At 65.3% G+C, this 114574-nt stretch carries 109 protein-coding genes (2 of these 109 only partly in view); 44 read left to right on the plus strand and 65 right to left on the minus strand.

Features of this window, described 5'->3' with window-relative positions; translation table 11 throughout:
- Positions 1–42: the 5' portion of a polyhydroxyalkanoate synthesis repressor PhaR gene (gene phaR / locus GGR90_RS09325; protein WP_167921157.1), read on the minus strand. 498 nt of this gene lie to the left of the window's left edge; only the first 42 of its 540 coding nucleotides appear in the window; the start codon lies at positions 40–42; its stop codon lies off the left edge, out of view.
- 229 nt (positions 43–271) lie between these two features.
- On the minus strand, positions 272–502 hold the full coding sequence (locus GGR90_RS09330; protein WP_167921158.1) for a hypothetical protein: 231 nt from the start codon (positions 500–502) through the stop codon (positions 272–274).
- 88 nt (positions 503–590) lie between these two features.
- On the opposite strand from GGR90_RS09330, the gene GGR90_RS09335 reads away from it, so the two are divergent.
- Complete coding sequence (locus GGR90_RS09335) at positions 591–3692, plus strand: TonB-dependent receptor domain-containing protein (RefSeq protein ID WP_167921159.1); 3102 nt, start codon at positions 591–593, stop codon at positions 3690–3692.
- 92 nt (positions 3693–3784) lie between these two features.
- Here GGR90_RS09335 and alr read toward each other — a convergent pair whose 3' ends face one another.
- A complete protein-coding gene (alr, locus tag GGR90_RS09340) occupies positions 3785–4840 on the minus strand; it encodes an alanine racemase (RefSeq protein WP_167921160.1) in 1056 nt (351 codons plus the stop codon).
- A gap of 44 nt (positions 4841–4884) precedes the next feature.
- Positions 4885–6510: an MFS transporter gene (locus tag GGR90_RS09345; RefSeq protein ID WP_167921161.1), complete on the minus strand. Its 1626-nt coding sequence runs from the start codon at positions 6508–6510 to the stop codon at positions 4885–4887.
- A gap of 103 nt (positions 6511–6613) precedes the next feature.
- On the opposite strand from GGR90_RS09345, the gene GGR90_RS09350 reads away from it, so the two are divergent.
- A complete protein-coding gene (locus tag GGR90_RS09350; RefSeq protein WP_167921162.1) occupies positions 6614–7381 on the plus strand; it encodes a cyclase family protein in 768 nt (255 codons plus the stop codon).
- A 185-nt stretch (positions 7382–7566) separates the two neighbouring features.
- Here GGR90_RS09350 and GGR90_RS09355 read toward each other — a convergent pair whose 3' ends face one another.
- From GGR90_RS09355 to GGR90_RS09390, 8 genes are all read right to left on the minus strand, one after another.
- Positions 7567–7938 carry a tRNA-binding protein gene (locus GGR90_RS09355; RefSeq protein WP_167921163.1) on the minus strand — a complete coding sequence of 124 codons (372 nt, stop codon included), beginning with the start codon at positions 7936–7938 and terminating at the stop codon, positions 7567–7569.
- 107 nt (positions 7939–8045) lie between these two features.
- Positions 8046–10052 (minus strand): acetyl-CoA carboxylase biotin carboxylase subunit, encoded by a 2007-nt coding sequence (locus GGR90_RS09360; protein ID WP_167921164.1) that lies wholly within the window; start codon positions 10050–10052, stop codon positions 8046–8048.
- Entirely contained in the window at positions 10052–10261 is a 210-nt protein-coding gene (locus tag GGR90_RS09365) for a hypothetical protein (RefSeq protein WP_167921165.1), read from the minus strand. Before GGR90_RS09365 ends, GGR90_RS09360 begins: the two co-directional genes overlap by 1 nt.
- The gene (gene bioB / locus GGR90_RS09370) at positions 10258–11259 is read right to left on the minus strand and encodes a biotin synthase BioB (protein WP_167921166.1); all 1002 of its coding nucleotides are present in this window, start codon (positions 11257–11259) and stop codon (positions 10258–10260) included. The genes GGR90_RS09365 and bioB overlap by 4 nt, the downstream gene beginning before the upstream one ends.
- Positions 11256–13403, minus strand: a complete 2148-nt coding sequence (gene scpA, locus GGR90_RS09375) for a methylmalonyl-CoA mutase (RefSeq protein WP_167921167.1) — start codon at positions 13401–13403, stop codon at positions 11256–11258. Before scpA ends, bioB begins: the two co-directional genes overlap by 4 nt.
- A gap of 143 nt (positions 13404–13546) precedes the next feature.
- Positions 13547–13987: a methylmalonyl-CoA epimerase gene (gene mce, locus GGR90_RS09380; protein ID WP_167921168.1), complete on the minus strand. Its 441-nt coding sequence runs from the start codon at positions 13985–13987 to the stop codon at positions 13547–13549.
- Position 13988: 1 nt separating this feature from the next.
- On the minus strand, positions 13989–14291 hold the full coding sequence (locus GGR90_RS09385; protein WP_167921169.1) for a hypothetical protein: 303 nt from the start codon (positions 14289–14291) through the stop codon (positions 13989–13991).
- A complete protein-coding gene (locus GGR90_RS09390; protein WP_167921170.1) occupies positions 14272–15804 on the minus strand; it encodes an acyl-CoA carboxylase subunit beta in 1533 nt (510 codons plus the stop codon). Before GGR90_RS09390 ends, GGR90_RS09385 begins: the two co-directional genes overlap by 20 nt.
- Positions 15805–15914: 110 nt before the next feature.
- Between GGR90_RS09390 and GGR90_RS09395 the strand changes: the two genes are divergently transcribed.
- Positions 15915–17324, plus strand: a complete 1410-nt coding sequence (locus tag GGR90_RS09395; protein ID WP_167921171.1) for a helix-turn-helix domain-containing protein — start codon at positions 15915–15917, stop codon at positions 17322–17324.
- A gap of 115 nt (positions 17325–17439) precedes the next feature.
- Here GGR90_RS09395 and gor read toward each other — a convergent pair whose 3' ends face one another.
- Both gor and pgi read right to left on the minus strand, forming a co-directional pair.
- The gene (gor, locus tag GGR90_RS09400) at positions 17440–18786 is read right to left on the minus strand and encodes a glutathione-disulfide reductase (RefSeq protein WP_167921172.1); all 1347 of its coding nucleotides are present in this window, start codon (positions 18784–18786) and stop codon (positions 17440–17442) included.
- Positions 18787–18907: 121 nt separating this feature from the next.
- Positions 18908–20413, minus strand: a complete 1506-nt coding sequence (gene pgi / locus GGR90_RS09405; protein WP_167921173.1) for a glucose-6-phosphate isomerase — start codon at positions 20411–20413, stop codon at positions 18908–18910.
- Positions 20414–20616: 203 nt separating this feature from the next.
- Between pgi and lepB the strand changes: the two genes are divergently transcribed.
- From lepB to GGR90_RS09425, 4 genes are read left to right on the plus strand one after another with little or no spacing between them, the layout of a single operon-like run.
- Positions 20617–21522 carry a signal peptidase I gene (gene lepB / locus GGR90_RS09410; RefSeq protein WP_167921174.1) on the plus strand — a complete coding sequence of 302 codons (906 nt, stop codon included), beginning with the start codon at positions 20617–20619 and terminating at the stop codon, positions 21520–21522.
- A complete protein-coding gene (gene rnc, locus GGR90_RS09415; RefSeq protein ID WP_167921175.1) occupies positions 21519–22199 on the plus strand; it encodes a ribonuclease III in 681 nt (226 codons plus the stop codon). The genes lepB and rnc overlap by 4 nt, the downstream gene beginning before the upstream one ends.
- Positions 22196–23089, plus strand: coding sequence for a GTPase Era (gene era, locus GGR90_RS09420; protein ID WP_167921176.1), 894 nt, complete (start codon positions 22196–22198; stop codon positions 23087–23089). Before rnc ends, era begins: the two co-directional genes overlap by 4 nt.
- A 22-nt stretch (positions 23090–23111) precedes the next feature.
- Positions 23112–23552 (plus strand): hypothetical protein, encoded by a 441-nt coding sequence (locus GGR90_RS09425; RefSeq protein ID WP_167921177.1) that lies wholly within the window; start codon positions 23112–23114, stop codon positions 23550–23552.
- A gap of 4 nt (positions 23553–23556) precedes the next feature.
- Here the strand turns inward: GGR90_RS09425 and GGR90_RS09430 are convergent, their stop codons facing one another.
- From GGR90_RS09430 to plsY, 4 genes are all read right to left on the minus strand, one after another.
- The gene (locus GGR90_RS09430; RefSeq protein WP_167921178.1) at positions 23557–24678 is read right to left on the minus strand and encodes an alpha/beta fold hydrolase; all 1122 of its coding nucleotides are present in this window, start codon (positions 24676–24678) and stop codon (positions 23557–23559) included.
- Positions 24679–24751: 73 nt separating this feature from the next.
- On the minus strand, positions 24752–27304 hold the full coding sequence (gene topA, locus GGR90_RS09435; RefSeq protein ID WP_167921179.1) for a type I DNA topoisomerase: 2553 nt from the start codon (positions 27302–27304) through the stop codon (positions 24752–24754).
- Between the two features lie 91 nt (positions 27305–27395).
- Positions 27396–28481, minus strand: coding sequence for a DNA-processing protein DprA (dprA, locus tag GGR90_RS09440; RefSeq protein WP_342449923.1), 1086 nt, complete (start codon positions 28479–28481; stop codon positions 27396–27398).
- Positions 28478–29098, minus strand: coding sequence for a glycerol-3-phosphate 1-O-acyltransferase PlsY (gene plsY, locus GGR90_RS09445; protein ID WP_167921181.1), 621 nt, complete (start codon positions 29096–29098; stop codon positions 28478–28480). The genes dprA and plsY overlap by 4 nt, the downstream gene beginning before the upstream one ends.
- 214 nt (positions 29099–29312) lie before the next feature.
- Between plsY and murI the strand changes: the two genes are divergently transcribed.
- From murI to GGR90_RS09465, 4 genes are all read left to right on the plus strand, one after another.
- Positions 29313–30119, plus strand: coding sequence for a glutamate racemase (gene murI / locus GGR90_RS09450; RefSeq protein WP_167921182.1), 807 nt, complete (start codon positions 29313–29315; stop codon positions 30117–30119).
- Between the two features lie 135 nt (positions 30120–30254).
- Positions 30255–31475, plus strand: a complete 1221-nt coding sequence (gene hemA, locus GGR90_RS09455) for a 5-aminolevulinate synthase (protein ID WP_167921183.1) — start codon at positions 30255–30257, stop codon at positions 31473–31475.
- Positions 31476–31482: 7 nt separating this feature from the next.
- Complete coding sequence (locus tag GGR90_RS09460; protein ID WP_167921184.1) at positions 31483–32172, plus strand: nitroreductase family protein; 690 nt, start codon at positions 31483–31485, stop codon at positions 32170–32172.
- A 222-nt stretch (positions 32173–32394) separates the two neighbouring features.
- The gene (locus GGR90_RS09465; protein ID WP_167921185.1) at positions 32395–33654 is read left to right on the plus strand and encodes a YceI family protein; all 1260 of its coding nucleotides are present in this window, start codon (positions 32395–32397) and stop codon (positions 33652–33654) included.
- On the opposite strand, the gene GGR90_RS09470 is transcribed toward GGR90_RS09465, so the two are convergent.
- The 3 genes from GGR90_RS09470 to GGR90_RS09480 all read right to left on the minus strand — a co-directional run bounded on the left by GGR90_RS09470 (position 33655) and on the right by GGR90_RS09480 (position 35829).
- The gene (locus GGR90_RS09470) at positions 33655–34245 is read right to left on the minus strand and encodes a GNAT family N-acetyltransferase (protein WP_167921186.1); all 591 of its coding nucleotides are present in this window, start codon (positions 34243–34245) and stop codon (positions 33655–33657) included.
- 98 nt (positions 34246–34343) lie between these two features.
- Positions 34344–34793, minus strand: a complete 450-nt coding sequence (locus GGR90_RS09475) for a hypothetical protein (protein WP_167921187.1) — start codon at positions 34791–34793, stop codon at positions 34344–34346.
- A 46-nt stretch (positions 34794–34839) separates the two neighbouring features.
- Complete coding sequence (locus GGR90_RS09480; protein WP_167921188.1) at positions 34840–35829, minus strand: threonine ammonia-lyase; 990 nt, start codon at positions 35827–35829, stop codon at positions 34840–34842.
- A 63-nt stretch (positions 35830–35892) separates the two neighbouring features.
- Between GGR90_RS09480 and GGR90_RS09485 the strand changes: the two genes are divergently transcribed.
- The 4 genes from GGR90_RS09485 (at position 35893) to GGR90_RS09500 (ending at position 39836) form a co-directional block, all read left to right on the plus strand.
- Positions 35893–37101 carry a saccharopine dehydrogenase family protein gene (locus tag GGR90_RS09485; RefSeq protein WP_167921189.1) on the plus strand — a complete coding sequence of 403 codons (1209 nt, stop codon included), beginning with the start codon at positions 35893–35895 and terminating at the stop codon, positions 37099–37101.
- A 103-nt stretch (positions 37102–37204) separates the two neighbouring features.
- On the plus strand, positions 37205–38299 hold the full coding sequence (locus tag GGR90_RS09490; protein ID WP_209023664.1) for an alpha/beta fold hydrolase: 1095 nt from the start codon (positions 37205–37207) through the stop codon (positions 38297–38299).
- Complete coding sequence (locus GGR90_RS09495) at positions 38296–38649, plus strand: DMT family protein (protein WP_167921190.1); 354 nt, start codon at positions 38296–38298, stop codon at positions 38647–38649. The genes GGR90_RS09490 and GGR90_RS09495 overlap by 4 nt, the downstream gene beginning before the upstream one ends.
- 14 nt (positions 38650–38663) lie before the next feature.
- On the plus strand, positions 38664–39836 hold the full coding sequence (locus tag GGR90_RS09500; RefSeq protein WP_167921191.1) for a carboxynorspermidine decarboxylase: 1173 nt from the start codon (positions 38664–38666) through the stop codon (positions 39834–39836).
- Here the strand turns inward: GGR90_RS09500 and GGR90_RS09505 are convergent.
- A complete protein-coding gene (locus tag GGR90_RS09505) occupies positions 39817–41475 on the minus strand; it encodes an FAD-dependent oxidoreductase (RefSeq protein ID WP_167921192.1) in 1659 nt (552 codons plus the stop codon). The two genes, GGR90_RS09500 and GGR90_RS09505, sit on opposite strands and share 20 nt — an antisense overlap.
- Positions 41476–41732: 257 nt before the next feature.
- On the opposite strand from GGR90_RS09505, the gene GGR90_RS09510 reads away from it, so the two are divergent.
- The 5 genes from GGR90_RS09510 to GGR90_RS09530 all read left to right on the plus strand — a co-directional run bounded on the left by GGR90_RS09510 (position 41733) and on the right by GGR90_RS09530 (position 46570).
- The gene (locus GGR90_RS09510; RefSeq protein WP_167921193.1) at positions 41733–42926 is read left to right on the plus strand and encodes a type III PLP-dependent enzyme; all 1194 of its coding nucleotides are present in this window, start codon (positions 41733–41735) and stop codon (positions 42924–42926) included.
- 90 nt (positions 42927–43016) lie between these two features.
- Positions 43017–44339, plus strand: coding sequence for an MFS transporter (locus GGR90_RS09515; RefSeq protein WP_167921194.1), 1323 nt, complete (start codon positions 43017–43019; stop codon positions 44337–44339).
- A gap of 122 nt (positions 44340–44461) precedes the next feature.
- The gene (locus GGR90_RS09520) at positions 44462–45622 is read left to right on the plus strand and encodes a CaiB/BaiF CoA transferase family protein (RefSeq protein ID WP_167921195.1); all 1161 of its coding nucleotides are present in this window, start codon (positions 44462–44464) and stop codon (positions 45620–45622) included.
- A 68-nt stretch (positions 45623–45690) separates the two neighbouring features.
- On the plus strand, positions 45691–46122 hold the full coding sequence (locus GGR90_RS09525; RefSeq protein WP_167921196.1) for an MAPEG family protein: 432 nt from the start codon (positions 45691–45693) through the stop codon (positions 46120–46122).
- 13 nt (positions 46123–46135) lie between these two features.
- Positions 46136–46570 carry an MAPEG family protein gene (locus GGR90_RS09530; RefSeq protein WP_167921197.1) on the plus strand — a complete coding sequence of 145 codons (435 nt, stop codon included), beginning with the start codon at positions 46136–46138 and terminating at the stop codon, positions 46568–46570.
- A gap of 3 nt (positions 46571–46573) precedes the next feature.
- Here the strand turns inward: GGR90_RS09530 and GGR90_RS09535 are convergent, their stop codons facing one another.
- The 8 genes from GGR90_RS09535 to GGR90_RS09570 form a co-directional block, all read right to left on the minus strand.
- Complete coding sequence (locus GGR90_RS09535; RefSeq protein WP_167921198.1) at positions 46574–47773, minus strand: class I SAM-dependent RNA methyltransferase; 1200 nt, start codon at positions 47771–47773, stop codon at positions 46574–46576.
- A gap of 1 nt (position 47774) precedes the next feature.
- The gene (locus tag GGR90_RS09540) at positions 47775–49127 is read right to left on the minus strand and encodes an NAD(P)H-hydrate dehydratase (protein WP_167921199.1); all 1353 of its coding nucleotides are present in this window, start codon (positions 49125–49127) and stop codon (positions 47775–47777) included.
- 31 nt (positions 49128–49158) lie between these two features.
- Entirely contained in the window at positions 49159–49548 is a 390-nt protein-coding gene (locus tag GGR90_RS09545) for a hypothetical protein (protein WP_167921200.1), read from the minus strand.
- Between the two features lie 2 nt (positions 49549–49550).
- On the minus strand, positions 49551–51395 hold the full coding sequence (ilvD, locus tag GGR90_RS09550; RefSeq protein WP_167921201.1) for a dihydroxy-acid dehydratase: 1845 nt from the start codon (positions 51393–51395) through the stop codon (positions 49551–49553).
- A gap of 62 nt (positions 51396–51457) precedes the next feature.
- Complete coding sequence (locus GGR90_RS09555) at positions 51458–52186, minus strand: N-formylglutamate amidohydrolase (RefSeq protein WP_167921202.1); 729 nt, start codon at positions 52184–52186, stop codon at positions 51458–51460.
- Positions 52183–53031, minus strand: coding sequence for a 4-(cytidine 5'-diphospho)-2-C-methyl-D-erythritol kinase (locus tag GGR90_RS09560; RefSeq protein WP_167921203.1), 849 nt, complete (start codon positions 53029–53031; stop codon positions 52183–52185). The genes GGR90_RS09555 and GGR90_RS09560 overlap by 4 nt, the downstream gene beginning before the upstream one ends.
- Entirely contained in the window at positions 53028–54638 is a 1611-nt protein-coding gene (locus GGR90_RS09565) for a tetratricopeptide repeat protein (protein WP_342449924.1), read from the minus strand. Before GGR90_RS09565 ends, GGR90_RS09560 begins: the two co-directional genes overlap by 4 nt.
- Before the next feature lie 43 nt (positions 54639–54681).
- Entirely contained in the window at positions 54682–56337 is a 1656-nt protein-coding gene (locus GGR90_RS09570; RefSeq protein ID WP_167921204.1) for a 4Fe-4S dicluster domain-containing protein, read from the minus strand.
- Between the two features lie 119 nt (positions 56338–56456).
- On the opposite strand from GGR90_RS09570, the gene GGR90_RS09575 reads away from it, so the two are divergent.
- The 4 genes from GGR90_RS09575 (at position 56457) to GGR90_RS09590 (ending at position 60775) form a co-directional block, all read left to right on the plus strand.
- Positions 56457–57245, plus strand: a complete 789-nt coding sequence (locus tag GGR90_RS09575) for a uracil-DNA glycosylase family protein (RefSeq protein WP_167921205.1) — start codon at positions 56457–56459, stop codon at positions 57243–57245.
- Positions 57246–57257: 12 nt separating this feature from the next.
- Positions 57258–59027: a lytic transglycosylase domain-containing protein gene (locus GGR90_RS09580; protein WP_245198560.1), complete on the plus strand. Its 1770-nt coding sequence runs from the start codon at positions 57258–57260 to the stop codon at positions 59025–59027.
- Positions 59017–59541 carry a molybdenum cofactor biosynthesis protein B gene (moaB, locus tag GGR90_RS09585; RefSeq protein WP_167921207.1) on the plus strand — a complete coding sequence of 175 codons (525 nt, stop codon included), beginning with the start codon at positions 59017–59019 and terminating at the stop codon, positions 59539–59541. Before GGR90_RS09580 ends, moaB begins: the two co-directional genes overlap by 11 nt.
- 151 nt (positions 59542–59692) lie before the next feature.
- Entirely contained in the window at positions 59693–60775 is a 1083-nt protein-coding gene (locus tag GGR90_RS09590; RefSeq protein WP_381448943.1) for a PA0069 family radical SAM protein, read from the plus strand.
- Positions 60776–60887: 112 nt separating this feature from the next.
- On the opposite strand, the gene GGR90_RS09595 is transcribed toward GGR90_RS09590, so the two are convergent.
- The 10 genes from GGR90_RS09595 to tpiA form a co-directional block, all read right to left on the minus strand.
- On the minus strand, positions 60888–62492 hold the full coding sequence (locus GGR90_RS09595) for a long-chain fatty acid--CoA ligase (RefSeq protein WP_167921208.1): 1605 nt from the start codon (positions 62490–62492) through the stop codon (positions 60888–60890).
- Positions 62493–62571: 79 nt separating this feature from the next.
- Positions 62572–66057, minus strand: coding sequence for a DNA polymerase III subunit alpha (gene dnaE / locus GGR90_RS09600; RefSeq protein WP_167921209.1), 3486 nt, complete (start codon positions 66055–66057; stop codon positions 62572–62574).
- Positions 66058–66188: 131 nt separating this feature from the next.
- Positions 66189–66665, minus strand: a complete 477-nt coding sequence (locus GGR90_RS09605) for a glutathione peroxidase (protein WP_167921210.1) — start codon at positions 66663–66665, stop codon at positions 66189–66191.
- A gap of 115 nt (positions 66666–66780) precedes the next feature.
- The gene (locus tag GGR90_RS09610; RefSeq protein ID WP_167921211.1) at positions 66781–67458 is read right to left on the minus strand and encodes an ABC transporter ATP-binding protein; all 678 of its coding nucleotides are present in this window, start codon (positions 67456–67458) and stop codon (positions 66781–66783) included.
- Entirely contained in the window at positions 67451–68701 is a 1251-nt protein-coding gene (locus tag GGR90_RS09615; RefSeq protein WP_167921212.1) for a lipoprotein-releasing ABC transporter permease subunit, read from the minus strand. Before GGR90_RS09615 ends, GGR90_RS09610 begins: the two co-directional genes overlap by 8 nt.
- Before the next feature lie 412 nt (positions 68702–69113).
- Positions 69114–69626, minus strand: a complete 513-nt coding sequence (locus GGR90_RS09620) for a hypothetical protein (protein ID WP_167921213.1) — start codon at positions 69624–69626, stop codon at positions 69114–69116.
- Positions 69627–69669: 43 nt separating this feature from the next.
- Positions 69670–70353: a Crp/Fnr family transcriptional regulator gene (locus GGR90_RS09625; RefSeq protein ID WP_167921214.1), complete on the minus strand. Its 684-nt coding sequence runs from the start codon at positions 70351–70353 to the stop codon at positions 69670–69672.
- A 24-nt stretch (positions 70354–70377) separates the two neighbouring features.
- Complete coding sequence (locus tag GGR90_RS09630; protein WP_167921215.1) at positions 70378–72009, minus strand: CTP synthase; 1632 nt, start codon at positions 72007–72009, stop codon at positions 70378–70380.
- A gap of 107 nt (positions 72010–72116) precedes the next feature.
- Positions 72117–72563: a preprotein translocase subunit SecG gene (gene secG, locus GGR90_RS09635; RefSeq protein WP_167921216.1), complete on the minus strand. Its 447-nt coding sequence runs from the start codon at positions 72561–72563 to the stop codon at positions 72117–72119.
- Between the two features lie 191 nt (positions 72564–72754).
- A complete protein-coding gene (gene tpiA / locus GGR90_RS09640) occupies positions 72755–73501 on the minus strand; it encodes a triose-phosphate isomerase (protein ID WP_167921217.1) in 747 nt (248 codons plus the stop codon).
- 179 nt (positions 73502–73680) lie between these two features.
- Here tpiA and GGR90_RS09645 point away from each other — a divergent pair, with 179 nt between their 5' ends.
- Positions 73681–75627: a peptidylprolyl isomerase gene (locus GGR90_RS09645; RefSeq protein ID WP_167921218.1), complete on the plus strand. Its 1947-nt coding sequence runs from the start codon at positions 73681–73683 to the stop codon at positions 75625–75627.
- Between the two features lie 2 nt (positions 75628–75629).
- Positions 75630–77147 (plus strand): anthranilate synthase component I, encoded by a 1518-nt coding sequence (gene trpE, locus GGR90_RS09650; protein WP_167921219.1) that lies wholly within the window; start codon positions 75630–75632, stop codon positions 77145–77147.
- 211 nt (positions 77148–77358) lie between these two features.
- On the opposite strand, the gene GGR90_RS09655 is transcribed toward trpE, so the two are convergent.
- The 3 genes from GGR90_RS09655 to GGR90_RS09665 are packed head-to-tail and all read right to left on the minus strand — an operon-like array spanning position 77359 to position 80922.
- Entirely contained in the window at positions 77359–78729 is a 1371-nt protein-coding gene (locus GGR90_RS09655) for an ATP-binding protein (protein WP_167921220.1), read from the minus strand.
- The gene (locus tag GGR90_RS09660; RefSeq protein ID WP_167921221.1) at positions 78726–79649 is read right to left on the minus strand and encodes a hypothetical protein; all 924 of its coding nucleotides are present in this window, start codon (positions 79647–79649) and stop codon (positions 78726–78728) included. The genes GGR90_RS09655 and GGR90_RS09660 overlap by 4 nt, the downstream gene beginning before the upstream one ends.
- A gap of 58 nt (positions 79650–79707) precedes the next feature.
- Complete coding sequence (locus GGR90_RS09665) at positions 79708–80922, minus strand: hypothetical protein (protein WP_167921222.1); 1215 nt, start codon at positions 80920–80922, stop codon at positions 79708–79710.
- A 256-nt stretch (positions 80923–81178) separates the two neighbouring features.
- On the opposite strand from GGR90_RS09665, the gene gyrA reads away from it, so the two are divergent.
- Positions 81179–83896 carry a DNA gyrase subunit A gene (gyrA, locus tag GGR90_RS09670; protein ID WP_167921223.1) on the plus strand — a complete coding sequence of 906 codons (2718 nt, stop codon included), beginning with the start codon at positions 81179–81181 and terminating at the stop codon, positions 83894–83896.
- Positions 83893–84201, plus strand: coding sequence for a DUF952 domain-containing protein (locus tag GGR90_RS09675; protein WP_167921224.1), 309 nt, complete (start codon positions 83893–83895; stop codon positions 84199–84201). The genes gyrA and GGR90_RS09675 overlap by 4 nt, the downstream gene beginning before the upstream one ends.
- A gap of 240 nt (positions 84202–84441) precedes the next feature.
- Here GGR90_RS09675 and GGR90_RS09680 read toward each other — a convergent pair whose 3' ends face one another.
- Together GGR90_RS09680 and GGR90_RS09685 are read right to left on the minus strand one after the other, a co-directional pair.
- Positions 84442–85002 (minus strand): peroxiredoxin, encoded by a 561-nt coding sequence (locus tag GGR90_RS09680; protein ID WP_167921225.1) that lies wholly within the window; start codon positions 85000–85002, stop codon positions 84442–84444.
- 149 nt (positions 85003–85151) lie between these two features.
- Positions 85152–85547 (minus strand): glycine zipper 2TM domain-containing protein, encoded by a 396-nt coding sequence (locus tag GGR90_RS09685; RefSeq protein ID WP_167921226.1) that lies wholly within the window; start codon positions 85545–85547, stop codon positions 85152–85154.
- Positions 85548–85712: 165 nt separating this feature from the next.
- Between GGR90_RS09685 and GGR90_RS09690 the strand changes: the two genes are divergently transcribed.
- Complete coding sequence (locus tag GGR90_RS09690; protein ID WP_167921227.1) at positions 85713–86555, plus strand: TauD/TfdA dioxygenase family protein; 843 nt, start codon at positions 85713–85715, stop codon at positions 86553–86555.
- Positions 86556–86608: 53 nt separating this feature from the next.
- Positions 86609–87070 carry a host attachment family protein gene (locus GGR90_RS09695; protein WP_167921228.1) on the plus strand — a complete coding sequence of 154 codons (462 nt, stop codon included), beginning with the start codon at positions 86609–86611 and terminating at the stop codon, positions 87068–87070.
- On the opposite strand, the gene GGR90_RS09700 is transcribed toward GGR90_RS09695, so the two are convergent.
- The gene (locus GGR90_RS09700) at positions 87071–87736 is read right to left on the minus strand and encodes a lysoplasmalogenase (protein WP_167921229.1); all 666 of its coding nucleotides are present in this window, start codon (positions 87734–87736) and stop codon (positions 87071–87073) included.
- 79 nt (positions 87737–87815) lie between these two features.
- On the opposite strand from GGR90_RS09700, the gene trmFO reads away from it, so the two are divergent.
- On the plus strand, positions 87816–89162 hold the full coding sequence (gene trmFO, locus GGR90_RS09705) for a methylenetetrahydrofolate--tRNA-(uracil(54)-C(5))-methyltransferase (FADH(2)-oxidizing) TrmFO (RefSeq protein ID WP_167921230.1): 1347 nt from the start codon (positions 87816–87818) through the stop codon (positions 89160–89162).
- 117 nt (positions 89163–89279) lie between these two features.
- On the opposite strand, the gene GGR90_RS09710 is transcribed toward trmFO, so the two are convergent.
- Entirely contained in the window at positions 89280–89747 is a 468-nt protein-coding gene (locus GGR90_RS09710; RefSeq protein ID WP_209023667.1) for an EF-hand domain-containing protein, read from the minus strand.
- A gap of 113 nt (positions 89748–89860) precedes the next feature.
- Here GGR90_RS09710 and GGR90_RS09715 point away from each other — a divergent pair, with 113 nt between their 5' ends.
- Positions 89861–90766, plus strand: coding sequence for a hydrogen peroxide-inducible genes activator (locus tag GGR90_RS09715; RefSeq protein WP_167921231.1), 906 nt, complete (start codon positions 89861–89863; stop codon positions 90764–90766).
- A 153-nt stretch (positions 90767–90919) separates the two neighbouring features.
- Here the strand turns inward: GGR90_RS09715 and GGR90_RS09720 are convergent, their stop codons facing one another.
- The 3 genes from GGR90_RS09720 to pgsA are packed head-to-tail and all read right to left on the minus strand — an operon-like array spanning position 90920 to position 92189.
- The gene (locus GGR90_RS09720) at positions 90920–91363 is read right to left on the minus strand and encodes a molybdenum cofactor biosynthesis protein MoaE (RefSeq protein ID WP_167921232.1); all 444 of its coding nucleotides are present in this window, start codon (positions 91361–91363) and stop codon (positions 90920–90922) included.
- On the minus strand, positions 91360–91617 hold the full coding sequence (locus tag GGR90_RS09725; RefSeq protein WP_167921233.1) for a MoaD/ThiS family protein: 258 nt from the start codon (positions 91615–91617) through the stop codon (positions 91360–91362). Before GGR90_RS09725 ends, GGR90_RS09720 begins: the two co-directional genes overlap by 4 nt.
- Positions 91617–92189 (minus strand): CDP-diacylglycerol--glycerol-3-phosphate 3-phosphatidyltransferase, encoded by a 573-nt coding sequence (gene pgsA / locus GGR90_RS09730; protein ID WP_167921234.1) that lies wholly within the window; start codon positions 92187–92189, stop codon positions 91617–91619. The genes GGR90_RS09725 and pgsA overlap by 1 nt, the downstream gene beginning before the upstream one ends.
- Before the next feature lie 107 nt (positions 92190–92296).
- Here pgsA and GGR90_RS09735 point away from each other — a divergent pair, with 107 nt between their 5' ends.
- The gene (locus GGR90_RS09735; protein ID WP_167921235.1) at positions 92297–93592 is read left to right on the plus strand and encodes an MFS transporter; all 1296 of its coding nucleotides are present in this window, start codon (positions 92297–92299) and stop codon (positions 93590–93592) included.
- A gap of 24 nt (positions 93593–93616) precedes the next feature.
- On the opposite strand, the gene GGR90_RS09740 is transcribed toward GGR90_RS09735, so the two are convergent.
- From GGR90_RS09740 to nadC, 3 genes are all read right to left on the minus strand, one after another.
- The gene (locus GGR90_RS09740) at positions 93617–93841 is read right to left on the minus strand and encodes a hypothetical protein (protein WP_167921236.1); all 225 of its coding nucleotides are present in this window, start codon (positions 93839–93841) and stop codon (positions 93617–93619) included.
- Between the two features lie 94 nt (positions 93842–93935).
- Positions 93936–94652, minus strand: a complete 717-nt coding sequence (locus GGR90_RS09745) for a ribonuclease T2 family protein (RefSeq protein ID WP_167921237.1) — start codon at positions 94650–94652, stop codon at positions 93936–93938.
- Complete coding sequence (nadC, locus tag GGR90_RS09750; protein ID WP_167921238.1) at positions 94639–95487, minus strand: carboxylating nicotinate-nucleotide diphosphorylase; 849 nt, start codon at positions 95485–95487, stop codon at positions 94639–94641. The genes GGR90_RS09745 and nadC overlap by 14 nt, the downstream gene beginning before the upstream one ends.
- Positions 95488–95709: 222 nt before the next feature.
- Between nadC and GGR90_RS09755 the strand changes: the two genes are divergently transcribed.
- A complete protein-coding gene (locus GGR90_RS09755; protein WP_167921239.1) occupies positions 95710–96846 on the plus strand; it encodes an NAD(P)H-dependent flavin oxidoreductase in 1137 nt (378 codons plus the stop codon).
- A gap of 35 nt (positions 96847–96881) precedes the next feature.
- On the opposite strand, the gene GGR90_RS09760 is transcribed toward GGR90_RS09755, so the two are convergent.
- Complete coding sequence (locus GGR90_RS09760) at positions 96882–97328, minus strand: peptidylprolyl isomerase (RefSeq protein WP_167921240.1); 447 nt, start codon at positions 97326–97328, stop codon at positions 96882–96884.
- 159 nt (positions 97329–97487) lie between these two features.
- Between GGR90_RS09760 and mgtE the strand changes: the two genes are divergently transcribed.
- Together mgtE and GGR90_RS09770 are read left to right on the plus strand one after the other, a co-directional pair.
- Positions 97488–98933 carry a magnesium transporter gene (gene mgtE, locus GGR90_RS09765; RefSeq protein ID WP_167921241.1) on the plus strand — a complete coding sequence of 482 codons (1446 nt, stop codon included), beginning with the start codon at positions 97488–97490 and terminating at the stop codon, positions 98931–98933.
- A gap of 220 nt (positions 98934–99153) precedes the next feature.
- Positions 99154–99282, plus strand: a complete 129-nt coding sequence (locus GGR90_RS09770) for an entericidin A/B family lipoprotein (RefSeq protein WP_167921242.1) — start codon at positions 99154–99156, stop codon at positions 99280–99282.
- Positions 99283–99298: 16 nt separating this feature from the next.
- Here GGR90_RS09770 and tatC read toward each other — a convergent pair whose 3' ends face one another.
- The 9 genes from tatC to GGR90_RS09815 all read right to left on the minus strand — a co-directional run bounded on the left by tatC (position 99299) and on the right by GGR90_RS09815 (position 106610).
- Positions 99299–100108 (minus strand): twin-arginine translocase subunit TatC, encoded by an 810-nt coding sequence (tatC, locus tag GGR90_RS09775; protein WP_167921243.1) that lies wholly within the window; start codon positions 100106–100108, stop codon positions 99299–99301.
- On the minus strand, positions 100105–100494 hold the full coding sequence (gene tatB, locus GGR90_RS09780; RefSeq protein WP_167921244.1) for a Sec-independent protein translocase protein TatB: 390 nt from the start codon (positions 100492–100494) through the stop codon (positions 100105–100107). The genes tatC and tatB overlap by 4 nt, the downstream gene beginning before the upstream one ends.
- A 28-nt stretch (positions 100495–100522) precedes the next feature.
- Entirely contained in the window at positions 100523–100759 is a 237-nt protein-coding gene (locus tag GGR90_RS09785) for a twin-arginine translocase TatA/TatE family subunit (RefSeq protein ID WP_167921245.1), read from the minus strand.
- A gap of 73 nt (positions 100760–100832) precedes the next feature.
- On the minus strand, positions 100833–101426 hold the full coding sequence (scpB, locus tag GGR90_RS09790; protein WP_167921246.1) for an SMC-Scp complex subunit ScpB: 594 nt from the start codon (positions 101424–101426) through the stop codon (positions 100833–100835).
- A complete protein-coding gene (locus GGR90_RS09795; RefSeq protein WP_167921247.1) occupies positions 101423–102208 on the minus strand; it encodes a segregation and condensation protein A in 786 nt (261 codons plus the stop codon). Before GGR90_RS09795 ends, scpB begins: the two co-directional genes overlap by 4 nt.
- Positions 102209–102215: 7 nt before the next feature.
- Positions 102216–103223 carry a beta-N-acetylhexosaminidase gene (gene nagZ / locus GGR90_RS09800; RefSeq protein WP_167921248.1) on the minus strand — a complete coding sequence of 336 codons (1008 nt, stop codon included), beginning with the start codon at positions 103221–103223 and terminating at the stop codon, positions 102216–102218.
- Between the two features lie 107 nt (positions 103224–103330).
- Positions 103331–104077: an SPOR domain-containing protein gene (locus GGR90_RS09805; protein ID WP_167921249.1), complete on the minus strand. Its 747-nt coding sequence runs from the start codon at positions 104075–104077 to the stop codon at positions 103331–103333.
- Positions 104077–105804, minus strand: a complete 1728-nt coding sequence (gene argS / locus GGR90_RS09810; protein WP_167921250.1) for an arginine--tRNA ligase — start codon at positions 105802–105804, stop codon at positions 104077–104079. The genes GGR90_RS09805 and argS overlap by 1 nt, the downstream gene beginning before the upstream one ends.
- A gap of 134 nt (positions 105805–105938) precedes the next feature.
- On the minus strand, positions 105939–106610 hold the full coding sequence (locus GGR90_RS09815; RefSeq protein WP_167921251.1) for a hypothetical protein: 672 nt from the start codon (positions 106608–106610) through the stop codon (positions 105939–105941).
- A gap of 187 nt (positions 106611–106797) precedes the next feature.
- On the opposite strand from GGR90_RS09815, the gene ispH reads away from it, so the two are divergent.
- From ispH to rnhA, 3 genes are read left to right on the plus strand one after another with little or no spacing between them, the layout of a single operon-like run.
- The gene (gene ispH, locus GGR90_RS09820; protein ID WP_167921252.1) at positions 106798–107778 is read left to right on the plus strand and encodes a 4-hydroxy-3-methylbut-2-enyl diphosphate reductase; all 981 of its coding nucleotides are present in this window, start codon (positions 106798–106800) and stop codon (positions 107776–107778) included.
- Complete coding sequence (gene thrB / locus GGR90_RS09825) at positions 107778–108740, plus strand: homoserine kinase (protein ID WP_167921253.1); 963 nt, start codon at positions 107778–107780, stop codon at positions 108738–108740. The genes ispH and thrB overlap by 1 nt, the downstream gene beginning before the upstream one ends.
- Positions 108737–109210, plus strand: a complete 474-nt coding sequence (gene rnhA / locus GGR90_RS09830; RefSeq protein ID WP_167921254.1) for a ribonuclease HI — start codon at positions 108737–108739, stop codon at positions 109208–109210. Before thrB ends, rnhA begins: the two co-directional genes overlap by 4 nt.
- A gap of 3 nt (positions 109211–109213) precedes the next feature.
- Here rnhA and GGR90_RS09835 read toward each other — a convergent pair whose 3' ends face one another.
- Positions 109214–109390, minus strand: a complete 177-nt coding sequence (locus GGR90_RS09835; RefSeq protein WP_167921255.1) for a YegP family protein — start codon at positions 109388–109390, stop codon at positions 109214–109216.
- Positions 109391–109476: 86 nt separating this feature from the next.
- On the minus strand, positions 109477–110607 hold the full coding sequence (locus GGR90_RS09840; RefSeq protein WP_167921256.1) for an NAD(P)/FAD-dependent oxidoreductase: 1131 nt from the start codon (positions 110605–110607) through the stop codon (positions 109477–109479).
- Between the two features lie 98 nt (positions 110608–110705).
- Between GGR90_RS09840 and GGR90_RS09845 the strand changes: the two genes are divergently transcribed.
- The 5 genes in view from GGR90_RS09845 to GGR90_RS09865 are tightly spaced (at most 54 nt apart) and all read left to right on the plus strand, a layout consistent with a single transcriptional unit that may run on beyond the window.
- Complete coding sequence (locus GGR90_RS09845) at positions 110706–111188, plus strand: A24 family peptidase (RefSeq protein ID WP_167921541.1); 483 nt, start codon at positions 110706–110708, stop codon at positions 111186–111188.
- Positions 111189–111242: 54 nt separating this feature from the next.
- Entirely contained in the window at positions 111243–112274 is a 1032-nt protein-coding gene (gene cpaB / locus GGR90_RS09850) for a Flp pilus assembly protein CpaB (protein ID WP_167921257.1), read from the plus strand.
- Between the two features lies 1 nt (position 112275).
- Positions 112276–113757, plus strand: a complete 1482-nt coding sequence (locus tag GGR90_RS09855; RefSeq protein ID WP_167921258.1) for a type II and III secretion system protein family protein — start codon at positions 112276–112278, stop codon at positions 113755–113757.
- Between the two features lie 25 nt (positions 113758–113782).
- Positions 113783–114421 (plus strand): CpaD family pilus assembly protein, encoded by a 639-nt coding sequence (locus tag GGR90_RS09860; protein ID WP_167921259.1) that lies wholly within the window; start codon positions 113783–113785, stop codon positions 114419–114421.
- Positions 114418–114574, plus strand: partial view of a pilus assembly protein CpaE gene (locus GGR90_RS09865; RefSeq protein WP_167921260.1) — the beginning only. Its footprint extends 1115 nt past the window's final position; the window shows 157 of its 1272 coding nt (coding positions 1–157); the start codon lies at positions 114418–114420; the stop codon falls past the right edge of the window. The genes GGR90_RS09860 and GGR90_RS09865 overlap by 4 nt, the downstream gene beginning before the upstream one ends.

The following is a 114574-nucleotide window of genomic DNA, read 5'->3' on the forward strand; positions in this document are numbered from 1 at the left end:
CGTGACGACGTCATCTTCCGCCGCCCCCTTGGATTTCGCCATTTTTACCCGCGCTCCCTGCATCCCGGAACCATTGGCGACCGCGCCGCACCGGACAAGCCGCAGCATTAGCATCAAATTATGATGCGTCGCAACATGCGGCGCGAGGCGGCCAAGCGAGTCGGCAAGGATCAAAAGGCGCATCTTTCGGTTCGGCCAAGCGATGCCGACGGTGCCAGCCGCACCTCGTCCTGTACTGACAGGAGCAGCGTCCAAAACACGGGAAGGAAACTTAGTTTCGATTGTAGCGATAGATCTGCAATATTTCGCCGCACCAACCGCTTCCGGCGTTTTTTCCTGTCGCGCCAAGAAAATTTATTAACGTCGGTTTGTCTCCATCCGAAGAAGCGAGTGTTGCGCAAATATCACAGAAAACATGCCATAAATGGCGGGTGACATCAAATTGCCACGGAAGGCTTGTGCTCTGATTCTTTTTGCGTCTTCCTAGCGGCAATTCGTTCATCTTGTTTTTTGAACGGACAACCGGGGAGTTATCAATGACAAAGTCGCACCTGTTTCTGGGTGCTGCTGCCTTTGCAGTAGCCATATCCGTGAGCCAGCCCGTGCTGGCGCAGGACACGCCGCCATGCGCCGATACCGACAATAATGGGGTCTGTGACACCGATGAGGCATCGACACCCGCCAACGACGGCGATGCCATCATCGTGACGGGATCGCGAATTGCCCGCGCCAATTTCGACACCGTCGAGCCTTCGGTCGTCGTGTCGTCGGAGGATATCGAAGCCCGCGGGTTCGAAACGCTTGGTCAGGCGCTTAACGAGCAGCCATCCTTCGGTGTCCCGGGCTCGTCGCCCGTCGGCGGTCAGTCGGGCTTTGGCCAAGGGCAGAGCTTCGTCAACTTCCTGGGTCTCGGATCGCAGCGCACGCTCACGCTCGTCAACGGCCGCCGCTTCGTCGGTTCGAATACGGCCTCGATCTTCGGCCCGACCGGTGCGGGCAGTCAGGTCGATCTCAACGTCATCCCGACAAAGCTGGTCGAACGGGTCGAGACGATCGTCGTCGGCGGCGCCCCGATCTATGGTTCGGACGCGATTTCCGGTACGATCAACGTCGTCCTCAAGCAGGATTATGAAGGTTTCGAGCTTGACGGCCAATACGGCCTGACCACGCGTGGCGACGCCGCCAACTATCGCTTCCGCGCGCTCGCGGGTTATAATTTCGGCGACGGTCGCGGCAACGTGACCGTCTCGGCCGAATATAACAAGGGCGAGGGACTGACGGGCGTTGATCGTCCGGCGTTCGCCAGCGGCCTTTTCTTCCGCGACGCAAGCGATCCGACGAGCGGCTTCACGCAGGAACTTTATGCCGATCGCCGCCTGCCCGCGATCTCGGAAACCGGCTCGCCGATCGTCGGCCTCGCCGACTTTGGCCTCGACTTCAACTTTCCGGACTCTCAGGGGCCACTGTTCGGCCTGCCTGCGGGATTCAATGGCGCGGTGACGAACGGAGCCGGCGACCAATTGAAATTCGACGAAAACGGAAACTTGATCCCTATTGATTTCGGCACCTACGCCGGTCGCCCGGGTTCATTTGGCATCGATTTTGCCGGTGGCAATGGTTTCAGCCTCGTCCCGACGTCGAATCTGCTTTCGGAAACGCGCCGTTACAGCGGGATCATCACGACAAAGTATGAACTGTCGGATTCGATCCGCTTTTTCGGCGAGGCTTGGTATTCGAACAGCAAGGGCCGCAACCTGCGCGACCAGCCCGTGTATAATTCGGCCCTGTTCGACGCCGCGGGAACCCCCGATGGCAATATCATCGTCAGCGTCGATAACCCGTTTTTGTCGACGGCAGCGCGCGCCGCTATCATCGATTCGATCAACAATAACCCGTTTTCGGACCAGAATTTCCTGGGCGTGACCCAGGATTATTTCTATCTCGGCCGGGCCAACACCGACCTCGCGACCGGCAATTCGACCGGTGAGGTCGAAGTCATGCGCTTTGTCGCCGGTCTCGACGGATCGTTCGACGCACTCGCCGGCACCTGGAACTGGGAAGTCGTCGGCAATTACGGCCGGTCGAAAACTTCGGGCACGTCGCGCGAACTGGTGCAGCAGAATTTCGAGAATGCGGTCGATGCCGTCCTTGACGGCAATGGCAACATCGTGTGCCGTCCGGGCCATACGAATGCCTCGATCCAGACCGTCAACAGCACTTGCGCGCCGCTGAACCTGTTCGGCACGGGGCGCGTATCGCAGGAAGCACTGGACTATATCTCCGCAATCGCGCGTCCGGTATCGCTGAACAAGCAAAAGGTGTTCAGCGCATTGCTTTCGGGGCCGTTGTTCGCATTGCCTGGCGGCGATCTTTCGATCGCGGTTGGCTATGAACATCGCGAAGAAACGCAAGATTTCGACCCCGGCGCCTTTTTCCGCGGCGAACTTCAGGACGACGGCACCTATGCGTCCTATGGCCGCTCGGTCCCGATTCAGCCGGTGATTGGCAAGTTCAACACCGACGAACTCTCGGGCGAACTCCGTGCCGAACTGATCAGCCCGTCGACGGGCGCGTTCATCAATCTGCTCGAGCTCCAGGCGGCTGGCCGCTGGGTCGATCATTCGATCGCGGGCGGCGACTTCACCTGGACCGTAGGCGGCCGTGTGAAGCCGATCTCGGACATCACGATCCGCGGCAACTTCACGCGCTCGATCCGTGCGCCCGCCATTACCGAGGCGTTCAACCCGTCGAGCGACTTCTTCGGCTTCGCCACCGATCCGTGCGACCAATCGAACCTCGACAACGGACCTGATCCGGCAACGCGCGCGGCCAACTGCGCCGCGATCGGCCTGCCCGCGAATTTCAGCTCATTGTCGGACAGTCGTTCGTTCACCCAAGCCATCGCGGGCAATCCGTCGCTGAATAATGAAAAGGCGGACAGTTGGACCGTCGGCGTCGTTCTCGAACCCTCATTCATCCCGCGTTTCCGCGCGAGCGTCGACTATGTCGACATCAAGCTGAAGGATGTGATCAGCGAATTGTCGGGCAGTCAGGTTGTAGCAAACTGCTATGATTCGGCGGATTTCCCGGCCAATGAGTTCTGCGATCGTATCACGCGCGATGCGTTCGACGGCGACGGTTCTGCAGACGACGGTCAGATCAGCTTCATCGAAACGGGCTACTTCAACTCGGCCCAGCTTCGCTACAAGGGTTATCTGGCGTCGATCGACTATCGCGTACCGACCGACTTCATCTCGACCGACTCCCAGATCGGGGTCAATCTTTCGTATCAGTATCTGGATGAACTCAGCACCCGCGCCGACGCCAACTCGGCGAAATCGCAAACCGATGGCAGCATCGGCTATTCGAAGCATAAGGGTGTGCTGACGCTCAATTACTCTGAACCGACCTTCAATTTGTTCACGCAATTGTCGTACATCGGCAAGGCACAGATCGATCCGCAGGCCGCGGAAGATTTCTATCCCGATGGTCTTAACGACATCCCCAGCGTGATCTTCGTCAATATGGGCGTCCGCTTCGACGTCGATGAACGGTTCGAGCTCCAGCTGAACGTCGACAACGTCTTCGACAAACAGCCCCCCTACCCCTATCCGGCGTCGGGCGGCACGATCACCTATTTCCGTGGTCTTCTCGGGCGCTACGTGCGTGCGGGAGCGACCGTGAAATTCTGATAATGATATGAATCTGCGAAGAAGGCCTCCCCGATCATATCGGGGGGGCCTTTTTCTGTCGGGCGATCGCTCTTGCGAACCGGCGGCTTGATCTAATCGGGGCGAGCCCAACGGCGCTCAAACCGCGCACCCAGCCCCGTCAGCAGTTCATATTGCGACAAGCCGCTGCGCGCCGAAGTCGAGGGCAGGTCATAGCCGAGCGCGAGCCAGTCGCCTTCCTCAAGTCCGCCGACATCGCTGGCGTCGAAAGCGGTCAGGTCCATCGACACGCGGCCGATCAGCGGTAGCGAGCCTGCTTCCCAAGTGGCGCGACCCGATCCGGAATGGCAGCGCAGATAGCCGTCGGCATAGCCCAGGTTCGCGATCGCGATCCGGCTGTCGCGCGGCGCGGTCCAGGTCGCGCCGTAACCGACCGTTTCGCCATGCCGCACCTCCCGCACCTGCAACACGCGCGCCTCTGGAAAGGCGACCTGCCGGATATGTCCCTCGGCTTCGCTCCGCGGCGTCCCGCCATAGAGCGCGATGCCCGGGCGGGTCAGATCGAACGCATAATCGGCGCCGAGGCAGATGCCTGCGCTGTTCGCCAGACTGTAACGCCGGGCGGGGATCGCCCGCCGGATGTCGCGGAACGCCGCCAGTTGGCGCGCATTTTGTTCGCTGTCCTCGTCGGCCGAGGCGAGATGACTGAGCAGGGTTTCGACGGTCAGGCCATCGAGAGCGCCGCCGGTCGCTTCCTCGACATGAAGCCCGAGGCGGTTCATCCCGGTATCGATCATCACATCGCACGGGCGCCCCTCGCCCGCATCGCGCCAGCGCGCGATCTGCACGAGGCTGCTGAGCACGGGCCGCGCGGCAAGCGTGCGCGCGGCGACCATGTCGCTCGCGCCGACGCCGTGGAGGACCGAGAGTGATACCCCCCGCGGCAAGGGCATCAGCGCGGCGGCTTCGGCCCAGGTCGCGACGAAAAAGTCGCGGCACCCCGCAGCGGCCAGGTGCCGCATCACCTCGCGCGCGCCGAGACCATAGGCGTCGGCCTTGATCGCCGCGCCGCACGCCGCCGAGCCGCTCTGCTTGGCCAGCCAGCGCCAGTTGGCGACGAGGGCCTCGGAAGACAGGCGAAGACGGAGCGGCGACGGAATGGCGATCATTCCCCTGCCCCTATACGGCTTGGCTGGCCCCGCCAATGGGGTGATCAGACGGCGGGCTTGTCCCATTGCCCTTCGACCGGATCCTTCAGCATGAACGCGGTAACGAGGAAAGCGACGAGGACGACGCCCCAGGTATACCAGAGCCCGGCATAGGCGTTGCCGGTCTTTGCGATGATGAAGCTTGCGATCAGCGGCAGGAATCCCCCGAAATAGCCGGTGCCGAGGTGATAGGGGATCGACAGCGAAGAATAGCGGACGTGCGGCGGGAACATTTCGGACAGCAGCGCGGCGACCGGGCCATAGGTGAAACCCGATAGCGCGCTGAGGCCGAGCAGCGCGAGGAAGATCACGGCGATGCTTCCCATGCTCGGTATTTGCTTTTCGAAGCTGTAGCCCATTGCTTCGAGCGCGGGTTTGAGAACCGCCGGATCTTCACCAGCGACTTCGCGGCCGCCGACCGTTACAATGACGCTGTCAAAACCTGCGGGGACGTTGAAGACCTGATAGGGCACCCCAAGCTTGGTGAGCTCGCCAAGCGTCTTGCCGCACGCGGTCTCCTGCTTCTGCGCGAAAGGATCGAAGCTGCATTTCGATCCTTGGACGACGATCGGCGCCCGTTCGGCCGCAGCGGTCAACGCGGGATTGCCGACGCTGCCCATCCACCAGAAGAACGGGAAGAGCAGCACCAATGTCACGCCATAGCCCCAGACGATCGGTTTCTTGCGGCCGATCCGGTCGGACAGGCGCCCCGCCCAGATAAAGAAGACCATGCCGACCGCCGCGGCCAGGCCGACGATGATCTCGGCGGCGGTGTCCTCGACCTTCATCGGTCCTTTGAGGAACGACAGGCCCGAGAACATCGCGGTGTACCAGATCACCGTCAGGCCCGCCGCGATGCCGAACAGCGCGATGAAGATGCGGCGCCGATTGCCGGGATAAGTAAAGCTTTCCTTGAGCGGGTTCTTCGCCAGTTCGCCCTCGGCCTTCATCGCCTGGAACACCGGGCTCTCGGAGAGTTTGAGGCGCATCCACAGCGAAATGGCGAGCAGGATCAGCGACAGCAGGAAAGGCACGCGCCAGCCCCAGCTTTCCCACACCGCGTCGGGCATCAGCGCCTTGCACCCGAGCACGACGATCAGGCTGAGCACGAAACCGCCGACGACGCTCGCCTGGATGAAACTGGTATAGAAGCCGCGCTTCCCGGGCGGCGAATGTTCGGCGACATAGATGGCGGCGCCGCCATATTCGCCGCCAAGCGCGAGGCCCTGCAGCACGCGGAGCAGAATGACGATGATCGGCGCGGCAATGCCGATGCTCGCCGCCGACGGGATCATGCCGACCCCCGCGGTCGCGATTCCCATCAGCGTGACGGTGACGAGGAAGGTATATTTGCGCCCCAGCCGGTCGCCGAGAAAGCCGAACAGCACCGCCCCGAGGGGCCGGAAACCGAAACCGACCGCGAACCCCGCCCAGACAAGCAGGATTTCAAGCGTCGCATTGTCGCTGGGAAAAAATGCCTTGCCGATGATCGCCGCGAGCGTGCCGTAGATGAAGAAATCATACCATTCGAACACCGTGCCCGCCGACGAGGCGGCGATGACCATGCGAATGTCTTTCGCGCTCGGCTGATAGACCGCGCCATGGTCGGCGACGGCGGCTGCGTCGGTCATAGTCTCTCCCCTGCCCCTATCGGGCTTGTCGCCATCTCTAGCGGTCGGCGAACGGCGCGCAAGCCTTCTTGGCGTAGCGTCATTCCGGTGGCAGGATGCCGCGATGCAATTCATCGACCTATCGATCCCGATCACCAACGACGTCGTGTCCGACCCGCCGGTGATGCGCCCCAACATCACCTATATGACCCATGAGAATACATGGGAGCAGATCGCGATGTTCTTCCCGGGGCTGACGCGCGAGGATCTGCCCGACGGTGAAGGCTGGGCGGTCGAGATGCTGTCGCTCAGCACGCACAACGGCACCCATATGGACGCGCCGTGGCACTATCATTCGACCACCGACAGCGGCGCCTCGCCCGCCCCGTCGATCGACGAAGCGCCGCTCGACCTCTTCTTTTGTCCCGGGGTGAAGCTCGACTTTTCGGATCGCCCGCACGGCCATGTGGTGAGCGGCGCCGAGGTCGAAGCCGAGCTCGCGCGCATCGGCCACGATCTCCAGCCGCTCGACATCGTGCTGGTCCAGTCGGGCGCGATTTACGGCACCGAAAACTTCACCGATCAGGGCTGCGGCATGGGCGCCGAGGCGACGCTCTACCTGACGGAACGCGGCGTGCAGGTCGTCGGGACCGACGCGTGGAGCTGGGACGCGCCGTTCAGTCACACCGCGAAGCGCTGGGCCGAAACGCGCGATCCGTCGATCATCTGGGAGGGGCACAAGGCGGGGAGGATCCGGCCCTATTACCAGATCGAGAAGCTGACCAACCTCGCGGCGATCCCGGCGAAGGGCTTCACCTTCAGCTGCTTCCCGGTGAAGATCGAGCGCGCGAGCGCCGGGTGGATCAGGGCGGTGGCGCTGGTGGGCGATTGAGCTGAGCGATCGAGTGGCGGTTTTCGATCGGAAACCAGCCGTCGCCCACCTTCTACTTCGTCATCCCCGCGCAAGCGGGGACCCAGAGCGTGCGTAGGCTGATCCCAGACTGGGTTCCCGCTTTCGCGGGAATGACGAGGGTGGATAGGAACGTCCGCTCCCCACCCCAAAACGGTCATACTCCGCTAGAACAATCGCGAGCCGTTCGGCACTGCGCGATCGGGTGCGAACAGGATCACCGCACCCTCCTCATCGGCGAAACCCAGCGTCAGCACCTCGGACATGAATTTGCCGATCTGGCGCGGCGGGAAATTGACGACCGCGGCGACCTGTCGGCCCGCGAGGTCCTCGATGGCATAGCGGTCGACGATCTGCGCGCTGCTCTTCTTCACGCCGATCGCGGGGCCGAAGTCGATCTTCAGCTTGAACGCGGGCTTGCGTGCTTCGGGAAAGGGCTCGGCCTCGACGATCGTGCCGATGCGGATGTCGACGCGGAGGAAATCGTCGAAGGTGATCGGGGCGGCGGCGGGCGCGTCGTTGTCGTGATTGAGGTGCATTCAACAAACTCCGTTCGCCCTGAGCCTGTCGAAGGGCCGTGCTTTCTTCGGTGCAGTAGAAGGAAGGACGGTGCTTCGACAAGCTCGGCACGAACGGATTTTGAGGATCATTCCATTTCGAGGATCACCGCATCGACCGCGAGGCTGTCGCCCTGCGCCGCGTTGACGGTCTTCACCACGCCCGTTTTCTCGGCGCGCAGGATATTCTCCATCTTCATCGCCTCGACCGTCGCGAGCGGCTGGCCCGCCTCGACCTTGTCGCCTTCGCCGACGTGCAGCGCGACGAGCAGGCCCGGCATCGGGCAGATGAGGAATTTCGAGAGGTCGGGCGGAATCTTTTCGATCATATGCTGAGTGAGCGGCGCGATATGCCACGGCAGCACGCGCACGTCATGGATGCGTCCGCGCGTCGTCATGCGCCAGCCGGTGCGCGTCTTCGCGACCTTCACCGCGAGTTCTGTCTCGTCGATCTCGGCCACCACCAGCCGATCGCCCGGCGTATATTCGAGCGCGATGTCGATCCGGTCGCCCTCGACCTTGATATGCTTCTCGCCGATCTTGACCTTATGCGGAGTGCCGTCGATCGACACCTGCCATTTGGCCGGGGGTTCGAGCCGATCGCCGAGCTGGCCGTCGGTGCGGCGCGCGCGGTCGGTCTCGGCGCTCGCCATGAAGCCCGCGATCGCCGCGAGCGCGCGGACGATATGATCGCCGGTCTCGGCGCCGTGGAAGCCCTCGGGATATTCCTCGGCGATGAAGCCCGTCGTCAGTTCGCCTGAACGGAAACGCGGGTGCTGCATGATAGCCGACACGAAATCGATATTGTGGCCGAGGCCTTCAATTTCGAAGCGGTCGAGCGCCGCGATCTGCAGGTCGGCGGCTTCGTCACGCGTTTCGCCCCAAGTCACCAGCTTGGCGATCATCGGGTCGTAGAAGATCGACACCTCGCCGCCCTCCTCGACCCCCGCATCGACCCGCACGCCGTCGACGCCGCGCTCGTCGCCTTCCCATGCCGGCACGGGGGTGCGGTAGCGCACGAGGCGCCCGGTCGAAGGCAGGAAACCGCGATACGGATCTTCGGCATAGACGCGGTTCTCGATCGCCCAGCCGTCGATCTTGATGTCGTCCTGCGTCATCTCGAGCTTCTCGCCCGCGGCGACGCGGATCATCTGCTCGACGAGGTCGATGCCGGTGATCGCTTCGGTCACCGGATGCTCGACCTGCAGCCGCGTGTTCATTTCGAGGAAGTAGAAGCTCTCGCCCGTCGGGTCGGCGCCCGACACGATCAATTCGACCGTGCCCGCGCTATAATATCCGACCGCCTTGGACAGCGCGACGCACTGCTCGCCCATGGCCTTGCGCATCTTTTCGGTGACGAAGGGCGACGGTGCCTCTTCGACCACCTTCTGATGGCGGCGCTGGATGCTGCATTCGCGCTCGTTGAGGTAGAGGACATTGCCGTGCTGGTCGCCGAGGATCTGGATTTCGATGTGGCGCGGGTTGAGGATGAATTTCTCGATGAAGACGCGGTCGTCACCGAAGCTGTTGAGCCCTTCGCGCTTGGTCGCCTCGAAGCCTTCGCGCACGTCCTTTTCGTCATAGGCAAGACGCATGCCCTTGCCGCCGCCGCCAGCCGACGCTTTCATCATCACCGGATAGCCGATCTCGTTCGAGATGCGCACGGCATGTTCGGTATCTTCGATTTCGCCGACGAAGCCGGGGACGACGTTGACGCCAGCTTCCTTCGCGAGCTTCTTCGATTCAATCTTGTCGCCCATCGCGGCGATCGCGTTCACCGGCGGGCCGATGAAGGCGATATTTTCCTTGGCGAGCGCCTCGGCGAAGCTGGTGCGCTCGGACAGGAAGCCATAACCCGGATGCACCGCCTCGGCGCCGGTCGCCTTGCACGCCGCGATGATCTTGTCGGCGATCAGATAGGATTCGGATGCTGGCGACGGCCCGATATGCACCGCCTCGTCGGCCATCTGGACAAAGGGCGCGCGCGCGTCGGCGTCCGAATAGACGGCGACGGTCGCGATCCCCATGCGGCGCGCGGTCTTGATGACGCGGCAGGCGATTTCGCCGCGATTGGCGATCAGGATTTTTTTGAACATCAGTGATCCAGCTTCTTCCAATAACGTCTGGCGTAGAGCGAGAAACTCAGCACCGAAACGGCAATTATTGCAGCTTTCCAAGGCCAGAAAGAAACCTTGCCCGGCGCCTCATCGCTGCCCCAACTTACGAAAAAATAGACTATTCCCGTCAGCACGACCCACACCGCGAATCCCGCGACGATGTTGGCGAGAACGTCGAACAATTTCACTCCGCCGCCTCCATCCGCATCGGTTCCTCACTCTCCATCGGGCGCAGCCCCAGCTTCGCGAACAGCGCCGCGTCGGCATTGTCGCCGCGGTTGCCGGTGGTGAGCAGTTTGTCGCCGGTGAAGATGCTGTTCGCGCCCGCCATGAAGCAGAGCGCCTGCGTCGCTTCCGACATGCTCTCGCGGCCTGCCGACAGGCGCACCATCGATTTCGGCATCGTAATGCGCGCGACCGCGATGGTGCGGACGAATTCGATATCGTCGATTTTCGCGAGCGGTGTGTCCGCCAGCATGTCGCCAAGGACGGTGCCCTTCACCGGCACCAATGCGTTGACCGGCACGCTTTCGGGATGGCGTTCGAGGGTCGCGAGCGCATGAATGAAGCCGACGCGGTCGGTGCGGGTCTCGCCCAGCCCGACGATCCCGCCCGAGCAGACGTTGATCCCGGCACCCCGGACTTCATCGAGCGTGTCGAGCCGGTCCTGAAAGGTGCGGGTGGAGATGATATTTTCGTAATTCTCAGGGCTCGTGTCGATGTTGTGGTTGTAATAATCGAGCCCCGCGACCGCCAGCGTCTGCGCCTGTTCCTTCGTCAGCATCCCCAGCGTCATGCAGGTTTCCATGCCCATCTGGCGCACGCCCTCGATCATCTCGACGATCGCGGGCATGTCGCGCTCCTTGGGGTTGCGCCAGGCGGCGCCCATGCAGAAACGCTTCGATCCCGAATCCTTCGCCTGCGCCGCCGCCTGCAACACCGCGCGGACGTCCATCAGCTTGGTCGCCTTCAATCCGCTGTCGGCGCTTTTCGACTGCGAGCAATAGCCGCAATCCTCGACGCAGCCGCCGGTCTTGATACTGAGCAAGGTGCAAAGCTGGACCTCGCCGCGTGCATGATGGCGGCGATGGACGCCCTGCGCCTCCCACATCAGTTCGTCGAACGGCAGGTCGAACAGTTCGGCGATTTCTTCGCGCGTCCAGTCGGTGCGGGTGTCGGTGATCATGCAGCATCCTCCAAAGGGGGCATGTTGTGGCCGAGAAGGCGCAGCACATCGGCCGCGCATTCGACGACGTTGGAGCCGGGGCCATAGATGCCCTGCACCCCCGCGTCGCGGAGATATTGATAGTCCTGCGGCGGGATGACCCCGCCCGCGATCACCTTGATGTCGCCGCGCCCCGCCTCCTTCAATTTACCGATCAGTTCGGGGATCAGCGTCTTGTGCCCCGCGGCGAGGCTCGACGCGCCGACGACGTCGACGCCGCTGTCGAGCGCGAGCACGACCGTTTCCTCGGGGGTCTGGAACAGCGGCCCCGACACGACATCGAAGCCCATGTCGCCGAAGGCCGAGGCGATGACATTCGCCCCGCGATCATGTCCGTCCTGCCCCATTTTGGCGACCAGCAGTTTGGGTTTACGCCCCATGCGGCGTTCGACCGCCTTTACGCCGTCGAGCACCTGCTGCCAGCGATCGTCGCCTTCATAGGGTGCGGCATAGACGCCCTTCACCGGGGTCGGCTGGGTGCCGTAACGCTCGAAGCTTTCCTCCATCGCCGACGAAATCTCGCCGAGCGTCGCGCGGGCGCGCGCGGCATCGACAGCGAGCGCGAGCAGGTTGTTCTCGATGCTCGAACGCCCCGCCGCGCCGTCGCGCAGCGCCTTGAGCGCGGCGGCGCATGCCGCCTCGTCGCGGCTCGCCTTGATGCGGTTGATCCGTGCGATCTGACCCTCGCGCACCTTGGCATTGTCGACCTCGAGCGTTTCGAGAAGATCCTCATCTTGTCTGCGATATTTGTTCACCCCGACGATGACATCGTCGCCGCGGTCGACGCGCGCCTGCCGCGCCGCGGCGGCGGTCTCGATCATCGCCTTGGGCCAGCCAGCCGCCACAGCCTTCGCCATGCCGCCTTCCTTCTCGACGCGCTCGATGATCTCCCACGCCTTGTCGACGAGTTCCTGCGTCAGCGCCTCGACATAATAGGAGCCGCCGAGCGGATCGACGACCTTGGTCATCCCGGTTTCTTCTTGGATGACAATCTGGGTGTTGCGCGCGATGCGCGCCGAGAAGTCGGTCGGCAGCGCGATCGCCTCGTCGAGCGCGTTGGTGTGCAGGCTCTGCGTGCCGCCGAGCATCGCGGCCATCGCCTCGATCGTCGTGCGCATGACATTGTTGTACGGGTCCTGCTCGGTCAGCGACACGCCCGACGTCTGACAATGGGTGCGCAGCATCTTCGACCGCTCGTCCTTGGCGCCGAGGTTGGTCATCACGCGGTGCCACAGCACGCGCGCGGCGCGGAGCTTCGCGATCTCCATGAAGAAGTTCATGCCGATCGCGAAAAAGAAGGACAGGCGCCCCGCGAACTTGTCGATGTCGAGGCCCGACGCGACGCCATAGCGCACATATTCGGCGCCGTCGGCGATGGTGAACGCCAGCTCCTGCACCTGCGTCGCGCCGGCTTCCTGCATATGATAGCCGGAGATCGAGATGCTGTTGAACTTGGGCATCTCGCGGCTCGTGTAGCCGAAGATATCCGAGATGATCCGCATGCTCGGTTCGGGCGGGTAGATATAGGTGTTGCGGACCATGAACTCCTTGAGGATGTCGTTCTGGATCGTCCCGTCGAGCAGCTTGCGGTCGACCCCCTGCTCCTCGCCCGCAACGATGAAGAAGGCGAGGATCGGGATCACCGCGCCGTTCATCGTCATCGAAACCGACATCTGGTCGAGCGGGATGCCGTCGAACAGGATCTTCATATCCTCGACGCTGTCGATCGCGACGCCTGCCTTGCCGACGTCGCCGACGACGCGCGGATGGTCGCTGTCATAACCGCGATGGGTGGCGAGGTCGAAGGCGACGCTCAGGCCCTTTTGACCCGCTGCAAGGTTGCGGCGATAGAAAGCGTTCGATTCCTCGGCGGTCGAAAAGCCAGCGTACTGCCGGATCGTCCACGGCCGCCCTGCGTACATCGACGCGCGCACGCCGCGGGTGAAGGGCGCGAAACCGGGGAGGCCCGGGTCGGTCGCGACATCCTCGGCGGTGTAGAGCGGCTTGACCGCGATCCCCTCGGGCGTGTGCCAGGTCAGGTCCTTGCCCTTCACTTCCTTGTCGGCGGCGGCGGTCCATTGGTCGATGGTCGGCTTGTCGGTCATATGCAGTCTCAATCTCGTTTTCTTTACTCGTCACCCTGAACTTGTTTCAGGGTCCATGGCCTGCCTTCTCGGTCTGCACCGCGCTGATGGCGAGGTCCGGCCATGGATGCTGAAACAAGTTCAGCATGACGAAGGGATAAAGGTTAGTGCGCCGCCTTCGGCGTCTCCATAATCTCGGTCAGCACCCCGCCCATATCCTTGGGGTGGAGGAAGAAAATCAGCGTCCCATGCGCTCCGATGCGGGGTTCGCCGAGCACGCGCTTGCCCATCGCCTCGAAATCGGCCTTGGCGGCGTGGATATCGGGAACTTCGTAGCACATGTGATGCTGCCCTCCTGCGGGGTTCTTCTCGAGAAACCCCGCGATCGAGGTGTTGCCGGGCAGCGGCTCGACCAGCTCAATCTGCGTGCCCGTAAGCGCGCCGTCGGCACCGGGCGTATCGACGAAGCACACTTTCACGCCCTGTTCGGGCAGGTCGAAAGGATCGTGGATTTTCGTCGCGCCCATGACGTCGCGATAAAAGACGATGCTGTCGGCGATCGACGGCGTGGCGACGCCGATGTGGTTGAGGCGGCCTAGTTTCATCCTACAAACCCCATTCATGCCAGTTGTCGGCCACGAGGGTCAGAAGCCCCCAACTCACGGCCAATCCAATACTGTGAAAAATTCGGCTCCCAAAATCGGCGAAAGCCTCTCGCTGCAGGTCATTATATAGATCTCGATAACCCGGTTCGTCGGCTGTCGTTAGCCATCCGTCCCGTGCAAGCCCTTCGCCCTGCGCCAGAGCCAATCGCAACTCTTGGCGACGCCGCCAATAGCGGAGAGAATTAAACCCGAGGAGACCCACGATCAGCAAAAAGCCGAGCAACTTATAGTGGAATATTGTCATGCTTTTTCCACGGATTCTCCAGCTGCTTGTTCCGCAGCTTCCTTAGCCCCAGCGCGATCCGTTTCCGCGTATTATGCGGGTGGATTACCTCGTCGATATACCCCCGCGACGCTGCCACGAACGGGTTGGCAAATCGGTCCTCATATTCCTTCGTCCGCTGCGCGATCTTCTCCGGGTCGCCGATGTCGCTCCTGAAGATGATCTCGACCGCACCCTTCGCGCCCATCACCGCGATCTCGGCGGTCGGCCAAGCATAGTTGAGGTCGCCGCGGAGGTGCTTCGACGCCATCACGTCGTATGCGCCGCCATAGGCCTTGCGCGTGATCACCGTGATTTTGGGCACCGTCGCCTCGGCGTAAGCGAAGAGCAGTTTCGCGCCATGCTTGATGATGCCGTTATATTCCTGCGCGGTGCCGGGCAGGAAGCCCGGGACGTCGACGAAGGTGATGATCGGGATTTCGAACGCGTCGCAGAAGCGCACGAAGCGCGCCGCCTTCTTCGACGAGTTGATGTCGAGCACGCCCGCGAGCACCAGCGGCTGGTTCGCGACGATGCCGATCGTCCGCCCCTCGATGCGCCCGAAGCCGCAGATGATATTGCCCGCGTGCGCCGGCTGGACCTCGAAGAAATCGCCTTCGTCGACCGTTTTGCGGATCAACTCGTGCATGTCATAGGGCTGGTTCGCGTTGGGCGGGATCAGCGTGTCGAGGCTCATATCGGCGCGATCATAGGGATCGCTCGTCGGGCGAACCGGAACGCCGCTGCGGTTGTTTTCGGGCAAATAGTCGAAGAAATCGCGCGCCGCGAGCAGCGCCTCAATGTCATTCTCGAATGCCAGATCGGCGACCGAGCTTTTCGTCGTGTGGGTGATCGCGCCGCCAAGTTCCTCCTGCGTCACCACTTCGTTCGTCACCGTTTTCACGACGTCGGGGCCCGTAACGAACATGTACGAGCTATCTTTCACCATGAAAATAAAGTCGGTCATCGCAGGAGAATAGACGGCACCGCCCGCGCACGGCCCCATGATCAGGCTGATCTGCGGCACCACGCCGCTCGCCAGCACATTGCGCTGGAACACGTCGGCATAGCCGCCAAGGCTGGCGACACCCTCCTGAATGCGCGCGCCGCCGCTGTCGTTGAGGCCGATGACCGGCGCCCCGACCTTCATCGCATTTTCCATCACCTTGCAGATCTTCTCGGCATGGCGCTTCGACAGCGAGCCGCCGAACACGGTGAAATCCTGGCTGAAGACATAGACGAGGCGGCCGTTGATCGTCCCCGATCCGGTGACGACACCGTCGCCGGGGATCTTCTGCTTCTCCATCCCAAAATCGACGCAATCATGTTCGACATAGGTGTCGAGTTCCTCGAACGAGCCTTCGTCGAGCAGCACGTCGAGCCGTTCGCGCGCGGTCAGCTTGCCTTTGGCATGCTGCGCGTCGATGCGCTTCTGCCCGCCCCCCAGCGCGGCGGCGGCGCGGCGGCGTTCCATTTCGGCGATATTGGCGGACATAAGGCTCTCCGGTTGATCTGGAAGCTGCCGTCTGCCTTCGCTCGCGCCGCGATGCAAATGTGAATTTGCAAAATTGCAAAGTATGAATTTGCAAATTAAAGATATCGGCGATGTCCCGCCAACGCATCTTCGCCGGCAACCGGCTCAAGCAACTCCGGACCGACCGCGCCATCAAGCAGGCCGAGTTCGCCGCGCATCTCGGTATCTCCACCTCCTATCTCAGCCAGATCGAACATGACGACCGCCCGCTTACCCCCGCGCTGCTCGACCGTCTGCAGCGCCTGTTCCCGCTCGAATGGGAGGAAGTCGCCGCCGAGGCGGGCGACCGCCGCGCCGGCGCGCTGCGCGAAGCCGCGGCCGACCCGCTCTTCGCGGCGTCGCCGCTGCCCCCCGAGCAGCTCGAACGCGCCGCGCTCCAGCAACCGCAGCTCGCCGACCAGTTCGTCGCGCTCCATGCCGCCTATCGCCGCGCGGGGCAGCGGCTGCAGATCATCGACGAGGCGCTGACCGGCGGCACCGCCGAAGGCAGCCGCCTGCCGTGGGAAGAGGTGCGCGACTGGTTTCACGACGCCGGCAATTATGTCGACAGCATCGATCGCGCGGCGGAAGCGCTCGCCGGGCAATTGCGCGGCAAGGAGCCCTCGCCCGCGATCGAGACGATCGAACGGCGGCTGCGCGATGCGCTCGGCATTTCAATCGTCTATAGCCAGACGCAGGCGCTGCGCGATTTCGACGCAACGATGCGCCATCTGGTGATCGATCCGTCGCAGCCCGCCGAAAGCCGGCGCTTCCAGCTTGCGCACCAGCTCGCCGCACTCGCGCTCGCGGGAGAGATCGCGGCGGTCGTCGAAGCATCGCCGTTGCGCACCCCGGCGGCGCGCCAGCTGCTCCATGTCGGCCTCGCCAATTATGCCGCGGGCGCGGTGCTGATGCCCTACGCCCCCTTCCGCGCCAGCGCGCGCGCGGTTCGCCACGACATCGACCGGCTGCGGATGCAATATGGGGTCAGCTTCGAGCAGGCGTGCCACCGCCTCTCGACCCTCCAGCGGCCCGGCGCGCGCGGCATTCCGATGTTCTTCTGCCGCGTCGACATGGCGGGTAATATCACCAAGCGGCACAGCGCGACGCGGCTGCAATTCGCTCGCTTCGGTGGCGCCTGCCCGTTGTGGATCGTCCACGAGGCCGCGGCGATCCCCGACCGCATCCTGTTCCAGCTTGCCGAAACCCCCGACGGACTGCGCTATGTGTCGATGGCGAAGGGGCTGGTGAAGCCGTCGGGAAGCTATGCGCGAAGCCCGCGCCGCTACGCCGTCGCGCTCGGCTGCGAGGCGCAATATGCCGGTGATTTCGTTTATGCCGACGGCGTCGATGTCGCCGCGCCGCAAGCCGCTACCCGCATCGGCCTGTCGTGCCGCATCTGTCCGCGCGACGACTGCGACCAGCGCGCCTTCCCGCCGAGCGACCGGCCTATATTGGTCGATCCCGACCGGCGCGATGTGGTGCCGTATCGAATCGGATAATTCGAACCTCTAAACCCGCTCGTGTCGAGCAACGTCGAGACACCCGCAGCGTAGCGCCAAGCGGAAGGGCATCTCGACTTCGCTCGATGCGAACGGAATCCTATTTTGGTTTAGGCTACTTCAGCAGCACGAGTTCCTCGGCCATGCTCGGGTGCAGCGCGACCGTCGCATCGAAATCGGCCTTGGTCAGCCCCGCCTTCACCGCGACCGCCGCCGCCTGAAGGATCTCGGGTGCGTCGGGTCCGATCATGTGCAGTCCCACGACCTGATCGGTCGCGGCGTTGACGATCATCTTGTAGAGCGCGCGCTCGTTACGGCCCGCGAGGACATTCTTCATCGCGCGAAAATCGCTAGTATAGACGCGGATCGAGCCGAGCTTGTTGCGGGCCTCGGCCTCGGTCATCCCGACCGCGCCGATCGGCGGATGGCTGAACACCGCGCTCGGAACATTCGCATAATCGACGAGCGTCGGCTTGTCGCCGAACACGGAGTCGGCAAACGCCTGCCCCTCGCGGATCGCCACCGGAGTCAGCTGGATCCGGTCTGTGACGTCGCCGACCGCGAAGATGCTCGGCGCCGATGACTGATTCCGCTCGTCGACCTTGATCGCGCCCTTGTCGTCGAGCTCGACCCCGGCCTCTTCGAGCCCCAGGCCCTTGGTGTTCGGGGTGCGCCCGGTCGCCATCAGCACGGCGTCGGCCTCGATCGCATCGCAACCCTCGAGATGGACGGTGAGCGTTCCGTCATCCTTCTTCTCGATCGACTGGAAGGGCGCGTTGAACTTGAAATCGATGCCCTTGGTCATCGAAATCTGGAGCAGCCGGTCGCGGATCTGCTCGTCATAGCCGCGCAGGATCGTGTCGCCGCGGTTGACGATCGTCACCTTGCTCCCGAATTCGTTAAAGATGCCCGCGAATTCATTGGCGATATAGCCGCCGCCCGCGATGACGATGCGCTTCGGTAGCGTTTCGAGGTGAAAGACCTCGTTCGAGGTGATCGCATGTTCGCTGCCCGGGAACTCGGGGACGTGCGGCCAGCCGCCGGTGGCGATCAGGATGCGCTCGGCGGTGACTTCGGTCCCGTCGGCGAGGCGCACTTTCTGCGGGCCGACGACGGTCGCGCGCGTCTTGAGCACGGTGACCTTGTGGTTGTCGAGCGTCTGGCCATAGAGGCCTTCGAGCCGGTCGACCTCGGCCAGCACATTGTCGCGCAGCACCGGCCAGTCGAACTTGCAGTCGGGCACGTCCCAGCCGAACTTGCGCGCGTCGTGGATATCCTCGGCGAAATGCGCGCCGTAAACGAGCAATTTCTTGGGCACGCAGCCGCGGATGACGCAGGTGCCGCCGACCCGATACTCTTCTGCTACGGCGACACGCGCGCCGTGCGACGCTGCGATGCGCGAGGCGCGGACGCCGCCCGAACCGGCGCCGATGACGAAGAGATCATAGTCGAAATCGCTCATGGATAACCCCTGAATTGGACAGGCGGGCATTCGCGCCCGGCGCCTATGTGGTTACACCGGCGCGGCTTGCCAATCGAAATTTGCGTTCAGGCTCAGCGGCGCAGTTTCAGCTACAGGGCGCTCAGTCGCCGAGCGCCGCCTGCATCAGCGCCTGCGTCGCCGCGTCGAACGCGACCGTGCCTTCGGCGAGGCCCTTCGCCATTTCCTTGCCCAGCTCGACCCCGAACTGGTCGAACGGGTTGATGCCGAGCAGCACGGCATTGGCGAAGACGCGATGCTCGTAGAAAGCGATCAGCGCGCCGAGGCCGCGCGGCGTGACCTGATCGAGCAGGATCGTCGTCGAGGGGCGGTTCCCCGGATAGCCCCGCGCGCCGTCCTCGCTTGCGCGGCCCGTCATCAGCGCGGCGCCCTGCGCGATGCAATTGGCGACGAGTGTTTCGTGATGCGCCTCGTCGAGCAGGTGGTCGGGTTCGCGCACGACGACGAACTCGACCGGGGTCAGGTGCGTGCCCTGATGAAGCAGCTGGAACACCGCATGCTGCGCGTCGGTGCCGACGCCGCCCCAGGTGATCGGCGCGGTCTGCTGCGTCAGAGCCTCGCCGGTGACGGTCACCGACTTGCCGTTCGATTCCATTTCGAGCTGTTGCAGATAGTCGGGAAGCAGGCGCAGCCGTTCGTCATAGGCGAAGACCGCGCGCGTCTGACAGCCGAGACGGTTGGCGTATATCTGATCGGCGAAGGCGGCGAGCAGGCAGATATTGTCGGCGCCGTCCGCCAAGCGGAAGTGCCGGTCCATTTCGGCCGCGCCTTCGAGCAGGTCGGCGAAGGCGTCCCAGCCAAGCGCGAGCGCGGCGGGAAGGCCGATCGACGACCAGAGCGAATAACGCCCGCCGACGGTTTCGCTGAACGGCAGGATGCGCGTTTCGTCGATACCCCATTCCATCGCGCGCTCGGGCTTGGCGGTCAGCGCGATGAAGCGGCCGACCGGATCCTCGACTCCCGCCTCGTCGAGCCATTGCAGCGCCGAATTGGCGTTGAGCAAGGTCTCGGTCGTCGTGAAAGTCTTTGAGGCGACCGCCACGAGCGTATGCTCGGGGCTGAATTTGGCGAAGACCTCGTCGAGCGCGGCGCCATCGACGTTCGACACCACCGCGACATCATAGCGTTCGCTGTGGCGACCGAGCGCGTCGACGAGCAGATCGGGTCCGAGCGCCGATCCGCCGATGCCGATGTGGAGCAGATGTCGGATCTCGCCGAACGCGCCCGCTTCGATCGCGTCGATCATCATCCGCATCCGCTGATGCAGCGCCTGCGCGACATGGACCGATTCCGGCGCGCCGTCGCCGCGCTCGGCGCTATGCTCGGCGGCGCGGTCTTCGGTCGGGTTGGCGATGCCGCCCGAGAAGAGCGTCTTGCGCCGACCCGCGAAATCCTGTGCTTCGGCGAGGTTGGAGAGGATCGCGATCGCCGAAGTGTCGAGATGCGTCTTGGCGAAATCGAAACGGATATCGGCGACGCTGCGCACCAGCGCCTGCAAGCGGGCTTCGGGATCGGCAGCGATCAGGTCGGTCAGTTTCTGCGGCTGCCAGTCGGAAAGGGCCTGCCAGGCTTCTGATGCGCTCGTCATTGAATCTTCCTTGGTTTTCCGTTCGTGTCGAGCGAAGTCGAGATACCCGAAGCGTGGCGTCACGCCGATGGGCATCTCGACTTCGCTCGATGCGAGCGGCAATGAAATGTCGGCTCTTCTCTAGGCTCCCCACCCACGCCGCGCCAGTGGCGTCCGCCGATATTTGCTTGACGTGGCAACCTATTCATCGCCAATGCCGCAGCATGACCGATGCCAGCTTTACCGCCGATGTGACGCCCCCGAGCGGGCCCCCGATCGAACCCACGCCGCCCGCCCCGGCCCCCGCGCCCCTATCCGCCAAGGAAGAGGCGGTCGACACCGTCCGCTTCCTCGCGCTGCTCGCGATCGCGGTGCTGGTTTTCCGCAGCTTTTTCCTCTCGCCCTTCAATATTCCGTCGGAATCGATGCAGCCGCGGCTCTTGATCGGCGACTATCTGCTCGTGAACAAAATGGCCTATGGCTATTCGAAATTCAGCCTGCCGTTCAGCGCGCCGCTGATCCCGGGCCGCATTTTCCCGCACACGCCCGAGCGCGGCGACGTCGTCGTGTTCAAGGCGCCGCCGGTCAACGACAATGATTATATCAAGCGCGTGATCGGCCTGCCCGGCGACAGCGTGCAGGTGAAGGGCGGGATCGTCTGGCTCAACGGCAAGCCGCTGCAGCGCGAAGCGATGCCCGACTTCGTCATTCCGGTGACGCAGAACATGATCGACGCTTCGCGCGCGACGGGCACCCTGCCCTGCTATTCGCCCGAGTTCGAGGAAGTCACCGCCGACGGCCAGCGTCAGTGCCGCTACACGCAATTCAAGGAAACGCTGCCGAGCGGCAAAAGCTATGCCATCCTCGACATCGTGCCTATCGCCGAGGACAATACACCGCTCGTCGTTGTGCCCGAGGGGCATTTGTTCCTGATGGGCGACAACCGCGACCGCAGCGCCGACAGCCGCTTCCCGGCGATGGAGAACCAGGGCATCGGCCTTGTTCCCGAGGAAAACCTTGTCGGCCACGCGCTCGTCGGGATGTTCTCGACCGACGGGTCGGCAAGCTGGGTCAACCCGATCAGCTGGTTCACCGCCGCGCGCTGGGAGCGCATCGGGGACGGTTTTTGAACGATATGCTGGACACCGGGGCGCTCGCCGGGATCATCGGCTGCACCCCGGATGACCTGACGCTTTACGATCTGGCGCTGACGCACGGCAGCACCGGTCGCGCCGATTATCAGCGGCTGGAATTTCTGGGCGACCGTGTGCTCGGGCTTGTCATCGCGTCGGAACTCTACGCGCGCTTTCCGAAAGCGACCGAGGGCGAAATGTCCTCGCGGCTGCACGTGCTCGCGTCGGGCGCGACCTGCGCGGCGATCGCGCAGCGGCTGGACCTGACCGCGCTCGTCCGTTTCGGCGCGCAGGCGCGCAACGACGGCGGCCGTTACAGCGACAATATCGCCGCCGACGCGATCGAGGCACTAATCGGCGCGATCTATCTCGACAAGGGCGCCGAAGAGGCGCGGCGCTTCATCCTCAAACATTGGGACGAGATGATCGAGGGACAGCAGGCGGCGCCGAAACATCCGAAGGCCGCGCTTCAGGAATGGGCGCTTGCGCGGGGGCGCCGTCCACCCGAATATGAAATCGTATCGCGCGAAGGGCCCGACCACGCCCCGCGCTTCCGCATCGCCGTGAGCGTCGGCAAGCTCGCCCGCGCCGAAGCCGAAGGCGCCAGCAAACAGGCGGCGGAAAAGGCCGCCGCGGCGGCCTTGCTCGCCGAACTCGAAGGAACCAGGGAATGACCCAGCATTGCGGGTTTGTCGCCGTCGTCGGCGCGCCCAACGCGGGCAAGTCGACCATCGTCAACGCACTCGTCGGCCAAAAGGTCGCGATCGTCAGCCCGAAAGCGCAGACGACGCGCACGCGGCTGATGGGCGTCGCGATGGAGGGCGAGACGCAGATCGTGCTGATCGACACGCCGGGCATCTTCGCGCCGACGCGCCGGCTCGACCGCGCGATGGTCGCCGCCGCGTGGAGCAGTCTCGAGGAAGCCGAGGCGATCCTCGTGATGGTCGACGCCGCGGCGAAGCTGACGGGCCGCGTCGAGCGCGTGCTCGAAGGCATCGCGAACCGGCCCGAGAAGAAATATCTGATCCTCAACAAGGTCGACCTGACCAAGAAGGACAAGCTGCTCGCCATCGCGACCGAGCTCAACGGCCGCGCGCCTTTCGATGAAACCTTCTTCGTCTCGGCCAGCAGCGGCGACGGTGTGCCCGAACTTAAGGCGCAGCTGGCGAAGCTGATGCCCGAGGGGCCGTGGCACTTCCCCGAGGACGAGGTCAGCAACGCGCCCGAACGCATGCTCGCCGCCGAAATCACGCGCGAGCAGCTTTACCGCCAGCTCCATGAGGAACTGCCCTATCAGTCGACCGTCGAGACCGAAAAATTCACGAACCGTCCCGACGGCAGCGCCGAAATCCACCAGCAGATATTGGTCGCGCGCGACAACCAGCGCGCGATCATCCTTGGCCACAAGGGCGAGCGGATTAAGGAAATCGGCAGTCGCGCGCGCGCCGAACTGACCGAACTCCTTGGCCGCAAGGTGCACCTGTTCCTGCATGTGAAGGTCAAGGCGAACTGGGACGAGGACCGCAGCGTCTATCGCGACATGGGGCTCGACTGGGTCGATTGAGCAATAACAACGAGGGGGTAAAATGATCAAACCGGGTTCCATCATTCTTTTCGACCGACTGTTCCTGGGATCGTTGATACTCGGGGCGCTGAACTTCCTGTTCGCATGGAAGCAAGTGTCGGAGAAGCTCGCGAACGCGCCCGAGCTTGCAGCCATCGGTTTCGGATCGGGGTTCATAATCGCGACGTTCGCCATCGGCCTGATCATCAACCTGATCATCTGGTATTTCATCTCTGCGCGGGGGAGCAAGGTCGCCAAATGGATTTTGGTAGCTTTTTTCGCGATCGGGCTGTGGTCGATGCTGAGCAACCTCAACAATCCGCTTGGACCGCAGGGCATGTTGCTGGGTGTAGCGATCGTCATCACAGTCATCCAGGGTGCCGCCGTTTACATGCTGTTCCGCCCCGATTCGATCGCGTGGTTCGATCGCACGCCACCCGTCGATCCCGACACCTTCCGCTAAAAGCCTAAATCCGCCGACAGTCATTCGGCGCCGGATTGCCGTCGAAGCGCGCGGTGATCCAGCCGATAGTTTCCTGCGCGCTGTCCTTCGCGCTCGTGCCATGACCGCCGGTCAGGGCGATCCAGCGCGTCGGCGTGCCGCGTTTGCACGCGGCCTTGGCGAACTTGCGCGTTACCGCGGGCGCGACGATCGTGTCCTTGCCGCTCTGCGCGATCAGCAGCGGTCCGGGCACGCGCGCCGGATCGACGCTGTTGGCGCGCGCGAAGGAGCCGAAGGGTTCAATCCTCGCGATGTCGTTGCTCCTCGTCGCACGCGCGATGGTCAGGATGCCTAGGATCGTGCCGAGCTTGGGCTTCTTATTAAAGGCGACGCAGTTGTTCTGCGCCAGCCGATTGATAATCCCCTGGTTCGTGCGGTTGGCGACACCGTCGAGCGGAAAATTATAGAGCGTCGACCAGCTATGGAGCGCAAAGGACAACAGTAGCGCCCGCGCATTCTTGTCGCTGCCTTCGCGCAGATTGGCGGCGAGGTCGGTCGGCGGCGCGGCGGCGGCGGTGCCGACGAGCGTCAGGTCGGGGGCATAGGAGCGTGCGGCGGTTGCGGTCCACAACGCGGCGTGGCCGCCCTGCGACTCCCCCCAGACGGCGAAGCTGCTTCCGGCGGCCGCCCCGGGGATTTCGCGCGCCGCTCGCACCGCATCGAGCACCGCGTTCGCCGTATCGGGGCCGACGAGAAACGGGTGCATCGTCGGGCTGCCAAGGCCGATATAGTCGGGTGCGACGACGACATAGCCCGAGCGGACGGCATCCATTCCCGCCGAATATTCAAAGAAGTTCGGGCTAAGCGACGGCGCGCATTTTTCCGCGACGCCCCACGCACCGTGCGTCCAGGCAATGACGCGGCGCGGGCGCGGCGGGATCGCCTCCATCGGCGCTGCGACGATGCCGGTGGCGGCGAAACGCTGACCGCTGCCGTTGGTTGTCCAATATTGGATGCGCCATGCCTGTATGCCGGAAGGCGCGTCGGTCATCGGGCTGGCCGAGATCAGGTAGCGCGGCGACTGGGCAGCGGTGGGTAGCGAAAACATCGACAGGGCGAACAGGATGGCAGCAAGCAGGTGGCGCATGGACAAGTCTCCCCGATGCCCCAACGTATCAGGCCAAAACGAAATCGTCATCCCGGCCTTCGCCGGGATGACGTTATTCCTTGGATGCCGTTTTTTTGGCAGGTACCTTCTTGGCGGCAGGCTTCTTGGCCGCCGCTTTCTTCGGCGCCGCTTTCTTCTTGCCCTTTGCCGGCCCCTTCGCCGCGCGCGCATCGATCAAGGCGATCGCTTCTTCGAGCGTCAGCGTCGCGGGGTCGGCCGTCTTGGGCAGCGTCGCATTCGTCGTGCCGTCGGTGACATAGGGCCCGAAACGCCCCTCCATCAGCTTCATCTCGCCGCCGCTCGTCGGATGCGGGCCAAAGGTGTTGAGCGGCTCGGCCTTGGTCCGCCCGCGTCCGCCGCCCGCCGCCGCCTCGGCGATGCGGACGACCGCGGCATTCATGCCGATGTCGAAGATTTCGGCGGTGCCGGTCAGCTTGGCATATTTGCCGTCGTGGAGCAGATAGGGGCCGTAACGCCCCAGCCCCGCCATGATGACCTTGCCGCTTTCGGGATGCACCCCGACCTCGCGCGGCAGGCTAAGCAGTCGGAGCGCGTAATCGAGATCGAAATCCTCGCCCGGGATGTCCTTGGGGATCGACGAACGCTTCGCCTCCTTGCCGTCGCCGAGTTGGATGTACGGCCCGAAGCGCCCGCTGCGCTTGGTGACTTCCAGTCCGCTGTCGGGGTCATTGCCCATCGCCTCGGGCCCGGTGTCGGCACCGTCGCTGCCGCCCGGCTGCGCGAATTTGCGCGTGAACTTGCAGTCGGGATAGTTGCTGCACGCGATGAACGGCCCGAACTTGCCGCCGCGCAGCGCGAGGCGTCCAGTGCCGCAATTGGGGCACAGGCGCGGGTCGCTGCCGTCGCCCTTGTCGGGGAAGAGATACGCGCCGAGGAACTCGTCGAGCGCCGCGGTGATCTCCGACGGCTTCTGCTCCATCACCTCGCCGGTGCGCGGCTTGAAATCGCGCCAGAAGCGTTCGAGCACCGCCTGCCACTGCGCGCGGCCGCCCGAGACGTCGTCGAGCTCTTCCTCAAGCCCGGCGGTGAAATCATAGCCGACATAGCGTTCGAAGAAACGTTCGAGGAACGCCGTGAGCAACCGCCCGCTTTCCTCGGGGATGAAGCGGTTCTTCTCGACCGTCACATAGGCGCGGTCCTTGAGCACCTGCAAGATCGAGGCATAGGTCGACGGGCGCCCGATGCCGAGTTCCTCCATCTTCTTGACCAGGCTCGCCTCGGAATAGCGCGGCGGCGGCTGCGTCTCGTGGCTCTCGACCTCGACGCCCGTTTTCGCCGGAGCATCGCCCTTCGCCATCGCGGGCAGCAGGCGCGCGTCCTCGTCGTCCGCACTGTCGTCGCGGCCTTCGTCATAGAGCGCGAGGAAGCCCGGGAACTTCACCACCTGCCCGGTCGCGCGCATCACGGTCTTGCCGGTGCCGTCGGTCAGATCGACGCTGGTGCGTTCGAGCCGCGCCGACGCCATCTGGCTCGCGAGCGCGCGCTTCCAGATCAGCTCATAGAGCCGCCCATGGTCGCCGCTTCCCGCCTTGTCCTTCGAAAAATCGGTCGGGCGGATCGCCTCATGCGCTTCCTGCGCATTCTTCGCCTTGGTCTGATACTGCCGCGGCTGGTCGGGAACATAACCGCCGTCGTAACGTGTCGCGATGGCCTTGCGCGCGGCGCTGATCGCGCTGTGGTCCATCTGGACGCCGTCGGTCCGCATATAGGTGATCGCGCCATCCTCATAGAGCGCCTGTGCGATGCGCATCGTGTGGCTCGCCGAGAAGCCGAGCTTGCGCGCCGCCTCCTGTTGCAAGGTCGACGTCGTGAACGGCGGCGGCGGGTTGCGCGTCAGCGGCTTGGTCTCGACCGCATCGACGGTAAAATGCCCCGCCTTCACATCGGCTTCGGCGGCGCGGGCATCGGCTTCGGTGCCGATCGTCAGCCGCTCGATCTTGTCGCCGCGCCAGCGCGACAGGCGCGCCTTGAACGGCGTGCCGCTCATTTCGAACAGGCCCGTCACCGACCAATATTGCTGCGCGACAAAGGCCTCGATCTCGCGCTCGCGCTCGACCACCAGTCGCAGCGACACCGACTGGACGCGCCCCGCCGATTTCGCGCCGGGCAGCTTGCGCCACAGCACCGGCGACAGGGTGAAGCCGACCAGATAGTCGAGCGCGCGGCGAGCGCGATACGCGTCGATCAAATCGTCGTCGAGCGCGCGCGGATGCGCCATCGCATCGGTCACCGCCTGCTTGGTGATCGCGTTGAAGGTGACGCGGTCGACCGAAGCCGGCAACGCCTTTTTGCTGCGCAGCAATTCCTGCACATGCCAACTGATCGCCTCGCCCTCGCGATCGGGGTCGGTCGCGAGGATCAGGCGGTCGGCGGTCTTCGCCGCGTCCTGGATTTCCTTCATCCGCTTCGTCTTGTCAGGATAAAGCTGCCACTGCATCGCAAAGCCGTCGTCGGGATCGACCGACCCGTCCTTGGGCGGCAGGTCGCGAACATGGCCATAGCTGGCCAGCACCTTGAAATCGCGACCGAGGTATTTTTCGATCGTTTTCGCCTTTGCGGGCGATTCCACAATTACCAATTGCATTAAATTACTATCCCCGTCACCGGCTCTCACATGTACGCGCGAGGGTGGCGGGGATCGCTTGATTCCGTCAAGCCGGATTTTGCATCAGCCCTCACACGAGCGAAATCTTGGCTCCCGCGTGGCGTTCGACCCGGCCCGCAAGCTCGAGTTCGAGCAGCAGCAACTGCACGGTCGACGCGGCCTGTCCGGATTGGCGCACCAGTTCGTCCACCGCCACCGGCGTCGGGCCGAGAAGGTCGATCAACGAGCGGCGCTCACCGTCGCTCGCGTCCATCGGCGCTGGCGCGGTGGTGTAGGGTCGTACCGGTTCGCGTACCATCCGCACGTCGATCGGTCCGACCGCCTCCAGCACATCGTCGACCGTCTGGATCAACGTCGCGCCCTCGCGGATCAGCAGGTTGCAGCCTTGCGCGCATGGATCGAGCGGCGAGCCCGGCACGGCCATCACTTCGCGGCCATAATCGCCAGCACGCCGCGCGGTGATCAGCGATCCCGATTTGGGCGCCGCCTCGATCACCACCGTCCCGTGCGCGACGCCGGCGATGATCCGGTTGCGTGAGGGGAAATGACGCGCGAGCGGCTCGGTCCCAGGCGGCTGTTCGGCGATGAGCAGCTGATCGCTCGCGATCTTCTCCTGCAACGCGGCATTTTCGGGCGGAAAGGCGACGTCGATGCCGCTGGCGATGACGCCCACCGTCGATCCGCCCAGCGCGCCGACATGGGCGGCGGTATCGACCCCGCGCGCCAGTCCGCTGACCACCGTGACGTCGCGCGCCACGAGATCGGCCGCCAACTGGCGTGCGAACCGGCACGCGATCGCCGATGCGTTGCGCGCGCCGACGATCGCCACGCACGGTCGCCGCAACATCGCGGCATCGCCGCGCACGACGACGACGGGCGGCGCACCCTCGACCTCGCGCAGCATCGGCGAATAATCATCCTCGTCGCTGAATATATGCCGTGCGCCGAGCGCGGCGACGCGCTCGATCTCGCGCTCCGCCATCTCGGCGGGCGCGATCCGCGGCTTCCCCGCTCCGCCGCGCAGCACGAGTTCGGGCAAGGCCTCGAGCGCGGCCTCGCCCGATCCGAAGCGTTGCATCAGCTGGTGCCAGCTAACAGGCCCGACATGCGGCGTGCGGATCAGCCGCAGCCGCGCCAGCCGCTCGGCATGGGTCACGCCCCCCCGGCCCCTTTGGGAGCGTCCTTCTTGCCGCCGACGCGCGGCTCGGTCCCGGCGCGCAGTCGCGCGATATTCTCGCGATGCCGCCATAATATGATCACCGCGAGCCCCGCGAGCCCGATCGCATAGACCGGATGGCCGAATGCCAGCGCGGCGATCGGCGCCGACACCGCGCCGAGCATCCCGCCGAGCGACGAGATGCGCAGAAGCAAAACCGTGCCGAGCCAGACGACCGCGAACACCAGCCCGATCGGCCAGGCGAGCGCCAGCGCCAGGCCGAGCAGCGTTGCGACGCCCTTTCCGCCGCGGAATTTCAGCCACACCGGATAGCAATGGCCGATCACCGCCGCCGCGCCGGCGATCATCGCGGCATGATCGCCGAGTTCGGGAACGAGATGCCGCGCGAGCAGCACCGCGACCGCGCCCTTCGCGCCATCGAGAATCAGGGTCGCCGCCGCCAGCTCTTTGCGTCCGGTGCGCAGCACATTGGTCGCGCCGATATTGCCCGACCCGATCTGGCGCAGGTCGCCCGCGCCGAACAATCGGGTCAGGATGACGCCGAACGGGATCGAACCCAGCAGGTATCCCGCGAGAATCAGCAAATAGATGGTCATGGGCTCCCCTGCTCCGTTCGGCATCGTTGTGGAGATGTTGGGCGACGCAATCAATGAATTAGCGTGGCGTGCCCGCCAAAATGGATCGATAACCGTCGTCCCCGCGAAGGCTGGGACCGCTGGCGAAGTAGCACAAAGCCTCTAGCGCCCCCCGCCTTCGCGGGGGCTACGGGCGTGGATTGAGGCTCCGCCTCCACCCTGCTACGGCCCTGCCATGCACGCCCCGCCCCCTAGCGCCCCCATCCTCTTCTTCGACTCCGGCCTCGGCGGCCTCACCGTGCTCGGTCCCACCCGTGCGCTGCTCCCGACCGCGCCGTTCGTTTACGCCGCCGATTATGCCGGGCTGCCCTATGGCAAGAAAAGCGACGAGGAACTGGCCGCGCGGGTTCCGGCGCTGCTCGGCCGCCTCGTCGAGCGGTATCAGCCGCGGCTCGCCGTCATCGCGTGCAACACCGCCTCGACGATCGCGCTGGGCCACGTCCGCGCCGCGCTCGACCTGCCGATCGTCGGCACCGTGCCCGCGATCAAGCCCGCGGCCGAAATGACCAAAACCGGCGTCATCGGCGTGCTCGGCACCGAAGCGACGGTGCGCCAGCCCTATGTCGACGATCTGAGCGCGAAGTTCGCCGACGGAAAGACCGTGCTGCGCCACGGCAGCCCCGGGCTCGTCACCGGCGCCGAGGCCAAGCTGCGCGGCGAAGCGGTCGATCGCGAGGTGATCGCCCGCGCGATCGCGGGCCTGCGCGATCAGCCCGGCGGCGACGCGATCGATGTCGTCGTTCTCGCCTGCACCCATTTTCCGCTGCTCCGCGATGAATTGCAGGCCGTAGCGGGCCCCGACGTCCGCCTGATCGACGGCGCCGCGGGCATCGCGCGGCGGATCGCCTACCTGACCGAAGGGCAGCTATGGCCCGGCGCACCCGCACCCGGCATCGCCGTCTTCACGCGCAGCGACGAGCGTCCGCCGCCGCCGCTCGCCGCGCTCGCCCCCTATGGCATCGGGTCGATCGAGACGATCTGATAGGACAATTTGCCCTAGTGCTGCGAATCGTTCGCACTGGCCTTCGGCGCTTTTCGGCGTTATTGGCCCGCATGTTAATAGCCGCCGGGGGGCGGCGCCCGAAACTTGACTGGCACCTGACTGCGGGGCTGAAACGTGAATTACAACGACATCTTCGCACGCGCGATCGACCGGCTGCACGAAGAGGGGCGCTACCGCGTCTTCATCGATATCCTGCGCAACAGGGGCGCTTTCCCGAACGCGCGCTGCTTTGCGGGCCATAACGGGCCGAAGCCGATTACCGTCTGGTGCTCGAACGATTATCTCGCGATGGGCCAGCATCCCAAGGTCGTCGCCGCGATGGAAGAGGCGCTGCACGACGTCGGCGCCGGTTCGGGCGGCACGCGCAACATCGGCGGCAACACCCATTATCACATCGATCTCGAACATGAGCTTGCCGACCTGCACGGCAAGGACGGGGCGCTGCTCTTCACCTCGGGCTATATCTCGAACGAAGCCACGCTCGGCACGCTCGGCAAGCTGCTGCCGAACTGCATCATCTATTCGGACGAGCTCAACCATGCCTCGATGATCGCGGGCATCCGCAACTCGGGCTGCGAAAAGCGCGTCTGGCGTCACAACGACCTTGAACATCTCGAGGAATTGCTCGCCGCCGACGATCCCGACGCCGCCAAGCTGATCGCGTTCGAAAGCGTCTATTCGATGGACGGCGACGTCGCTCCGATCCACGCGATCTGCGACCTCGCCGAAAAATATAACGCGCTCACCTATTGCGACGAAGTCCATGCCGTCGGCATGTACGGCCCGCGCGGCGGCGGCATCTCGGACCGCGACGAAGCCGCCGATCGCATCACGATCATCGAAGGCACGCTGGGCAAGGCGTTCGGCGTGATGGGCGGCTATATCGCGGCCGAGAAGAATATCATCGACGTGATCCGGAGCTATGCGCCGGGCTTCATCTTCACCACCAGCCTGTCGCCGGTGCTCGTCGCCGGCGTGCTTGCGAGTGTGCGCCACCTCAAATCGTCGAACGTCGAGCGCGAGGCGCAGCAGGAAGCCGCCGCCTATCTCAAGCGGAGCTTCCGCGACGCCGGCCTGCCGGTGATGGATTCGACGACGCACATCGTCCCGCTGATGGTCGGCGACCCGGTGCGTGCGAAGAAGATCAGCGACATCCTGCTCGCCGAATATGGCGTCTATGTGCAGCCGATCAATTTCCCGACGGTGCCGCGCGGTACCGAACGCCTGCGCTTCACCCCCGGCCCGGCGCATGACGAAGCGATGATGCGCGAGCTGACGAGCGCACTGGTCGAGATTTGGGACCGGCTCGAACTGCAGCTTCAGAAGGCCGCGTGAACGCCGCGTGACGGCCGCCCCCGGTTATGACGAGGTCGTCGTCGGACGCCGCTCGATCCGCGGCTTCCTCGATAAGCCCGTCCCGCGCGAGCTGATCGCCGAAATCCTCGAGGTCGCGATGCGCGCGCCGTCGTCGTTCAACAATCAGTGCTGGAATTTCTCGGTCGTCACCGGCGCGGCGCTCGCGGCGATCCGCCAAGGCAACACCGATGGTATCCTCGCGGGCAAGCCCGATAGCCGCGAGTTCCGCCGCTTCGACGGCGTCGCCGACGACCACCGCGCGCGCCAGATCGAGATCGCCAAGCAACTCTTCGGCGCGATGGGCATCGCGCGCGAGGACAAGGATGCGCGGCAGGACTGGGTGCTGCGCGGTTTCCGCCAGTTCGACGCGCCGGTCAGCATCGTCGTCACCTATGATCGCGTCCTGCTCGGCAGCGATATCGCGCCGTTCGACTGCGGCGCGGTTACCAACGCGCTCGTCAACGCCGCCTGGTCGCGGGGGCTCGGCTGCGTGATCAACAGCCAGGGCATCATGCAGAGTCCCGTGGTGCGCGAACATGCGCGCATCCCCGACGATCAGGTCATCATGATCTGCGTCGCGATGGGCTGGCCCGACGGCGACTTTCCCGCGAATGCAGTAGTGTCGAACCGCAAGAGCGTCGAAGAAGCGGTGCGGTTCGTCGGCTTCGCGGATTGAGCGCAGGGGCTGAGGCTGCCTATGCAAGAAATCTGCCTCCGTGCCCCTGCGAAGGCAGGGGCCCATCTTCTGCACGAGACTACTGAATCGCCGGTTGGATGAGTGCCACCTTCGGTGATGGGGCCCTGCCTTCGCAGGGGCACGGGGGTTAATGCTTGTCCGAATCCCTCTTGCCGTTAGGTTCTGTCCCATTCTCCCTTCCCCCGGTACAAAAGGTTTCGAATGCCGACACAGCGTTATAGCTACACCGCCATCACGCTGCACTGGCTTATCGCGCTGCTCCTCGCTTTCCAGATCGCGCTCGGTTGGGCGCTCGAGGGGAACAACGGCCCCGAACTCTTTGCGCGATACCAGCTGCACAAATCGATCGGCATCTCGATCCTGTTGCTCAGCCTCGCGCGGCTTGCGGTCCGTCTGTTCACGCCGCGCCCGCCCGCATCCGACGGTCCCGCCTGGACGCGCATGTTGGCGGGCATCGTCCACGGGCTCTTCTATCTCGTGATGATCCTCGGCCCCGTCACCGGCTGGCTGCTCGTTTCGACCGCGCGGGTCCAGGTTCCCACCCTGCTCTATGGTCTCGTCCCTTGGCCGCACCTGCCGGTCGGCCGCGCTTTGCACGAACCCGCCGAAAGCATTCACGGCGCGATGGCGTGGCTCGCGATCGGGCTGTTCCTGCTCCACATCATCGGCGCGCTTCGCCATCAATGGTTGCTCGGCAAGCCCGATCTTCAACGCATGATCCCCTTTGCGCGCGGCAAGGCTGTCGGCGCCGCGATCGGCGCGCTGGCGCTCGTCGGGGGCGCATTCGCCCTCGGGCAGACGGTCTATCCGGAACGAAGCCGGCCGGTCGTGGTGAAAGCGCCGCCAATGCCGACCGCCGCGCCTGTCGCGCCGCAGGCGGTGCCCGCAGCTCCCTTGGTCGAAGATAAGGCGCCCGTCGAGGACGCAACCAAAGAGGCCCCTGTGGAAGCGAAAGAGCCGCTCGCCGACTGGACGGTCGCCTCCGGCGGGCGCCTCGGTTTCACGGCGCGGTGGAACGGCGAGGCGGTCAGGGGGAGTTTCGGACGCTGGCGCGCCGCCATCCGCTTCAGTCCCGACGTTCTCGCCAGATCGAACATCCGCGTCACCGTCGACCTGGCCTCGGCCGACACCGGCGACGGTCAGCGCGACGATTCGCTGAAAAGCAGCGATTTCTTCAACGTCACGGCGCAGCCGAACGCCATCTTCACCGCACGCGATATCCGCCATATCGATGGCGACCGTTACGAAGCGCGCGGCACGCTCGACCTGCGCGGCGTCAGCAAGCCCGTCACCCTGCGCTTCACCTTGCGGATCGAAGGCAATAAAGCGCGCGTCGCGGGGACCGCGCGGATCGACCGCACCGCCTTCGGCGTCGGCCAAGGCGAATGGGCGGCGACCGATGCCATTGCGGCGGGGGTCGACGTGGATTTCTCGTTCAGCGCGACGCGTCCGACATCCTGATCAGCGCGCCGGGCGCATCATGCCCCAGAAATGCGGGCCGCCGCCCGGCACGTCCCATTGGGCCGCGGTGATGAAGCCCAGCCGCTCGTACAGCGGGACATTTTCGGGCGTTGCGGTCTCCAGCCAGCACGGCAGACCTTCGGCATCGGCGGCTGCGGTCTGCGCGCGAATGATCCGCCCGCCGTGTCCCTTACCCTGATCGCCGGGCCGCACGCCGACATAATGGAGATACCAGAAACGCCCTTTGGGCCGATGCGCGTCGATGCCGCCCTGCACCTTCAATCCGCGCGGCAAGGCGGTGCCGAACGTCGCGACGAGCGGGATGACGGTGCGCAGGAACTCGGGCATTCCGCTGTGTGCCCGTCCCGGCGCACGCCAGAGTGCCGCCGCTTCATCATTGGGCGTCCGCAGCGCGATGCCCGCACGCATGTCCGCGGGGACGAGAGTGCGGAACAAGCCGCGCAGCGCGCGGGTGCGGTGGGCGGGATCGGGCAATATCCACGATAGCGCCGGGTCGGTCTGGAACGCCTGCGCCAACGTTTCGACGAGCGCGGGTTGGTCAGCCACCGTCGCTTTTCCGATCTCGTCCATTACCCCTCCATCGTCGTTGCGAGCGGAGCGCAGCAATCCGGGGCGGTTACCGCAAACTCTGGATTGCCGCGTCGCTTCGCTCCTCGCAATGACGAATGTCAATCGCGGCAGTAGCCCTCGCCCGTCTTGACGATCAGGCATTCCTGCTTGCCCGCGAGATATTTGAGGCCGGTTTCGTCGCCGTTGCCGCGATGCAAGCTCAATTGCTCGGTGCCACGCTTGAACTGGATGCCATGCTCGCTGTCCTGGCCGTCATAGGTCCCCTTGGTGTCGAGGTCCGACTGCATCTCCAGCTTGTATTTTCCGGGTTCGGCGGGCGTGATCGTGGCATACATGCCCTCGACCCCGGTCCATTTCCCGGCCCAACTCGCAAAGCGGTGCGGCGCGGTCGCGGGGTCGGTTGCTTCGGCACCTTCCACCGGCGCCGTTTCAACAGGAACCTCGGTCGTCGTCGTATCGGTCGGCGCGGGCGCCGGCGCTTCCGCCTTCTCGCAACCCGCCAGCAGCACCAGCGCCGCGGCGCTCGCCATAATCATGCTCTTTTGCATCATGCGTCTCCTTCCCATCCCAAACGCGTCGTCTTCGATAAGTTTCCTATTCGGTGATGATCTCCGCGAACTTCAGCGGATCGACATTGCCGCCCGACAGGGTGACAAGCGTCGCGTCGGTCACCGACACTTTCCCTGCGAGCACGGCCGCAAGCGCCGCGGCGCCGCCGGGTTCGACGACGAGGTGCAGCTTTTCGAACGCCAGTCGCATCGCATCGCGCACCTCGCTGTGGGTCACCACGACACCCTTGACGCCGCGCGCCTGCAGCACGGCAAAATTGATCGGCCAGGTTTCGGGCGTCTGTAGCGCGTCGCATTCGGTCGGATAGGCCAAATCCTCGACCGACAGGATTTCGCCGGCGGCAAGGCTGCGCATCACATCATCCCAGCCTTCGGGCTCGACCGCAATGATCTCCGCGTCAGGCAGCGCGAGCGCGAGCCCCGCCGACAAGCCGCCCCCGCCGCAGCAGGCGATGACCTTGTCGGGACCGTCGATGCCGCGCGCCTTCATCTGCGCCGCCGCCTCGATCCCGGCGCTGCCTTGCCCCTCGATGATCCAAGGATCGCCATAGGCGTGAACCAGCGTCCCGCCGCGCTCGGCGAGCAGTTTCGCGGCAACGGTATCGCGCGATTCGGTGACGCGGTCGTAGAGCACCACCTCGGCGCCCAGCCCCCGCGTCGCCGCCAGCTTCATCGCGGGCGCGTTACTCGGCATCACGATCGTCGCCTTGATCCCCAGCCGCTTCGCCGCCCAGGCGACCCCCTGCGCGTGATTGCCGCTCGATACGCCGACGACGCCCTCATTCGCCTGCTCGGGGCTCAAATCGGTCAGCCGGTGCCAGGCGCCGCGGATCTTGAAGGCGCCGACAGGCTGGAGACACTCGGCCTTGCACCAGATCGTTTTGCCGTCGATCTCCAGCGGCAACAGCGGCGTTTGCGGCAGCAATGCAGCGACTTTCGCCGCCGCGCGTTCGACCCCTGCGTGCGTGGGCGCACGCGCCGGATCGATCAGGGCTTCGGGGCTTTGCTGTGTCATGGCTTCGTCCTATAGGGCGCGGCATACAACACAAGCCGCGACATAGCGGGCAGGAGATTTTTGATGAGCAAGGTTCTGGTGATCGGCGCAGGCGGCGTCGGTTCGGTCGCGGTACACAAGATGGCGATGAACCCCGAGATATTCCCCGACATCACGCTCGCGAGCCGCCGCAAGTTCAAGTGCGACGCGATCGCCGAGTCGGTGAAGGAACGCACCGGCGTCACGATCAACACCGCCGAAGTCGATGCCGACCATATCGACGCGACCGCAGCGCTGATCCGTTCGATCGGGGCGACGCATGTCGTGAACCTTGCGCTTCCCTATCAGGACCTCACGATCATGGAGGCGTGCCTGTCGACCGGCGCGCATTATCTCGACACCGCGAATTACGAGCCGCGCGACGAGGCGAAGTTCGAATATCATTGGCAGTGGGCCTATCAGGACCGCTTCAAGGACGCCGGGCTGATGGCGCTGCTCGGTTCGGGATTCGACCCCGGCGTGACGAGCGTCTTTACCACTTGGCTCAAGAAGCATCATTTCGCCCGCATCGACACGCTCGACATCCTCGATTGCAACGGCGGCGACCACGGCCAGCATTTCGCGACCAACTTCAACCCCGAAATCAATATCCGCGAAGTGACCGCGGTCGCGCGCCACTGGGAAAATGGCGACTGGGTCGAAACCCCGCCGATGTCAGTGAAGCAAAAGTTCGACTTCGAAGCGGTGGGCGAAAAGACGATGTACCTCATGTACCATGAGGAAATCGAAAGCCTGAAGACGCACCTGCCCGAAATCCAGCGGATCCGTTTCTGGATGACCTTTGGCGAGGCGTATATCCAGCATCTCACCGTGCTCCAGAATGTCGGTATGACGCGCATCGACCCGGTGGTCTACGAAGGCCGCGAGATCGTCCCGCTGCAATTCCTCAAAGCCGTGCTCCCCGAACCGTCGAGCCTCGGTGAGACGACGAAGGGGAAGACCAACATCGGCGTCATCGCAACCGGCCTTGGCAAGGACGGCAAGGAAAAGACGCTCTATCTCTACAATATCTGCGACCATGAAGACGCATTCGCCGAGACGGGCAATCAGGCGGTGAGCTACACCACGGGCGTGCCCGCGATGATTGGCACCGCGATGATGGTGACCGGCACGTGGAGCGGCGACGGGGTGTTCAACATGGAGCAGATGGATCCCGATCCTTTCATGGACATGCTGAACAAGCACGGCCTGCCTTGGCAGGTGAAGGAATTGGACGGTCCGCTCGATTTCTGATCGCTATTCTCTTTTTCGTCATTCCCGCGAAAGCGGGAACCCAGTAGCGACGGTAGAACTGGGTTCCCGCTTTCGCGGGAATGACGAAGGGTAGTTCGAGATCATGAAGCTCCATATTGCCGCGCTCGCCTTACTCGCGGCCTTTTCCACCCCCGCCGCCGCCCAATCCGACGATCCCTACGCCCCCGGCCGCGCGATCGTCGCCGACATCGGCAAGATCGTCACGCCCAATGGGGTGCAGGAGACGTTCGAGGTGACGCTCGGCGGCGCGCGGCAGATCGTGAATGTTCGCGGCTCGGACCGCGACAACCCGATCCTGATCTTCGTCCATGGAGGCCCCGGCGCGGTCGAAATGCCATTCGCCTGGGTGTTCCAGCGTCCGTGGGAGGACGTCTTCACCGTCGTCCAATATGATCAGCGCGGCGCGGGGCGCAGCTATCCGCTGAACGACCCCGCCACGCTAGCCCCGACGATGACCCCTGAACGCTATCGCGACGATGCCATCGAATTGATCGAGCTGCTCAAGAAACGCTATGCCAAGCGCAAGGTCGTGCTGATGGGGCACAGCTGGGGTTCGATCGTCGGCCTGTCGGTCGCGGTGAAGCGGCCCGACCTGCTCTACGCCTATGTCGGCGTCGGTCAGGGCATCGATTTTCGCGAAGGCGAAAAGGCGGGCATGGCGTGGACGCGCGCCAAGGCGCTCGCGGCGGGCGACATGACGGCGGTCGCCGCGATCGACGCGCTGGCGCCCTATCCGCAAGGCGAATTCACCATCGCCAAGGCCGACGGATGGCGCAAATATGCCATCCCCTACGGATCGCTGATCTATAACAAGCCCGATCTCAAATATTATTTCCAGACCCCGCGCCTGTCCCCCGAATATACGCCCGCCGATGTGCAGGCTTGGGGCAAAGGCAGCGCATTTTCGGTGACGACGCTCTGGCCGCGGCTCGCCGACGTCAGCTTCAATTCGGTACGCAAGATGGACGTGCCGCTCGTCTTCCTGCTCGGAAGGCACGACTATACTGTCCCTTCGCCGGTGGCGGCCGACTGGTTCGGACAGGTCGAGGCACCCTCGAAGACGCTCGTCTGGCTCGAACATTCGGCGCATATGCCGATGGTCGAGGAGCCGGGGCATTTCTTTGCCGCGCTGCTCCGCGACGTGCTGCCGCTGACAGGGACGAAAGAGAAGAAATGACCGCCTATCTCGCGCCGATCGGCCTGCTGTTCGTCTCGAACATCTTTATGACCTTCGCTTGGTACGGCCAGCTCGGCGCGGTGTCGCGGCCGATCTGGCTCGCGGTGCTGATCGCGTGGGGCATCGCCTTCTTCGAATATTGCCTCGTCATTCCCGCGAACCGGATCGGCTATGGCGTATACAGCGCCGCCGAACTCAAGACCTTGCAAGAAGTGATCACCCTGATCATATTCGCGGGGTTCGCGGTCTTCTGGCTCGGTGAGAAGCTGACCGTGAACCATCTCGTCGGCTTCGGTCTGATCGCGGCGGGGGCGTTTTTCATCTTCAAGGGACCGATTGCGGTCTCATAGGAAAATACAGCGACATGGAAACCCGTGCCGGCGATCCCGGAGCCTTTGCCCGCTTCGACCTGACCCGCGTCCCCTCCCCCGCCTTTGTCGTAGACGCCGCCAAGGTCCGCGCCAACCTCGCGCTGCTGCGCCATATCGGCGACGCGTCGGGCGCCCGCGTGCTCGCGGCGCTCAAGGCCTTTTCGATGTGGTCGCTGGGTTCGACCGTCGCCGGCTATCTCGACGGCGTCTGCGCGTCGGGACTTTACGAAGCCAAGCTCGGGCGCAGCGAATATGGCGGCGAAGTTGCGACCTATTGCGCGGGTTATAAGGAAGCCGATCTGCCCGAGATCGCGGCGCTGTCGGATCATCTGATTTTCAATTCGCCCGGCCAGATTGCGCGCTTCCGTCCGCTGCTCGACGAATTGCGCGCGAAGGGCGAGACGTTCGACGTCGGGCTCCGCATCAATCCGATGCACAGCGAGGGCGAGGTCGCCAAATATGATCCCGCCGCGCCGTGCAGCCGCCTCGGCTTTCCGATCAGCCAATTGCTCCCCGAGCATATGGAGGGGGTCGACGGTGTCCATATGCACAGCCTTTGCGAGCAGGACTTCCCGCCGCTCGAACGCACTTGGAACGCGGTTCACCCGATGCTGCGCCCCTTCTTCAGCCAGCTCAAATGGATCAATTTCGGCGGCGGCCACCATGTGACGCGCGCCGATTATCAGGTCGACGATTTGATCGCCTTTCTGAAACAGGTGCGCGCGGCGACCGACTGCGACGTGATGATCGAGCCGGGCGAAGCGATCGCGCTCGACGCGGGCATCCTCGTTGGCGAAATCCTAGACCTGTTCGACAATGGCATGCCGATAGGCATCACCGACATTTCGGCGACCTGCCACATGCCCGACGTGATCGAGGCGCCCTATCGCCCCGCGATGCTCGATGAGGGCAGCGAGGGTATGCCGACGCGCCTCGGCGGCCCCTCGTGCCTCGCGGGCGATGTGATCGGCGATTACCGCCTCCCTGGGGGCGCCCGCATCGGTCAACGCTTCGCCTTCCTCGACCAGGCACATTATTCGATGGTCAAGACGAACAGCTTCAACGGCGTGCCGCTGCCGTCGATCTGGCTGTGGGACAGCGAGAGCGACGAGCTGCGGCTGATCCGCGAATTCGGTTACGAGGATTTCAAGACGCGGCTGGGGTAAGCTCAGCCAGCGCCTGATGGATGTCGCTGACCACGACCGACCCTTCGCCGACCGACGAGGCGACGCGCTTCACCGATCCCTTGCGCACATCGCCGACGGCATAGATGCGCGGCCAGCTCGTCTCGAACCGGCTCGGCATACGGTCGAGCGACCAGCCCGCCTTGACCAGTTCGAGCGGGGCGATGTCGGTGCCGGTCTTCACGAAGCCGCGCTCGTCGCACACCATTTCCTTGGGCAGCCAGCTCGTATTCGGGCGCGCGCCAAGGAACAGGAACAGGAAACCGCAATCGCAATGCCCCTCGTCGCCCGTCTCGCGGCAGCGGTAGGTCAGACCGGCTAGCCGGTCCTCGCCGTGCAGCGCGATGACGTCGGTCGCCGGGATGATTTCGATATTCGGATGCTCTTCCAGCCGCTTGACCAGATATTCGGACATCGTCTCGCGCAGGCTCGACCGGCGGAAAATCACGTAAACCTTCTTTGCGACGCTCGCGAGATAGATCGCGCCCTGCCCCGCCGAATTGCCCGACCCGACGATCGTCACCTCGGCGTCGCTGCATAGCTGTGCTTCCATCGGCGTCGCGCCATAATAGATGCCGCGGCCTTCATAGGCTTCGATCCCGTCGATCGGCAGACTCTGATATTTCGCGCCGCTCGCGACGACCACCGCGCGGCTGCGCAGCTTGCGGCCGTCGGCGAGGTGCAGGCAATAGGCATCGCCGTCGCGGCCGATCAACGCCGCGCGCACCGGCGACACCAGCCGTGCGCCGAACTTCTGCGCCTGCACCGTCGCGCGGCGCGCCAGCTCGTTGCCCGAAATGCCGGTGGGAAAGCCAAGATAATTCTCGATCTTTGACGAGGTGCCGGCCTGCCCGCCCGGGGCGAGCGAATCGAGGGCGATCACCGTCAGCCCTTCCGAGGCGGCGTACACCGCCGCCGCGAGCCCGCCCGGACCGCTGCCCACGACAAGGACATCGGCGGTCGCGCCATCGGGAAGCAGGTCGAGGCCCAGTCCCGCCGCGAGCTGTTCGGGGGTCGGCTGGACCAGCACTTCGGCCGCGCCGAGGATCGCCACGGGCAACTGATCTTCGGCAAGCCCGCGCTCGGCGAGCAGATGCGCGGCGACCGGGCCGTCGGCGGGGTCGAACCAGCGATGCGCAACGCCATGCTTCATCAGCAGGTCGCGCATCGCATAAACGCTGCGATCCATGGCCGCGCCGATGATGATCGTCACCGCAAAACCGCGATGCTTGCTGAATTCGCGCCGCGCCGACAGCACGCGAACGAAAATGTCAGAATAGTGCGAATTGCCTGCAATCAGCCGCTGAAAATCGGGGTGCGCGATGCGGAGAATCTCCCCATCGGCGCCCATCTCCACCCGCGACAAATGCCGTTGCCCGGTCAGCACCGACAGGTCGCCCGCGAACTGCCCATGCTCCATCCAGCCGACGCGCTTGCGACCTTCGTCGGTCGACGCGAAAATGTCGGTGTGGCCCGAAAGGGTGACGATGCAGTCGGGCGCCATCGCGCCCTCCTCGACCAGCAGGTCGCCCGCCTTGTGCGTCTCGACGGTTCCGAAGCCGCGCAGCTCGCCCAGTTCCGCGTCGGAAAATGTGTGATTGACCTCGGCGCGAGATACCATGTTGCGAGCTTCCTTTCGGTTGGCTTGTTAAATGTTCGTAGCGTTGTGCCGGGCACTTGTCGTGCCTTTGCCCATTCGGCGCGCGTCGACCCCGTTTGTTTCGGCGCGGCTGTGACCACGGCGTTACAAAATTGCGCGCTAGGGTCTTTACAGGGGGGACCCCCGCCCATATATGCGCTCTCCGCTGCCCCAGGGGGACTTCCAATAACCGCAAGGCAGCCTTGGATGTTTAACGTTATCTTTGGGGGTCCCTTGAGTTGCACCAGCATCATAGCGCCCACGGGCTGATTCAGGCACTTTCGCCGGTCGAACCTGTTACGCTTGTCCGCCCGCACGCCGCGCGGCGCGCAGCGCGTTTCTTCATCGAGCGATTTCCCGGCACGACCATGTATGCGGTCAAGGCGAATCCGTCGCCCGACCTGCTGCGCGTGCTGTGGGATTCGGGTGTCACCCATTATGACGTCGCCTCGATCGCCGAGGTGCGGCTCGTCGCCCGCACGCTGCCGCAAGCGACTCTCTGCTTCATGCACCCGGTGAAGGCCGAGGAAGCGATTTCCGAAGCCTATTGGAAGCATGGGGTGCGCACCTTCTCGCTCGACACGCTCGACGAGCTCGAAAAGATCGTCCGCGCAACCGAAGGCGCGCAGGATCTGAACCTGCTCGTGCGCCTCCGTGTTTCGTCCGATCATTCGAAGCTCAGCCTCGCCGCGAAGTTCGGCGCCGAGCCCGACGAAGTCGCCGAACTGTTGATGGCGACGCGCCAGGCCGCCGACGCGCTCGGCATCTGCTTCCACGTCGGCAGCCAGGCGATGACGCCCCACGCCTATGCGCAGGCGATGGAACGCGTCCGCGCCGCGATCGTCGCGGCGTCGGTCACCGTCGACATCATCGATGTCGGGGGCGGCTTTCCCTCGTCCTATCCGGGCATGGAGCCGCCGCCGCTCGACGCCTATTTCGAGACGATCCATCGCAGCTTCGAAAGCCTGCCGATCAGCTATTCGGCCGAACTCTGGTGCGAACCGGGCCGCGCGCTGTCGGCCGAGTATAGCTCGCTGATCGTGCGCGTCGAAAAGCGCCGTGGCGACGAACTCTACATCAACGACGGCGCTTACGGGGCGCTGTTCGACGCCGCGCATGTCGGCTGGCGCTTCCCCGTCTCGCTGCAGCGCGACGTGGAGAGCGACGGCGAGATGGTGCCGTTCAGCTTCTACGGCCCGACCTGCGACGATCTCGACCATATGACGGGCCCCTTCTTCCTGCCCGCCGACATCAAGGCCGGCGATTTCATCGAGATCGGGATGCTCGGCGCCTATGGATGCGCGATGCGGACCAAGTTCAACGGCTTCGGCGCCGACGAGACCCATGTCGTCAGCGACGAGCCGATGGTCAGCCTCTACACCGGCGAAGTCGAACAGGAACGCCGCAGCGCGACGGTGACCAAGCTGTTCTGATAACGACCGAATAGCGAAAACGGAAAGGGCCGGCGCAGCGATGCGACCGGCCCTTTTCCTTTTGGGAGAAGGCGCTAGATTGCGCCGCCCATGCAGCCCTTCCATCATCTCCTCGCCAACAATCTGATCGCCAACATCACCAATTTCACGGTGTGGTTCGCGCTGACCTTTTGGACCTTTCTCGAAACCCAATCGGTATTCGCGACAGGGATGATCGCGGGCATCTATCTCGTGCTGACGGCGATGCTCGGCATCTGGTTCGGCAGCCTTGTCGACCATCATGGCAAGCGCAATATGATGCTGGTGTCGAGCGTCGCCTCGCTGATCCTCTACGCGGCCGCACTCGGCGGCTTCCTGCTCGATCCCGACATCCGCAGCGCCGAAACACGGAGCCTGACGCTCTGGCTCTTCATCCTCGTTTCGATGCTCGCCGTGATCGCCGGCAATATCCGCATGATCGCGCTCCCGACGCTCGTGACCCTGCTCGTGCCCGAAGACCGGCGCGATAAGGCGAACGGGCTCGTCGGCATGGTCGGCGGGATCGGCTTTCTCACCACCTCGGCGATCAGCGGCTTCCTCGTGGCGTGGGGCGGCATGGCCGGAACATTGATCTTTGCGATCGGCTTTTCGCTCGTAGCGATCGCCCACCTGCTTTTCGTCCGGATCGACGAACCGCGCAATGCCGAAGACCATGCCGAACCGCGCCGGATCGACCTTGCGGGAACCTTACGCGTCGTGCTCGCCATTCCGGGGCTTTTCGCGCTGATCCTCTTCTCCTCCTTTAACAATCTTCTCGGCGGCGTCTTCATGGCGCTGATGGACGCTTATGGCCTGTCGCTGATGAAGGTCGAGGAATGGGGCCTGCTCTGGGCGGTCATATCCTGCGCTTTCATCCTCAGCGGCGTTATGATCGCGCGGACCGGGCTGGGCGCCAACCCGGTGCGAACCTTGCTCCTCGTCAACCTTGGCGCGTGGATCGTCGCGGTCTTCTTCACCATCCAGTCGTCGATCCTGCTGCTCGCGGCCGGCTGTTTCCTCTGGATGTTCCTCGGCCCCTATGCCGAAGCGGCCGAGCAGACGACGCTGCAAAAGGTCGTGCCGTTCGAGCGGCAGGGGCGGGTTTTCGGTTTCGCCCAGTCGGTCGAACTCGCGGCTTCGCCGCTCACCGCCTTCCTGATCGCACCGCTCACGCAGTTCGTATTCGTCCCGCTGATGACGACCGGATGGGGCGCCGACGCGATCGGCGACTGGTACGGCCGCGGCCCCGAGCGCGGGATCGCGATCGTCTTTTCGATCGCCGGTCTGCTGGGCGTGCTCGCCACCGCCGCTGCCTTCGCCTCCCGATCCTATCGACGGATTTCCGCCGCTTATGCGGATGGCGCTGGCGATGGCGTCGCGCCGGCCCCCGCCTGACAGTCCCGCACGGTCGATTAGCTCTTCCGTTTCACTTCGCAATCCTTCTATCTTTGCGCAAACAGCAAGGGAGGATGCCGCTTGGTCAGGACGATCTATCGAGCCGTAGCGGACGATGCCGCATGACGATGCTTGAAGGCATCCGCATCGTCGATCTGACGACCGTCATCTTCGGCCCCTATGCGACGCAGATGCTCGCCGACCTCGGGGCGGAGGTGATCAAGGTCGAAATGCCGGGGGTCGGCGATGTGTCGCGCTACCTCGGCAGCGGCGTTCCCGACCCGACGATGGGATCGATACACCTCACCGTGAACCGCGGCAAACGCTCGATCGCGCTCGATCTGAAAAAGCCCGAAGATGCCGAAGTGCTGCGCGGCCTGCTCGCCACCGCCGACGTCTTTTTCCACAACGTCCGCGGCAAGGCGATCGCGCGGCTCGGCTTCGACTATGACGGATGCCGCGCGATCAAGCCCGACATCATCTATGTCCACGGCACCGGCTTCGGACAGGAGGGCCCCTATGCCGATCTTCAGGCCTATGACGATGTCATCCAGGCGGCGAGCGGCACCACCAGTCTCCTCCCCCGCGTCGACGGCGACCCGCGCCCGCGCTATTTTCCCTCGCTGATCGCCGACAAGGTCGCCGGCCAGTTCGGGGCGCAGGCGATCCTCGCGGCGCTCGTCCACAAGTTCAGAACCGGCGAAGGGCAAGAAGTTCAGGTGCCGATGTTCGAATGCTTCACCTCGTTCATGCTGGTCGAGCATCTGCGCGACGCGGCGCTCGACCCGCCGATCGGGCCCGCGGGCTATCCGCGCCAGCTCGATCCGACGCGCCAGCCCTTTCCGACGCGTGACGGCTATCTTGCCATCGTCCCCTACACCCCCGAATCGACCGCCCGGCTGATGGTGCTGCTTGGCAGCGGCGAGCTGACCGAAACGCCCGAATTCCAGGCTGCCAAGGCAAAAGGCCAGCATATGCCGATCGTCTACGGCGAAATCGCGCGCAAGACGCCGGCGAAGACGACCGCCGAATGGCTCGCGCTGTTCGCCGAGAATGACATTCCGGCGATGGCGGTCCGCGACCTTCACGACATCAAGGCGGACCCGCATCTGTCGGCCACGGGCTTTTTCCGCCACCGCACGCATCCCGATGTCGGCGTCTTCCACGAAATGCAGCCGCCGGTGAAATATGGCGCGATGTCGCCCCGCGACCTCGGCTTCGCGCCGCGCGTCGACGGCGACGGCGCGGCGATCCGCGACGAACTCGAGGCCCGGCACGGCTGAATTTTGGCAATTGCATATCGGCGCGCGGCCCCTAGCATCGCCGCGACACGACAAAAGGGGGGAGCCATATGACGCCGAACATCCTCGCACCGGGCGCGGTGCTGATTCTGTGGACGCTCGTCATGCTGGTCTGGGTCGGCGTGACGCGCTTCCGGGCGCTCGCCAAATCGGGTATCGACCTGAAAGCGGCACCGCCGGGCGGCCGCGGCGGCGACCTCGAAGGCATATTGCCGCCGATCGCAAACTGGAAATCGCACAACTACACGCATCTGCTCGAACAGCCGACGCTCTTTTATGCCGTTATCCTGATCTTGCACGCGGTCGGCGGCTACCCCGCCTATATCGTGTGGATCGCCTGGGCCTATGTCGCGCTGCGTATCGTGCACAGCTTCTGGCAAGCGACGGTGAATCGCATACCGGTACGCTTTGCGATCTTTGCGGCATCGACTTTGTGCCTGTTGGCCCTGGCGCTGCTCGCGGTCATTGCCACTTTGGGTTGAGGGGGAGAGAAAGATGGGAACGAACGCTATTTTGGGGCCGGTCGCGACGCTGGCGCTCTGGTCAATGATCATGTGGGTGTGGATGTATGCGACGCGGATCCCGGCGATGCAGCGCGCGAAGATCGACGCCGCGAAGATGGTCGGCGGCACCGGCAAGGGGCTCGACGAGGTATTGCCCGCCGAAGTGCAGTGGAAAGCGCACAATTACAACCATCTGATGGAACAGCCGACGGTCTTTTACGCCGTCGCGATCGCGCTCGCGGTCGGCGGAATGGGCGGCGGGCTCAACGCGCAGATCGCCTGGGCCTATGTGGCCCTTCGCATCGTCCACAGCCTGATCCAGGTGACGATCAATCGCGTCATGTGGCGCTTTGCCGTCTTCGCGCTGGCAAGCCTCGCGCTATTCGCACTGTGTCTGCACGCCTTCATGGGGTTCGTTCTACACTGAACCCTAGCGCGAAAACCGAGCGGCCAGTTCCACATGGGTCGACCAGCGGAACTGGCCGACGGGCTGCACCCAGTCGAGCGAATAGCCGCCCTCGACCAGTATCTTCGCATCGCGCGCGAAGCTGGCGGGATTGCAACTGACATAGGCGATGACCGGCGCGGTCGATGCCGCGAGCTGCTTCACCTGCTCCTCCGCCCCGGCGCGCGGCGGATCGAGGATGATCGCGCCGAACCGGTTCAACTCGGCGGGCACCAGCGGGCGGCGGAACAGGTCGCGATGCTCGGTCGCGACCAGCGCGCGCGCGCGGTTCGCCGCGCCGGTCAGAGCCGCGACCGCGTCGCGCGCGCCCTCGGCAGCGTAGACCTTGCGTCCGGCCTGCACCGACAGCGCAAAAGTGCCGACGCCCGCGAACAGATCCGCGACGGCGCCAGCCTCACCGATCGCTTTGGTCACCGCATCGATCAGCGCGTTTTGTCCCGCCGCCGTCGGTTGCAAGAAGGCAAAAGGCGGCACTTCGACCAATATATCGCCAAAGCGCATTGTCGGCGGATCGGGCTGCCACAGGATTTCGAACCCCTCGCCCTGGTCGATCGCAAAGCGCGCAAGATTATGCGCGCCGGCGAAATCCTGAAGCGCCATCGCGGCGTCGAGCCCTTCGGCTTTCACGCCTTCGAGAATCAGTTCGACGCCCTGATCGAGCATCTGCAGCTTGACCTTCACCGGACGCCGCGGCTGCGCGACCGTCGCGAGCAATTCGCGCACGGGTTCGATCAGCGCGAACAGTTCGGGGAGCAGCAGCGGACACATCCGCATATCGACGATATGGTTGCTCTGCGCGGCGTTGAACCCGATCGCGACCTGCTTGCCCGTCCGCAGCGCGGTCAACGCGGCGCGGCGGCGGCTCCGCGGCGGCGAAAGCTGCGCGGGAAGCACGTCGCCATAGGGCACCTCCTGCCCTTCCAGCCCCCCGACAACCCGGTCGCGCACGAATTCGGCCAGCGCCGGCTCGGCGACATGCTGCAACTGGCAACCGCCGCATTTGCCGAAATGGCGGCAGACGGGGTCGGTGCGGTTCGGCCCCGGGATGATGATGCCGTCGTCGCGCACGCGGTCGCCGGGAACGCCGCCCGCCACATGGCGGCCGTCGCCCGTCACGCCGTCGCCGCGCGCGGCGATGCGCTCGATCAGCGAAGCTTCGCCCATGTCAGTCCCTTATCAGATCGTCGGCCACAAGGCCGGGGCCTATACGCGCCGCCTGCGCGATATGCCAGCCCACCGCGGCGACCGCCGCGTCGAAGGCATCGCCGCCCCGTGCGAGCATCGCACCGCACGCGCCCGCCAACACGTCGCCTGTGCCCGCCGTCGCCAGCCAAGGGCTGCCTGGCCACGCGGCGACCAATCGGCCATCGGGCGCGGCGATCACCGTATCGGCGCCCTTGTAGACGACTACCGCCTGCGTCCGCGCCGCAGCCGCCTTGGCGCGGTCGATCTTGCTCCCGTAAAGTTGCGGGAAGGCGCGCGCGAACTCGCCTTCGTGCGGGGTCAGGATCGTCTTGCGCGGCGTTTCGGAGAGGCGGGGAAGCGCCGCGTCGATCGCGGCGGCATCGAGCACGAGCGGCTTCCCCGAATCGAGCGCGGCTTCGACGTCGAACAGCAATTCGTCGCCCGCCGGAAATCCCGGCCCGATGACGACAGCGCCGACGCGCGGATCATCGAGCCGCTCGCCGAACTTCGCATCGCTTTCGGCGATGATCGCCGAAAAGGGCGCGCGTTCGCTGCCGTTGAGGACGACATAGCCCGCCCCCGCGCGCAATGCCGCCGCCGCTGTCAGGCCCGCCGCGCCGGGCATGGGACCCGCGAAGACCAGCACCATACCCCGCGTGAACTTGTGGGCGGTCGCCTCCGGCTGCGTTTCCCGCACCCTCGGCAGCGTCCGCATCGCCTTGTTCGCCGCTATGCCGATCGGCGCGAGCAGGACGCGCCCGCAGGCGGGCGCGGTCGGAAGCAGGACGTGCGCGGGCTTCAATGCGCCGAGCGCGAGCGTCACATCGGCGCGAAGCGGGGGCATCCAGTCGGCCGCGCCGTCACTGTCGATTCCGCTCGGCACATCGACCGCCAATATGCGCCGGTCGGCAAAATGCCCGAGGATGGCCGCAAGGTCGTCCGCGATCGGCCGCGAAAGACCGACGCCGAACAGTGCGTCGACGATCAAGGGTGCAGGAGCGAGACGTCCATCGACCGCCTCGACCGGTCCGCTCCACCCCGCCCGCGCCGCTTTCGCCAGTTCGGTCGAGGGTTCGCTCAGCGCAGCGACGCGCACCGCCGCCCCGCGTGTCGCGAGCAGCCGCGCCGCGACATAGCCATCGCCGCCATTATTGCCGGGACCGCAGAGGATCAGGATCGGCGCGCCCGCCGCCATCCGCCAGGCGGTATCGGCAACCGCCGCGCCCGCAAGCTCCATCAGTTCCGAAAGCGAAGTTCCCTGCACCGCGCACGCCGCCTCGGCCTCGCGCATCGCATCGCTGGTCAGGATCGGGGCATCGGCGGGAACGGACATGCCCCGCCCTATCACGATCGCGCGAGAGCGCCTACTTCGCGCCGCCCGTGTTGGCGGGAAGGCGATAGCGGTCGTGCCCAATCGCGACCTCGATCATATTGTTGCCGACGATGCTGACCTTCGCCGGTTCGGCGCCGTCGGCCGACACCACGCCGCGCCCGTCGGTGGTGATCTGCAACCTGCGGTAACCGACGTTGGCGCGCCCGACGACGAGGACCGTCCCGTCCGCTCCGCTCATTTCATCGACGGTGCAAGTGCGGTCGAACAGCTTCGCGCCTTCGAGTGCGCATTCGATACGGCCGTGTTCGGCGGCTTCGCGTGCCCCACGCGCTTCAGCCTCGGCGAGATCGCCATTGTCCGGCGACCGATCGCAGCCCGCGAGCGCGATCAGCGTCAGCAATACCCCCCCAAATCGCTTCATCCCTAGCCCTTCAACTGCGACAGGTCGCGCACCGCTCCTCTTGCGGCGCTCGTCGTCATCGCGGCATAGGCCTGAAGTGCTACCGAAACCTTGCGCGGGCGGGCCTTTTCGGGCTGCCACCCCGCAGCGTCCATCGCCGCGCGACGCTCGGCCAGCACGCTGTCGGCAACCGCGAGAGTGATCGTCCGCGACGGGATGTCGATGTCGATCAGGTCGCCATTCTCGACCAAGCCTATCGTGCCGCCTTCGGCCGCTTCGGGCGAAACATGACCGATCGACAGGCCTGACGTGCCGCCCGAAAAGCGCCCGTCGGTGACCAGCGCGCACGCCGCGCCCAGCCCCTTCGACTTGAGATAGCTCGTCGGATAGAGCATTTCCTGCATTCCCGGCCCGCCCTTCGGCCCTTCGTAGCGGATGACGATGACGTCGCCCGCGACCACCTGCCCGGTCAATATGCCCGCGACCGCCGCGTCCTGGCTTTCATAGACCTTCGCCGGGCCCGAGAATTTGAGGATGCTCTCGTCGACCCCCGCGGTCTTCACGATGCAGCCGTCGAGCGCGATATTGCCCGACAGAACGGCGAGCCCGCCATCCTTGCTGAACGCATGTTCCGCCGAGCGGATCACCCCCGCCTCGCGATCGAGATCGAGGCTGTCCCAGCGCCGGTCCTGGCTGAACGCCGTCTGTGTCGGCACCCCGCCCGGCGCCGCCATGAAGAATTTCCGCACCTCGGGATCGTTGGTCCGCGAAATGTCCCATTTGTTGAGCGCATCGCCGAGCGTCGCGCTATGCACCGTCGGCAGGTGCGCGTGGAGCAGCCCCGCGCGTTCGAGCTGGCCGAGGATCGCCATGATCCCGCCGGCGCGGTGGACATCCTCCATATGGACGTCGCTCTTCGCCGGCGCGACCTTCGACAGGCACGGCACGCGGCGCGACAGCCGGTCGATGTCGGTCATCGTGAAATCGACCCCGGCCTCGAACGCGGCGGCGAGCAGATGCAGCACGGTATTGGTCGACCCGCCCATCGCGATGTCGAGGCTCATCGCATTCTCGAACGCCTCGAAGGTCGCGATATTGCGCGGCAAAACGCTCTGGTCGTCTTCTTCATAATGACGGCGGCACATTTCGACGACGATCCGCCCCGCGCGCAGGAACAGCTCCTTGCGGTCGGCGTGCGTCGCGAGCGTCGAGCCATTGCCCGGCAACGACAGCCCCAACGCCTCGGTCAGGCAGTTCATCGAGTTGGCCGTGAACATGCCCGAGCACGAGCCGCAGGTCGGGCACGCCGCGCGCTCGATCTCGGCCACTTCCTCGTCGCTATATTTTTCGTCGGCGGCGGCGACCATCGCATCGACCAGATCGAGCGCGACCTCCTTGCCCTTGAGCACGACCTTGCCCGCCTCCATCGGCCCGCCCGACACGAACACGACCGGAATGTTGATCCGCAGCGCCGCCATCAACATTCCGGGGGTGATCTTGTCACAATTCGAAATGCACACCATCGCGTCGGCGCAGTGCGCGTTGACCATATATTCGACGCTGTCGGCGATCAGGTCGCGGCTCGGCAGCGAATAGAGCATGCCATCGTGCCCCATCGCGATACCGTCATCGACCGCGATGGTGTTGAATTCCTTGGCGACCCCGCCCGACGCTTCGATCTCGCGCGCGACCATCTGGCCCAGGTCTTTCAGGTGAACATGTCCGGGAACGAACTGGGTAAAGCTGTTCACCACGGCGATGATCGGCTTGCCGAAGTCGCTGTCCTTCATCCCGGTCGCGCGCCAGAGGCCGCGCGCGCCCGCCATATTGCGGCCGTGGGTCGTGGTGCGCGAACGATATGAAGGCATTTTCAACAATCCTGATAATTTTATTTCAAAATAATGCGAAGAGACGCGCCTCTACACGCCTATCAGGGCAGATTCAATGCAACTTTGCTGCACATGCGAGAAAGTCGCTCGGCAAAAAGCGCCTGCCCCGCCGCATCGCCGACCATATCCTGCCGCATCTCGATCCCGACATAGGGAATATTGTTCGCCTCGGCGTGGCGGTTCATCGTCGCGTTGAGCAGCTTGCCCGAATAGGGTTGCTGGTCGCCGACGGCCATCCCCTCGGCCTCCAGCGCCGCGATCGCCGCGCCGGCGAGCCGGTCATCCTCGTTATAAAGCACCCCGACATGCCACGGCCGCGCCTGATCGGGATGCGCTGCTAGCGACGGCGTGAAACTGTGTAGCGACAGGATCATCGCTGGGCGCCGCGCCTCGATCGTTGCGGCTATATGGTCGTGATAGGGTCGGAAGAAACGCGCCAGCCGCGCTTCACGCGCGTCATCGTCGAGCGCATTGCCCGGCACCACATGGCCATCGCTCGCGATCGGCAGCACGCCCGGCGCATCCTCCTCGCGATTGCAGTCGACGACGAGCCGCGACACGCCGCCGAGGATCGCCGCGTCGGCCGCGCCCGCTTCGACGAGCCGTGCCGCGACTTCGGCGACGCCGATGTCGATCGCGATATGGTTCGAGAGCAGCGCCGGCTCGATGCCCAGATCGATGTCCTCGGGCACATGGTTCGACGCATGATCGGCGATCAGCAACAGGCCGCCCGCGCGCGCTTCGCCGATCTGCCGCCACGCTTCGCTCACTTCAATGCTCCCGCCATCGTCCACCAGCCCGGATGCCGCTCGGCCAGCAAGACGGCGGCAGCATCGCGCTCGGCCGCCGCGTCGAACAGCGCGAAGCAGGTCGCCCCCGAACCCGACATGCGCGCCAGCCAGGGCCTGAGCGCGCCGAGTTCGAGCAAAATGTCGGCGATCGCCGGGCACTGGGCGATCGCCGGGCGCTGCAGATCGTTGCGCGCGCCGAGCAACCCCGCGCGCGGCTCGGCGCCGGTGAACAAAGGCCCGCGATCGATCCCCTCCCATGCGGCGAACACCGGCCCCGTCGCGACCGGCTGGCGCGGATTGACCAGCAGCACCGGCGTCCCGCCGAGCCGCAGCCCGGGCACGGCGCTGAGTTCCTCGCCCGTGCCGACACCCAGACACGTCTCGCTCGCCACGCAAGCGGCGACATCGGCGCCGAGCGGGCTCATAATCCGCGCCAGCGTCGCGTCGCCGATCTCGGGCAGAAAACGCCGCCGCACCAACCGCGCCATCGCCGCGGCATCCGCCGACCCGCCACCGATCCCTGCTGCGACGGGCAGCGTCTTGGTCAAATTCACCGCCAGCGGCGGCACCCGGTCGGCGCCGTAGAGATCGCGCAGCAGCGCCAGCCCCCGCATCACCAGATTGTCGCCGCTCGCGCTCAGCCCGTCGGCGAATTCGCCGTCGATCGCCAGACTGTCGGCATCCGCGACCTCGGCGGCGATCGCATCACCGCCGTCGACAAAGGCGAACAGCGTCTCGATCGCATGATAGCCGTCGGCGCGCCGCGCCCGGACGTGCAGCGCGAGGTTGATCTTGGCCCAGCCGGTCTCCTGAAACGCCGTCACGGCGCCGTCGTGGCGGGGGTCAGCCCGTCGCGGAGCTTCGCCACCAGCCGCGTCGCCATCTCGGCGTCGGCGAGCAGCGCTGCGGCGCGCCAATTATATCGCGCGCGAAACTTCTGTCCCGCCTTCCAATAAGCGTCGCCCAGATGTTCGACGATCACCGCATTGTCGGGCTCGCCGCGCTGCGCCTTTTCGAGCAAATCGACCGCATCGTCGGTGCGCCCGGTCAGGAAATAGGCCCAGCCGAGCGAATCGGCGATGCTCGCATTCCGGGGCTCGCGGCGCCACGCGGTTTCGATCCGCGCGAGCGACTGCTCGATGTCCTTGCGCCGTTCGAGCGCCGAATAACCTGCGAAATTCAATATCGAGGCGTCGCCGGGCCGCAGCGCCACCGCCCGCTCCATCAGGGGCTGCGCCTCGTCCCACCGCCCCGCCTGCAACAGGAGGTCCGCGCGCGCGATCAGCAGGGTGCCGCGCAGCGCCCTGTCGCCTTCATCGTCGCCCAGCGCCGCCTCGAGCCGCTCATAGGCGCGGCCCGCCGCCGTGGGGTCGCCCGATCGCCGCGCGATGTCGGCGAAGCGGACGAGCAGGCCGCGCGCGGGATTGGCGTTGGCGGCGGTCTCGGCCAGCTTCGCCGCGCCCGCGAGGTCGCCGGAATCGGCCATCAATTCGGCGCGGCGCATCGTCAGCACCCCCGGCAGTTCCTGATGCCCGGCATCGAGCAACACCATCGCCTCTTCGCGCTGGCCGTTGCGGTCGAGCGCTTCGACCAGCGTCGTCCGCACGGCCCAGTCTTCATCGTTCAGCCAATAGGCCGCGCGCGCGAACAGCAAGGGCAGCTTCGCACTGCCATTCGGCGTTCGCGCGAGGCCGTCGGCCAATATGCCGAGCCATTGCGCGACACCTTCACGCGGCGTCGAAACCGGCTGGTCGGGCAGCAGCAGCATCGGGTCCTCCCGCTGCCCCGACGCCAACGCGATCCGCCCGCGCAGCCGCTTGGCCGCTTCGCTTTCGTCCGCCTTGTCGAGCGTTGCCGCGACCCGCGTGGCGACAAGCTGGCTCGTCCGGTCGGTCAGCGTGATATTGTCGGTCAGCGCCGCGGCCGAATCGGCGCGCTTCGCCGCGATCTGAACGAGCGCGACCTGCAGCGTCAGCGCGGGTTCGGGCCGGGTCGGACTGTTCACCGCGAGGAGATGCTGCTCGGGAAATTTCTCGCGCGCGCCGATGTCGATCCACGCATTCACCGTCGGCGTGATCAGCCGCGCGATCGTGTCGGCGCCCGTCTTGTCCGCCCGCCCCGCCATATAGGTGCGGGCCGCCTTCCAGTCCGACCTGCGCATCGCATCGACCATCAGCACCAGCTGCGCATCGAACCGGCGGTCGCCCGCCGCCCACAGGCGTTGCGCAGCGTCGTGCGCGGCGTCGAGGTCGCCCGCCTCGATCGCCTGCTCGAGCATCCGTCCGCGGATGCCGGGCAAGCCCGGCGCGGCGCTCGACACCATCGCCAGCGCCGACAGCGCGACTGCCGGCGCGCCACTCTCTTCCGCCAGTCGCGCGCGCACGAGCGCGTTGAGGACCTCGCCGCTATCGCTGGCGGCATGCGCAGGCACCGCCGCCGCGATCGCGGCAGCGATCAGAAAGAAGCGAGCGGACTTACATGTTCGGATAATTGGGGCCTCCGCCGCCTTCGGGGGTGACCCAGTTGATGTTCTGGGTCGGGTCCTTGATGTCGCAGGTCTTGCAGTGGACGCAATTCTGCGCGTTGATCACGAATTTGGGATCGCCGTCCTCTTCGCCGACGATCTCATAGACGCCCGCCGGGCAATAACGCTGCGCGGGCTCGTCATAGAGCGGCAGATTATAGGCGACCGGAATCGACGGATCCTTCAGTTGCAGATGAACCGGTTGATCTTCCTCATGGTTGGTGTTCGAAATGAACACCGAGGAGAGACGGTCGAAGGTCAGCACGCCGTCGGCCTTGGGATAGTCCGGTTTCGGCATGATGTCGGCGCGATAGAGGCTCTCATTGTCCGGATGATGCTTCATCGTGAAGGGGAGTTTGATCTTCAGCGTTTCGAGCCACATCGTCATCCCCGACAGGATCGTCCCCGCCAGGTCGCCATATTTCTCGACGAGCGGCAGCACGTTGCGCACGATGCTGAGTTCCTTCTTGACCCAGCTGTCGTCATAGGCCGCCTGATAGGCGCCGAGCGTGTCGCCCGACCGGCCCGCGGCAACCGCCGCGAACGCCGCCTCGGCCGCCATCATCCCCGATTTCATCGAGGTGTGCGTGCCCTTGATGCGCGGCACGTTGAGGAAGCCCGCACTGTCGCCGATCAACGCGCCGCCCGGGAAGGCGAGCTTCGGCACCGATTGCAGCCCGCCGTCGCTGATCGCGCGCGCGCCATAGGAAACGCGTTTGCCGCCCTTCAATATCTTCGCGATTTCGGGATGCGTCTTCCACTTCTGCATCTCCTGGAACGGAGAAATGTGCGGGTTGCGATAGTTGAGCCAGGTCACGAAACCCAATGCGACCTGCCCGTTGGCCTGATGATAGAGAAAGCCGCCGCCATTGGCATTCTGGTCGAGCGGCCAGCCCTGCGTATGGATGACGCGCCCCGGCGCATGCTGCTCGGGGTCGATGTCCCACAATTCCTTGACGCCGAGCCCATAAACCTGCGGCTCGCAATCGGCGTCGAGCGCGAATTGCGGCTTGAGCATCTTGGTCAGATGGCCGCGCACGCCCTCGGCGAAGAACGTATATTTGGCATGGAGTTCAAGGCCGGGGGCATAGTCCGCTTTATGGCTGCCATCGCGCGCGACGCCCATGTCGCCGGTCGCGACGCCTTTGACCGAGCCATCCTCGTTATAAAGGATTTCGGCCGCCGGAAAGCCCGGGAAGATTTCGACGCCCAATCCTTCGGCCTGCTCGGCGAGCCAGCGGCAAAGATTGCCGAGGCTTCCCGTATAGGTGCCCTCATTGTGCATGAAACCGGGCGAGATGAATTCGGGCAGGCCGAATTTCTTGTTCTTGGTCAGAATCCAGTGTTGATTGTCGTTCACCGGCACCTCGGCCAGCGGGCAGCCCTGGTCGCGCCATTCGGGGAGCAGTTCGTCGAGCGCCCTGGGATCGATCACCGCGCCCGACAGGATGTGCGCGCCGACTTCGGACCCTTTTTCGAGGATGCACACCGACAATTCGCTGCCGGCTTCATTCGCCAGCTGTTTCAGGCGGATCGCCGCCGAAAGCCCCGCCGGCCCCGCGCCGACGATGACCACGTCATAGGGCATCGATTCCCGTTCGCTCACCGCAAATACCTTTCTGCCGTCCCCGCGCCGATCATTCATCGTGTCCGGCGCTCATTCTGTCACGAATTGCGATGCCCGCCAATTGACGCGCCCGTCAACCTCCTGTTTCAAACAATTTCATGGGTGGGCAAAACTCTGCATTGCTGGCGGAAAGCTATAGCGACTGGTGGTCGCTGGCGGGCGTCGACGCGCTGGTCGGCGAGGAACCGGCGGGCTGGCTGGTCGTGCCGCCGGCGAATGACGCTGCGGCCGCCAAGCCGAAACGCGCGCCCGATAACGAGCCCGAGCCGCTCCCGCTCCCCGCGGCGCTCCAGCGGCAGGAGGCGCTCGAGGCTGCCGAGCCGAAAGGGCCCGTCGTATTTCCCGACGACTGGAACGAATTTCAAAACTGGCTGGCAACCGGTGCCGACGTGCCCGGCAGCCAGTGGGATGCGCGCCGGGTGCTTCCGGCGGGCGATGCGGGCGCGCCGCTAATGCTGCTCACCGCCTGGCCCGAAATCGACGATCAGCAGAGCGGCGCTCTCTTCTCGGGCGCCGCCGGCCAACTGCTTGACGCGATGCTGCGCGCGATCGGCATGGCGCGCGGCGACTGCTACACCGCCAGCCTTGCCGTCACCCGCCCCGCGGGCGGTCGCTGCGACGGCGAAGAGGCGGCCGAACTCGATCGCCTGCTGTGGCATCATTTGCGGCTGGCGAAGCCGGAGCGGCTGTTGTTGATCGGGAGCGACATCACGCGCATGGCCGCCGCGATCGCCCTGCCCGATGCGCGCGGAAGGTTACTGAATATTAACCAAGATGGCGCCAAGATGGACGCGGTGGCTGTGGCGCATCCGGTGATGCTGCTGGCCCGGCCCGCCCAGAAAGCGGCGGCTTGGGATAGCCTGAAACTGTTCAACCGGGGACGTTGACAGATGGAAAATATGACCAGAAATCTTATCTCCGGCGCCGCTCTGGCGCTTTCGCTCGCCGCAGCGGCCCCCGCGTTCGCCGCCGATGCCGGCGACCGCGATTTCACGTCGGCGCCGCAAACGGTGCCCGATATTCTCTCTTCGAAGCAGAAGCAGCTTTATACGCAGGTCCTGGGCGCGATCCGCAGCGAACGCTGGGCCGACGCCAAATCGCTGCTCGACGAGTCCGGCCAGGAGTCCAATGGGGGCCCGCTCACCGATTTCCTGCGCGCCGAATTGCTGACCGCCGCGAACAGCCCGCGCGCCGAAGTCGCCGACATCATGCCGATCCTTTCGCGATCGCCCTGGTTGCCGCAAGCCGCACAACTCGGCCGCCTTGCGACAAAGCGCGGCGCGTCCGATCTGCCGGCCCTTCCCTTCGAGGCGCGCCTCGCCTGGGCCGGCAGCGCGCCGCGCCGGCTCGGCGCCGACAGCGTCAGCGACCCCGCGGCCGCGCGCCTCGCCGCGACGATCCCCGACCGGATCAAGAACGACGATCCCGCGGGCGCCGAAATGCTGCTCAATGCGGCCATCGACCAGCTCAGCCCGGCGGCGCGCGCCGAATGGACGCAAAAGGTCGCCTGGTCCTATTATATCGAAAATGACGACCGGAATGCGCTGCGCCTGTCGCTCGCCTGCACCGCGGGCGGCGGCGCCTGGGCGACACAGGGCGCGTGGGTGCAGGGTCTCGCGTCGTGGCGGCTTCGCGATTACCGCACCGCGCTCACCGCGTTCGACCGCGTCGCCAAGGAAGCGCCCGACAGCGAACAGCGCGCCGCCGCTTATTATTGGGCCTCGCGCGCCGCGGTCGCCGCGGGCCAGCCCGCCTTGGTGGAGCCGCGCCTGCGCGCCGCCGCCGCCAATCAGGAAACCTTCTACGGCCTGCTCGCCGCCGAATCGCTCGGCGTCGAGGCGGCAATCCAGCGCGAGAATGTCCGGGCCGACCGCAGCGCGTGGCGCGCGCTCGAGAAGCTGCCCAACGTCCGCATCGCGATGGCGTTCGCCGAGATCGGCGAAGATATCTACGCGGGGCAGGCGCTGCGCCATCAGGCCCAGATCGGCAATTCCGACCAGCATGCCCAGCTCATCGCGATGGCGGGCGCGCTCAGCCTGCCCGAAACGCAGCTCTATCTCGCGCACAACACCCCGCATGGCCGCAAGCCCGCCGTGCAGGCCCGCTATCCGCAGCCGAAATGGGAACCGAAGGGCGGGTGGAAAGTCGATCCCGCGCTGGTCTTCGCCCACACGCTCCAGGAATCGCGTTTTCAGCGTACCGTGGTCAGCAGCGCGGGCGCGACCGGGCTGATGCAGGTGCGCCCCGGCACCGCGCGCGATATCGTGCGTTGGGAAGGCGCGGTCGCCGCGCTCGGCGACCTCAAGACGCCCGCGGTGAACATGGACCTTGGCCAGCGCTATCTCCAATATCTGAGCCGCGAGCCCGCGACGGGCGGCCAACTGCCCAAGGTCATCGCGGCCTATAACGCCGGCCCCGCGCCGGTCGCCCGCTGGCAGACCGAGATCCGCGATAATGACGATCCGTTGCTTTATATGGAATCGATCCCCTATTGGGAAACGCGCGGCTATGTCGGCATCGTGCTGCGCAACTACTGGATGTACGAAGCGCAGCAGGGCAAGCCTTCGGTCAGCCGCGCCGCGCTGGCGCAGGGGAAATGGCCGCGCTTCCCCGACGGAAAGGATCGCACGCGCCTGACCTATGCCGGCGATTTCGCGAATGCCGATTGACGAGAGCCTGGCCTTCAAACCCGTCCGCATCGCGCTCCTGACGATTTCGGACAGCCGCAGTGCCGCCGACGACCGTTCGGGCGACAAGCTTGAGGAATTGCTGAGCGGCGCCGGCCATATCCTCGCCGCGCGCGCGATCATCAAGGACGAGACCGCCCTGATCGTCTCGCGCCTCCACAACTGGATCGACGACCCCGAGGTCGATGTCGTGATCACCACCGGCGGCACCGGCCTGACGGGCCGCGACGTGACGCCCGAGGCGCTTCACCGGCTGGACGGCAAGGATATTCCGGGTTTCGGCGAGCTCTTCCGCTGGCTCAGCTACCAGACGATCGGCACCTCGACGATCCAGTCGCGCGCCTGCGCCGTGGTCGCCCGCGGCACCTATATCTTCGCGCTCCCCGGTTCGACCGGCGCGGTGACCGACGCGTGGGAAGGCATCCTCTCGACCCAGCTCGACAGTCGCCACAAGCCTTGCAATTTCGTCGAACTGATGCCGCGATTGATGGAATGATCCTACACTAGTGTCGTCATCCCCGCGAAAGCGGGGACCCAGAGCGGTGGAGCGCCTACCTGGAAGGGTGGAGCTGGGTTCCCGCTTTCGCGGGAATGACGAAAGGGCAAATGTTCTTTATTTGTTCTCAACAACGGCGTATTCTCCGCCGGTGGAATCACCCAAACCCCCGATTCCGGGCCGCGGCGCCCCGACCAACTTACGCCCGACCCGCACCGGATCGCTCGACCGCGAGGCCGATGGCGACTGGCTCGACGCTGCCGAGGACATCGACGGCGAGGCGCCGCGCCTGCGCACGACGGTCACGGTCGAACATCCCAAGACGATCATCGCGCGCAATTCGTCGCCCGACATCGGCTTTGACCGCTCGATCAACCCCTATCGCGGCTGCGAGCATGGCTGCATCTATTGTTTCGCGCGCCCGACCCACGCCTTTCACGACCTCTCGCCCGGGCTCGATTTCGAAAGCAAGCTGTTCGCCAAACCCGACGCGGCGAAGCTGCTCCGCGCCGAACTCGCCAAGCGCAATTACAAGGTCGCGCCGCTCGCGATCGGCACCAACACCGACGGTTACCAGCCGATCGAACGCGAATGGGGCATCACGCGGTCGGTGGTCGAGGTGCTCGCCGAAACGCGCCACCCGCTGATCATTACGACCAAATCCGACCGCGTGCTGCGCGATATCGACCTGCTCGCCGACATGGCGCGCGACAATCTGGTCGGCGTCGCGGTGTCGGTGACCTCGCTCGACCCGAAAATCGCGCGCATGCTCGAACCGCGCGCGCCGCACCCGCGCCGCCGCCTCGCCGCGATCCGCAAGCTGATCGATGCCGGGGTGCCTACACAGGTCAATATCTCGCCGATCATCCCCGCGATCACCGACCACGAAATCGAGGCGATCATGGCGGCGGCGGCCGAAGCTGGCGCGATCCGCGCTTCCTACATCCTCATGCGCCTGCCCTTCGAGGTCGCACCGCTCTTTCGCGCCTGGCTCGCCGCTCATTATCCCGACCGCGCCGACAAGGTGATGCACATGGTGCAGGACATCCGCGGCGGTCGCGACAACGACGCTCAGTTCTTCACGCGCATGCGCGGCCAAGGCGTCTGGGCGCAGCTCACCCGCACCCGCGTCAAGCGCGCCGCGCGTGAACATGGCATGGACCGGAGCTTCCCGCAGATCCGCAGCGACCTGTTCCGTCCGCCCGAGCGCGACGGGCAGATGGAGCTGTTTTGAGTCCTCTTGAAGCCGTTCGTGCTGAGCTTGTCGAAGCGCCGCTCTTTTCTTCTCCAAGGCGGAGAGAAAGAACGGCCCTTCGACAAGCTCAGGGCAAACGGGTTTTTAGCGATTACGCCGCCGTCAGCGACCGCAGCCTATAATCCTTATAATCATCCCTGATCTGCCGCTTCAAAATCTTGCCCGTCGCGGTGTGCGGCAGTTCGTCGACGAAGACGATCTCGTCGGGCAGCCACCATTTGGCGACCTTGTCTTTGAGGTAATCGACGATAGCCGCCTCGCTCGTCTCCGCACCCGCCTTCCGCACGACCAACAGGATCGGCCGCTCGTCCCATTTGGGGTGATAGACGCCGACCGCCGCCGCCTCCTGCACGCCCGGCGCGCCGACGGCGGCGTTTTCCAGCTCGATCGAGCTGATCCATTCGCCGCCCGATTTGATCACATCCTTCGCGCGGTCGGTGATCTGCATGACACCGTCGGGATGCAGCACCGCAACGTCGCCGGTGTCGAACCAGCCTTGACCGTCCGCTGCGTCGGCATCGGCCTTGAAATAACGCTGGATGATCCACGGCCCGCGGCATTGCAGCCGCCCGCTCGTCTCGCCGTCGCGCGGCAGTTCGCCTCCCCCATCGTCGACAACGCGCAACTCGACGCCGAACGGCGGACAGCCCTGCCGCGCGACGATGTCGACGCGCTCGTCGAAGCTCATCTCATCCCAGTTCCACGGCCTTTTGCCCATCGTCCCGATCGGCGAGGTTTCGGTCATGCCCCAGGCATGGCCGACATCGATCCCCGCCTTCATAAACCGCTCGATCATCGCGCGCGGACACGCCGACCCGCCGATGATCACGCGGTGGAGCTTGCCATAGCCGATGCCCGTCGCGTCCATATGCGCGAACATCGCGATCCACACCGTCGGCACGCCGGCGCTGTGGGTGACGCCCTCATCGTGCATCAGGTCGCAAAGCACCTGCGCGTCGTTGGTCGCGGAAAACACCAGCTTCGCGCCGACGGTCGCGGCGGCAAAGGGAATGCCCCAGCTGTTCGCATGAAACATCGGCACGATCGGCAGCACCACGCTGCGGTTCGACATGTCGAACACGTCGGGCTGGATCTCGGTGATCGCGTGGATGACGTTCGAGCGATGCTCATAGAGCACGCCCTTCGGATTGCCCGTCGTGCCGCTGGTATAGCAAAGCCCGACCGGATCGCGCTCGTCGAGCTCCACCCATTGAAAGCTGCCGTCTTCGGCATCGATCAGATCGCGATAGGAAAGATAGCCCTCGCGCGCCGGGGCGTCGAACAGGATGAAATGCTCGACCGTCGGCAATTGCGGGCGGAGCCGCTCGACGATCGGCAGGAACATCGTGTCGAACAGCAGCACGCGGTCCTCGGCATGATTGACGATATAGATCAGCTGTTCGTCGAACAGCCGCGGGTTCACCGTATGCAGCACCCCGCCCATGCCCGCGGTGCCGTACCAGCTGACCAGATGGTGGCCGTGGTTCATCGCCAGCGTCGCGATGCGGTCGCCCTTCTTCATTCCGAGTTTCACCATCGCCGCGGCGAAACGCCGCGCGTCGGTTCCGACCTCTCCCCAGTTCGACCGCGTCATGCTGCCGTCGGCCCATCGCGACACGATTTCGCGTCGCGAATGTTCGCGTGCGGCATGATCGATCAGGCTCGTGACGAGCAGCGGCTGGCCCTGCATTCCCATGGTGCGGCATCCTCAATTTTATATCGTTGCTGCCAATGGATAGGGTCGAAAACCCCCGACACGCAAGGGGGAAGAAAGGTCAGCGCGCCCTGAATTCGCGCGGCGCGACGAGCGACAGCGCGGGGCCGGTCACCCCGGCGATCATGTCGAGCCGCGATACCGTATCGGGGCCGAGCGCGAAGCCGCGGCCGAGTTCGATACGAAGCTCGTCATCGGTCAGCGGGTCGATCGTGGTGACGATGACGCGGCCCCGCGCATCGTCGCGCTTGACGAGCAGCCGCGCCATTTCCTCGATCGCCGTGGGCATGTCGACGCGGCAGGTCAGCTGGAGCGCCGCGGTCGCGGCCATATCGGCCAGCGACTGCGCACCGCGCACCGTCACCCGCGGCGTTTCCTCGCCTTCGAGCAGATCGAGTTCGACCGACAGCATCGCGCAGCCGCCGTCGGCCGCCAGCGTCTCGAGCGTTTTGCCGGCGATTTCGTCGAAGCAGCTCGACTGAAACTGGCCGCTGCGATCCGACAGGGTGAGGTTGAGGAAGCGGTTGCCGCGCTGCGACACGCGCGGCCGCGCACTTTCGACCATCGCCGCCATCACCATCGGGATGCGCGTGCCGGGCGACATTTCGACATTGTCGCAGATGTCGCCATAGGACCGCGCGCCGCGCGCCGAGACGATCGCTTCATATTGCTCGACCGGGTGCGACGAGAAATAGAAGCCGAAAGCGTCCTTCTCGCGCGTCATTCGCTCGGCCAGCGTCCACGGCTCGGCGGCGGGAAGCTGCAGCGCCGGCGCGATCGCTATGTCGCCGCCGAACAGACCGCCCTGCCCCGTCGAACGTTCGTGCGCCGAACTGTTGGCGCAGGCGAGCAGGCTTTCGGCACCGGCAAAGGCGCGCGGACGGTCGGGCTCGATACAATCGAACGCCCCCGCCCCCGCCAACGCTTCGATCTGCCGGCGGTTGAGCAGCTTGGGATCGATACGGCTCGCGAAATCGTCGAGCGAGACGAAATCGCCCTTGGCGCGTTCGGCGACGAGCGCCTCCATCGCTTTCTCGCCCACGCCCTTGAGCGCGCCGAGCGCGTAACGCACCGTCAGTCCTTCATCCCCGCGCCCGACCGAGAAATCGGCTTCGCTGTCGTTGACCGACGGCGGCGCGATCCCGACATTGAGCCGCCGCATGTCGTCGATGAAGATTGACAATTTATCGGTCTGGTGGCTGTCGAACGACATCGATGCGGCGAAGAATTCGTGCGGATAATGCGCCTTCAGCCATGCGGTCTGGTAGGACAGCAAGGCATAGGCGGCGGCGTGGCTCTTGTTGAAGCCATAGCCGGCGAACTTGTCGATCAAGTCGAAAAGCTCGTTCGCCGCCTTGGGCGTGATCTGATTATGCTCGCCGCAGCCCTTCACGAACGTCTCGCGCTGCGCGTCCATTTCGGCCTGGACCTTCTTGCCCATCGCGCGGCGCAAGAGGTCGGCGCCGCCGAGACTGTAGCCGGCCAGGATCTGCGCCGCCTGCATCACCTGTTCCTGATAGACGAAGATGCCGTATGTCTCGGCGAGGATGCCTTCGAGCAGCGGATGCGGATAGGCGATGGGCTCGCGTCCGTTCTTGCGCGCGCCGAACAGCGGAATATTGTCCATCGGCCCGGGGCGATAGAGCGCGACGAGCGCGATGATGTCGCCGAAATTGGTCGGTTTCACCGCTGACAGTGTGCGCCGCATGCCTTCGGATTCGAGCTGGAACACCCCGACCGTCTCGCCGCGCTGGAGGAGGGCATAGACTTCCTCATCATCCCACGCGAGCGCGTCGAGATCGACGTCGACCCCGCGCAGCGCGAGCAGACGCCGCGCTTCCTTCAGCACCGACAGTGTCTTGAGGCCGAGGAAGTCGAATTTCACCAGCCCAGCGGTCTCGACATATTTCATGTCGAACTGCGTCACCGGCATATCCGAACGCGGGTCGCGATAAAGCGGGACGAGCTGGTCGAGCGGCCGGTCGCCGATCACCACGCCCGCCGCGTGGGTCGAGCTGTGCCGTGGCAGACCTTCGAGCTGACGCGCCATGTCGAACAGGCGGCGCACCCCGTCGTCCTGCTTATATTCGGTCATCAGCTCGCTGACGCCGTTCAGCGCGCGCTCGAGTGTCCACGGATCGGTCGGATGGTTCGGCACCAGCTTCGCCAGCCGGTCGACCTGGCCATAGCTCATCTGGAGCACGCGGCCGGTATCTTTGAGCACCGCGCGCGCCTTCAGCTTTCCGAAGGTGATGATCTGCGCGACGGTGTCGCGGCCGTATTTTTCCTGCACATAGCGGATCACCTCGCCGCGCCGTGTTTCGCAGAAATCGATGTCGAAGTCGGGCATCGACACGCGCTCGGGGTTGAGGAAGCGTTCGAACAGCAAGCCCAATTTGAGCGGATCGAGGTCGGTGATCGTCAGCGCCCATGCGACGACGCTCCCCGCGCCCGAACCGCGCCCCGGCCCCACCGGAATATCATGCGTCTTCGCCCATTTGATAAAGTCGGCAACGATCAGGAAATATCCTGGGAAGCCCATCTGGACGATAACCCCGACCTCGAAATCGAGCCGCTCGACATAGGTCTGGCGCTCCTCGTCGGTCATGTCGGGATAATGCGCGAGCCGCGCGTCGAGTCCGTCGCGCGCATCCTGCGCCAGCTGCGCCGCCTCGCCCTCGCGGTCGCCCGCAAGGCTCGGCAGGATCGGCTTGCGCTTCGGCGCCATGAACGCGCAACGTTGCGCGACGACGAGCGTGTTGTGGATCGCCTCGGGCAAGTCCGAGAAAGCGTCCTCCATCGCCTCGGCGGGTTTCAGCCAGGCTTCAGGGCTCGATACGCGGCGATCCTCGCTTTCGACATAGGCCGACTGCGCGATGCACAGCATCGCATCGTGCGCGGCGTGAAAATTCGGCTCGACAAAATTGGCCGGGTTGGTCGCGACGATCGGCAGCGCGCGCGCATAGGCCATTTCGATCAGAGCATTCTCCGCCGCGATTTCGGTGGCATCGCCGCGCCGCGACAATTCGATATAGAGCCGTCCGCCGAACAGCGCCTCGAGCTGCTCGACATAATCCTCCGCCGCACTCTTCTGCTCGCCCGCCAGCAGCCGCGCCAGCGCGCCCTCGCCGCCGCCGGTCAGGCAGATCAGCCCGTCGGTCCTGCCCGCGATGTCGGTGAGGAGCACATGCGGATCCTGCTCGACCGGGCGGCCGAGATGCGCCGCCGAGACGAGCGCACACAGATTGTCATATCCCGCATCGTCCTGCGCATAGAGCGCGAGCCAATCGATCAGCGGCGCACCGTTCGCCAGCCGCTGCCCGGGCCGCGCGACGCTGAGCAAGGTCCCGACGATCGGCTGAACCCCCGCCGCCTTGCACGCCTCGCCAAAGGCCATGACGCCATAGAGCCCGTTGCGATCGGCCACCGCGATCGCCGGAAAGCCGCGGTCGCGCGCGGCCTTGGCGATCGCTTTCGGCTCGATCGCCCCTTCGAGCATCGTGTAGCTGGAAAAGACGCGCAGGGGGACAAAGGGGCTGTAGGCCATGGCGGGACGCTAGGCATATGTGACGATTCGGGGAAGGCCCGAATGATGATCGTCGCCCCCGCGAAGGCGGGGGCCGCTCTTGGCCTTACGCTATCTCTCCAGCGGCCCCCGCCTTTGCGGGGGCGACGGAGCTATTCCAACAGTTCTTCAATCTCTTTGCGCAATTGTTCGGGCTTCGTCGTCGGCGCATGTCGCGACACCGTCCTGCCCTCGCGGTCGACCAGGAATTTCGTGAAATTCCACTTGATCCCGCTACCGAGCAATCCGGTCTTTTCCTTCTTCAGATGCTTGAAGATCGGGTCGGCGTCGTCGCCGTTGACATCGATCTTCGCCATCACCGGAAAGGTCACATCATAGGTCAGCGAGCAGAAATTCGCGATCTCGTTCGCGTCGCCCGGCTCCTGCGCGCCGAACTGGTTGCACGGGAAGGCCAATATCTCGAACCCGCGATCCTTATAGTCGCCGTAGAGCTCCTCCAGCCCTTCATATTGCGGGGTGAAGCCGCATTTCGACGCGGTGTTGACGATCAGCAGCACTTTGCCGCGATAGTCGGCCAGCGACTGCATGTCCCCGCCGGGCAGCTTCGCCGAAAGATCGTAAAGTGCCATATCAGTCCCTTCCCCAATATTCCGCTCGCATCGAGCGAAGTAGAGATGCCCCTCGGCATATGCTGTCCCGATGGGTGTCTCGACTTCGCTCGACACGAACGGGAACAGGAGGAGTCTATGCCTCGATATGCCCTTCGTGCAAGCGCAGCACGCGGTCCATCTTCGCCGCCAATCGCTCATTATGCGTCGCCACCAGCGCCGCTGAGCCATGATCGCGCACCAGACTGACGAACTGGTCGAACACGCGGTCGGCGGTCGCCTCGTCGAGGTTGCCCGTCGGCTCGTCGGCGAGCACCAGCAAGGGACGGTTCGCCAGCGCGCGCGCGACCGCGACGCGCTGCTGCTCGCCGCCCGACAACTTGCTCGGCTTGTGATGCAATCGCTCGCCCAGCCCGAGCCGGCCGAGCAGGTCGGCCGCGCGCTCCTCGGCTTCCGCCTGCGCCGTGCCGCGGATGAGCTGCGGCAGCACGACATTCTCGATCGCGTTGAAATCGGGCAGCAAATGGTGGAACTGATAAACGAAGCCGATCTTCTCGCGCCGCGTCTTCGTCCGCTCGCCCTGTTCGAAGCGCGTGACATCCTCGCCGTCGATGCGGATCGTACCGCCGAATCCGCCTTCGAGCAGGCCGACCGCTTGCAGCATCGTCGACTTGCCCGACCCCGAGGGGCCGAGCAGCGCGACGATCTCCCCGCGCCGCAGCGACGCGTTGACCCCGCGCAGCACCTCGATCGTGACGTCGCCCTGCGTGAAGCTGCGCTTCAGGTCGACCAGTTCGAGCGCGACATCATTCATAACGCAGCACCTGCACGGGATCGGTATTCGCGGCCTTGTAGGCCGGATACAGCGTCGCGAGGAAGCTGAACACGATCACCATGATGACGATCGCGGTAATCTCCACCGGATCGGGCTTCGACGGTAATTCGGTAAGGAAACGGATCGACGGGTCCCACAAGGGCTGGCCGGTCAGAAACTCGACCCCGCGCAGCACCCCCTGCCGGAAATAGAGCAGCGAAAAGCCGACGATCATCCCCGCGATCGTTCCCGCAACGCCGATCGACAGTCCGATCGCCATGAAGATGCGCATCACCGCGTCGCGCGGCGCGCCCATCGTCCGCAATATCGCCATGTCGCGCGTCTTCGCGCGCACCAGCATGATCAGCGACGAGATGATGTTGAACGACGCGACGAGGATGATCAGCGACAGGATCACGAACATCGCGACACGCTCGATCGACAGCGCCTCGAACAGGCTCGCGTTCATCGACCGCCAGTCGGACACGACCGCCTTGGCAGCGAGTTTTTCGGCAAGCGGCTGCAATATCTCGCCGACCCGGTCGGGGTCCTCGGTCTTGACCTCGATCATCTGGACCTGGTCGCCGGTGAGCAGCAACAGCTGCGCATCCTCCATCGGCATGACGATATAGGCCTTGTCGAAATCATAGACGCCGATCTCGAAAATCGCCGACACGCGGTAGCTGATCTCGCGCGGCACCGTACCGAACGGCGTCGAGCGGCCTTGCGGATTGATGATCGTGACGTTCGACCCGACCTGGGCCCCCAGATTACGCGCCAGCTCGCTGCCGAGCGCGACATTGCCCGAACCCGCCGTCAGGCTGTTCAGACTGCCTTGGAGCACCTTACCGCCCAGCGTCTCGTTGCTCCGTATGTCCGGAACCGTCATGCCGCGCACGAGCACGCCTTCAACGCGCCCGCTGAAGGTTGCGAGCAAGGGCTGCTCGATCAGCGGCGTCGCCGACGTGACGCCCGGTGTCGCGCGCGCCTGCTTCAACACGTCCTGCCAATCGTCGATCCGCCCGCCAAAGCCCTGAACGACCGCGTGGCCGTTCAGCCCGACGATCTTTTCAAACAGGTCGCTGCGCACGCCGTTCATCACGCTCATCACTACCACGAGGGCCGCGACGCCCAGCATCACCGCGGTGAAGCTGAACGCCGCCGCGACGAAGATGAATCCTTCGCCGCGCTGCGGAAGCAAATAGCGTTTGAAGATGGTGCGTTCGTACGGACGCAGGATCATGGGAAGACCGGCCTTCGCGGCGCTTGGAAAAGGTCACGCATGGGAGCCGCTTTAGGCAGGTCAAACAGGGCTGGCAATGGCCGCCAGCATGACCTCAAATCCCAAATGATTTGCGATAATGTGTTGCCCATAGGTCACAGCGGCGCGCAAAATCAGGCCCAACAGGCCATGAGAGGGTGACAACGCGGCCCCCAAGACCTACCCCAAGGCTTCTGGTTCAACGCGGCCCAAAGGCCCGGATCCAGGGAGTGTAGGCCTTTCGCCAGGCCTGCAACAAGGGGGATGGCGATGTTCGTCACAGGCGCCCGGGTCTCGGCAACGAGGCCCGGGCGTTGTGATTCTCGCGCGACCTTACGGTAAGACGGTAATAGGGCGCACCGACATGCCATTGCCGTTACTGGCTTCCGTGGAGTCATTGTTTTCTAACGTTTTCAACCCGCCGTAATACGAATTGGTGAGTGGCCTCGCGTGTCCTCGTGTATGCGTCACGCTGCCCCGCAGCCTGAGCTGCCTGAACAAGAAATCGCGCTCCAGCGGAACTGCGGAAATCATCACGAACAAAATGTTTTCGTGCCTTATCTCCATAGATCGTAAGCGGACGAAGAAGCGCATCCATCTCGCCGTCCGCTGATGCCCGCAGACTCGCACATATATTGAAGGCGGAAACGAAAATTTGTGTTGCACGTTCACCGTCGGACGTCCCAAAATCTTCGTGGATATTGAGAGCCTTCCAATAACAAACCCAATAAGGCCGATAGATCGCTGCGGCATAATCGTGCTGCTCACGGAGCAATTCAGCCGGCGGTGAGAGCTCGACCGGCAGGCAGTTTCCAACGCTATCGCGACGGCAATCCAACTTTATTTCCGGCATGACCGCTGGTGCTGCTTCTGCGGCGGTAAGCAGGAGGAAGGAAACGAATATCATCTTAAGCTCCCGTCAAACGGGCTCCAATTCCGCCGAAGCCTAACTACCCCTCGCTCTCGCTGATATCCTCAAGCATCTCCGCATCGAGAACGCGCACCCGCCCTTGCTCGAGCGAGATCACCCCCGATTCCTCCCAGCTCTTGAGCTGGCGGTTGATATGCTCGCGACTCATGCCCGCGAAATTGCCAAGTTCGGTCTGGCTCAATTCAACGCGCTGCGACACCTCGACATCCTTGCGGATCAGCCGCTTGAGGTAGCGCGCAAGCCGCGGCCCCGAGGCATAGGCGCGGTCGCTCTCGATCGTCTGGTCGGCGGTGCGTAGCCGGCGCGCGAGCTGCTGCATCAGCGACCAGGTGAATTCTGGATGGCTCGCCGCGAAGTCCTTGAGCGCATTGCGCCCGAGCTGGAGCGCGCTTCCGGCGCTGGTCGCGGTCACCGACGCCGTCCGCTCGCCGCCGTCGAGCAGCGCGATCTCGCCCAGCACCGCGCCGGGCTCGGCATAAGCGAGCACGATCTCGCGCCCGCCCGAAGTCAGCATCGACACGCGCGCGGCGCCTTCGGTCAGGATCAGCATCATGTCGCCCGGGTCGCCCTGGACGAGCAATTCCTTGCCCTTGACGAAATTGACCTGCACCGCGCGGCTGACGATCTCGGCCCAATCTTCGATCGAAAGCCCGGAAAAGATGCTGTCGGGGCCTTGCAGTTCGGCGAGTCTGGCGTGATCCATGCCCTTGGTCCCCTTTTCGAACGGTTAAACCAGCCGGCTCTGCTTTACCGCGGCTTCGATGAACCCCGCGAACAGCGGATGCGGATCGAACGGCTTCGATTTGAGTTCCGGGTGGAACTGCACCCCGATAAACCACGGATGGTCCGGGCGCTCAACGATTTCCGGCAGCATACCGTCAGGCGACATGCCCGAAAAGACGAGCCCGCCCTTCTCGAGGCTCTCGCGGTAGGCGCCATTGACCTCGTAACGATGGCGGTGGCGCTCGCTGATGTCGTTGGCGCCATAGATGCTCGCGACATGGCTGTTCGGCGACAGCTTCGCTTCATAAGCGCCGAGGCGCATCGTGCCGCCCAGATCGGTATCGGCGCCGCGCTTCTGCAAACCTTCGGCGCTCATCCATTCGGTGATCATGCCGACGACGGGCTCGTTCGTCTTGCCGAATTCGGTGCTCGACGCGTCAGCGATGCCGCTGGTGTTCCGCGCGCCCTCGATGCACGCCATCTGCATGCCGAGGCAGATGCCGAAGAAGGGCACGCCGCGTTCGCGCGCGAAGCGCACGCTCGAAATCTTGCCCTCGGACCCGCGCTCGCCGAATCCGCCGGGGACGAGAATGCCGTGCAGCGGTTCGAGATTGGCGGCGAGATCCTCGTCGCGCTCGAACATTTCGGCGTCGAGCCAGCGGATGTTGACCTTGACGCGGTGCGCCATGCCGCCGTGGACCAGCGCTTCGTTCAGCGACTTATAGGCGTCGGGTAGCGACACATATTTGCCGACGACGCCGATCGTGACTTCGCCTTCGGGATGCTGCTTGCGGTCCATGATGTCGTACCAGCGCGACAGGTCGGGCGCGGGTGCGTCGTGGATGCCGAATGCGCGCAAGACCTCACTGTCGAGCCCCTCGCCATGATATTGGACCGGGACCGAATAGATGCTGTCGGCGTCGAGCGCGGGGATCACCGCTTCCTTGCGAACATTGCAGAAGAGCGCGATCTTGGCGCGCTCGGTCTCGGGCAGCGGCTTTTCACAGCGGCAAAGCAATATGTCGGGCTGGACGCCGAGCGACGCGAGTTCGCGCACGCTATGCTGCGTCGGTTTGGTCTTCAGTTCGCCCGCAGCGGCGATGTAGGGCACCAGCGTGACATGGACCGAGATCGCCTTTTCGCGTCCCTCTTCGTTTTTCAACTGGCGGATCGCCTCGATGAACGGCAGCGATTCGATATCGCCGACCGTGCCGCCGATCTCGCACAGCACGAAATCGAGGTCGTCGGTTTCGGCGCGCGCGAATTCCTTGATCGCATCGGTGACGTGCGGGACGACCTGCACCGTCGCGCCCAGATAGTCGCCGCGGCGTTCCTTGGCGATGATGCCCTGATAGATGCGGCCCGAGGTGACATTGTCGCTCTGCCGCGCCGCAACGCCGGTGAAGCGTTCATAATGGCCAAGGTCGAGGTCGGTCTCGGCCCCGTCGTCGGTCACATAGACCTCGCCATGCTGATAGGGCGACATCGTGCCCGGATCGACGTTCAGATAAGGATCGAACTTCCGGATACGGACACGATAGCCGCGCGCTTGCAACAAGGCTGCGAGGCTGGCCGCCATCAAACCTTTGCCAAGCGAGGAGACCACGCCGCCGGTGATAAAAATGAACCGCGCCATGGGAGGAAAGACTTACTCAACGGGAGGGGGACGGCGCAAGCCGTCGAATCGCTTGCCGCGGAAAATATTTCCGCCGGGCGGGTTTGGTCGGAGACCGAAGCCGCCGGTTATTTCTTGGCGGGCGGTGCCTGCGCGGGAGCCGGAGCGGCTTCCCGGCTTGCCGCCGCGGCGGCCGCAGCGGCCAGCGGATCGTCGCTCGCCGGGGCTGGCGCCGCATTTGCGGGCGCCTGCTGCGCGGGACCGGTCAGCGACGAGGAAGGCGCCGCGCCGCTCGTCTGCGCCGATTTCGACAGCGAGGTGTCGATCGTCGAACCGCCACGGCCGACCGAGGCCATCGCCGCTAGCAGGATCGACAGCGCGACGAAGGCCGTCGCGAGGACCGTTGTCGCCCGGGTCATGAAATCCGCCGCGCCGCGCGCCGACAGCAGGCCCGCGGGGCTGCCACCAACGCCCAGACCGCCACCTTCCGACTTCTGCATCAGGATGACGCCGATCATCACCGCGGCGACCAGCGCCTGCAGGACGAGTATGAAGGTGAAAAGGCTGGACATCATATTTTCCCGAACTCGCACGGCCTCACACGGACCGCGCTCGCGGCGCACATAGAGACGAAGCGGCTTCGCTTCAAGCCACTTGCCTGCCTCTCGTACCGTTCGTGTCGAGCGAAGTCGAGACACCCATCAGGATCGCGCCACGCCGAAGGCCATCTCGACTTCGCTCGATGCGAACGGGAAATGGAGCTTGGCTAGAGGCTGGCCGCCGCCGCCACGATCGGCACGAACTTCGCCGCCGTCAGGCTCGCCCCGCCGACCAGCGCGCCGTCGACGTCGCGCGCGCCAAGCAGTTCGGCCGCATTGTCGCCATTGACAGATCCGCCGTAGAGAATGCGCATTTCCTCCGCCGCATCGCCGAACCGCGCCGCGAGCGCCCCGCGGATCGCGCCGTGCATCGCCGCGACATCGGCAACCGTCGGCACCAGCCCCGTTCCGATCGCCCAGATCGGCTCATAGGCGATGGCGAGGCGCAAAGGATCGAAATCGTCCGGCACCGATCCCGCGATCTGCGACAGGACAAACTCGATCGCTCCACCCGATTCGCGCACCGCGCGCGGCTCGCCGACGCAGAGGATGACCGCCAATCCCGCCGCCAATCCCGCTTCTGCCTTGGCGCGCACGTCGGCGTCGCTTTCGCCGCAGCCTTCGCGCCGCTCGCTATGCCCGACGATCACGACGCGCGCGCCGATGTCGGCCAGCATCGGCGCCGCGACCGCCCCGGTAAAGGCGCCCGAGGCCGCGCTGTGGCAATCCTGCCCGCCGACCGCCCCGCCCGGCGCCGCGGCGACCATCGGGCCGATCAGCGTGAAGGGCGGGCAGATGGCGACATCGACACCTGGATGATCCGCCGCCGCGGCGAAGATCGCCTGCGCCTCGGCGAGCGCACCCGTCAAACCGTTCATCTTCCAGTTGCCGACCACATATTTGCGCCGCGCCATTTGCCTGTCTCTCCCACTGTTCGACCTTGTCCTCGCCCTAGCGGCGCGCAGGCGGCATAGGCAAGGCGTGTCGCACGGCCCATGAAAACCCCTTCCAGCCTTGATACCGTTCCGCCTCGCGCCTAAAGCAGCCCGCAATCGCGCCTGACCCGCGCCCTGCCGGAAAGAATGCCCTCTCCATGATTACCGCCATCCGCGCCATGTTTTCCTCGACGATCGGCAAATTCCTCGCCCTTGCCTTCGTGGTGCTCGTCGGGATCGCTTTTGCCTTGAGCGACGTTACCGGCAATTCGGCGTTCGGCGGGATGGGCGGCGCCAATGTCGCGAAAGTCGGCAGCGAAAATATCGGTGTCGGCGAACTGCGCGACCGCGTCCGTCAGACCTTTGATCAGGCGCGGCAGGACCAGCCCGGGCTGACGATGGCCGCCTTCGTCGAATCGGGCGGGCTCGACCAGGTGCTCGATCAGCTCGTCGAGGGCGCCGCCTTCGACCAGTTCGCGACCGAATTGGGCTTCGGAGTCAGCAAGCGGCTGATCGACGGCCGCATCGCCGACCTGCCCGCCTTTGCCGGCGTGTCGGGCAAGTTCGACCAGACGGTGTTCGAGAATTTCCTGCGCCAGAACGGCATAAGCGAAGCGCAGCTGCGCCAAGACTTGCGTCAGCAGCTCCTCGCCGAACAACTCGCCGCGCCGATCGCCCGGATGCCCCGCATCGCGCTCGGCATGGCGCAGCCCTATGCCGCGCTGCTCCTCGAACAGCGCCGCGGCCAGGCGACCTTCATCCCGGCCAGCCCCTTCGCGCCGACCGCCGATCCCGGCGACGCCGCGCTGCAGACCTTCCTGTCGCAGAACAAGACCAAATTCACCGTGCCCGAGCGCCGCGTGATCCAATATGCGCTGTTCGACAGCGCCGCGGTGCCGGTTCCCGCCGTCACCGACGCCGAAATCGCCAAGGTCTACAAGGACAATGCCGCGCAATATGCCGCGAGCGAAACGCGCCGTTTCGCGCAGGTTATCCTTCCCGATCAGGCGGCGGCCAACGCGCTCGCCGCCAAGGTTCGCGGCGGCACTTCGCTCGCCGTGGCGGCGCAGGCGGCGGGTCTTTCAGCCTCGACCACCGGCGACCTGACCGAATCGGCCTATGCCGCAACGACGACCGCCGCCGCGGCGAAAGCCGCCTTCGCGGCGCAGCGCGGCGATGTGGTCGGGCCGACGCAGACCGGCCTCGGCTGGACCGTCGCGCGCGTCGAGGACGTCACGGCCAAGCCCGCGCGCAGCCTCGCCCAGGCGAGCGAAGAAATTCGCACCGAACTCGCCAAGAACAAGGCGAATGAAGCCATCGTCGATTATTACAACGCGATCCAGGACGCCGTGAACGGCGGCGCGTCGATCGAGGAAGTCGCCGCCGACCGCAAGCTCCAGCTCGTCGAAACCCCCGCGCTGCTGCCAAGCGGCCAAGCGCCCGGCCAGCCCGCTTTCGTGCCCGCGCCCGAACTCGCGCCGCTCGTCGCGCAGGCCTTTCAGGCCGCAGGCGAAGGCGAAGGTCATATCGCGACGATCGTCGAGAATGAGAAATTCGCCGTCTATGCGGTGAAGTCGGTCGTCGCCGCGGCCCCCCCGCCCTTCGCGCAGATCCGCGCCGACCTGCTCAGCGAATGGCGCTTTGCCAAGGGGCAGAAGGTCGCCCGCGACAAGGCGCGCGCGATCGTGAAGGCGGTCGAGGGCGGCAAGAGCCTGAGCGAAGCGGTCGCCGCCGCCGGTCCGAACATCGGCAGCGTGCAGCCGATCGGCGGCCGCCGCGCCGAACTCGGCGCCGACGGCAAGCCCGTTCCGCCCGAACTCGCCCTTCTCTTCTCGATGGCGAAGAACAGCGTCAAGACGCTCGAAATCCCCGGCAATCGCGGCTGGATGGTCATCGCGCTCAACAACGTTCAGCGCCCTGATCCGAAAGCGATCGAGCCGCAGCGCGTCGCCGCGATCGCCCAGCCGCTCGCCCCGGCCTTCGGCAACGAGCTGATCGAACAGCTCGCCGCCGAGGCGAAGCGCCGCGTCGGCGTGACGATCAACAAGGATCTCGTCGCCCAGCTGCGCGCCGAACTCACCGGCAACGCGCCGGTCGTCGAATAAGGGTGAGCCTCGAAGGAAGAGCCGCCGCGCTCGATGCGCTGGCGCGGGGCCGCGGCGCAGTCGTCTGGCAGCGGCTGATCGCCGACATCGAAACCCCGGTTTCGGCGGCGCTCAAGCTCATCGAGCCGGGGCGCGGCGACTGGGTGCTCGAATCGGTCGAAAGCGGCGAGACGCGCGGGCGCTACAGCCTGATCGGGCTCGACCCCGACCTGATGTTCGAGGTCACCGGCGACGCGGCGCGCATCAACCGCGAATGGCGCCGCGACCGTGATGCCTTCGCGCCGCTCGAAACCGGCGCGCTGCAGGCGCTCCGCGATCTCGTCGCCGAGTGCCGCTTCGACGTGCCCGAAGGGCTGCCGAAAGCACTTGCGACGCTCGTCGGCTTCTTCGCTTACGAAACGATCGGCCTTGTCGAGCGCATCCCTCGCGCGCCGGGCGCCGGGCTCGGCCTGCCCGACATGATCTTCGTGCGCCCGACGGTGATCCTCGTCTTCGACCGCCTTGCCGACGAGCTGTTCCTGATCGCGCCGATCTGGCCCGACGCCGCCGCGCCGATCGACCGGATGATCGACGCCGCGCGCGATCGCCTCGACGACATCGCCGCGCGCCTGTCGAGCGCCAGCGCGCACGCCGACCGCGCCATCACCGACGCACAGCCCGCGGACATCACGGCGAATCCCGCCACCACGCCCGCGCGCTTCGCCGAAATGGTCGCCGCGGCGAAGGATTATATCGCGGCGGGCGATATCTTTCAGGTCGTGCTGTCGCAGCGTTTCTCGACCCCGTTCGACCTGTCGCCCTTCGACCTCTATCGCGCGCTCCGCCGCATCAACCCCTCGCCCTTCCTCTATTTCCTCGATCTGCCGGGCTTCGCGCTGATCGGCTCGTCGCCCGAAATCCTCGTCCGGGTACGCGACGGCGAGATCACCATCCGTCCGATCGCCGGGACCCGCCCGCGCGGCCGCACGAGCGCGGAGGATGTCGAGAATCGCGACAGCCTGCTCGCCGATCCCAAGGAACGCGCCGAGCATCTGATGCTGCTCGATCTCGGCCGCAACGACGTCGGCCGCGCGGCGATCGGCGGCAGCGTGAACGTCACCGACAGCTATACCGTCGAGTTCTACAGCCACGTCATGCACATCGTCTCGAACGTCGTCGGCCGCATCGCGCCCGGCAAGGACGCGATCGACGCGCTGTTCGCGGGCTTCCCCGCCGGCACCGTCAGCGGCGCGCCCAAGGTCCGCGCCTGCCAGATCATCGCCGAGCTCGAAGCCGATGCGCGCGGCGCCTATGCGGGCGGCGTCGGCTATTTCGCGCCCGACGGCAATATGGACAGCTGCATCGTGCTGCGCACCGCGATCGTCAAAGACGGCGAAATGCACGTCCAGGCCGGCGCCGGCATCGTTGCCGACAGCGATCCCGCCTATGAACAGCGCGAGTGCGAGGCGAAAGCCGGCGCCCTCTTCGCCGCCGCGCGCGAGGCGGTGCGGTTGGCGGGCACGCCGGGATATGGGCAATAGGCCGCGAGATTAGATACGTGGGTCGGCAGGATGGCGGCTAACGGCCGAAAAGCGGCGCTTGGTATCTCGTCACCCTGAACTTGTTTCAGGGTCCATGGCCCAGCCGTTTCCTTCGGCGCCGCGCGGGATTGGAGGTCAGGCCATGGATGCTGAAACAAGTTCAGCATGACGAAACTATACGACCGCCCCCACCCCTAAGCCGACACTCTCCTCAATCCACATCGCGAGCCGGCAAGCTCAAGGTAAACCGCGCCCCCTGCCCCGGCGCGCTGTCGACCGTCAGGTCGCCATCCATCGCCCGCGCCAGCCGGCGGGCGATATAGAGTCCGAGCCCCGATCCGCCACTATCGGTGCGCCCCAGCCGTTCGAATTTCTCGAACACCACCGCTTGCTGGTCGGCGTCGATCCCCTGCCCCTGATCGGCGACGGTCACCGTCGCGCGACCCCCTTCGCGGTCGACGCGGATCCATATCTGTGAATTTTCAGGTGAATAGCGGATCGCATTGCCGAGCAGGTTGAGCAGCACCTGCAGCACGCGGCGGAACTCGCCATACGCCGGAGCCCGGTCGTCGGTGCGCGGGGCATCGATGCGAATGCCCTTCTCCTCGGCCTTCATGCCGAGCAGACCGACCGCGCGACGCGCCAGATCGCCGAGATCGATTTCGTCGCGCGCCGCCTTGAACCCCGGACGCTCGATATTCTGGAGGTCGGCGAGGTCATCGACGAGACCGAGCAGATGGCGCCCAGCATGGGCGATGTCGCCGGCGTAGCGCGCATAATCGGCGCGGATCGGTCCGTCGAACTGCCCCGAAATCGTCTCCGCCGTCGCGATGATGCGGCTGAGCGGCCCGCGCAGCGCGCCGTCGATGCGGCGGCCGAACTGCGGGTCCGACAAAGGCAAGGACCCGAAGGCCGGGTCGACGAGCGCGCCGCCCGCCTTTTGATCGGCGGCGGGCTGCGCTTCGGCGGCGACCGCGCTGCCGCGAAAGCCGGTGAAGCGTCCGGTCGCATCGAACAGCGCTTCGCCGGCAAGAATCATTCCCGTCTGCGCCGCCCGGACCCGCTGGCCGTCGAAGCGCGCTTGTCGCGCCAGAGCGCGCAGGACCGGAAAGCGGCCGTCATCGTCGGGTTGCAGTTCGAACACTTCGGAAAGCGAGCACCCTTCCCAGCCTTCGGGCACGGGCGGCGCGTCGGGCGCGCGCCGCAGCGCGACGATGCGCAGTTGCTGATCGCATTCCCACGTCCAGCTTTGCGGCACCACCGCGCCTTCGGCAATCGGCGGCATCTGCGGCTGGACCAGTGGCCGCGTGCGCCAGTCGGTGATCTCGAGGCTCGCGCCATCGGCGTCGGGCGTGATGCGGACGAGCGCGTGAATGTCGCTATGGTCGTCGGCGGCATAGAGCGGACGGCTGATGTCGCGGTGCAGCCGCTGCGCGAGTGTGACGAGGCGCGCGAGATGTGGCAGCGCGAGCGGCTTGTCGAGCCCCGCTCCCGCGCGCTGTTGCAGGCGCAGCAGCGGCGCGTCGGCGCTCACCAGCGCGCCCGACCGGTCGATGCGGCCGCGGATGACGCGCTCGTTCACCGTGCGCGCTCCGCGCTTCGGAAATCAGGATGGTCGGCACCGTTTACCGCGCGCGCCGGCAGCATCACCAGCGACGCCTCGATCGGCGCAATCGCGATGTTATCGAGCCGCAGCGGTGCGAACAGCGGGGGCAGCGCCGCACTTTCGGCGGTCAGCAGCGCGAGCGCCATATCGTCGTAGCCGCGGCCGTGCGCCGCCGCGGCAAGTGCGAGCAGCGTCGGCCAATCGTGCCGCGCGATCGCCGCCGCCGCCGCCTCGCCCGCATCCGTGCCCAGCGCGGCGAAATAGGCGCGGCCCGCGCCGGCGATCCCGCTTTCCGCCGCTTGCCGCTCGGTCTCGGCGCGCACCGCGTCGCCCAGTTCGGCGGCGCGCTTCGCGTCCCTGCTCACCTCGGCCAGCCGCCACGCGGCAATGTCGAGCAGAAGCGTGCGGAAAGTCTCGCTATCGAGGTCGGCGATCGCGATCGCCGGATTGCCGAGCGCATCGAACCGCCGGCGGTCGGCGATCTGCACCGCCAGATAGGCACGATCGAGGTCGGATAGGGTTTCACCGACCGCGGCCGCTTCGTCATTCACCGCTTCGGGCTCGGAAAGCAGCGGCGGCGGGCTGGTGCGCTGCGCCGACTGTTCGCGCCAGCGATGTTCCTCGGCGCGCGCGAAGCAGACGCCGGCCAGCCGCGTAGCAGAGGGCAGCCCGCCGCCCAGCCACTCGTGCCACAATGCGGCGGGGTCGATGGCGGGATCGAGCCGCGCCGCGACGTCGGCGACCATCCGCCGCGCGATCCCCAGCGACAAGGCGCGCTGTTCCTCGGTCAGCCGGCCCGCGGCGGGCGCGGCCAGATAATCCGCCAACTCGCGCAGGCGCGCCGACAACGTCGGCGACGGCGGGTCGATGCCGGGAGAGAAGACCGATTCACTCATGCGCGTCCGCCAATATCAGCATGACGTTAATAGGCCTTAAACCTTGAAGGTCTTTGTTTTACCGCGCTTCGGGGCGGCGCGCGAGCCTGAGCCAGAGCAGGATTTGGAACAAAGCGAGCAGCGGCAGGACCGCGAACATCAGCGGGGCGAAGCCGAACAGCAGCGCGGGCGCGAGCAATATCCACGCCTGATCGGCATCGGGCAGCAGCCAGTGAAAGCGCCGCCGCTCCCCCGAATCCTCGTAGAGCGACCGGGCGAGCAGAATCGTCGCGGCGAGGCACGGCGCGAGCGCGGCTTCAGAAAATGGCGGCATCCTGTGCCCCGGTCCGGCAAGCGACAGCAGCCACGGAAAAATGGCGAGCAGCACCCAGGCAAAGGTCCGGATGACATCGCGCGCGCGGTCCTGCGCCGCGCTTTCGGCGCGGAACGCCGACAGGAAGCGCATCGCGGCCAGCCCCAGCCCGCCGAGGATCGCGACGAGCGCCCCCGCCGCCGCGAGGCCGCTTGCCGCGAGCAACGCGACCGCCACCCACAAGAGGGCGGTGACATGCGGCAGGTAACGCGCGGTCGCGGGCGACTTGACGAGCAGCGGACCCGCCAGCCGGATGATCGGCATCATAATCGCCGAGCGCCCCAGCCCCATGCCGCCATATTCGATCCTTTGCAGGCTCGATTGCTCGATCAGCGCCGCGGTCGGACGATCGGCGACGATCGCGATTTCGCCCTGTTCGAACAGCGCGGGCTCGCAATAGAGCCGCCGCGCGCCCGCCTGCACCGCGAGGCGCAGCAGAGTCAGCATCATGTCCCATTCGCCGGGCATCGCCGCGAGTTCGGCGACCATCGGCTGCGAGATCGAGGCAAGCCCGCCCCAGCGCCGCGTCGCGTCGATCCGCTCGAACCCCTGCGTCAGCATCGTGTCGCCGGTGACGAGGATCGCGGGCGAACCGGGCTTCGCGATCGCCGCATAATGAGTCCCGCCCGCGCGCAGCCCGTCGGCGACAAGGATGATCCGGTCGTCGCCCTCGACCAGCGGGACGAGGTCGCTCGCCGTGCGCACCGGCGTCACCTTCATTCCCCGGCGGCGGATGCGATCGCACGCCGCGAGCAATTCGCCCGGCACCGCGCCGACCGCGACCGCGATATGCGCCACCCCGACATCGGCCAGGCGCGCCGCCTGACGCTCGATCAGCGTCTCGCCGGCGACGGTGACGAGCGCACGCAACGACCCGTCGGGCAGCGTTTCGGAAGCGCCGACCAGCGCGATCAGGGCCATCGGCGCCAGCTTTTCTCGGCAGCGGTCATCGCGGTGAAGCTTTAGGGCCGATGAAGCGATTGGCAAGCCCCGCCATGCGCCGCGATGACGTCACGCCTTCACCTTGGTTTATCGCGCGTTCCCCGCCTTTTCCGCCCGCAAAAAAATCCCGGCAAAAGGACCGAATCGCTGGCCTTTGCCGGCCCCATGGGCTAGACCAAATCCATCTCCCGAAAGAGCAGAAAAAGGCCGGGTCTTGACCGAAGAAAATACGTCTATGCCGCCGTCCGAGGACGGTGTTTCGCCGATCAACATCGTCGACGAAATGAAGACCTCATATCTCGATTACGCGATGAGCGTGATCGTCAGCCGCGCGCTCCCCGACGTGCGCGACGGTCTGAAACCGGTGCACCGCCGCATTCTTTATGCGGCGCAGGAAGGCGGCTTCGTTCCGGGACGTCCGTACAAGAAATCGGCGAAGATCGTCGGCGATGTGATGGGTAATTATCACCCGCACGGCGACAGCGCGATCTACGACGCGCTTGCGCGCATGACGCAGGACTGGTCGCTGCGCGTCCCGCTGATCGACGGTCAGGGCAATTTCGGCTCGATGGACCCCGATCCGCCGGCGTCGATGCGATACACCGAGGCACGCCTCGCCAAGACCGCGATGGTGCTGCTGAACGATCTCGACAAGGACACCGTCGACTTCCAGCCTAATTACGACGCGAGCCGCGACGAGCCGACGGTGCTCCCGGCGCGCTTCCCGAACCTGCTCGTCAATGGCGCGGGCGGCATCGCGGTCGGGATGGCGACCAATATTCCGCCGCACAACATCGGCGAAGTCATCGACGCGACGCTCGCGATGATCGACCGCCAACTCGAAGGCGGCCCGGCGGTCACGCTCGAGGAATTGATGGCGATCGTCCCCGGTCCCGATTTCCCGACCGGCGCGATGATGCTCGGCCAGGGCGGCGCCCGCAATGCCTATGCCACCGGCCGCGGCTCGATTATGATGCGCGCGACGCACATCATCGAAGAAGGCAGGAACGACCGCCAGTCGATTGTATTAACGTCGATTCCTTTCCAGGTCGGCAAGTCGGGCCTCGTCGAGAAGATCGCCGAGGCGGCGCGCGACAAGCGCATCGAGGGCGTCGCCGACATTCGCGACGAATCGAACCGCGAGGGTGTGCGCGTCGTCATCGAACTGAAGCGCGACGCGACCGCCGAGGTCGTGCTCAACCAGCTCTGGCGCCACACCCCGGCGCAGTCGAGTTTTCCTGCCAACATGCTCGCGATCCGCGGTGGCCGTCCCGAAATGATGGGGCTGCAGGACATTCTCACCGCCTTCATCACCTTCCGCGAGGAAGTGATCACGCGCCGCTGCAAGTTCGAACTCGCCAAGGCACGCGACCGCGCGCACATCTTGCTCGGCCTCGTCGTCGCAGTCAGCAATCTCGACGAAGTCGTCCGCATCATCCGCGGGTCGAACAGCCCTGCGGCCGCCCGCGAAGCGCTGCTCGCGCGCGAATGGCCGATCGGCGAGATCGCTCCCTATATTCGCCTTGTCGAAGCGATCGAAGGCGAGATGGAGGAAAGCGCCACTTATCGCCTCTCCGAAATCCAGGTGAAGGCGATCCTCGACCTCCGCCTCCACCGCCTCACCGCGCTCGGCCGCGATGAAATCGGCAAGGAACTCGGTGAGTTGGCGGCCGAGATTGAGGAACTGCTTTCGATTCTTGCCGACCGCGTCAAACTCTATGGCGTGATGCGCGAAGAGCTGGTCGCGGTGCGCGACGAATTCGCGACTCCGCGCAGGACGCTCGTCGCGCCCGCCGCCGACGGTATCGACGACGAGGACCTCATCGAACGCGAGGAGATGGTCGTCACCGTCACCCTCGACGGCTATATCAAGCGCACCCCGCTCGACACCTTCCGAGCCCAGCGCCGCGGCGGCAAGGGCCGCGCCGGCATGGCGACCAAGGACGAGGATGTCGTCACCGAGCTGTTCGTCACCTCGACGCACACGCCGGTGCTCTTCTTCTCGACCGTGGGCAAGGTCTATCGCATGAAAGTGTGGCGCCTGCCCGAGGGCGGGCCCGCAACGCGCGGCCGCCCGATGATCAACCTCCTGCCGCTCGCCCAGGGCGAGACGATCTCGACCGTGCTGCCGCTGCCCGAGGACGAGGCCGAATGGGGCAAGCTGCACGTCATGTTCGCAACCGCGAAGGGCAGCGTGCGTCGTAACAGCATGGACGCATTCACCAACGTGCCCTCGAACGGCAAGATCGCGATGAAATTCGAGGGCGAGGACGAGGACGACCGCCTGATCGGCGTCGCGCTGCTCGACGAAAGCGACGACGTGCTGCTCGCGACGCGCCAGGGCAAGGCGATCCGCTTCGCCGGCGACGACGTCCGCGAGTTCCAGAGCCGCAATTCGACCGGTGTGCGCGGGATGAGGCTTGCCGACGGCGATGCGGTGATCTCGCTCTCGATCCTGCACCGCGTCGGCACCAGCAGCGACGAGCGCGAAGCCTATCTGCGCGCCGCGCCGTGGAAGGACAATGAGAATGAGCCGACGCTGCCCGGCGAGCGCATGGCCGAACTCGCCGCAAGCGAGCAATTCATCCTCACCGTCTGCGCCAATGGCTATGGCAAGATCTCGTCGGCCTATGAATATCGCCGCACCGGTCGCGGCGGTCAGGGGATCACCAATATCGACAATATCGCCCGCAACGGCCCCGTCGTCGCGAGCTTTCCCGCCACCAAGGCGCATCAGTTGATGCTCGTCACCGATCAGGCGAAGCTGATTCGCATGGGCCTCGATTCGATGCGCGTCATCGGCCGCGGCAGCGCGGGCGTGCGCCTGTTCGACGTCGCGAACAACGAGCATGTCGTCTCGGCAGCCCTGATCGAGGAAGGCGACGAGGAAGCGGTGGAAGGCAGTGAGGAAGCCGCGGCCGAAACGCCCGCGACGGAAACGCCGTCCGAATGACCCCCGCGACGGCCTTCAAGGTGCTGACCCAACAGCAGTGGGCCGATTTCGAACGCGAACGCGTGTTCCGCGGCGCGCCGGTGGACATCGCCGACGGCTATATCCACCTCTCGACCGCCGAGCAGCTCGATACGACGATCGCCAAATATTTCGCCGGGCAAGACGGCCTAATGATCGCCGAGGTGGACCTGATCCAACTCGGCGACGCGGTTCGCTGGGAGCCCGCGCGCGACGGCGACCTCTTCCCGCACATCTATGCGGAACTGCCTATCCACGCGGTGGTGAGCCTGCAAAGACACGATTGATTCCCAAAGGCCCGTTCCTCCACAGCACCGCCTTGCGATGCGAATGACCGTTTTGGGGTGATGAGCTGTCATAGCCCTCTCCCCTTCAGGGGAGAGGGGGCCGAAGCGATTCATGCCCCTCTCAACTGCGGCTAGCCGGACAAGCCGGCAAGCCTTCGTATCTCTCCCCTGAAGGGGAGAGAGCAATCGCGCTTCGGCCGCAACCGGTCGCAAACAGACGCTCTATAAACGTCGTCCCGATCAGCGCCGTCGCGCCTTCCACGCGCGCACCGCCGCCATCGTCTTTTCGACATGCGCCTGCGGCTTGCTGTCGGTGTAGCTCAGCAGGATCGTTCCGTTCGGCGCGATGACATAGGATGTCCGGTTCGACAGCATCGTCCCGTCTGCGCGGCGCATGGTCGAATCATATTTTTCCGCGACCTTCGCGCCCGGATCGGCGGCGACCGCGAATTTGTCGCGGCATTCGGACTTCGAAAACTCGGCGACGCGTTCGATATTGCCCGCGGTGACGCCGACGACGCGCGCGCCCAGCTTGGTGAAGTCGTCGCTCGCCTCGGCGAACAGATGCGCCTCGATCGTGCAACCCGGCGTAAAGGCGGCGGGGAAGAAATAGAGCACGACCGGCCCCTTCTTCAGCGTCTTTTGCAAGGAAAGGCTGAACGGCTTGCCGCCCTGCGCGGCGTTCAGCGTGAAATCGGGTGCCTTCGCCCCTTGCTGGAGCGCCGCGATGCCCTGCGGTGCGACAACGGCCAGCGACAGGCCACAACCAGCCGCCATCGCGAATTTTGCCAGGAATTTCATCAGCGGCCTCCACCACGAACAGCGGCACTCTCTTCCGCCGGGGGACACTCTACTGTCTTATTCGCAGACCGCAATCGGTCGACCGGCCGACGCCGTGCCGCACGAACCGTGGCTCGCGCGGCGCAAGCGTCGGCCGGCGCCCCCGCCCGTCAGCAGCGGCGGCCGCCCCGATCGATCTCGCGCCCGATCAGCGCGCCGGCGGCGCCGCCGATGATCGTGCCGGGAAGGCGGTCGCCATAACGGTCGACCTCGCGGCCGAGCAAAGCGCCCGCGGCACCCCCGACGATCAGCCCCGTCGTTCCGCTACCGCGCCGGCAATAATAGCGGCGGTCGCGATGATGGTTGCGCCGGTAATCGCGGCGATCCCGGCGATAGTCACGCCGGTAATCGCGACGATGGTCGCGGCGGTAATCGCGATAGTCACCGCGGTCGCCATAATAGCCATGGCGGTGATGGCGGTCGCGCGCATCGGCTTCGGCGGGCAGTGCCGTGAGCGCGCTGGCGCCGATCAACGCCGCCAACGCCAATTTCTTGAACAGGAACATCTGTCTTCTCCGTCTTGCCCCCGCAGATCAGATTAGGGCCGCAAAGATGGCGGCTGGCTGAACTGCCGAAGCCCTGCCGCGCCGATCGCATCGGTTCGGCGATCTTTCGGGGCGTCCTGCCGCTGCCGATTGACCGCGCGCTCCAATCGGCGCAGCATCCTCGCCATGACGCTCACCATCATCCCCAGCGGTCAGGCGTGCGGCGCGCGCGTGACCGGTGTCGACCTGATGCGGCCGCTCGACGTCGAAACGGTCGCGAACATCCGCGCGGCCTGGCTCGACCACCATGTCCTGGCCTTCCCCGACCAAAGAATGAGCGAGGCCGATCTCGAGCGTTTCACCGCTTCTTTCGGAGGCTTCGGCGACGATCCCTTCATCCGCCCGATCCCCGGCCACGACCATATCATCGCGGTGAAGCGCAGGGCCGACGAGACCGCGCCGCTCTTCGCCGAAAACTGGCACAGCGACTGGAGCTTTCAGGCGCGCCCACCCGCGGGCACCTGCCTTTTCGGCATCACCATACCGCCCGTCGGCGGCAATACCGAATTCGCCAACCAGCACGCCGCGCTCGACGCGATGCCCGCCGATCTCCGCGCACGCGTCGAAGGATTGCAGGCGATCCACAGCGCCCGCGCCGGCTACGCCCCCTCGGGCATGTATGGCGCAAAGGACAAGAACCGCAGCATGGATATCCGCTCGGGCGACGAGGCGCTCGAAACGCAGCTTCATCCTTTCGTCCGCGACCATCCCGAAACGGGCCGCAAGGGTCTGTTCGGCTGCGCGGGCTATATCATCGGCTTCGACGGGCTCGACGACAGCGAGGCTCTCCCTCTCCTTTACGAGCTCATCCAGTGGCAGGGACGCGAAGAGTTCCGCTATTCCCATGCGTGGGAACCCGACATGCTCATCATGTGGGACAATCGCTCGGTCCTTCACCGTGCGACCGGCGGCTACGACGGCCACGACCGCCTGCTCCACCGCACGACGATCGCGGCGTGGGATGGATAGGGAAACTTCGTAGCGAACCCGCGCGTTGCTCCTGGCAGAAGGAGCAAAAAACCATGACCCTCCCCAACAACGCCCTCATCCTCGTCGCCGATGGCCGCAAGGCGCTGTTCCTGCGTAATCAGGGCGACGAGCAGCGGATCGACCTGCGCACCGCCTCGCACAGCGAGCGCGACGATCGCAAGGACAGCGACATCAAGAGTGACGCTTCGGGGCAGTCGCCCGCCCCCGCCGGCACCGGCCTTCCCGGCGGCACGATGGGCGAACCCGATTTCCACCAGCAGGAGGAGGATCGCTTCGCGCGCGACCTCGCCGAAAAGATCAACGCGATGGCGCTTGCCGGGCAGTTCGACGCGCTCGTCGTCGTCGCGCCCGCCCGCACGATGGGCGAGCTTCGCCCGCTCTGGCACAAGGAGGTGAGCGCGCGGATCCTCGGCGAGCATGTCAAGGAAATGACCGACCGTCCGATCCCCGACATCGAGGCGCTGCTCATCGGCGAAGCCGCGCCGCCCTCCTGATCAGGCGCGCGCTTCCTTGGCGAGCGTGCTCACCACGCCCCATGCGATCAGCGCTTGCCCCGCGAAATAGAGCGGCCAGACGAGCCACATGGTGACGTCCTTGCTCAGCACCGCGCCCTCGCCCGCAAAAATGAACAGGTCGCTCGCGAGGAAGAGCATCGCGCCGATGCCGGTGCGATAGCGCGGAAAGCGGCTGGTCCATGCGGCCGCTGCCATCGCGGCGACGAACAGCGAATAGACGGCGGCGTGCCACCATCCCGGGGCGGGGCTCAGCATGGCCCAGACGATGATCAGCGTCGCGGGCATCGTCAGCCACCCGAGCAGGCGCTGCGAGGGCGTCATCCGGGCCCGCCGGTTGGCCAGGTAGACGGCGATCGCGACGACATGCCCCACAACGAATGCCACCGCTCCCGTCTCGAGCCCCTGCGCATCGAGCAACCAGTCGCCGAACGCGCAGAAGCCAAGCGCTGCGGCGATCAGCCAGCCGTTCCTTTCGCGCGCATTCGCCGCGGCCCACAGTGCCAGAAAGCCCACGCCCGTCGTCTTCCACGCCCAGATCATCGGCCCGTCCAGCCGCTGAACCACCGCGATCATGAAACTGACGCCGCCGACCAACGCCAGAAGCCACAGCCAGCGCGCGCGGTCCCAATCCTTCTGTGTCGTCATAAACCCCCGCCCCCTTTGCATCTTGCTCCCAACCGGCCTAGTGCGCGGCTCGGCAAGCGCAAGTCAACGGAAACGGGTAATGAACTACGACATTCACATCATCGGCGGCGGCCTCGCGGGTTCCGAGGCGGCCTGGCAGCTCGCCGAGGCCGGCTACCGCGTGCGCCTCTCCGAAATGCGCGGGGGCGGCGACATGACGCCCGCGCATCAGGGCGACACGCTCGCCGAGATGGTGTGCTCGAACAGCTTCCGCAGCGACGACGGCGACAGCAACGCCGTCGGCCTGCTCCACCGCGAGATGCGCACGCTCGGCTCGATCATCATGCGCGAGGCCGATGCGACGAAAGTTCCCGCGGGCTCCGCCCTCGCCGTCGATCGCGACATCTTCTCGGGCGGCGTGACGAAGGCGCTCGCCGAGCACCCCAACGTCACCATCGTCCGCGAACGTATCGACACGCTGCCCACCGAGGGTCTCACCATCGTTGCCACCGGCCCGCTCACCGCTGCGGGCCTCGCTGCCAGCATCGGCACCGCGACGGGCAAGGACGCCCTCGCCTTCTTCGACGCCATCGCCCCCATCGTCTACCGCGACAGCATCGACATGGATGTCGCGTGGATGGCGAGCCGCTGGGACAAGGTCGGGCCGATCGGCGACGGCAAGGATTATATCAACTGCCCCATGGACAAGGAGCAATATCACGCCTTCGTTCGGGGGCTCGTCGACGGCGACAAGACCGATTTCAAGGATTGGGAGAAAGACACGCCCTATTTCGAGGGCTGCATGCCGATCGAAGTGATGGCCGAGCGCGGCCCCGAAACGCTGCGCTTCGGTCCGATGAAGGGCGTCGGTCTCGACAATCCGCGCACCGGACGCTGGCCGTATGCGGTGGTCCAGCTACGCCAGGACAATGCCCTCGGCACGCTGTGGAATATGGTCGGTTTCCAGACCAAGCTGAGACATGCCGCGCAGGTTGAGCTGTTCCGCACGATCCCCGGGCTCGAAAAGGCCGAATTCGCGCGTTTGGGCGGCCTCCACCGCAACAGCTTCATCCGTTCCCCCGAACTGCTCGACGGCCAGCTCCGCCTGAAATCGGCGCCGCATATCCGCTTCGCCGGGCAGATCACCGGCTGCGAAGGCTATGTCGAAAGTGCCGCGATCGGCCTCGCCGCCGCGCGCTTCGCCATCGCCGAACTCGGCGGCCGCACCCTGCCCCCGCCGCCGCCCGAAACCGCATTGGGCGCGCTGCTCGGTCACATCACCGGCGGCGCGGATGCAGCCAGCTATCAGCCGATGAACGTCAACTTCGGCCTCTTCCCGCCGCTCGCCGAAGATGTCCGCAAGAAGGACCGCAAGCTCGGCTATACGCAGCGCGCCGGGATGAAGCTGGCGGAGTGGATGAAGCAGGCTGAGGGCGTCGTCGCCTAAGAGTCCCCTCTCCACCATTCGTGCTGAGCTTGTCGAAGCACCGTCCCTTTCTGCGGCACAAAGAAAGAACGGCCCTTCGACAAGCTCAGGGCGAGCGGGAGCAGGGTTTTCTCCGCTTCAACAACGACACTTCGGCTTCGCCGCCCGTTTCGGCGCGGTCGTCGCGAATTCGACGCGCGTCAGGTCGCCCGATTCGTCGCCATCGGCCCCAGCAAAGCGGTCGCTCGTCGCCACCGCCCATTCCTCGAAGCTGAGCAAATTATTGCCGTCCTTGTCGAGCTTGCGAAACGCCGCGGTGCGCGTCGACATCATCTCGATCCGGCTGATCCGCTCGTTGCGGTCGCGGTCGTAGCGATTGAAGCGACGTTCCTCGCGCGATTCGGCCTTGGCGGTGGGCAAGGCCGGCGGCGCCGCGCCTCGCTTCGGCGCGCTTGCCCCCGCCACCGGGATCGCAGGCAGCGCCGGGGGCGGGTCGGGCAACACCGCCTCCTCGGCAACCTGGCTATAGCCTTTCCAGATAAACACGCCGCCCGTGAGGAGCAGCGCGCTCGCGAGGCCGCCGATCAGAAAACGCGAGATCGCCATTTATCCCCCCTCCCGGTGCGAGATTACATGCGTCGCGGGTTACAGCCAAGAGCGGCGCATTTGTTATCGACGGGATTGTTTAATTCCTGCCCTATCATTGCTATATCCGATCAATGCACAACTACCTCCCCTCGCTCAAGCAGATGCAATATCTCGTCGCGCTGCACGAGCATGGCCATTTCGGCCGCGCCGCCGACGCATGCAACGTCACGCAATCGACGCTGTCGGCGGGCATCCGCGAGCTCGAGACGCTGCTCGGCCAGACGCTCGTCGAGCGCACCCGCCGCGTCGTGCGCTTCACCATGCTTGGCAACGCCATCGTCGAAAAGGCGCATCGCGTGCTCCGTGAAGCCGAGGAGCTCGCCGACATGGCCGCCGCCGCCGCCGCGCCGCTCGTCGGCGAGCTGCGCATGAGCGTCATCCCGACGATCGCGCCCTTCCTGCTCCCCGGCCTGCTGCCGCGGCTGCGCAAGGAACGCCCGTCGCTCAAACTCTTCCTGCGCGAAGAGCCGAGCGCGCAGGCGTGCGAATCGCTCCACCACGGCACCGTCGACTGCGTCCTCCTCGCGCTCCCCTATGCGTGCGGCGACGTCGAGGCCGAAAATCTGTTCGACGACGCGCTGTTCGTCGCTTTCCCCGGCGACCAGTCCGACGACCTGCCCGCGATGGTTAGCGCCGACCAGCTCGACCCCGCGCAGATGCTGATGCTCGAGGACGGGCATTGCCTCAAGGATCATGTCCTCGCCGCGTGTAATCGCCCCGAACTGCGCGCCGGCGCGCGGATGATGGGCACCTCGCTGCACACGCTCGTCCAGATGGTCGACAACGGCCTTGGGATCACGATGCTGCCGCAAATGGCGATCGAGGCGGGCATCCTCGACCATACCGACATCGACACGCGCCCGCTCGATTCGGAGCATGACTGGCGCACGATCGCGCTCGTCTGGCGCAAGGGCAGCCCGCGCGCCGACGAATTCCGCCTGCTCGCGGATATTTTCAGGAAGCATCAGGTGAGGTAGAATATAGTCGCTGGACTCAACTCCGTTCGTCCTGAGGAGCCATTGAGCTTGCCGAAATGGCGTCTCGAAGGACCATGCGCCGCGCTAAGTCCTTCGAGACGGGTCTTCGACAAGCTCAGCCCCTCCTCAGGACGAACGGCTGCGGGCTTGCGGTTACAGGGACCACCGCTCCGCCCGCGCCTGATCCCCCTCGCGCTCTTCGACCCACCCGACCCGGCCGTCGCCGAACGTCTCGCGCTTCCACAGCATGACATCGGTCTTCAGCCGGTCGATCAGAAACTCGGACGCCGCCAGCGCCTCGGCGCGGTGCGCGCTACTTGCCAGCACCAGCACGATCGTGTCGCCGGGCGCCATCGCCCCGACGCGGTGGATCAGCGTCAGCGCCGACAGCTTCCAGCGATCGGCCGCCGCATGGGCCAAGGCGGCGAGCCCCGCCCCGGTCATCGCGGGATGATGCTCGAGGAACAATTCGGTCAACCCATCGTCGCCGCGAACGCGCCCGATAAAGCTCGCGCTCGCGCCGTGCCCGCCGGCATCGTGCAGGTCGAACTCGGCGGTGACGTCGATCGCGTCCGGCTGGACGAGGACGCGGATCATCCGCCGGTGACCGGCGGGAACAGCGCGACCTCGCGCGCTCCCGAAAGCGGCGCGTCGGGGCCCATCATCGCCCCGTCGATCGCCGCGCGGATGCGGTGCGGCTCGGCAAAGGCCAGCGCGCCGCGTTCATCGCGCGCGCCGAGCCATGCGAGCAGCGCGGCGACGTCGGCGACATCGGCGGGCACCTCGACGGCTTCGCCTGCAACGCCCATCCGCTCGCGCACCCAGGAAAAATAGGCGATCTCGAGCATCATCAATCCATATGCTTCAGGCCGACGCGCAGATAATCCCAGCCGGTGATCAGCGTCAGCACCGCGGCCCCCCACAGCGACACGAGCCCGACCGTCTTGATCCACGCCATCGCGGGCAAGGCGCCTGCCAGGATCAGCGCACCGAATGCGACAAGCTGAAACGTCGTCTTCCATTTGGCGAGCTGCGTCACCGGCATCGACACCTGCAGCGTCGCGAGGAATTCGCGCAACCCCGACACGATGATCTCGCGCAGCAGGATCATCAGTGCCGCGATGACGTGATATCCAGTGATGTCGCGCGTGAAGACGAGCAGCAGAATCACCGCGGCGATCATGATCTTGTCGGCGATCGGGTCGAGGAAGGCGCCGAGCCGCGATACGATCCCGCGCGACCGTGCAACATAGCCGTCAAAATAGTCGGTAATGCCCATCAGGCAGTAAAGGCCGAACGCCAGCGCATAGTCGATCGGCTTGGGCTGGTGCGATCCCTCGATCACCCCCGGCCACAGGAGGAAAAGCAGGATGGGAACCGCGAGGATCCGCGAAAGGGTCAGGATATTGGGAAGACTCAGCATGACCCCTGATCGCCTGAATGTTGGAGAAAATCGGCTTTGACCCCGCTTCCCCTACCCGATAAGCCCCCCGGGCGACAACCAAGGATGCTCAAAAGAATGGATCACGCATGACCGGCTCTTTCGCGTTGCTGAGGCATCGCCGGTTCCTGCCGCTCTTCGTCACCCAGCTCCTCGGCGCGTTCAACGACAATCTGTTCAAGAATGCGATGGTGCTGTTCGTCGTTTATGGCGTGTTCAACAGCGAAGAGCAGGAAACCCTGTTCAGCGCGGTCGCGACCGGCTTGTTCATCCTGCCCTTCTTTCTCCTCTCGGCGCTGGCGGGCCAGCTTGCGGATACGCGCGACAAGGCGCGGATCATCCGCATCGTCAAATTCTGCGAGATTCTCATCATGCTCGTCGGCGGGATCGGGCTCGTCCTCGCGTGGATGGGCTTCGCGGTGCATCTGATCGCGATCCCGCTGATGATGCTCGCGCTCTTCGCGATGGGCATCCACTCGACCTTCTTCGGCCCGATCAAATATGCGATCCTGCCGCAGCACCTCGAAAGCGACGAAGTGCTCGCGGGCACCGGGCTCGTCGAGGCGGGAACCTATATCGCGATCCTCGCGGGCACGATCCTCGCCGGCGTGATCGACGTCGAATGGGCGGCGCTCGGCGTCGTCCTCGTCGCCGGGCTCGGCTATTGGACCGGGCGCAAAGTGCCCCCCGCCCCGCCCGAGCATGAGGAAACGGGGATCGACTGGCACATCATCCGCTCGTCAGTCGCGCTTGTCCGCGGCACGATGCACATCCCGCGCCTCTATCTCGCGATCCTCTCGATCAGCTTCTTCTGGACGATCGGCGCGGTGCTCTTCATCCAGTTCCCGCCGCTGGTGAAGAACATCCTGCACGCCGACAAAAGCGTCGCCAGCCTCTTCCTCGCGATCTTCTCGGTCGGCATCGCGATCGGGTCGGTCGCGGTGAACCGCCTGCTCAAGGGCCAGGTCTCGGCACGCTACAGCCCCGCGAGTGTCATCGTCATGGGCGCATTCGTCGTCGCCTTCTATTGGGTATGCCGCAACTGGGGCGCCGAACCGGCGGGCACGCTCTATGACATCGGCGGCTTCCTCGGCCATCCATCGGTCATCCCGTTGCTGCTCAGCCTGCTCGGCATCGCGATCAGCGGCGGCATGTTCGTCGTGCCGCTTTATGCTTTCCTCACGACCACCGTGCCCAAGGACCAGACCGCGCGCACCGTCGCCGCGAACAATATCGTCAATTCGGGCGCGATGGTCGCAGGCTCGCTGCTCGCGATGGGGTTGGGCTTCGCCGGCGTCGGCGTGGTCGACCAGCTGCTGATGAGCGCCGCGATGTGCCTCATCTCCGCCTGGCTGGCGGTCAAGCTGCACCGAGCTTGCGATTAGGACGGTTTCCCGACTCGTTGCCCCTCAGATCAAAAACATCATCGCCGCGGTGAAGAATATCGCGAAGCTTTGCAGAAACAGCCGGAAATCATTGTTCGACCAGATCGTCACCGGCTCGCGGTGTGCCGCAAGCGCGGTGCGCAGCTCGCCTTCCCAGTCCGCCGGCGCATTCAACCGGGCGATCGCCAGCTGCCGTGCGCCATGCGCGCGGACGCGCTCGCGAATGTCGATATGATCGTCCGAGTCCATGCGCCCGAGGCTAGGGCGATGTTAACCGGTCGATAAGGTTAAAAGAGTGTTAACGGCCGGCTGTCCCGCGCCGGGACGCTTTTCGGCCTCCGGCTTAACCAGGCGGCATCGGCCGGATACCAAGCCGACGGCCGTCCTTCGCCCCCGCCTGAAACGACTTGCACCGCGCCGGCTTCATTCGCGGGCCCAGGCAAAAGCGCACTTCGTCGAGCCAGCCCTTGCGGTCGACCGACACCGCGATCATCGGCGCTGTTACTCCGCGATTGGCGCCGGCAAAGGCGCGGCGGATGCTCCCCGCGGTTTGCGGCTTCGCGGCGAGCGCCTTCATATCGGGAAACCGCACCGCGCCGAACAATATCTCGGCCGAACGGAAATAGGCGGCCGGATGCGGACTCATGCACGTCCCGTGCTTCGCCCATTCGTGCTGGAGCAATTGCGCCGAGGGCGTCATGCACAGATGCTTTTTCAGCACCGGTTGCGGGACGATCTTGGCCGGACGGCACCATTGCGGATAGCCGGGGCTATCGGTCTCGGGCCACAACCCGTGGAGTACCCAGCCGAAACGACCGCTCTCGCCCGAACATTGAAAGCGGTCGCGCACGCCTTTCGGATTGCGGACATCGGCGCAATGCTGCGGCGACCAGCTCATGGCCAGCAGATAGCCGGTTATGGCGGGTCTTCGCACCGGCTCGCCGCGCTTCGGCTTTTCAAGGCGCGGGACGGGGATGCGGTCGGGCGGTGAACAGGACAGTGCCTGCGCCTGCGCCGCAACCGGCATCAGCGCCAGCGCGGCGGCGCTAAGCCAGCGCAAAGTCGAGCCCGATGTCCGCCGCCGGCGCCGACTGGGTCAGCCGCCCGACCGAAACATAGGTCACCCCGGTCGCGCCGATGTCGCCGACCGTGTCGAGCCGCACGCCGCCCGACGCCTCGGTCGGCACCTTGCCGCCGACGAGAGCGACCGACTGGCGGAGTTCGTCGAGCCCCATATTGTCGAGCAACAGGTGCGTCGCCCCGGCGCTCAGCGCGGGCCCGACCTGTTCGACGCGGTCGACCTCGACGATGATGCTCGCAATTCCCGCGTCGACCGCGCGGCGCACCGCTTCCTCGACCGATCCCGCGACCGCGACATGATTGTCCTTGATCATCGCCGCGTCCCACAGCCCCATGCGGTGGTTCTTTGCGCCACCCATCCGCGTCGCATATTTTTCGAGCACGCGAAGTCCCGGGATCGTCTTGCGCGTGTCGAGCAGGGTCGCGCCGGTGCCCGCGAGCGCATCGACATATTGGCGCGTCATCGTCGCGATACCCGACAGATGCTGCACGGTGTTCAGCGCCGACCGTTCGGCGGTCAGCATCGCGCGCGCATTGCCCGACAGGCGCATCAGGTCGCTTGCCGCGGCGACTTCGGCGCCCTCCTCGACCAAAATCTCGATCTCCATGCCGGGTTCGAGCGCGCGAAAGAATCGCTCGGCGATCGGCAGCCCTGCCACAATGATAGCATCGCGGCTGTCCATCACGCCGCCAAAGCGTGCATCGGCAGGAATCGTCGCCATCGAGGTGATGTCGCCCCCCGCCCCCATATCCTCGGCCAAAGTGGCGCGAACGAAGGCATCGAGGTCGAAATCGGGGAGCGTGAATTGGGACATGTTCCCCGCGATAATCCGTCCGCCCAGCAAATCAACTTGACGTTTACGTCAACTGGCGCTGACATGAGCAAGAACAGGTTGGATGCCTCCCTCTCCCGTTCGTGCTGAGCTTGTCGAAGCACCGCCCTTCTCTTCTTCCGACCTCGAAAGAAGAACGGCCCTTCGACAAGCTCAGAGCGAACGGCTTTTGGAAGGCGTCAAAAAAGAACGGAGAGGCCCCCTATGCAGTCCCCTATTTGCTCGATGCTCGGCATCGAATTTCCCCTGCTCGCCTTCTCGCACTGCCGCGACGTCGTCGTCGCCGTGTCAAAGGCGGGCGGCATGGGCGTCTTCGGCGCCGCCGCGCTGCCGCCCGAACGGCTCGAAGAGGAGCTCGCGTGGATCGACGACCATATCGGCGGCCGCCCCTATGGCGTCGACCTGATCGTCCCCAACAGTTTCGCCGGCAAGGGCGACGCGCCCTCGCCGGGCGCCGCGAGGGTGCCAGAAACGCACCTGCAATTCGCCGCCGACCTGCTCGGCAAGTTCGATGTCGATGCCGCGGGTCTCGAAGCCGCGATGGAGACGCGCCAGAGCTTCGGCGACAATATGCACGCGGACGGCGCGGCGAAACTGCTCGAAGTCGCCTTTCGCCACCCGATCAAGCTGATCGCCAACGCGCTCGGTGTCCCGCCGCGGCTGATGCTCGAACTCGGCAAGCGTCATAACGTCCCCGTCGCCGCGCTCGTCGGCACGCGCGACCATGCGCTGGCGCAGGTCCGCGCGGGCGTCGACATCCTCGTTGTCGCGGGCGGCGAAGCCGGCGGCCATTGCGGCGAGGTCGCGACGATGGTGCTGGTGCCCGAGGTCGCCGCAGCGGTCGAGGCGATCGGCGCGAACACGCCGATCCTCGCGGCCGGCGGCATCGTCACGGGACGCCAGATGGCCGCCGCGATGACGATGGGCGCGCATGGCGCCTGGTGCGGATCGGTGTGGCTGACCACCGCCGAGGCCGAAACCAACCCGGTCGTGAAGGAAAAGATGCTCGCAGCCTCCGCCCGCGACACGGTGCGGTCGAAGAGCCGTACCGGCAAACCGTCGCGCCAGCTCCGCTCGCCATGGACCGACGCTTGGGAGGCCGAAGGCGCGCCGAAGCCGCTCCCCATGCCGCTCCAGTCGCTGGTCAGCGAACCCGCGCTGCGCAAGGTCGATAAATTGTCCGAAGGCGGCCACGAAGGCGCGAAGGCGCTCGCGACCTATTGGGTCGGTCAGGGCGTCGGCCTGATGAACGAGGCGATGGGCGCCGGGCAAGTCGTGCAGCAATTCAAGGAAGACTGGGTCGCGGCCTGCGAGCGACTCAACGGCTTTATCGACGAGTAGGCAAAAAAGTCCCCGCCGAAGCGGGGACCTTGAAATCAGCTGATGGTCGCCTTGACAATCTTGCCGGGCTCGCGCGGCGGCTCGCCCTTGGGCAGCGCGTCGACATTTTCCATGCCTTCGATCACTTCGCCCCAGGCCGTATACTGGTTGTCGAGGAAGCGCGCGTCGTCGAAGCAGATGAAGAACTGGCTGTTCGCGCTGTTCGGGTTCTGCGCCCGCGCCATCGAGCACACACCACGGACGTGCGGTTCGCTGTTGAATTCCTGCGGCAGGTCTGGAAGCTGGCTACCGCCCATGCCGGTGCCCGTCGGATCGCCGCCCTGCGCCATGAAGCCGGGAATCACGCGGTGAAACACGACGCCGTCGTAAAAGCCTTCCTTGGCGAGCGACGAGATGCGCTCGACGTGCAGCGGGGCGAGATCGGGACGCAGGCGGATGACGACGTCGCCGGTCGACAGCGAAAGCGTGAGGGTTTCGGACATATTGTTACTCCTATGGTCGGATTTGGCGGTGCCATAGCGGGGCGCGGCTCCCAAGGCACGTTCAAATTGTCGAAAAGCTCTCTGCGCGGCGTTGCCATCGGCTGGCGGCGGCACTAGGGGGAAGCTCGGATGCCGCAAGAGAACAGGGAGGACCGCGCGATGGACAAACGCGAAGATTCCCTGCCGCCCGATGATGCGGCGATCGCCGAAGACCGCGAAACCGCCATCCGCGAACCCGAAACCGAACTCGACGAGGACGACCGGCTGAAGCCCGAATTCGTCCGCGACGTGATCGAACTTGCCGAGGCCGGCGAAGGCGAGGCGGCGCGCGAGCGCGTCGGCCGCCTCCACCCCGCCGACATCGCCGACCTGTTCGAACTCGCCCGCACCGACGAGCGGCCGATGCTCGCCGCGGTGCTCGGCGACATGCTCTCCGCCGACGTGCTTTCGGAAATGAACGATTATGTTCGCGAGGAGCTGATCGACCTCCTCGCGCCCGAGCAGGTGGCGGAGATCGCGTCCGAACTCGATACCGACGATGCCGTCGCGATCATCGAGGACATGGAAGCGGACGAGCAGCAGGCCGTCCTGCAGGCGATGGAGCCCGAGGATCGCGCCGCGATCGAGGACGCGCTTTCCTTCCCCGAGGAATCGGCGGGCCGTCTGATGCAGCGCGACCTGGTCGCGGTGCCCGAACATGTCACGGTCGGCGACGTCATCGACCGGCTGCGCGAAGATACCGAACTCACCAGCGATTTCTGGGAAATCTTCGTCGTCGATCCGATGCACAAACCGGTCGGCACCTGCCAGCTCAGCTGGATTCTCCGCACTCCGCGCGACATCGCGATCGGCGACCTGATGAAGCGCGAACAAACGCTGATCCCGGTCGACATGGACCAGGAAGAGGTCGCGCTGCGCTTCCAGAAATATGCGCTGATCTCCGCCGCCGTCGTCGACAAGGGCGGACGGCTGGTCGGCATGATCACGGTCGACGACATCGTCCACATCATTCAGGAAGAGGCCGGCGAGGATATCCTCCGCCTGTCGGGCGCCGGCGACGGCGACATCAACGAGCCGATCCGCGAGACTTACAGCGCGCGCGTGCGCTGGCTGATCGCCAACCTCGGCACCGCGCTCGTCGCCTCGACGATCGTCGGCCTGTTCGGCGGCGCGATCGAGCATATGGTCGCCCTCGCCGCACTGATGCCGATCGTCGCGGGGGTCGGCGGCAACGCGGGGACGCAGACGCTGGCGGTGACGGTGCGCGCGCTCGCGATGAACCAGCTCACCGATTCGAACAGCTGGCGCGCGATCTGGCGCGAGATGAAGATCGCGCTGCTCAACGGCGGGACGATCGCGCTGATCGCGGGAACGGCGACCGCGCTTTGGTTCGCGAACCCGATGCTCGGCGGGGTCATCGCCGCGGCGATGATCGTGAACATCTTTGTCGCCGGGGTCGCGGGGGTCGCGATCCCGCTGCTCCTCGACCGGCTCGATCAGGATCCCGCGGTCGCAAGCTCGATATTCGTCACAATGACGACCGATTCCATGGGTTTTCTAGCCTTCTTGGGCCTCGCAGTGCTCAGCGGGCTCACCACGCTCTGACCGCAAGTCGCTGGAATCCAAGCGATTCAAAAGCGACGAAAAAAATTTCATGCCTGCGATTTTTTTTGGGAACTTATCCGCCGTATCGGTCGTTTCCCATTCGAGCAGCGGTCATCGCCCCCCCGCAGCGCTGCTCAGCAACATTGGCCCGGCCCGCATTCCCTCCCCCCCCTCGAAGCGTGCCGGGCCATTTTGCACCACTCCTGAGAGGTTACAAAATATGACGAGCTTCCGTGCAATCCTTCTCGCCTTGTTGGCAAGCGTTCTGGTCACTGGTTGCAACACGGTAAAGGGCGCTGGCCGCGACATCGAGTCGGTCGGCGAAGCTGGCAGCGACGCCATCGACTGATCTTGAGTAACTTACCCTAAGCCTCTTCGAGAGGTTCGACAGGCGCCTCTTCGGCGCCTGTTTTGCGTCGGCGCTGGGTAAACCAGATCGCGAACAGCGATAATTCGTAAAGCAGGATCAGCGGCACCGCGAGCAGGAACTGGCTCAGAATATCGGGCGGCGTCGCGACCGCGGCGATCGCGAAGGCCGCCACGATCATATAGCGCCGAGCCGACACCAGTTGCTCGCGCGTCACCAGCCCCGACCGTTCGATCAGCATCAGGAAGATCGGCAGCAGGAAGGCGATCCCGAATGCCATGATGAACTGCATGATGAAGCTGAGGTAATTGGCGACCGACGGCAGTGCTTCCTGCTGAATCCCGCCCATATCGCCCTGATACCCCAGCAGGAATTTCAGCGCGACGGGGACGGTCACGAAATAGGCGAGGCACGCCCCCGCGGTGAAGAGCACCGGCGTCGCGAACAGAAAGGGCAACAGCGCCCGCTTTTCCTTACGGTACAGGCCCGGAGCGACGAATTTCCACAGCTGGTTGGTAATCACGGGGAATGCGATCATCATCGAAGCGAAAAGCGCCACCTTGATCTGGACAAAAAATGCCTCGAACAACTGGGTATAGATGATCTTGCCCTGCCCCGCGGCGACGAGCGGCTGGACGAGGACGCTGAAGATCGGTTCCGCGAAATAGAGGCAGACGCCAAAGGCGAGAGCGATGGCGATCAGTGACTTCAAAAGCCGCGAGCGCAACTCGATCAGATGGTCGAGCAGCGGCATCTTGCCGCCGGCGCCATCATGCTCTTCGGCGTTGATCGGCGTTTCGGCGGTCATGGCAGCGGTCCGTCGCGGGGCGGAATCGCATGGGTTTCGGGCGAGGCGGCAGCCGCGTCCTGATCGATGTCCTGATCGGTTGGTTCGGACGATGTTTCGGTGGCAGGCGAGGTCGCGGGAGCCGCCGGCTTTGCACCGGCGTCGTCGATGCGCGGAAATTCGCGCATGATCGCGTCATTTTGCTCGCGCCACTGCTTTTCGAGCTCTTCAAGCTCGGCCTCGCGCATCATCGTGTCGAGCCCGGAACGGAAATGGCGCGCCATGCCGCGCGCCTTGCCCATCCATTTGCCTACGAAGCGCATCGCCTTGGGCAGATCCTTGGGTCCGATGACAACCAGGGCCACCACCACGACGAGCAACAACTCGGTGGGCGCGACATCAAACATTCAATTGGCTTTCCCGCAGGAAGAAGGATCAGAGCTTGTCGTGCTCGTTGGTCGGCGTCGTCACCGGCGTGACGTCGGAGGCCCGCTGACCTTCGATATGCTTCGGCGTGGCGGCGGGCGGAGCGTCATCCTCCGTCATGCCCTTTTTGAAGCTTTTGATGCCCTTGGCGACATCGCCCATCATGTCTGAAAAGCGGCCCTTGCCGAACAGCAGCAGGATCAAAATCCCGACGATCAGCCAGTGCCAGATGCTCAAACCACCCATCTCAATATCTCCTTGAGCCGCCCATATAAGAACTGCGCTCTTCGAATGCACGTCCGGCGTTCAAAAAACGCCCCTAAGCTTCTTCGCCGTCTTTTACTAGGTCCAGTTCGTCCATCGCTTCCTCGAAAGCGAGGTCGACCGGATCGAGCAGCCCTGCCGCACGCAAATCATCGATTCCCGGCAGATCCTTGCGGCTGGTGAGGCCGAAATGTTGCAGGAAAGCGTCGGTCGTCTTGTAGATCAGCGGCCGTCCCGGAACTTCGCGGCGTCCGGCGGGCATGACCCATTCGGCCTCCATCAGCACGTCGAGCGTTCCCTTCGACGTCTGGACGCCCCGGATCGCCTCGATTTCGGCGCGGCTGACGGGTTCGTGATAGGCGATGATCGCCAGCACCTCAGCGGCGGCGCGCGACAATTTGCGCGGATCGTCGCGTTCGCGGCGCAAGAGATGCGCGAGGTCGGCGGGCGTCTGAAAATGCCAATGTCCGCCGCGTTCGACGAGTTCGATCCCGCTGCCCGCATGGCGCCGCGCGATGGCCTCGATGATCGCCTTCACCTGTCCGGGGGTCATTTCGTCGCCAAGACGCCCGGCGACCTGCCGCGCGTCGAGCGGTTCGTCGCTGGCGAACAGCATCGCCTCTATCGCGCGTTCGAGATCGTCGATCATGCTCGATGCTCCGCAGGTGCCACTTTCAGATAGAGCGGCTCGAACGCGCCTTCCTGCTTCAGCTCGACGCGTCCCTGCCGCGCCAGCTCGAGCGCGGCGACGAAACTCGATGCGATCGCCGAGCGGCGCAGCGGACCGTCATAGTCGCCCGGCAGGAAATCGGCGAGTTCGGCCCAGTCGAGCTTCACCCCAAGCATCCGCTGAAGATGATGCAGCGCGGCGTCGAGCGTGATCACCGGGCGGCGCGACACCATATGCACGACGGGTTCGGAGCGCAGCTTGACCTGCCCATAGGCGGCAAGAAGGTCATAGAGACTCGCATCCCACCGCCGCAGCTTGATGTCGCGCAGCCCCTCGGGTTTGGCGCGCAGGAAGACGTCGCGGCCGATCCTGTCGCGTGCGAGCAGCCGCGCGGCCGCGTCGCGCATCGCCGCGAGCCGCTGGAGGCGGAGTTGCAGCCGCAGCGCCAGCTCGTCAGGCGACGGATCCTCGAGCGGATCCTTCGGCAGCAGCAGCGCCGATTTGAGGTAGGCGAGCCACGCCGCCATCACGAGATAATCGGCCGCGACCTCCAGCTTCAGTTCGCGCGCCTCGGCGATGAAGGTCAGATATTGCTCGACGAGCGCAAGAATCGAAATCTGCTTGAGGTCGACCTTCTGGTTGCGCGCCAGCGTCAGTAGCAGATCAAGCGGGCCCTCCCAGCTTTCGAGCGACAGTTGCAACGCGTCGTCGCGCTCGGGCGCCGCCGGCACGATCTCGAAATCGAGCGGCAGCGCCTCCATCGGCGGATCAGGCCGTCGCCAGCAGCGCGTCGCGCTGATCGACGAGCGTCGCGAATTCGCGGCCGTCGCTGTCGCCCGCAATCCGGTCCATCGCGCCCTCCAACCGCGCGCGCGATACGGTGCTGATCGGGTCCAGCGCATTGGCGATGCCGATCATGTCGTCCATCTTCCCCCAGCAATTGAGCGCGATGTCGCACCCCGCAGCAATCGCGTCGGCGGCGCGCGACGGCACATCGCCCGACAGCGCCTTCATGTCGAGGTCGTCGGTCATCAGCAAGCCGTGGAAACCGATGCGCTGGCGAATGACGCTGTCGATGACGACCGGCGACAGCGTCGCGGGCCGGTCGGGGTCCCATGCCTCGAAAATGACGTGGCAGGTCATCGCCATCGCCGCGTCGCGCAGCGCCGCGAAGGGCGCGAGATCGGTCTGCAATTCGCGATCCGCCGCCGTAACCGTGGGCAGCGCCTCATGCGTGTCGAGCAGGGCGCGGCCGTGGCCGGGGATATGTTTGACGATGCCGACGACGCCGCCCGCCTGCAATCCGCCGAGGATCGCACGGCCCAGCGCCGCGACGCGCATCGGCTCGCTGCCGAGCGCACGGTCGCCGATGACGTCGCTCGCACCCGGCTGGCGGACGTCGAGGAGCGGCAAGCAGTCGACGGTGATACCCACTTCGGCGAGCATGATAGCGAGCGCCATCGCGTTGAGCCGTGCCGCTTCGATCGCGCTGGCGGGCGCGCGATCATACAGCGCGTCGAACGCCGCCCCGCTTGGGAAAAGCGGCCATTCGGGCGATTTCATGCGTGCCACACGCCCGCCCTCCTGATCGATCAGGATCGGCAGGTCGGTGCGGCCGTCGAGAGCGCGAAGCTCGTCGGTGAGGCGCCGCAACTGCTCGCGGTTCTCGATATTGCGCCCGAACAATATATAGCCCGCCGGGTCGCTATCGCGGAAAAAGGCGCGCTCATCGTCGGTGAGGGTCGGGCCCGACAGGCCGAAAATAGCGGGTATCATCGTCGATCAACCTCCATCGGCCGCCGCCCCCTCAGGCCGCGACCAGGGCATCAACATGCCACAGCGACAGGATCGCACCAACGGAGTCTGCGGCCAAGCGGGCCGAATCAGCGGACGACGACGCAATTTTCACCGGCTACGCGCAATTTTCCGCACAAATTCGAAGCATTGGCGGACGTTCCTGCCGACACGCGCAAGCGATAGACGGTGCCGTCGCCGACCTTCGCCGGCGAAATCGATCGATTGAGCTCGGCCAGATAGGCAAAACGCTTCGACAGGTTGGTCCATGCCTTCGCCGCCGCCCCTTCGCTGCTGAAGGCGCCGAGCTGGATCATCGCCGTACCCGATGCGGGCGGCTCCGGCTTGGTATCGGCTGTCTTGACCGGCGCGGCCGGCTTCGACTTTTCCTGGGGAGCAGCCTTCGGCGGGGCCGCCTTTCCGGATGCCTTCTTCGCCGCAGCCTCGCGTTCAGCCAGCGTCACGGCGGGTTCCTCGGGCATTCGCGCCGGATCGACCTTGCCCGCCGGCTCGGCCCCTTCGCTGGCGGAAAAGGCGACATCGCCCTCGCCTTCAAATGTCCTCGCGCCGTCATTCGCCGGCGCCACCTTGTAATCGCCCTGCTGCGCGACGATCAACTCACCGTTGCCGCGCGCGCCGCCATTCTGGATCCACCACAAGCCGCCGAGCACGGCCCCGATCAACAGCAGCCCGCCAAGGACCATGACAAGCAGGCGCACGGGCGAAACCTCGCCCTCTTCCTCGAACCCGTCGGCCGCTTCGAGCCAGGGAAGCCGGTCCTCGTCCTCGAGACCAAGCCCTGTATCGCCCTGCCCCGCATCCTTGCCCTCGGCCATCAATTCATCTCCTCGAGCGCCTCAACCCCCATCAGGAAGAGCCCGTTGCGGATAACCTGCCCGATTCCGTCGGCCAAATAAAGCCGCGTCGCAGTCAGTTCGGGGTCATTGTCGAGCACGATCCGCGCCGACGGGTCGTCGTTGCCGAGATTATACCAGGCATGGAACGCCGCGGCGACATCGGCCAGATAGAAGGCGATCCGGTGCGGCTCGCGCGCCGACGCCGCCGCTTCGACGGTGCGCGGAAATTGCGCGAGGAGCTTGATCAACCCCAATTCATGCGCGCCCAACCGCGCCGGGGCCGGCGAAGGCAGGTCGATCCCGGCATCGGCGGCCTTTTTGCGCAGGCGCGAAATCCGGGCGTTGGCATATTGCAGATACCAGACGGGATTGTCGCGCGACGCCTCGACCACCTTGGCGAAGTCGAAGTCCATCTGCGCGTCGGCCTTGCGCGTCAGCATGGTGAAACGCACCGCATCCTTGCCGACCTCGTCGACGACGTCGGCGAGCGTCACGAAATTGCCCGCGCGCTTCGACATCTTGAACGGCTCGCCATTTTTGAGCAGGCGGACCATCTGCACCAGCTTGACGTCAAAACGGGTCTTGCCGTCGGTCAGCGCGGCGACCGCGGCCTTGATCCGCTTGACGGTGCCGGCATGGTCGGCGCCCCAGATGTCGATCAGTTCGTCGGCATTCTGGCTCTTTTGAAAGTGATAGGCGAGGTCGGCGCCGAAATAGGTCCAGCTGCCGTCCGACTTCTTGATCGGACGGTCCTGATCGTCGCCGAACCGCGTCGAGCGGAACAGCGGCAGCTCGACCGGCTCCCAGTCTTCGGGCGTTTCGCCCTTCGGCGCTTCGAGCAGGCCGTCATAGACGAGATCATGGTCGCGCAGCCATTTTTCGGCCGCAGCCGGCTTGCCCTCGGCCTGCAGTTCGGCTTCCGAGGAGAAGAGGTCGTGATGGATGCCGAGCTTGGCGAGATCTTCGCGGATCATGTCCATCATCGCACTGACCGCCTCGGCGCGGAACAGGCCGAGCCACGCGCTTTCGGGCGCGCCGACGAAGCGTTCGCCATGTTCGGCCGCGAGCTTGCCGGCAACCGGCTTCAGATAATCGCCGGGGTAAAGTCCTTCGGGGATCGCGCCGATGTCTTCGCCGAGCGCCTCGCGATACCGCATGTGAACCGAGCGCGCGAGCACGTCGACCTGCGCGCCGGCGTCGTTGACATAATATTCGCGGATCACCCCGTGCCCCGCATATTCGAGCAGCGCGGCGAGCGCGTCGCCGACCACCGCACCACGGCAATGGCCCACGTGCATCGGGCCTGTGGGATTAGCGGAAACATATTCGACGTTGACGGACCGCCCTTGCCCCATCGTCGACCGCCCATAATCGCCGCCTTCGCTGAAGATCAGCGCCAGTTCGTCGCGCCAGCTGTCGTCGACGAGGCGCAGGTTGATGAAACCGGGGCCGGCTACGCTCGCCTCGGTCACCTCATCGAGCTTGCCGAGCTCGGCGGCAAGCAGATCGGCGAGCGCGCGCGGGTTCATTCCCGCTGGTTTGGCGAGCACCATGGCGGCATTGGTCGCGACATCGCCATGCGCCGGGTCGCGCGGCGGCTCGACGCTGATCGCGCTGCGATCGAGGCCGTCCGGCAGGGCATTGCGGGCGGCAAGCGCGTCGAGCGCGGCACCGATATGATCGGAAAAACGGCTGAACAGGGTCACAGGGCTTGGCCTATCTTGGATCGGAGAAAGTCTTGCGCGCCCTAACGCAGCTTGGGGCACGCGAAAAGCCCTGCGTCACCGGGCGGCGCGCAGGGCGTGAAGAGGCGAACGGCGCCGCTGCGCCGCCGCGAGACCTATCGTCGGACGTTATATTCGAGCTGGTCCTGCGTCAGCTGGAAGCCGACGAGCAGCTCGAAACTGGCGCGTTGCACCGCGGCGCGCACTTCGGGCAGGCTCAGCGGATCGATCGCCGCGTCCTGATCTCCCGGCTTGCGCTTGCGGGTGATGCGTTCCTGAATATCGGCGGGAAGCGTCGCGGCGGCGCGGTCGACGTAGGCCGAAGCCTGTCCGCGTCCCGTGCCGCGCACCTGCCCCTCGGCAAAAGTCACGGCGACATTGCCGAGCCGCTTCGCGACCACCGCGGTGCCGCCCTGCAGCACCGTGGCATAATAGGGCAGCGTCACGGTGCGCGCGGGTCCAGCCTCGCGCCGCGTCGCGACGACATCGAAGCTCGCAAGCTGATAGACTTTCTCGCCCTCCTCGTTGCACTGCGGCGTGACGTTGGTGATGGCGGCGACGACGTCGACCGCGCTCGCGTCGCGGCTCGTCGCTGGGTCGAACATCGTGATATCGCCGGTGTGCAGCGGCACGGCGACCGCCGGACAGGCGCTGCGCGTCGCGGTGATGCCGACGCCGCCCGCAACGGCGATTTCATTGTCCTTCGCGCAGCCCGCCGCCGTCGCCATGGCTGCCGTGCCGCACAGCACGGTCAGAAACTTACGCGACGGGAACGAAATGGACATCATGATAATCGAGCTTTCCAAACAGGCGCACGGACAGGTGCCGGGACGATTGATCCCGTTTCATGCGCGCCGCTTCTTATCGGTGCGATGAACGCGGCGCAACAAAGAGAACGTCAAAAGGAAACGACCGGGGGAACGGGGACGAAGCGGCTTTACCCCATGGGACTTGCTGCGCTAGAGCGCGCGCACCATGAACGCTCCCCACCCGAGCCCCCCGGCGCAAGGCCGCGAAGCGGCAGAACTCAAGGTTTTGATCGCCGCGCCGCGCGGCTTCTGCGCCGGCGTCGATCGCGCGATCCGCATCGTCGAGCTCGCGCTGCGGAAATATGGCGCGCCGGTCTATGTCCGGCACGAGATCGTGCACAACCGCTATGTCGTTGACTCGCTAAAGGCGATGGGCGCCATTTTCGTCGAATCGCTCGATCAGGTCCCCGACGGCGTGCCGGTCGTGTTCAGCGCGCATGGCGTGCCCAAGGCGGTTCCGGCAAAGGCCGAACTGCGCGGGCTCGACTATATCGACGCCACCTGTCCTTTGGTGTCGAAGGTGCACCGCCAGGCCGAACGCGCGCATGACGCGGGACGCCATATCGTCTTTGTCGGACACGCGGGCCATCCCGAAGTCGTCGGGACACTGGGACAGCTGCCCGATGGCGCGATGACGCTGGTGGAATCAGTCGACGATGTCGCCGCGCTGGCACCGTCCGATCCCGCGATGCTGTCCTATCTGACGCAGACGACGCTGTCGGTCGACGACACGCGCGACATCATCTCGGCGCTTCAGCACCGCTTCCCCGCGATCAGCGGACCACGCGGCGAGGACATCTGCTACGCCACCTCCAACCGTCAGGACGCGGTGAAAGCGATCGCGGGCCAGTGCGACCGCATGATCGTGATCGGTGCGCCCAACAGCTCGAACAGCCTGCGGCTTGTCGAGGTCGCCGAGCGGCTCGGCACCCCCGCCCATCTTGTCCAGCGCGGCAGCGACATTGATCCGGCGTGGCTCGAAGATATTGCAACGCTCGGCATCACCGCCGGCGCCAGCGCGCCGGAAACGCTGGTTCGCGAGGTAATCGACGCCGTTGCCGCGGTTCGGACGGTCGTCGAAGACGTCGTCGTCACCGCCGAAGAGCATATGATCTTCAAGCTGCCGCGCGGGCTCGAAGCCGCCTAATGGCCGTCTACACCCACGTCGAACCCGACGATCTTGCGGCGCTGGTGGCGCGTTACGACATCGGCACCGTCGTCTCGTGCAAGGGCATTGCCGAGGGGGTCGAGAATAGCAACTTCCTTCTCGAAACCACCGGCGGTCGCTTCATCCTGACGCTCTATGAAAAGCGCGTCAGCGAAGGCGATCTGCCGTTTTTCGTCGACCTGCTCGACCATCTCGCGAGCCGGAACTGCCCGGTTCCGGCCATGATCCGTGATCGCGAGGGCGACGCCATTCAGCAGGTTTCGGGACGTTCGGCCTGCGTCATCCAGTTTCTTCAAGGCATTTCTCTGACCCAGCCGACGCCGGGCCAGTGCGAAGCCGCCGGCGCGGCGCTCGGCGCGATGCACCGCGCGCTCGAAACCTATGCCGGTGCGCGCGAAAACAGCATGGGCCGCCATCATTGGCGCGCCGTGGCGGAGGGCGCGGGGAATCTCGATGCCGTGCTCCCCGGGCTCCAGGCGATCGTCGATGACGAGCTTCGCCAACTCGACGCGCACTGGCCGAGCGATTTGCCCGCGCATGTCATCCATGCCGACCTCTTCCCCGACAATGTCCTGATGCTTGGCGACCGCGTCACCGGGCTGATCGACTTCTATTTCGCCGCGAGCGATTTTCGCGCCTATGACCTTGTCATCACCCATGCGTCATGGGCCTTTTCGGCCGACGGCAAAGAGTGCGATCCGGCGCGCGCACGCGCGCTGATGCGCGGCTATGCAGGTGAAATATCGTTGACAGAGGCAGAGATCGCCGCACTCCCCCTGCTCGCGCGCGGCGCTTCGCTTCGCTTCCTGCTCACGCGCGCGCATGACTGGATCCATACGCCTCCCGACGCGCTCGTCACGCGCAAGGATCCCTCGCCCTTCCTCGCCCGCCTGCAACGCTACAGCACGCCCGACGCCGCCGAATTGTTCGCAGTCGCATGACGACAAGCACCGGCAAGACCGTGATCGTCGCCACGGACGGCGCGTGCAAGGGCAACCCCGGCCCCGGCGGCTGGGGTGCCGTGCTGCGCTGGGGCGACGTCGTGAAGACCTTGTCGGGGGGCGAGCCCGACACGACGAACAACCGCATGGAATTGATGGCCGCGATCGAGGCGCTCGCCGCGCTCAAACGCAGCTGCAACGTCGAATTGTCGACCGACAGCGTCTATGTCCGCGACGGCATCACCAAATGGGTCTTCGGCTGGCAGAAGAATGGTTGGAAAACGGCAGCCAAGAAGCCTGTCGCCAACGCCGACCTGTGGCAGCGCCTCGTCAAGGAAAACGCGCGGCACCAGGTCGAATGGATCTGGGTCAAGGGCCATGCGGGCCACGGCGACAATGAGCTCGCCGACCAGCTTGCCAGCGATGCGGCGCTCGAAGTCGCGCGGGCGCGCAGGGCGCCCGCGCGCTAAGGATCACTCGGCCTCGCGGACTTCTGCGCCGGGGCCGTTCTTCAGGATCGACTCGATGGCATTTTGCGCGGACGCTTTGCTGCTATAACCTTCGGTCCAGAAGATCGGCTCGCTATTATACTTGAAATAGGCGACAAATTCGCCGGCCTTGTTCTTCTTGATCTCGAAATAATGGGCCATGCCATCCTCCACAGTCGCGCCGCGCCGGGGGTGGCGGGCTAAACCTATGTTAATTCGTTCGTTTCGCCGCGCAAGGCAAGATCGGCTCAAGCGAAGCGCGCGGGCGCGAACGGCAAGGGGTCGACCCGTCCGATCGCACCGGGGGGTGTCGGCGCCCCCAGTTGCGCCGCCAGCAGCCCGGAAATCGCCGGCGCGGTCTGGATGCCGAAGCCCCCCTGCCCAGCGCACCAGACGAACCGTCCTTCATCGCGATCGGGGCCAAAAACGGGGATGCGGTCGGGCGCGAAGCTGCGCAAGCCCGCCCATTTCCGCTCTACCGCCGCCACCGGCCAGTCGACGACCGATTGCAGCCGCTCGATCGCGATGGCGACATCCATCTCGTCGGGGGCGGCATCATGGGCCTCGGTCAGGGTTTCGTCGTGCGGGCTCAGCCACACGCGTCCCACGCTTTCGCCCTTGAAATAAAACTCGCCCCCGACGTGGATCACCAGCGGCAGTTCGGCCGGAACCGCAACGCCGAGGCGAAGCTGAAGCACCGTCCGCCGATACGGCTGGATTCCGAGCGGCGCGACGCCGCAAGCGGCCGCGACCTCGTCCGCCCATGCGCCGGCGGCGTTGACGATCACCGACGCGCCGATCTCCTCCGCGCCTAGCTGGACCCTCCACCCGTCCTCGATGCGGCGGGCGCGGCGCAGTGGCGCGCGGGTGACCAGCGCGGCGCCGGCGCGTTTCGCCGCACGAAGATAGGCGGCGTGAAGGCCGCCGACGTCGATGTCCCGGCATGCGGCTTCATAGGCCGCTTTGCTCCATTCGGGGCGCAGACCAGGGATTTTCGCGGCGACGGCCGCCCCCGACATGCGCTCGACATCGACGCCCTTCGCCTGAAACTCGGCGGCGAACGCGTCGACCGCCGCCGCTTCGGACGCCTGCCCGATCGTCAACGCCGTGCGCGGCGACAGAAAGCCATGGGTCGAAAACTCGGGATCGGGGCTCAGCAACGTCTCCAGCGAGGCCAGCGTCAGGGGCTGCACCCGCGCCCCGCCATAGGTTTCGTGCCAGAATGCCGCCGACCGGCCCGTCGCGTGATAGCCGGGCGCATCCTCGGCCTCGGCCAGCACGACGCGGCGCCAGGGCGCAAGCGCGGCCGCCAGGCTCGCGCCGGCGATCCCGGCGCCGACGATCAGCACATCGGTGGCGGAGGGCGGCCGGTCGGTCATGGCCCGCCGCATATCGGTTGGGCCGCGGAATGCAAGCCGCCGCTTCGCGCGGAAACATGGTTACGCTTTGGTAAGCCATGTTGCGTAGAGCGGGTTCGATGGATAGCGGCGCGATCTCGCTCGGCCTGATGGTCATTCTCGGCCTGCTGATGATTGCCGCGGCGATCAGCGACATCCGGTCGCGAACGATTTCGAACGAGCTCAACGCCGCGATGGCGCTGCTCGCGATCCCCTTCTGGATCGCCTCCGGCCTCGCGCTCTGGCCCGACCTCCCGATCCAGTTCGGATCGGCCTTTCTGGTCTTCCTGCTCTTCGCGGGCCTGTTCGCGATCGGCGCGATGGGCGGCGGCGACGTGAAAATGATCGGTGCGGTGATGCTGTGGATCCCGCTGCCGCTGTTCCTGCCGATGCTGATGATCATGGCTATCGGCGGCGGCATCCTGTCCGCGGCGATGCTTATCCACATGAAATTGCGCCCTTCGGACAAGATGGCCGAGGTGCCCTATGGGGTCGCGATCGCGGCTGCGGGCCTCTGGGCGCTTCACCAACACTATCTTAACCAGTTTCAGGCTATCGGATGACCTGAGGGAAAAGCACGACCGTCTCTGGTGGGTGCAGGAGGGCGACAACTCGTCATGGATACGCGAAAGATTATGCTGATCGTCGGCGCGCTGGTGATTGCCATCGGCGCGGCATTCGGGGTTAACCAGATGTTGCGCGGCGCCGCCGCGCCGTCGGCGCGAGCCGCCGCGGCGCCGGAAATCACCGGTCCGATGATCCTCGTCGCGACGCGGCCGCTGCCGGTCGGCACGATCATCGGCCCCGACAGCTTCCGGTTTCAGCCGTGGCCGAAGGAATTGGTCGAGCAGGCCTATTTCATGAAGGACAAGACCGACGTCAACACGCTGCTCGGCACCGTGGTGCGGCATGCGATCACCGCCGGGCAGCCGCTCACGCAGGGCGCTCTGGTTCATCCCGACGACCGCGGCTTCCTCGCCGCGGCGCTTGGTCCGGGGATGCGCGCGGTCACGGTCAAGGTTTCGCGCGAAGAGGGCGTCGGCGGCTTCGTCTTTCCGGGCGACCGCGTCGACGTCGTGCTCGCACAGCAGCTCTCGGTCGATACCGAAAATTCATCCTATCCGGACAAGGAATTATATACCGCCGAGACGATCATCCGCAACGTTCGTGTCCTGGCGACCGACCAGCGTTACAATGCCGAGGATGAGACCGGCAAGACGCCGGTGCGCACCTTCAGCTCGGTGACGCTCGAAGCGACGCCGGAGATCGCCGAGAAGATCGCGGTGGCGCAGGACATGGGCAAATTGTCGCTCGCGCTGCGTCCGCTCGCCGAAACCGCCGGCGAACTCGAGGCCGCGATCGCCTCCGGCGAGATCGACGTCCCGGCCGGCAGCGCCGCCGAGAAGAAGATGCTGGCTCAGGCCGCCGCGCGTCCGACGGCGAGCCGCTCGTCGGCGACGACCGGCGGCGACGTCTCGCGTTTCTGGGTCCCGGTGCGCGGCCGCGTCCGCGCGCCGAGCTCGCAGCCCGAGAACAAGGGCGGTTACGCACCATCCAGCGAGGGTCGCCAGGCGGCCGCGCCGACCGGTCCGGTCGTGCGCGTGACGCGCGGCGACAAGACGACCGAAGTTCCGGTTGGGGGTAAGTAAGATGAACAGCAAAGCTAATTTCAAGGCGGCGGCGCTCGCTCGCACCCTGGCCGTCGGCCTGGTGGCGGCCCCGCTCGCGGTGGCACCATCGCAGCCCGCCATCGCCCAGGCCGTCCAGAACGCCAACGGCAGCCTCGAACTGTCGGTGGGGCGCGGCCGCCTGGTCAGCCTTCCCGCCACCATGTCCGACGTCTTCGTCGCCAACGACGAGGTCGCCGACGTCCAGGTCCGCTCGGGCCGTCAGCTCTATGTCTTTGGCAAAAAGCCCGGCGAAACCAGCATCTACGCCACCGATTCCGGCGGCCGGGTCGTCTTTTCGACCGTCGCCCGCGTCGGCAACAATATCGAGACGATCGACCAGATGCTGGCGCTCGCGATGCCCGAAGCCAGCATTGTGCCGACCCCGATGAACGGCTTTGTGCTGCTCACCGGAACGGTCCGGTCGCCCGACGACGCCGCCGAAGCCGAACGGCTGGTTCAGGCCTTTGTCGGCGAGGAAACCAAGGTCCTCTCGCGCCTGCGCACCGCGACGCCCCTGCAGGTCAATCTGCAGGTTCGCATCGCCGAAGTGAACCGGTCGCTGGTCAAGGAAATCAGCGGGAACCTCCTGACCCGGGACACCGACGGTCCGCTTGGCAATGGCTTCCTTGGCGGGGTTTTCGGTGGCCGTCAGGCGGGCACGATCACGACCGATGCCAACGGCAACACCACCTATACGATCAACACGCCCGCCGGCACGCGCAGCCTCGCCGGTGCGGGCCGCCTGTTCGGCCTCGACCTGATTGCCTCGCTCGATATCGGCGAACGATCGGGTCTGGTCGCGACGCTGGCGCAGCCCAATCTGACCGCGATTTCGGGTGAAACCGCCGAATTCCTGGCGGGCGGCGAATTCCCGGTCCCGATCCCCGGCAATTTCGCGGGCACGACGATCGAATATCGCAAATATGGCGTCAGCCTCGCCTATACGCCGACCGTGCTGTCGAACGGGCGGATCAGCCTGCGCGTTCGCCCCGAAGTGTCCGAACTGTCGACCGAAGGCGCGATCGAGATGCAGGGTTTCCAGGTTCCCGCGCTGACGATCCGCCGCGCCGAAACGACGGTCGAACTCGGCTCGGGCGAAAGCTTCATGATCGCGGGGCTGCTGAACAACCGCTCGATCGGGGCGATCGACAAGATGCCCGGGCTCGGCGATGTGCCGCTGCTCGGCACGCTGTTCAAATCGGACAGCTTCCGCCGCGGCGAAACCGAACTCGTCATCGTCGTGACGCCCTATCTGGTCCAGCCGGTGTCGGCGAACGACATCAAGCTGCCGACCGATGCGTTCCAGGACACCCACGATCTGCAACGGCTGCTGCTCAACCAGACGAGCGACGGCGTGACCGGCGGCGACCGTCCCAAACCGCGGCTCGATACCGATGTCGGCGACGCCGATCGTCCGCGGGCCGCCGGAGGCAACGCCGCACCCGGTTTCAGCATCAAGTGACGTGCCGGATTTCAGGAGCAAAGTGATGAAGAAAATCGCAACTTGGACGGTCTTGGCATGCGCGACCTCGCTCGCCGGCTGCACCGGCGCCGCCTATAGCAACCGCAGCCTGGATTCGGTGCATCAGCCGGTGGTCCGCAACAACCTCTATCAATTCGACGTCGCGACCGCCAATGGCGAACTGCCGCCCAGCGAGCAGGGCCGCCTGCAAGGCTGGCTCGACGCGATGGGCGTTCGCTACGGCGACCGCATCGCGCTGGACGACCCGTCGGCTTACGGCGCATCGTCGGCGCAAGCGACCGTCCGCGCTATGGTCGAACGCCGCGGACTGTTGCTGAGCCGCGAAGCGCCGGTAACGACGGGCGCGGTTCCGGAAGGCTATCTGCGCGTCGTCGTGACGCGCGCGTCGGCCTCGGTTCCGGGATGCCCCAACTGGGACAGCAAGTCCTCCCTGAACCCGGTCAATGCGACCTCGTCCAACTATGGCTGCGCGACCAATGGCAACCTCGCCGCGATGGTCGCCGACCCCAATGATCTCATCAAGGGCACGCGCGACACGGGGCATGACCCGCTCGCAGCGACGCGCGCCATCCAGACTTATCGCACGAAGCCCCAGACCGGGGCGGGCGGACTGAACAAGGTATCAACCGGAGGTGGCCAGTGAACGCTCCTTTCAAATCGGCGGGACTGCGTGATCCCTTCAACGCCTTCGTCTGCGACGACGATACGCTGGAGCTGATCCGTGCGGCGGCGGGCGACATGGGCTGGCCGATCGAAAAGTGCAACAAGGGCGGGCTGCGCAACGCGGTGCAGTCGC

The sequence above is a fragment of the Sphingopyxis italica genome (genome assembly GCF_011926545.1).
In the GTDB taxonomy this organism is placed as follows: Bacteria; Pseudomonadota; Alphaproteobacteria; order Sphingomonadales; family Sphingomonadaceae; genus Sphingopyxis; species Sphingopyxis italica.

Bases quoted from the DNA above. Each gene is read 5' to 3' on its own strand.
- GGR90_RS09625 (WP_167921214.1), bottom strand. From the start codon at position 70,353: ATGGATCACGCCAGACTCGCCGAACTGCAAGGCCCCGACAGCATCTTT.
- thrB (WP_167921253.1), top strand. From the start codon at position 107,778: ATGGCCGTCTACACCCACGTCGAACCCGACGATCTTGCGGCGCTGGTG.
- murI (WP_167921182.1), top strand. From the start codon at position 29,313: ATGCACGCCCCGCCCCCTAGCGCCCCCATCCTCTTCTTCGACTCCGGC.
- topA (WP_167921179.1), bottom strand. From the start codon at position 27,304: ATGCAATTGGTAATTGTGGAATCGCCCGCAAAGGCGAAAACGATCGAA.
- GGR90_RS09665 (WP_167921222.1), bottom strand. From the start codon at position 80,922: ATGGCCCTGATCGCGCTGGTCGGCGCTTCCGAAACGCTGCCCGACGGG.
- GGR90_RS09720 (WP_167921232.1), bottom strand. From the start codon at position 91,363: ATGATCCGCGTCCTCGTCCAGCCGGACGCGATCGACGTCACCGCCGAG.
- GGR90_RS09495 (WP_167921190.1), top strand. From the start codon at position 38,296: ATGACCGCCTATCTCGCGCCGATCGGCCTGCTGTTCGTCTCGAACATC.
- GGR90_RS09610 (WP_167921211.1), bottom strand. From the start codon at position 67,458: ATGAATGATGTCGCGCTCGAACTGGTCGACCTGAAGCGCAGCTTCACG.
- GGR90_RS09355 (WP_167921163.1), bottom strand. From the start codon at position 7,938: ATGCACCTCAATCACGACAACGACGCGCCCGCCGCCGCCCCGATCACC.
- GGR90_RS09385 (WP_167921169.1), bottom strand. From the start codon at position 14,291: ATGACAATATTCCACTATAAGTTGCTCGGCTTTTTGCTGATCGTGGGT.
- GGR90_RS09760 (WP_167921240.1), bottom strand. From the start codon at position 97,328: ATGTCCGAAACCCTCACGCTTTCGCTGTCGACCGGCGACGTCGTCATC.
- scpB (WP_167921246.1), bottom strand. From the start codon at position 101,426: ATGATCGACGATCTCGAACGCGCGATAGAGGCGATGCTGTTCGCCAGC.
- GGR90_RS09350 (WP_167921162.1), top strand. From the start codon at position 6,614: ATGCAATTCATCGACCTATCGATCCCGATCACCAACGACGTCGTGTCC.
- GGR90_RS09835 (WP_167921255.1), bottom strand. From the start codon at position 109,390: ATGGCCCATTATTTCGAGATCAAGAAGAACAAGGCCGGCGAATTTGTC.
- GGR90_RS09660 (WP_167921221.1), bottom strand. From the start codon at position 79,649: ATGAGTGAATCGGTCTTCTCTCCCGGCATCGACCCGCCGTCGCCGACG.
- pgi (WP_167921173.1), bottom strand. From the start codon at position 20,413: ATGACGAGCGCATCAGAAGCCTGGCAGGCCCTTTCCGACTGGCAGCCG.
- GGR90_RS09580 (WP_245198560.1), top strand. From the start codon at position 57,258: ATGACCAGAAATCTTATCTCCGGCGCCGCTCTGGCGCTTTCGCTCGCC.
- GGR90_RS09700 (WP_167921229.1), bottom strand. From the start codon at position 87,736: ATGACGACACAGAAGGATTGGGACCGCGCGCGCTGGCTGTGGCTTCTG.
- GGR90_RS09395 (WP_167921171.1), top strand. From the start codon at position 15,915: ATGTCCCGCCAACGCATCTTCGCCGGCAACCGGCTCAAGCAACTCCGG.
- GGR90_RS09430 (WP_167921178.1), bottom strand. From the start codon at position 24,678: ATGCGCCACCTGCTTGCTGCCATCCTGTTCGCCCTGTCGATGTTTTCG.
- GGR90_RS09545 (WP_167921200.1), bottom strand. From the start codon at position 49,548: ATGAAGCGATTTGGGGGGGTATTGCTGACGCTGATCGCGCTCGCGGGC.
- GGR90_RS09805 (WP_167921249.1), bottom strand. From the start codon at position 104,077: ATGGCCGAGGGCAAGGATGCGGGGCAGGGCGATACAGGGCTTGGTCTC.
- GGR90_RS09345 (WP_167921161.1), bottom strand. From the start codon at position 6,510: ATGACCGACGCAGCCGCCGTCGCCGACCATGGCGCGGTCTATCAGCCG.
- GGR90_RS09690 (WP_167921227.1), top strand. From the start codon at position 85,713: ATGACGCTCACCATCATCCCCAGCGGTCAGGCGTGCGGCGCGCGCGTG.
- pgsA (WP_167921234.1), bottom strand. From the start codon at position 92,189: ATGCTGAGTCTTCCCAATATCCTGACCCTTTCGCGGATCCTCGCGGTT.
- GGR90_RS09500 (WP_167921191.1), top strand. From the start codon at position 38,664: ATGGAAACCCGTGCCGGCGATCCCGGAGCCTTTGCCCGCTTCGACCTG.
- GGR90_RS09680 (WP_167921225.1), bottom strand. From the start codon at position 85,002: ATGAAATTCCTGGCAAAATTCGCGATGGCGGCTGGTTGTGGCCTGTCG.
- GGR90_RS09330 (WP_167921158.1), bottom strand. From the start codon at position 502: ATGAACGAATTGCCGCTAGGAAGACGCAAAAAGAATCAGAGCACAAGC.
- GGR90_RS09615 (WP_167921212.1), bottom strand. From the start codon at position 68,701: ATGATCCTGCGTCCGTACGAACGCACCATCTTCAAACGCTATTTGCTT.
- rnhA (WP_167921254.1), top strand. From the start codon at position 108,737: ATGACGACAAGCACCGGCAAGACCGTGATCGTCGCCACGGACGGCGCG.
- GGR90_RS09715 (WP_167921231.1), top strand. From the start codon at position 89,861: ATGCACAACTACCTCCCCTCGCTCAAGCAGATGCAATATCTCGTCGCG.
- nadC (WP_167921238.1), bottom strand. From the start codon at position 95,487: ATGTCCCAATTCACGCTCCCCGATTTCGACCTCGATGCCTTCGTTCGC.
- GGR90_RS09505 (WP_167921192.1), bottom strand. From the start codon at position 41,475: ATGGTATCTCGCGCCGAGGTCAATCACACATTTTCCGACGCGGAACTG.
- GGR90_RS09770 (WP_167921242.1), top strand. From the start codon at position 99,154: ATGACGAGCTTCCGTGCAATCCTTCTCGCCTTGTTGGCAAGCGTTCTG.
- GGR90_RS09595 (WP_167921208.1), bottom strand. From the start codon at position 62,492: ATGGGAATGCAGGGCCAGCCGCTGCTCGTCACGAGCCTGATCGATCAT.
- GGR90_RS09755 (WP_167921239.1), top strand. From the start codon at position 95,710: ATGCAGTCCCCTATTTGCTCGATGCTCGGCATCGAATTTCCCCTGCTC.
- GGR90_RS09575 (WP_167921205.1), top strand. From the start codon at position 56,457: ATGGGTGGGCAAAACTCTGCATTGCTGGCGGAAAGCTATAGCGACTGG.
- GGR90_RS09535 (WP_167921198.1), bottom strand. From the start codon at position 47,773: ATGGGCGAAGCTTCGCTGATCGAGCGCATCGCCGCGCGCGGCGACGGC.
- ilvD (WP_167921201.1), bottom strand. From the start codon at position 51,395: ATGCCTTCATATCGTTCGCGCACCACGACCCACGGCCGCAATATGGCG.
- GGR90_RS09685 (WP_167921226.1), bottom strand. From the start codon at position 85,547: ATGTTCCTGTTCAAGAAATTGGCGTTGGCGGCGTTGATCGGCGCCAGC.
- GGR90_RS09675 (WP_167921224.1), top strand. From the start codon at position 83,893: ATGACCCCCGCGACGGCCTTCAAGGTGCTGACCCAACAGCAGTGGGCC.
- GGR90_RS09860 (WP_167921259.1), top strand. From the start codon at position 113,783: ATGAAGAAAATCGCAACTTGGACGGTCTTGGCATGCGCGACCTCGCTC.
- GGR90_RS09645 (WP_167921218.1), top strand. From the start codon at position 73,681: ATGATTACCGCCATCCGCGCCATGTTTTCCTCGACGATCGGCAAATTC.
- alr (WP_167921160.1), bottom strand. From the start codon at position 4,840: ATGATCGCCATTCCGTCGCCGCTCCGTCTTCGCCTGTCTTCCGAGGCC.
- GGR90_RS09815 (WP_167921251.1), bottom strand. From the start codon at position 106,610: ATGATGTCCATTTCGTTCCCGTCGCGTAAGTTTCTGACCGTGCTGTGC.
- GGR90_RS09425 (WP_167921177.1), top strand. From the start codon at position 23,112: ATGATCAAACCGGGTTCCATCATTCTTTTCGACCGACTGTTCCTGGGA.
- gyrA (WP_167921223.1), top strand. From the start codon at position 81,179: ATGCCGCCGTCCGAGGACGGTGTTTCGCCGATCAACATCGTCGACGAA.
- GGR90_RS09480 (WP_167921188.1), bottom strand. From the start codon at position 35,829: ATGACACAGCAAAGCCCCGAAGCCCTGATCGATCCGGCGCGTGCGCCC.
- nagZ (WP_167921248.1), bottom strand. From the start codon at position 103,223: ATGATACCCGCTATTTTCGGCCTGTCGGGCCCGACCCTCACCGACGAT.
- mce (WP_167921168.1), bottom strand. From the start codon at position 13,987: ATGAAACTAGGCCGCCTCAACCACATCGGCGTCGCCACGCCGTCGATC.
- mgtE (WP_167921241.1), top strand. From the start codon at position 97,488: ATGGACAAACGCGAAGATTCCCTGCCGCCCGATGATGCGGCGATCGCC.
- dnaE (WP_167921209.1), bottom strand. From the start codon at position 66,057: ATGGCCTACAGCCCCTTTGTCCCCCTGCGCGTCTTTTCCAGCTACACG.
- moaB (WP_167921207.1), top strand. From the start codon at position 59,017: ATGCCGATTGACGAGAGCCTGGCCTTCAAACCCGTCCGCATCGCGCTC.
- plsY (WP_167921181.1), bottom strand. From the start codon at position 29,098: ATGACCATCTATTTGCTGATTCTCGCGGGATACCTGCTGGGTTCGATC.
- GGR90_RS09540 (WP_167921199.1), bottom strand. From the start codon at position 49,127: ATGTCCGTTCCCGCCGATGCCCCGATCCTGACCAGCGATGCGATGCGC.
- GGR90_RS09785 (WP_167921245.1), bottom strand. From the start codon at position 100,759: ATGGGTGGTTTGAGCATCTGGCACTGGCTGATCGTCGGGATTTTGATC.
- bioB (WP_167921166.1), bottom strand. From the start codon at position 11,259: ATGATCACCGACACCCGCACCGACTGGACGCGCGAAGAAATCGCCGAA.
- GGR90_RS09530 (WP_167921197.1), top strand. From the start codon at position 46,136: ATGGGAACGAACGCTATTTTGGGGCCGGTCGCGACGCTGGCGCTCTGG.
- tpiA (WP_167921217.1), bottom strand. From the start codon at position 73,501: ATGGCGCGGCGCAAATATGTGGTCGGCAACTGGAAGATGAACGGTTTG.
- scpA (WP_167921167.1), bottom strand. From the start codon at position 13,403: ATGACCGACAAGCCGACCATCGACCAATGGACCGCCGCCGCCGACAAG.
- GGR90_RS09630 (WP_167921215.1), bottom strand. From the start codon at position 72,009: ATGGCGCGGTTCATTTTTATCACCGGCGGCGTGGTCTCCTCGCTTGGC.
- GGR90_RS09795 (WP_167921247.1), bottom strand. From the start codon at position 102,208: ATGGAGGCGCTGCCGCTCGATTTCGAGATCGTGCCGGCGGCGCCCGAG.
- GGR90_RS09465 (WP_167921185.1), top strand. From the start codon at position 32,395: ATGCCGACACAGCGTTATAGCTACACCGCCATCACGCTGCACTGGCTT.
- GGR90_RS09725 (WP_167921233.1), bottom strand. From the start codon at position 91,617: ATGATGCTCGAGATCGCCTATTTTTCCTGGGTGCGCGAGCGGATGGGC.
- GGR90_RS09710 (WP_209023667.1), bottom strand. From the start codon at position 89,747: ATGGCGATCTCGCGTTTTCTGATCGGCGGCCTCGCGAGCGCGCTGCTC.
- GGR90_RS09390 (WP_167921170.1), bottom strand. From the start codon at position 15,804: ATGTCCGCCAATATCGCCGAAATGGAACGCCGCCGCGCCGCCGCCGCG.
- gor (WP_167921172.1), bottom strand. From the start codon at position 18,786: ATGAGCGATTTCGACTATGATCTCTTCGTCATCGGCGCCGGTTCGGGC.
- GGR90_RS09475 (WP_167921187.1), bottom strand. From the start codon at position 34,793: ATGCAAAAGAGCATGATTATGGCGAGCGCCGCGGCGCTGGTGCTGCTG.
- GGR90_RS09360 (WP_167921164.1), bottom strand. From the start codon at position 10,052: ATGTTCAAAAAAATCCTGATCGCCAATCGCGGCGAAATCGCCTGCCGC.
- ispH (WP_167921252.1), top strand. From the start codon at position 106,798: ATGAACGCTCCCCACCCGAGCCCCCCGGCGCAAGGCCGCGAAGCGGCA.
- cpaB (WP_167921257.1), top strand. From the start codon at position 111,243: ATGGATACGCGAAAGATTATGCTGATCGTCGGCGCGCTGGTGATTGCC.
- GGR90_RS09740 (WP_167921236.1), bottom strand. From the start codon at position 93,841: ATGGACTCGGACGATCATATCGACATTCGCGAGCGCGTCCGCGCGCAT.
- trmFO (WP_167921230.1), top strand. From the start codon at position 87,816: ATGAACTACGACATTCACATCATCGGCGGCGGCCTCGCGGGTTCCGAG.
- tatC (WP_167921243.1), bottom strand. From the start codon at position 100,108: ATGACCGCCGAAACGCCGATCAACGCCGAAGAGCATGATGGCGCCGGC.
- GGR90_RS09605 (WP_167921210.1), bottom strand. From the start codon at position 66,665: ATGGCACTTTACGATCTTTCGGCGAAGCTGCCCGGCGGGGACATGCAG.
- lepB (WP_167921174.1), top strand. From the start codon at position 20,617: ATGACCGATGCCAGCTTTACCGCCGATGTGACGCCCCCGAGCGGGCCC.
- era (WP_167921176.1), top strand. From the start codon at position 22,196: ATGACCCAGCATTGCGGGTTTGTCGCCGTCGTCGGCGCGCCCAACGCG.
- GGR90_RS09470 (WP_167921186.1), bottom strand. From the start codon at position 34,245: ATGGACGAGATCGGAAAAGCGACGGTGGCTGACCAACCCGCGCTCGTC.
- secG (WP_167921216.1), bottom strand. From the start codon at position 72,563: ATGATGTCCAGCCTTTTCACCTTCATACTCGTCCTGCAGGCGCTGGTC.
- GGR90_RS09515 (WP_167921194.1), top strand. From the start codon at position 43,017: ATGCAGCCCTTCCATCATCTCCTCGCCAACAATCTGATCGCCAACATC.
- GGR90_RS09845 (WP_167921541.1), top strand. From the start codon at position 110,706: ATGGATAGCGGCGCGATCTCGCTCGGCCTGATGGTCATTCTCGGCCTG.
- GGR90_RS09695 (WP_167921228.1), top strand. From the start codon at position 86,609: ATGACCCTCCCCAACAACGCCCTCATCCTCGTCGCCGATGGCCGCAAG.
- GGR90_RS09490 (WP_209023664.1), top strand. From the start codon at position 37,205: ATGAAGCTCCATATTGCCGCGCTCGCCTTACTCGCGGCCTTTTCCACC.
- GGR90_RS09525 (WP_167921196.1), top strand. From the start codon at position 45,691: ATGACGCCGAACATCCTCGCACCGGGCGCGGTGCTGATTCTGTGGACG.
- GGR90_RS09620 (WP_167921213.1), bottom strand. From the start codon at position 69,626: ATGATATTCGTTTCCTTCCTCCTGCTTACCGCCGCAGAAGCAGCACCA.
- GGR90_RS09735 (WP_167921235.1), top strand. From the start codon at position 92,297: ATGACCGGCTCTTTCGCGTTGCTGAGGCATCGCCGGTTCCTGCCGCTC.
- GGR90_RS09840 (WP_167921256.1), bottom strand. From the start codon at position 110,607: ATGACCGACCGGCCGCCCTCCGCCACCGATGTGCTGATCGTCGGCGCC.
- GGR90_RS09485 (WP_167921189.1), top strand. From the start codon at position 35,893: ATGAGCAAGGTTCTGGTGATCGGCGCAGGCGGCGTCGGTTCGGTCGCG.
- tatB (WP_167921244.1), bottom strand. From the start codon at position 100,494: ATGTTTGATGTCGCGCCCACCGAGTTGTTGCTCGTCGTGGTGGTGGCC.
- GGR90_RS09855 (WP_167921258.1), top strand. From the start codon at position 112,276: ATGAACAGCAAAGCTAATTTCAAGGCGGCGGCGCTCGCTCGCACCCTG.
- GGR90_RS09520 (WP_167921195.1), top strand. From the start codon at position 44,462: ATGACGATGCTTGAAGGCATCCGCATCGTCGATCTGACGACCGTCATC.